At 54.5% G+C, this 115,343-nt stretch carries 109 protein-coding genes, 11 tRNA genes and 1 pseudogene (1 of these 121 running past the window's edge); 59 read left to right on the top strand and 62 right to left on the bottom strand.

Annotation, left to right across the window (positions count from 1 at the left end; all coding sequences use genetic code 11):
• The 3 genes in view from bioC to bioB are tightly spaced (each overlapping or abutting the next) and all read right to left on the bottom strand, a layout consistent with a single transcriptional unit that may run on beyond the window.
• Positions 1-345, bottom strand: the 5' portion of a protein-coding gene (gene bioC / locus VH86_RS16425; RefSeq protein WP_045816470.1) for a malonyl-ACP O-methyltransferase BioC. It extends 411 nt beyond the left edge of the window; only the first 345 of its 756 coding nucleotides appear in the window; the start codon lies at positions 343-345; its stop codon lies off the left edge, out of view.
• Positions 329-1,480: an 8-amino-7-oxononanoate synthase gene (gene bioF / locus VH86_RS16420; RefSeq protein ID WP_045833544.1), complete on the bottom strand. Its 1,152-nt coding sequence runs from the start codon at positions 1,478-1,480 to the stop codon at positions 329-331. Before bioF ends, bioC begins: the two co-directional genes overlap by 17 nt.
• Entirely contained in the window at positions 1,480-2,511 is a 1,032-nt protein-coding gene (bioB, locus tag VH86_RS16415; protein WP_045816472.1) for a biotin synthase BioB, read from the bottom strand. The genes bioF and bioB overlap by 1 nt, the downstream gene beginning before the upstream one ends.
• 87 nt (positions 2,512-2,598) lie before the next feature.
• Here bioB and bioA point away from each other — a divergent pair, with 87 nt between their 5' ends.
• The gene (bioA, locus tag VH86_RS16410) at positions 2,599-3,891 is read left to right on the top strand and encodes an adenosylmethionine--8-amino-7-oxononanoate transaminase (protein WP_045833543.1); all 1,293 of its coding nucleotides are present in this window, start codon (positions 2,599-2,601) and stop codon (positions 3,889-3,891) included.
• A 70-nt stretch (positions 3,892-3,961) separates the two neighbouring features.
• A complete protein-coding gene (locus tag VH86_RS16405; protein ID WP_045833542.1) occupies positions 3,962-4,438 on the top strand; it encodes a kinase inhibitor in 477 nt (158 codons plus the stop codon).
• A 46-nt stretch (positions 4,439-4,484) separates the two neighbouring features.
• Here VH86_RS16405 and pgl read toward each other — a convergent pair whose 3' ends face one another.
• Positions 4,485-5,480 (bottom strand): 6-phosphogluconolactonase, encoded by a 996-nt coding sequence (gene pgl / locus VH86_RS16400; protein ID WP_045833564.1) that lies wholly within the window; start codon positions 5,478-5,480, stop codon positions 4,485-4,487.
• 149 nt (positions 5,481-5,629) lie between these two features.
• Between pgl and VH86_RS16395 the strand changes: the two genes are divergently transcribed.
• Positions 5,630-6,448, top strand: coding sequence for a pyridoxal phosphatase (locus tag VH86_RS16395; RefSeq protein WP_038648127.1), 819 nt, complete (start codon positions 5,630-5,632; stop codon positions 6,446-6,448).
• Positions 6,449-6,668: 220 nt separating this feature from the next.
• Here VH86_RS16395 and modC read toward each other — a convergent pair whose 3' ends face one another.
• The 4 genes from modC to VH86_RS25185 all read right to left on the bottom strand — a co-directional run bounded on the left by modC (position 6,669) and on the right by VH86_RS25185 (position 9,477).
• A complete protein-coding gene (gene modC, locus VH86_RS16390) occupies positions 6,669-7,727 on the bottom strand; it encodes a molybdenum ABC transporter ATP-binding protein ModC (protein ID WP_045833541.1) in 1,059 nt (352 codons plus the stop codon).
• The gene (gene modB, locus VH86_RS16385; protein ID WP_038648131.1) at positions 7,727-8,419 is read right to left on the bottom strand and encodes a molybdate ABC transporter permease subunit; all 693 of its coding nucleotides are present in this window, start codon (positions 8,417-8,419) and stop codon (positions 7,727-7,729) included. Before modB ends, modC begins: the two co-directional genes overlap by 1 nt.
• Positions 8,416-9,189, bottom strand: coding sequence for a molybdate ABC transporter substrate-binding protein (modA, locus tag VH86_RS16380; RefSeq protein ID WP_045833540.1), 774 nt, complete (start codon positions 9,187-9,189; stop codon positions 8,416-8,418). The genes modB and modA overlap by 4 nt, the downstream gene beginning before the upstream one ends.
• 129 nt (positions 9,190-9,318) lie before the next feature.
• A complete protein-coding gene (locus VH86_RS25185; RefSeq protein ID WP_013508338.1) occupies positions 9,319-9,477 on the bottom strand; it encodes an AcrZ family multidrug efflux pump-associated protein in 159 nt (52 codons plus the stop codon).
• 117 nt (positions 9,478-9,594) lie between these two features.
• Here VH86_RS25185 and modE point away from each other — a divergent pair, with 117 nt between their 5' ends.
• The 6 genes from modE (at position 9,595) to gpmA (ending at position 16,356) form a co-directional block, all read left to right on the top strand.
• Complete coding sequence (modE, locus tag VH86_RS16370; RefSeq protein ID WP_045833539.1) at positions 9,595-10,377, top strand: molybdenum-dependent transcriptional regulator; 783 nt, start codon at positions 9,595-9,597, stop codon at positions 10,375-10,377.
• Positions 10,378-10,453: 76 nt separating this feature from the next.
• Positions 10,454-11,926 carry a molybdate ABC transporter ATP-binding protein ModF gene (modF, locus tag VH86_RS16365; RefSeq protein ID WP_045833538.1) on the top strand — a complete coding sequence of 491 codons (1,473 nt, stop codon included), beginning with the start codon at positions 10,454-10,456 and terminating at the stop codon, positions 11,924-11,926.
• A gap of 304 nt (positions 11,927-12,230) precedes the next feature.
• On the top strand, positions 12,231-13,274 hold the full coding sequence (gene galT, locus VH86_RS16360) for a galactose-1-phosphate uridylyltransferase (protein ID WP_045833537.1): 1,044 nt from the start codon (positions 12,231-12,233) through the stop codon (positions 13,272-13,274).
• Positions 13,275-14,423, top strand: coding sequence for a galactokinase (gene galK / locus VH86_RS16355; protein ID WP_045833536.1), 1,149 nt, complete (start codon positions 13,275-13,277; stop codon positions 14,421-14,423).
• The gene (galM, locus tag VH86_RS16350) at positions 14,417-15,451 is read left to right on the top strand and encodes a galactose-1-epimerase (protein ID WP_045833535.1); all 1,035 of its coding nucleotides are present in this window, start codon (positions 14,417-14,419) and stop codon (positions 15,449-15,451) included. The genes galK and galM overlap by 7 nt, the downstream gene beginning before the upstream one ends.
• A gap of 152 nt (positions 15,452-15,603) precedes the next feature.
• Positions 15,604-16,356: a 2,3-diphosphoglycerate-dependent phosphoglycerate mutase gene (gene gpmA, locus VH86_RS16345; RefSeq protein ID WP_045833534.1), complete on the top strand. Its 753-nt coding sequence runs from the start codon at positions 15,604-15,606 to the stop codon at positions 16,354-16,356.
• Positions 16,357-16,418: 62 nt separating this feature from the next.
• On the opposite strand, the gene aroG is transcribed toward gpmA, so the two are convergent.
• Entirely contained in the window at positions 16,419-17,471 is a 1,053-nt protein-coding gene (gene aroG, locus VH86_RS16340; RefSeq protein WP_045833533.1) for a 3-deoxy-7-phosphoheptulonate synthase AroG, read from the bottom strand.
• 294 nt (positions 17,472-17,765) lie between these two features.
• On the opposite strand from aroG, the gene VH86_RS16335 reads away from it, so the two are divergent.
• The 4 genes from VH86_RS16335 (at position 17,766) to zitB (ending at position 22,813) form a co-directional block, all read left to right on the top strand.
• Positions 17,766-18,125, top strand: a complete 360-nt coding sequence (locus VH86_RS16335) for a YbgS-like family protein (protein ID WP_045833532.1) — start codon at positions 17,766-17,768, stop codon at positions 18,123-18,125.
• Between the two features lie 101 nt (positions 18,126-18,226).
• A complete protein-coding gene (locus VH86_RS16330) occupies positions 18,227-18,811 on the top strand; it encodes a response regulator transcription factor (RefSeq protein WP_038648159.1) in 585 nt (194 codons plus the stop codon).
• Positions 18,793-21,879 (top strand): ATP-binding protein, encoded by a 3,087-nt coding sequence (locus tag VH86_RS16325; RefSeq protein ID WP_045833531.1) that lies wholly within the window; start codon positions 18,793-18,795, stop codon positions 21,877-21,879. Before VH86_RS16330 ends, VH86_RS16325 begins: the two co-directional genes overlap by 19 nt.
• Positions 21,848-22,813: a CDF family zinc transporter ZitB gene (gene zitB, locus VH86_RS16320; RefSeq protein ID WP_038648164.1), complete on the top strand. Its 966-nt coding sequence runs from the start codon at positions 21,848-21,850 to the stop codon at positions 22,811-22,813. Before VH86_RS16325 ends, zitB begins: the two co-directional genes overlap by 32 nt.
• Here zitB and pnuC read toward each other — a convergent pair.
• From pnuC to VH86_RS16305, 3 genes are all read right to left on the bottom strand, one after another.
• Positions 22,807-23,529 carry a nicotinamide riboside transporter PnuC gene (gene pnuC / locus VH86_RS16315; protein ID WP_045833530.1) on the bottom strand — a complete coding sequence of 241 codons (723 nt, stop codon included), beginning with the start codon at positions 23,527-23,529 and terminating at the stop codon, positions 22,807-22,809. The two genes, zitB and pnuC, sit on opposite strands and share 7 nt — an antisense overlap.
• 25 nt (positions 23,530-23,554) lie before the next feature.
• Positions 23,555-24,616 (bottom strand): quinolinate synthase NadA, encoded by a 1,062-nt coding sequence (gene nadA / locus VH86_RS16310; RefSeq protein WP_038648170.1) that lies wholly within the window; start codon positions 24,614-24,616, stop codon positions 23,555-23,557.
• Between the two features lie 135 nt (positions 24,617-24,751).
• Positions 24,752-25,249, bottom strand: coding sequence for a methylated-DNA--[protein]-cysteine S-methyltransferase (locus VH86_RS16305; RefSeq protein WP_045833529.1), 498 nt, complete (start codon positions 25,247-25,249; stop codon positions 24,752-24,754).
• Positions 25,250-25,594: 345 nt separating this feature from the next.
• On the opposite strand from VH86_RS16305, the gene VH86_RS16295 reads away from it, so the two are divergent.
• A complete protein-coding gene (locus tag VH86_RS16295) occupies positions 25,595-27,076 on the top strand; it encodes an AlkA N-terminal domain-containing protein (RefSeq protein ID WP_045833527.1) in 1,482 nt (493 codons plus the stop codon).
• A 683-nt stretch (positions 27,077-27,759) separates the two neighbouring features.
• Here VH86_RS16295 and VH86_RS16290 read toward each other — a convergent pair.
• The 22 genes from VH86_RS16290 to sdhC form a co-directional block, all read right to left on the bottom strand.
• Positions 27,760-27,835, bottom strand: a tRNA-Lys gene (locus VH86_RS16290).
• Between the two features lie 32 nt (positions 27,836-27,867).
• Positions 27,868-27,943, bottom strand: a tRNA-Lys gene (locus tag VH86_RS16285).
• A 52-nt stretch (positions 27,944-27,995) separates the two neighbouring features.
• Positions 27,996-28,071: transfer RNA gene (locus VH86_RS16280), tRNA-Lys, on the bottom strand.
• A 165-nt stretch (positions 28,072-28,236) separates the two neighbouring features.
• Positions 28,237-29,040, bottom strand: coding sequence for a cell division protein CpoB (gene cpoB / locus VH86_RS16275; protein WP_034829170.1), 804 nt, complete (start codon positions 29,038-29,040; stop codon positions 28,237-28,239).
• Between the two features lie 9 nt (positions 29,041-29,049).
• Positions 29,050-29,565: a peptidoglycan-associated lipoprotein Pal gene (gene pal / locus VH86_RS16270; RefSeq protein ID WP_034829168.1), complete on the bottom strand. Its 516-nt coding sequence runs from the start codon at positions 29,563-29,565 to the stop codon at positions 29,050-29,052.
• A 64-nt stretch (positions 29,566-29,629) separates the two neighbouring features.
• Positions 29,630-30,925 (bottom strand): Tol-Pal system beta propeller repeat protein TolB, encoded by a 1,296-nt coding sequence (gene tolB / locus VH86_RS16265; protein ID WP_045833526.1) that lies wholly within the window; start codon positions 30,923-30,925, stop codon positions 29,630-29,632.
• A gap of 115 nt (positions 30,926-31,040) precedes the next feature.
• Complete coding sequence (gene tolA / locus VH86_RS16260) at positions 31,041-32,327, bottom strand: cell envelope integrity protein TolA (RefSeq protein WP_045833525.1); 1,287 nt, start codon at positions 32,325-32,327, stop codon at positions 31,041-31,043.
• Positions 32,328-32,352: 25 nt separating this feature from the next.
• Positions 32,353-32,781 carry a colicin uptake protein TolR gene (tolR, locus tag VH86_RS16255; RefSeq protein WP_034829164.1) on the bottom strand — a complete coding sequence of 143 codons (429 nt, stop codon included), beginning with the start codon at positions 32,779-32,781 and terminating at the stop codon, positions 32,353-32,355.
• Positions 32,782-32,794: 13 nt separating this feature from the next.
• A complete protein-coding gene (gene tolQ / locus VH86_RS16250; RefSeq protein WP_034829162.1) occupies positions 32,795-33,481 on the bottom strand; it encodes a Tol-Pal system protein TolQ in 687 nt (228 codons plus the stop codon).
• Entirely contained in the window at positions 33,478-33,900 is a 423-nt protein-coding gene (ybgC, locus tag VH86_RS16245) for a tol-pal system-associated acyl-CoA thioesterase (RefSeq protein WP_202404442.1), read from the bottom strand. The genes tolQ and ybgC overlap by 4 nt, the downstream gene beginning before the upstream one ends.
• 176 nt (positions 33,901-34,076) lie before the next feature.
• Complete coding sequence (gene ybgE / locus VH86_RS16240) at positions 34,077-34,370, bottom strand: cyd operon protein YbgE (RefSeq protein WP_045833524.1); 294 nt, start codon at positions 34,368-34,370, stop codon at positions 34,077-34,079.
• A complete protein-coding gene (gene cydX / locus VH86_RS25180) occupies positions 34,370-34,483 on the bottom strand; it encodes a cytochrome bd-I oxidase subunit CydX (RefSeq protein WP_058962355.1) in 114 nt (37 codons plus the stop codon). Before cydX ends, ybgE begins: the two co-directional genes overlap by 1 nt.
• Before the next feature lie 15 nt (positions 34,484-34,498).
• Complete coding sequence (gene cydB / locus VH86_RS16235; protein ID WP_045833523.1) at positions 34,499-35,638, bottom strand: cytochrome d ubiquinol oxidase subunit II; 1,140 nt, start codon at positions 35,636-35,638, stop codon at positions 34,499-34,501.
• Between the two features lie 11 nt (positions 35,639-35,649).
• Positions 35,650-37,221: a cytochrome ubiquinol oxidase subunit I gene (gene cydA, locus VH86_RS16230; RefSeq protein ID WP_045816495.1), complete on the bottom strand. Its 1,572-nt coding sequence runs from the start codon at positions 37,219-37,221 to the stop codon at positions 35,650-35,652.
• 703 nt (positions 37,222-37,924) lie between these two features.
• Entirely contained in the window at positions 37,925-38,800 is an 876-nt protein-coding gene (gene sucD / locus VH86_RS16225) for a succinate--CoA ligase subunit alpha (protein WP_034829155.1), read from the bottom strand.
• Positions 38,800-39,966 (bottom strand): ADP-forming succinate--CoA ligase subunit beta, encoded by a 1,167-nt coding sequence (sucC, locus tag VH86_RS16220; RefSeq protein ID WP_034829153.1) that lies wholly within the window; start codon positions 39,964-39,966, stop codon positions 38,800-38,802. Before sucC ends, sucD begins: the two co-directional genes overlap by 1 nt.
• Positions 39,967-40,027: 61 nt before the next feature.
• A complete protein-coding gene (gene odhB, locus VH86_RS16215) occupies positions 40,028-41,248 on the bottom strand; it encodes a 2-oxoglutarate dehydrogenase complex dihydrolipoyllysine-residue succinyltransferase (protein ID WP_038648204.1) in 1,221 nt (406 codons plus the stop codon).
• A 15-nt stretch (positions 41,249-41,263) separates the two neighbouring features.
• Positions 41,264-44,071: a 2-oxoglutarate dehydrogenase E1 component gene (gene sucA / locus VH86_RS16210; protein ID WP_038648207.1), complete on the bottom strand. Its 2,808-nt coding sequence runs from the start codon at positions 44,069-44,071 to the stop codon at positions 41,264-41,266.
• A gap of 208 nt (positions 44,072-44,279) precedes the next feature.
• Positions 44,280-44,996: a succinate dehydrogenase iron-sulfur subunit gene (locus VH86_RS16205; RefSeq protein ID WP_045833522.1), complete on the bottom strand. Its 717-nt coding sequence runs from the start codon at positions 44,994-44,996 to the stop codon at positions 44,280-44,282.
• 14 nt (positions 44,997-45,010) lie between these two features.
• The gene (gene sdhA / locus VH86_RS16200) at positions 45,011-46,777 is read right to left on the bottom strand and encodes a succinate dehydrogenase flavoprotein subunit (protein WP_034829148.1); all 1,767 of its coding nucleotides are present in this window, start codon (positions 46,775-46,777) and stop codon (positions 45,011-45,013) included.
• Positions 46,778-47,125, bottom strand: a complete 348-nt coding sequence (gene sdhD / locus VH86_RS16195) for a succinate dehydrogenase membrane anchor subunit (RefSeq protein WP_034829147.1) — start codon at positions 47,123-47,125, stop codon at positions 46,778-46,780. It abuts the gene before it with no gap.
• Positions 47,119-47,550, bottom strand: coding sequence for a succinate dehydrogenase cytochrome b556 subunit (sdhC, locus tag VH86_RS16190; protein WP_176505733.1), 432 nt, complete (start codon positions 47,548-47,550; stop codon positions 47,119-47,121). The genes sdhD and sdhC overlap by 7 nt, the downstream gene beginning before the upstream one ends.
• Before the next feature lie 590 nt (positions 47,551-48,140).
• On the opposite strand from sdhC, the gene VH86_RS16185 reads away from it, so the two are divergent.
• Positions 48,141-49,424, top strand: coding sequence for a citrate synthase (locus VH86_RS16185; protein WP_038648210.1), 1,284 nt, complete (start codon positions 48,141-48,143; stop codon positions 49,422-49,424).
• 93 nt (positions 49,425-49,517) lie between these two features.
• Here VH86_RS16185 and nei read toward each other — a convergent pair whose 3' ends face one another.
• The 11 genes from nei to VH86_RS16130 all read right to left on the bottom strand — a co-directional run bounded on the left by nei (position 49,518) and on the right by VH86_RS16130 (position 58,752).
• A complete protein-coding gene (gene nei, locus VH86_RS16180; RefSeq protein ID WP_045833521.1) occupies positions 49,518-50,306 on the bottom strand; it encodes an endonuclease VIII in 789 nt (262 codons plus the stop codon).
• Between the two features lie 11 nt (positions 50,307-50,317).
• Entirely contained in the window at positions 50,318-50,965 is a 648-nt protein-coding gene (pcp, locus tag VH86_RS16175) for a pyroglutamyl-peptidase I (RefSeq protein WP_038648216.1), read from the bottom strand.
• Positions 50,966-50,972: 7 nt separating this feature from the next.
• The gene (locus VH86_RS16170) at positions 50,973-51,989 is read right to left on the bottom strand and encodes a DUF979 domain-containing protein (protein ID WP_045833520.1); all 1,017 of its coding nucleotides are present in this window, start codon (positions 51,987-51,989) and stop codon (positions 50,973-50,975) included.
• Positions 51,989-52,717: a DUF969 domain-containing protein gene (locus tag VH86_RS16165; protein ID WP_045833519.1), complete on the bottom strand. Its 729-nt coding sequence runs from the start codon at positions 52,715-52,717 to the stop codon at positions 51,989-51,991. Before VH86_RS16165 ends, VH86_RS16170 begins: the two co-directional genes overlap by 1 nt.
• Positions 52,718-52,776: 59 nt before the next feature.
• Positions 52,777-53,514, bottom strand: a complete 738-nt coding sequence (gene pxpA / locus VH86_RS16160; protein WP_045816498.1) for a 5-oxoprolinase subunit PxpA — start codon at positions 53,512-53,514, stop codon at positions 52,777-52,779.
• A complete protein-coding gene (gene pxpC / locus VH86_RS16155; RefSeq protein ID WP_045833518.1) occupies positions 53,504-54,436 on the bottom strand; it encodes a 5-oxoprolinase subunit PxpC in 933 nt (310 codons plus the stop codon). Before pxpC ends, pxpA begins: the two co-directional genes overlap by 11 nt.
• The gene (gene pxpB, locus VH86_RS16150) at positions 54,430-55,086 is read right to left on the bottom strand and encodes a 5-oxoprolinase subunit PxpB (protein ID WP_045833517.1); all 657 of its coding nucleotides are present in this window, start codon (positions 55,084-55,086) and stop codon (positions 54,430-54,432) included. Before pxpB ends, pxpC begins: the two co-directional genes overlap by 7 nt.
• A gap of 149 nt (positions 55,087-55,235) precedes the next feature.
• Positions 55,236-55,979 carry a type 2 GTP cyclohydrolase I gene (locus tag VH86_RS16145; protein ID WP_045816500.1) on the bottom strand — a complete coding sequence of 248 codons (744 nt, stop codon included), beginning with the start codon at positions 55,977-55,979 and terminating at the stop codon, positions 55,236-55,238.
• Positions 55,980-56,001: 22 nt separating this feature from the next.
• Complete coding sequence (phrB, locus tag VH86_RS16140) at positions 56,002-57,429, bottom strand: deoxyribodipyrimidine photo-lyase (protein ID WP_045833516.1); 1,428 nt, start codon at positions 57,427-57,429, stop codon at positions 56,002-56,004.
• A gap of 12 nt (positions 57,430-57,441) precedes the next feature.
• The gene (locus VH86_RS16135; RefSeq protein ID WP_045833515.1) at positions 57,442-58,398 is read right to left on the bottom strand and encodes a 2-thiouracil desulfurase family protein; all 957 of its coding nucleotides are present in this window, start codon (positions 58,396-58,398) and stop codon (positions 57,442-57,444) included.
• 153 nt (positions 58,399-58,551) lie between these two features.
• A complete protein-coding gene (locus tag VH86_RS16130; protein ID WP_038648244.1) occupies positions 58,552-58,752 on the bottom strand; it encodes a YbfA family protein in 201 nt (66 codons plus the stop codon).
• 245 nt (positions 58,753-58,997) lie between these two features.
• Between VH86_RS16130 and kdpE the strand changes: the two genes are divergently transcribed.
• Positions 58,998-59,672, top strand: a complete 675-nt coding sequence (kdpE, locus tag VH86_RS16125; protein WP_045833514.1) for a two-component system response regulator KdpE — start codon at positions 58,998-59,000, stop codon at positions 59,670-59,672.
• Between the two features lie 83 nt (positions 59,673-59,755).
• On the opposite strand, the gene pgm is transcribed toward kdpE, so the two are convergent.
• Together pgm and seqA are read right to left on the bottom strand one after the other, a co-directional pair.
• Positions 59,756-61,396 (bottom strand): phosphoglucomutase (alpha-D-glucose-1,6-bisphosphate-dependent), encoded by a 1,641-nt coding sequence (gene pgm, locus VH86_RS16120; protein ID WP_038648250.1) that lies wholly within the window; start codon positions 61,394-61,396, stop codon positions 59,756-59,758.
• Between the two features lie 25 nt (positions 61,397-61,421).
• The gene (seqA, locus tag VH86_RS16115; protein ID WP_038648252.1) at positions 61,422-61,967 is read right to left on the bottom strand and encodes a replication initiation negative regulator SeqA; all 546 of its coding nucleotides are present in this window, start codon (positions 61,965-61,967) and stop codon (positions 61,422-61,424) included.
• A gap of 248 nt (positions 61,968-62,215) precedes the next feature.
• Here seqA and ybfF point away from each other — a divergent pair, with 248 nt between their 5' ends.
• The 4 genes from ybfF to fur all read left to right on the top strand — a co-directional run bounded on the left by ybfF (position 62,216) and on the right by fur (position 64,895).
• Positions 62,216-62,980, top strand: a complete 765-nt coding sequence (gene ybfF, locus VH86_RS16110; protein ID WP_045833513.1) for an esterase — start codon at positions 62,216-62,218, stop codon at positions 62,978-62,980.
• A 168-nt stretch (positions 62,981-63,148) separates the two neighbouring features.
• Positions 63,149-63,424, top strand: a complete 276-nt coding sequence (gene ybfE / locus VH86_RS16105) for a LexA regulated protein (RefSeq protein ID WP_034829114.1) — start codon at positions 63,149-63,151, stop codon at positions 63,422-63,424.
• Positions 63,425-63,559: 135 nt separating this feature from the next.
• Positions 63,560-64,090: a flavodoxin FldA gene (fldA, locus tag VH86_RS16100; protein ID WP_034829111.1), complete on the top strand. Its 531-nt coding sequence runs from the start codon at positions 63,560-63,562 to the stop codon at positions 64,088-64,090.
• Between the two features lie 355 nt (positions 64,091-64,445).
• A complete protein-coding gene (gene fur / locus VH86_RS16095) occupies positions 64,446-64,895 on the top strand; it encodes a ferric iron uptake transcriptional regulator (protein ID WP_007890672.1) in 450 nt (149 codons plus the stop codon).
• Between the two features lie 61 nt (positions 64,896-64,956).
• On the opposite strand, the gene VH86_RS16090 is transcribed toward fur, so the two are convergent.
• From VH86_RS16090 to nagE, 3 genes are all read right to left on the bottom strand, one after another.
• The gene (locus VH86_RS16090) at positions 64,957-65,352 is read right to left on the bottom strand and encodes a hypothetical protein (RefSeq protein WP_034829107.1); all 396 of its coding nucleotides are present in this window, start codon (positions 65,350-65,352) and stop codon (positions 64,957-64,959) included.
• Positions 65,353-65,586: 234 nt separating this feature from the next.
• Positions 65,587-67,254, bottom strand: coding sequence for a glutamine--tRNA ligase (gene glnS / locus VH86_RS16085; RefSeq protein WP_045833512.1), 1,668 nt, complete (start codon positions 67,252-67,254; stop codon positions 65,587-65,589).
• A 151-nt stretch (positions 67,255-67,405) separates the two neighbouring features.
• Positions 67,406-69,430 (bottom strand): N-acetylglucosamine-specific PTS transporter subunit IIBC, encoded by a 2,025-nt coding sequence (nagE, locus tag VH86_RS16080; protein ID WP_045833563.1) that lies wholly within the window; start codon positions 69,428-69,430, stop codon positions 67,406-67,408.
• A gap of 342 nt (positions 69,431-69,772) precedes the next feature.
• Between nagE and nagB the strand changes: the two genes are divergently transcribed.
• The 13 genes from nagB to VH86_RS16015 all read left to right on the top strand — a co-directional run bounded on the left by nagB (position 69,773) and on the right by VH86_RS16015 (position 76,781).
• Entirely contained in the window at positions 69,773-70,573 is an 801-nt protein-coding gene (nagB, locus tag VH86_RS16075) for a glucosamine-6-phosphate deaminase (RefSeq protein WP_034829102.1), read from the top strand.
• Between the two features lie 60 nt (positions 70,574-70,633).
• Complete coding sequence (nagA, locus tag VH86_RS16070) at positions 70,634-71,782, top strand: N-acetylglucosamine-6-phosphate deacetylase (RefSeq protein ID WP_045833511.1); 1,149 nt, start codon at positions 70,634-70,636, stop codon at positions 71,780-71,782.
• A 7-nt stretch (positions 71,783-71,789) separates the two neighbouring features.
• Complete coding sequence (locus tag VH86_RS16065; RefSeq protein ID WP_034829098.1) at positions 71,790-73,010, top strand: N-acetylglucosamine repressor; 1,221 nt, start codon at positions 71,790-71,792, stop codon at positions 73,008-73,010.
• Between the two features lie 39 nt (positions 73,011-73,049).
• Complete coding sequence (locus VH86_RS16060) at positions 73,050-73,802, top strand: HAD-IIA family hydrolase (protein WP_034829095.1); 753 nt, start codon at positions 73,050-73,052, stop codon at positions 73,800-73,802.
• Between the two features lie 330 nt (positions 73,803-74,132).
• Positions 74,133-75,800, top strand: coding sequence for an asparagine synthase B (gene asnB, locus VH86_RS16055; protein WP_045833510.1), 1,668 nt, complete (start codon positions 74,133-74,135; stop codon positions 75,798-75,800).
• Positions 75,801-76,015: 215 nt separating this feature from the next.
• A tRNA-Met gene (locus VH86_RS16050) sits at positions 76,016-76,092 on the top strand.
• A gap of 7 nt (positions 76,093-76,099) precedes the next feature.
• A tRNA-Leu gene (locus tag VH86_RS16045) sits at positions 76,100-76,184 on the top strand.
• 21 nt (positions 76,185-76,205) lie between these two features.
• Positions 76,206-76,280: transfer RNA gene (locus tag VH86_RS16040), tRNA-Gln, on the top strand.
• A 34-nt stretch (positions 76,281-76,314) separates the two neighbouring features.
• Positions 76,315-76,389: transfer RNA gene (locus tag VH86_RS16035), tRNA-Gln, on the top strand.
• Between the two features lie 28 nt (positions 76,390-76,417).
• Positions 76,418-76,494 (top strand) — tRNA-Met (locus tag VH86_RS16030).
• 6 nt (positions 76,495-76,500) lie between these two features.
• A tRNA-Gln gene (locus VH86_RS16025) sits at positions 76,501-76,575 on the top strand.
• Positions 76,576-76,604: 29 nt separating this feature from the next.
• Positions 76,605-76,679, top strand: a tRNA-Gln gene (locus VH86_RS16020).
• 27 nt (positions 76,680-76,706) lie between these two features.
• A tRNA-Gln gene (locus tag VH86_RS16015) sits at positions 76,707-76,781 on the top strand.
• A gap of 85 nt (positions 76,782-76,866) precedes the next feature.
• Here VH86_RS16015 and ubiF read toward each other — a convergent pair.
• On the bottom strand, positions 76,867-78,039 hold the full coding sequence (gene ubiF, locus VH86_RS16010; RefSeq protein ID WP_045833509.1) for a 3-demethoxyubiquinol 3-hydroxylase: 1,173 nt from the start codon (positions 78,037-78,039) through the stop codon (positions 76,867-76,869).
• A 169-nt stretch (positions 78,040-78,208) separates the two neighbouring features.
• Here ubiF and miaB point away from each other — a divergent pair, with 169 nt between their 5' ends.
• The 9 genes from miaB to VH86_RS15965 all read left to right on the top strand — a co-directional run bounded on the left by miaB (position 78,209) and on the right by VH86_RS15965 (position 87,644).
• Complete coding sequence (miaB, locus tag VH86_RS16005; RefSeq protein WP_038648281.1) at positions 78,209-79,633, top strand: tRNA (N6-isopentenyl adenosine(37)-C2)-methylthiotransferase MiaB; 1,425 nt, start codon at positions 78,209-78,211, stop codon at positions 79,631-79,633.
• A gap of 332 nt (positions 79,634-79,965) precedes the next feature.
• The gene (locus VH86_RS16000) at positions 79,966-81,039 is read left to right on the top strand and encodes a PhoH family protein (RefSeq protein ID WP_038648284.1); all 1,074 of its coding nucleotides are present in this window, start codon (positions 79,966-79,968) and stop codon (positions 81,037-81,039) included.
• Entirely contained in the window at positions 81,036-81,509 is a 474-nt protein-coding gene (ybeY, locus tag VH86_RS15995) for an rRNA maturation RNase YbeY (protein ID WP_034829084.1), read from the top strand. The genes VH86_RS16000 and ybeY overlap by 4 nt, the downstream gene beginning before the upstream one ends.
• An 84-nt stretch (positions 81,510-81,593) precedes the next feature.
• Positions 81,594-82,475, top strand: a complete 882-nt coding sequence (corC, locus tag VH86_RS15990) for a CNNM family magnesium/cobalt transport protein CorC (protein WP_034829075.1) — start codon at positions 81,594-81,596, stop codon at positions 82,473-82,475.
• A gap of 4 nt (positions 82,476-82,479) precedes the next feature.
• The gene (lnt, locus tag VH86_RS15985; protein ID WP_045833508.1) at positions 82,480-84,006 is read left to right on the top strand and encodes an apolipoprotein N-acyltransferase; all 1,527 of its coding nucleotides are present in this window, start codon (positions 82,480-82,482) and stop codon (positions 84,004-84,006) included.
• A gap of 439 nt (positions 84,007-84,445) precedes the next feature.
• Positions 84,446-85,339: a glutamate/aspartate ABC transporter substrate-binding protein gene (locus tag VH86_RS15980; RefSeq protein ID WP_038648291.1), complete on the top strand. Its 894-nt coding sequence runs from the start codon at positions 84,446-84,448 to the stop codon at positions 85,337-85,339.
• Between the two features lie 161 nt (positions 85,340-85,500).
• Positions 85,501-86,241: an amino acid ABC transporter permease gene (locus VH86_RS15975; RefSeq protein WP_034829069.1), complete on the top strand. Its 741-nt coding sequence runs from the start codon at positions 85,501-85,503 to the stop codon at positions 86,239-86,241.
• On the top strand, positions 86,241-86,918 hold the full coding sequence (gene gltK / locus VH86_RS15970; protein ID WP_038648295.1) for a glutamate/aspartate ABC transporter permease GltK: 678 nt from the start codon (positions 86,241-86,243) through the stop codon (positions 86,916-86,918). The genes VH86_RS15975 and gltK overlap by 1 nt, the downstream gene beginning before the upstream one ends.
• Complete coding sequence (locus tag VH86_RS15965; RefSeq protein ID WP_038648298.1) at positions 86,919-87,644, top strand: amino acid ABC transporter ATP-binding protein; 726 nt, start codon at positions 86,919-86,921, stop codon at positions 87,642-87,644.
• An 85-nt stretch (positions 87,645-87,729) separates the two neighbouring features.
• Here the strand turns inward: VH86_RS15965 and VH86_RS15960 are convergent, their stop codons facing one another.
• Positions 87,730-88,212 carry a zinc ribbon-containing protein gene (locus VH86_RS15960; protein WP_045833507.1) on the bottom strand — a complete coding sequence of 161 codons (483 nt, stop codon included), beginning with the start codon at positions 88,210-88,212 and terminating at the stop codon, positions 87,730-87,732.
• Positions 88,213-88,555: 343 nt separating this feature from the next.
• On the opposite strand from VH86_RS15960, the gene leuS reads away from it, so the two are divergent.
• The 13 genes from leuS to lipA all read left to right on the top strand — a co-directional run bounded on the left by leuS (position 88,556) and on the right by lipA (position 102,096).
• Positions 88,556-91,138, top strand: coding sequence for a leucine--tRNA ligase (leuS, locus tag VH86_RS15955; protein WP_045833506.1), 2,583 nt, complete (start codon positions 88,556-88,558; stop codon positions 91,136-91,138).
• A gap of 14 nt (positions 91,139-91,152) precedes the next feature.
• Positions 91,153-91,752: an LPS assembly lipoprotein LptE gene (lptE, locus tag VH86_RS15950; RefSeq protein WP_045833505.1), complete on the top strand. Its 600-nt coding sequence runs from the start codon at positions 91,153-91,155 to the stop codon at positions 91,750-91,752.
• Positions 91,749-92,780, top strand: coding sequence for a DNA polymerase III subunit delta (holA, locus tag VH86_RS15945; RefSeq protein ID WP_045833504.1), 1,032 nt, complete (start codon positions 91,749-91,751; stop codon positions 92,778-92,780). Before lptE ends, holA begins: the two co-directional genes overlap by 4 nt.
• A complete protein-coding gene (gene nadD, locus VH86_RS15940; RefSeq protein WP_045833503.1) occupies positions 92,773-93,417 on the top strand; it encodes a nicotinate-nucleotide adenylyltransferase in 645 nt (214 codons plus the stop codon). Before holA ends, nadD begins: the two co-directional genes overlap by 8 nt.
• A gap of 91 nt (positions 93,418-93,508) precedes the next feature.
• Entirely contained in the window at positions 93,509-93,826 is a 318-nt protein-coding gene (gene rsfS / locus VH86_RS15935; RefSeq protein ID WP_038648315.1) for a ribosome silencing factor, read from the top strand.
• A gap of 3 nt (positions 93,827-93,829) precedes the next feature.
• The gene (gene rlmH, locus VH86_RS15930; RefSeq protein ID WP_038648318.1) at positions 93,830-94,300 is read left to right on the top strand and encodes a 23S rRNA (pseudouridine(1915)-N(3))-methyltransferase RlmH; all 471 of its coding nucleotides are present in this window, start codon (positions 93,830-93,832) and stop codon (positions 94,298-94,300) included.
• A 34-nt stretch (positions 94,301-94,334) separates the two neighbouring features.
• Positions 94,335-96,239 carry a peptidoglycan DD-transpeptidase MrdA gene (mrdA, locus tag VH86_RS15925; RefSeq protein ID WP_038648321.1) on the top strand — a complete coding sequence of 635 codons (1,905 nt, stop codon included), beginning with the start codon at positions 94,335-94,337 and terminating at the stop codon, positions 96,237-96,239.
• A gap of 8 nt (positions 96,240-96,247) precedes the next feature.
• A complete protein-coding gene (gene mrdB, locus VH86_RS15920) occupies positions 96,248-97,360 on the top strand; it encodes a peptidoglycan glycosyltransferase MrdB (RefSeq protein WP_038650220.1) in 1,113 nt (370 codons plus the stop codon).
• Positions 97,361-97,370: 10 nt separating this feature from the next.
• Positions 97,371-98,477 (top strand): endolytic peptidoglycan transglycosylase RlpA, encoded by a 1,107-nt coding sequence (gene rlpA / locus VH86_RS15915; protein ID WP_045833502.1) that lies wholly within the window; start codon positions 97,371-97,373, stop codon positions 98,475-98,477.
• 122 nt (positions 98,478-98,599) lie between these two features.
• Positions 98,600-99,811 carry a D-alanyl-D-alanine carboxypeptidase DacA gene (dacA, locus tag VH86_RS15910; RefSeq protein WP_045833501.1) on the top strand — a complete coding sequence of 404 codons (1,212 nt, stop codon included), beginning with the start codon at positions 98,600-98,602 and terminating at the stop codon, positions 99,809-99,811.
• Positions 99,812-99,970: 159 nt separating this feature from the next.
• Positions 99,971-100,234 carry a DUF493 family protein YbeD gene (gene ybeD, locus VH86_RS15905; RefSeq protein WP_034829045.1) on the top strand — a complete coding sequence of 88 codons (264 nt, stop codon included), beginning with the start codon at positions 99,971-99,973 and terminating at the stop codon, positions 100,232-100,234.
• 69 nt (positions 100,235-100,303) lie between these two features.
• On the top strand, positions 100,304-100,954 hold the full coding sequence (gene lipB, locus VH86_RS15900) for a lipoyl(octanoyl) transferase LipB (RefSeq protein WP_038648333.1): 651 nt from the start codon (positions 100,304-100,306) through the stop codon (positions 100,952-100,954).
• A gap of 176 nt (positions 100,955-101,130) precedes the next feature.
• Positions 101,131-102,096: a lipoyl synthase gene (lipA, locus tag VH86_RS15895; protein ID WP_038648336.1), complete on the top strand. Its 966-nt coding sequence runs from the start codon at positions 101,131-101,133 to the stop codon at positions 102,094-102,096.
• A gap of 132 nt (positions 102,097-102,228) precedes the next feature.
• On the opposite strand, the gene tatE is transcribed toward lipA, so the two are convergent.
• The 6 genes from tatE to VH86_RS15865 form a co-directional block, all read right to left on the bottom strand.
• A complete protein-coding gene (gene tatE / locus VH86_RS15890) occupies positions 102,229-102,432 on the bottom strand; it encodes a twin-arginine translocase subunit TatE (RefSeq protein WP_034829040.1) in 204 nt (67 codons plus the stop codon).
• Positions 102,433-102,539: 107 nt separating this feature from the next.
• Positions 102,540-103,310 carry an amino acid ABC transporter ATP-binding protein gene (locus VH86_RS15885; protein WP_045833500.1) on the bottom strand — a complete coding sequence of 257 codons (771 nt, stop codon included), beginning with the start codon at positions 103,308-103,310 and terminating at the stop codon, positions 102,540-102,542.
• Positions 103,307-104,257 carry an amino acid ABC transporter permease gene (locus VH86_RS15880; RefSeq protein WP_038648342.1) on the bottom strand — a complete coding sequence of 317 codons (951 nt, stop codon included), beginning with the start codon at positions 104,255-104,257 and terminating at the stop codon, positions 103,307-103,309. Before VH86_RS15880 ends, VH86_RS15885 begins: the two co-directional genes overlap by 4 nt.
• The gene (locus VH86_RS15875; RefSeq protein ID WP_045816519.1) at positions 104,254-105,141 is read right to left on the bottom strand and encodes an ABC transporter substrate-binding protein; all 888 of its coding nucleotides are present in this window, start codon (positions 105,139-105,141) and stop codon (positions 104,254-104,256) included. The genes VH86_RS15880 and VH86_RS15875 overlap by 4 nt, the downstream gene beginning before the upstream one ends.
• A 21-nt stretch (positions 105,142-105,162) precedes the next feature.
• Complete coding sequence (locus tag VH86_RS15870) at positions 105,163-105,957, bottom strand: deaminated glutathione amidase (protein ID WP_034829032.1); 795 nt, start codon at positions 105,955-105,957, stop codon at positions 105,163-105,165.
• Positions 105,958-105,959: 2 nt separating this feature from the next.
• Positions 105,960-106,919 (bottom strand): ABC transporter substrate-binding protein, encoded by a 960-nt coding sequence (locus VH86_RS15865; protein WP_045816520.1) that lies wholly within the window; start codon positions 106,917-106,919, stop codon positions 105,960-105,962.
• A gap of 135 nt (positions 106,920-107,054) precedes the next feature.
• Here VH86_RS15865 and VH86_RS15860 point away from each other — a divergent pair, with 135 nt between their 5' ends.
• The gene (locus VH86_RS15860; protein ID WP_045833499.1) at positions 107,055-108,410 is read left to right on the top strand and encodes a PLP-dependent aminotransferase family protein; all 1,356 of its coding nucleotides are present in this window, start codon (positions 107,055-107,057) and stop codon (positions 108,408-108,410) included.
• Here VH86_RS15860 and VH86_RS15855 read toward each other — a convergent pair.
• The 3 genes from VH86_RS15855 to pagP all read right to left on the bottom strand — a co-directional run bounded on the left by VH86_RS15855 (position 108,388) and on the right by pagP (position 110,058).
• Positions 108,388-108,819, bottom strand: coding sequence for a GNAT family N-acetyltransferase (locus tag VH86_RS15855; protein WP_034829026.1), 432 nt, complete (start codon positions 108,817-108,819; stop codon positions 108,388-108,390). The two genes, VH86_RS15860 and VH86_RS15855, sit on opposite strands and share 23 nt — an antisense overlap.
• 357 nt (positions 108,820-109,176) lie before the next feature.
• Entirely contained in the window at positions 109,177-109,386 is a 210-nt protein-coding gene (cspE, locus tag VH86_RS15850; RefSeq protein ID WP_034829024.1) for a transcription antiterminator/RNA stability regulator CspE, read from the bottom strand.
• Positions 109,387-109,536: 150 nt separating this feature from the next.
• Positions 109,537-110,058 (bottom strand): lipid IV(A) palmitoyltransferase PagP, encoded by a 522-nt coding sequence (gene pagP, locus VH86_RS15845; protein WP_082082870.1) that lies wholly within the window; start codon positions 110,056-110,058, stop codon positions 109,537-109,539.
• Between the two features lie 997 nt (positions 110,059-111,055).
• Here pagP and VH86_RS15840 point away from each other — a divergent pair.
• Together VH86_RS15840 and VH86_RS15835 are read left to right on the top strand one after the other, a co-directional pair.
• Complete coding sequence (locus tag VH86_RS15840; RefSeq protein WP_008103719.1) at positions 111,056-111,301, top strand: hypothetical protein; 246 nt, start codon at positions 111,056-111,058, stop codon at positions 111,299-111,301.
• Between the two features lie 108 nt (positions 111,302-111,409).
• Positions 111,410-112,492 carry a malate/lactate/ureidoglycolate dehydrogenase gene (locus tag VH86_RS15835; RefSeq protein ID WP_045833497.1) on the top strand — a complete coding sequence of 361 codons (1,083 nt, stop codon included), beginning with the start codon at positions 111,410-111,412 and terminating at the stop codon, positions 112,490-112,492.
• 47 nt (positions 112,493-112,539) lie between these two features.
• Here VH86_RS15835 and gntT read toward each other — a convergent pair whose 3' ends face one another.
• Entirely contained in the window at positions 112,540-113,856 is a 1,317-nt protein-coding gene (gene gntT, locus VH86_RS15830; protein WP_045833496.1) for a gluconate transporter, read from the bottom strand.
• A gap of 125 nt (positions 113,857-113,981) precedes the next feature.
• Between gntT and VH86_RS15825 the strand changes: the two are divergent.
• Positions 113,982-115,293, top strand: a pseudogene (locus VH86_RS15825) (iron-containing alcohol dehydrogenase).
• The last annotated feature ends 50 nt before the right edge of the window (positions 115,294-115,343 follow it).

Here is a 115,343-nt window from a genome sequence, read left to right as displayed (position 1 = left end):
CTGCACCGCCAGATTGCTCCATACACCATCAACGCACGCATCCGGCAGCGGCAGGTTATCGATATCGCCTTGCAGATAGTGCTGCGCCGAGCGCTGCTCTCGTGCGGCATCCAGCATCGCGCTAGAGAGATCCAGCGCCGTCAGTTCGCGCCCACGATCGCGCCAGTAGCGGCTGTACCAGCCGGTACCACAACCCGCATCCAGCAGATGTGGCCCGAAGCCCGCAGGCGCCAGTGCCAGAAGCGCATCGCCGCTCAGGCGTTGCAGTTCGGCATGCTGCTCATAATGCTGCGCCGCACGACCAAATGCTTTGGCAACGGCTTGCTTGTTAACCTGCAGCGTCATACAGCGCCTCCAGCAGACGATCAATATCGTCATGATGATGAGCAGCCGTGAGCGTAATACGCAGCCGTGCCGTGCCCGGTGGTACGGTCGGTGGGCGAATAGCACTGACCCAGTATCCGGCTTGCGCCAGCCGTTGTGATAAAGCCAGCGCCGCGCTATTTTCACCGACGATCAACGGCTGAATCGCACTGTTCGATGGCATCAGCTGCCAGGGCAAATCAGCGGCACCGGCGCGGAACCGCGCAATGTGGTTGTTGAGCCGCTCACGCAACGCATCGCCCTGCAGAATTTGCTGCAATGCCGCCAGCAGCGCACAACACTGCGCCGGTGGCATCGCGGTGGAATAGATGAGATGGCGTGAAAATTGCTCGACATAATCCGCCGTGGCATCATCACACAGCAGCGCGGCACCGCTGACGCCGAAGCCTTTGCCAAAAGTGACAATCAGCAGTTCCGGCTTCACGCCTTGCTGCCAGCAACTGCCGCGCCCCTGCTCACCACATACGCCAATGCCGTGCGCATCATCCACCAGCAGCCAGCCGTTGGCGCGCCGCGTCTGTTCCGCAAGGGCGGCAAGCGGTGCGCTGTCACCATCCATGCTGAATACGCCTTCCGTCACCACCAGCGTGCCGCCTTCTGACGGGGTAGCCAGCAGCTTCGCCAGGCTCTCTGGCTGATTATGCGCAAAGCGGCGTAACGTCGCCGGGCTGTGGCTGGCCGCATCCAGTAACGAAGCATGCGCCAGCTTATCGGCAAGGATACGATCCTGCTTTTCCGCCAGCAGGTGGATCACCGCCTGGTTGGCGGCAAAGCCAGAGATAAACAGCAGCGCACGCTTGTAGCCCAGCCAGTCAGCCAGCTGCTCTTCCAGTTGTGCATGATGACGGCTATAGCCGGTGACATGTCCCGATGCGCCAGCCCCCGCACCCGCTTCTGCTGCGCCCTGTTGCCAGGCCGCAATCACCGCTGGATGCTGGCTCAGCCCGAGATAATCATTGCTGGAAAAATGGCGGTAGGTACGCCCCTCCAGCGTTATCTCACGCACGCTGTTGTGTTCAACCCGGCGCCGCAGACGCCAGCCATCGGCTTCACGTCGCGCCGCCAGCGCCTGTTCGATGCGTGATGACCAGACCATTACACCGCCGCGTTGTAGAACTGCTCGGTATCGGCGTGCACCAGCTGCTCGCTGAGCTGATACTGCTGTTCGTTATCACCGGCAGTCGTGGCGGTATGTTCTGGATTAAGACCCAGCTTGCGGAACAGGATCAGATCTTTGTCCTCTTCCGGGTTTGGCGTGGTCAGCAGTTTGCAGCCATAGAAAATCGAGTTGGCACCCGCCATAAAGCACATCGCCTGAGTTTGCTCGCTCATCTGTTCACGTCCTGCGGACAGGCGGACATGCGACGATGGCATCATGATGCGCGCCACGGCGATGGTGCGGATAAAGTCGAACGGCTCAACGTCATCGTTATCGGCCAGCGGCGTGCCTTTCACTTTCACCAGCATGTTGATAGGCACACTTTCTGGCGGTGTTGGCAGGTTCGCCAGCTGTACCAGCAGACCAGCACGATCTTTCACGGTTTCACCCAGGCCGACGATGCCGCCAGAACAGACTTTGATGCCTGCGCCGCGCACTTTATCCAGCGTATCAAGACGTTCCTGATAGCTGCGCGTCGTGATGATGCTGCCGTAGAATTCCGGCGAGGTATCAAGGTTGTGGTTGTAAAAATCCAGCCCGGCGCCGGCCAAACGCTCCGCCTGGCTGTTATCCAGCGTGCCCAACGTCATGCAGGTTTCCATGCCCATCGCTTTAACGCCCTGCACCATCTGCTCCAGATACGGCATGTCGCGTTCGTGCGGGTTTTTCCACGCAGCGCCCATGCAAAAACGGCTGGATCCCGCCGCTTTCGCTTTACGCGCCGATTCCAGCACCGCTTCCACTTCCATCAGCCGCTCGGACTCCAGCCCGGTTTTGTAGCGCGCACTCTGCGGGCAGTATTTACAGTCTTCCGGGCAGGCACCGGTTTTGATCGACAGCAAGGTGCTGACCTGCACCTGGCGCGGGTCAAAATGTTGACGGTGAACTTGCTGCGCTTCGAACATCAGCTCAAGGAAAGGTTTATCGAACAGTGCCTGGGCTTGTGTCAGTGTCCAGCGGTTTGCCATTGCTTACTCCAAAAAAAGGGGTTCATCCCGACGATTAACGTGGTTATACTCGTAAACTAAATCTTTTCAAAATGGTTTACAAGATCGATGTTCACCCAAGACGACCTCCACTTTGATCGCCAGCATATCTGGCATCCTTACACGTCAATGCGCGATCCCCTGCCCTGTTATCCGGTGGTCGCGGCGCACGGTTGCCAGCTTCAGTTGGCCGATGGACGCGAACTGGTCGACGGCATGTCGTCGTGGTGGGCAGCGATTCACGGCTATAACCATCCTCGTCTCAACAAGGCGCTGACGCAGCAAATGGCGCAGATGTCACACGTGATGTTTGGTGGCATTACCCATCCGGCAGCCGTTGAACTGAGCCGCCAGCTGGTTGCCATGACACCGGAAGCGCTGGAGTGTGTGTTCATCGCCGATTCGGGGTCGATTGCCGTCGAAGTGTCGATGAAAATGGCGTTGCAGTACTGGCTGGGGCGCGGTGAAACGCGACAAAAATTCCTGACGTTAAAACGTGGCTATCACGGCGATACTTTTGCCGCGATGTCGGTGTGCGATCCAGAAAATTCGATGCACAGCCTGTGGCGCGGCTATCTGCCAGAACATCTGTTTGCTGCCGCACCGCAGTGCGGTTTTGATGATGCATGGAACGAAGCGGACTTCGCCGATTTCGCCCGGTTAGCCGAGACGCACCATCGCGAGATTGCCGCCGTGATCCTTGAACCCATTGTGCAGGGAGCGGGCGGCATGCGTTTCTATCACCCGCGCTACCTGCAACAGGTGCGTGAGCTGTGCGACCGCTACGGCATCCTGCTGATTGCCGATGAGATCGCCACCGGCTTTGGCCGCAGCGGCAAACTGTTTGCCTGCGAACACGCCGGAATGACGCCAGACATTCTCTGCCTCGGTAAAGCACTGACCGGCGGTACCATGACGCTGTCCGCCACGCTGACCACGCGCGAAGTCGCCGACACCATCAGCCGCAGTGCGGCAGGCTGCTTTATGCATGGCCCGACCTTTATGGGTAATCCGCTGGCCTGTGCGGTGGCCGTTGAAAGCCTGACGATGATCAACGAGGGGCACTGGCCCGCGCAGGTGGCGGCGATTGAACAGCAATTGCGTCTTGAGCTTTTGCCGTTGCGTGAGCATCATGCGGTGGTGGATGCACGCGTGCTGGGTGCCATTGGCGTGATTGAAACGCGTTCACCGGTCAATATGGCGGCACTGCAGCAATTCTTTGTCGAGCGTGGCGTATGGATTAGGCCGTTCGGCAAGTTGATCTATCTGATGCCACCTTATCTGATTTCTGCCACAGAGCTGGCGCAGTTAACCCAGGCGGTGCGCGCGGCATTGGACGTTGAGGCGCATTTCCTGGCTTAAGCTAACTGGAAGTGCCGCGCGTTTTCCACCATGATGGAGAACACACTGCACAACGGAAAAAGGAGAAGTCATGCGCGTAGTTAGCCAGGATTTTAACGATGGCGATAAGATGCCAGAGCGACACGTATTCAACGGCATGGGTTATCAAGGCGATAACCTGTCACCGCATCTGGCGTGGGATAATGTGCCCGCGGGGACCAAAAGTTTTGTGGTGACTTGTTACGATCCTGATGCACCGACCGGTTCTGGCTGGTGGCACTGGGTCGTGGCGAATATTCCGGCGGACGTCACCGAGTTGCCGCAAGGCTCTGGTTCAGGCGTGGTCGAACTGCCTCAAGGTGCACTTCAAACCCGTACCGATTTCGGACAAACCGGCTACGGCGGCGCAGCACCACCGCAGGGCGAATCTCATCGCTACATCTTTACCGTGCACGCGATGGACACCGATAAGATTGATGTCGACGCCGGCGCGAGCGGTGCCATGGTCGGCTTTAATGTGCATTTCCATGCACTGGCGAGTGCATCAATCACAGTGATGTATTCTTAACACGCAAACGGCGCCAAAAGGCGCCGTTTCTCAACCTGGATTCAAATCAATCCAGGGTGTGAATCACCACCCACATCGGGCCTTGACCCACCGCATAACGCGCCAGCGGCTGCAACAGACCGCGATCGGCAATCTTGTAGACTTCGATATGGTGCGACTTCTGCCCTGCCGCCACCAGATACTGACCGCTGTCATCGATATTGAAGCCGCGCGGCTGAGTTTCGGTCGGCTGGTAACCTTCAATCGCCAGCACTGAGCCATCTTCGCTGATGCTAAATGCGGTAATGGTGCTGCTGGTGCGATCACAGGCATAGAGGAAACGGCCGTCTGGCGTGATATGGATATCGGCCGCCCAGCGTGTATCGCTGAAATCTTTCGGCATCATATCCAGACTCTGCACGCGCTCAACCTGACCGTGCACGTTGTTCAATGCCCACACATCAACGGTGCTGTCGAGTTCATTGACCACATAGCCATAATCGCCATTCGGATGGAAAGCCATATGACGCGGGCCTGCACCTTCAACCGTGGTGACCTGCGCTTGCTCGCGCGGTGTCAGAGTGCCATCCGCATTGAGCTGGAACAGGCAGATACGATCCTGCTTCAGTGCCGGTACAAACAGCGTTTGGTTGCTGAGATCGATATTGGCTGAGTGGCAGCCATCCATGCCGCCAATCACCTGGCTTGGGGCTTGCGGTAAACCGTCGCTGTCGATCGGGCTGATGCTGACGCACGCGTCGTTGTAGGAGCCGCAGAACAGATAGTTACCCTGGCGATCGGTCGAAATATGCGTTGGGCTGCCCGGCAACGGCGCTTCACCCGCCAGACTCAGGGAACCATCGGCCGCAATGCGGTACGCTAACACGCGAAAATTCGGACGAACGCCGACATAGAGGAAATCTTTCTTCGGGCTCACCACCATCGGCTGCACCTGACCGGCCACGTCCGTGACCTGCAATAACGTCAGTGCGCCATCTTCCTGCAACTGCCATGCGTGGATCTGCTGGCTCTCTGGACTGGCGGTATACACGACTTGTTTCATGCGTTTTTCCTTATTCGCTGCCTGATAAAAGGGATAACTGTAGCGCGTTTCATATTGCCGCGCTGGATTCATTTGTGCCCTGTTTTTTGTCTCAGGGCCGCTGCCGGGTGTAAACTTAACGCTTTGCTAACTCCCGGACGGAAAGTGTAATGAGCTACCGCGTAATCGCCCTTGACCTTGACGGCACCCTGTTGACCCCCACAAAAACCATTTTGCCTGAATCGATCGAAGCTTTAGCCCGCGCACAACAGGCGGGTGTCAAAGTGCTCATCGTTACCGGTCGCCACCACTGCGCGATTCATCCTTTTTATCAGGCGCTGCAGTTGGATACACCCGCAATCTGCTGTAATGGCACCTACTTGTACGATTATGCAGCGAAGAAGGTACTCGCTGCCGATCCGCTGGAGAAAAGCCAGGCGACCCGCGTCATTGAGATGCTCGATCAGGAAAACATTCACGGTCTGCTGTATGTCGATGATGCCATGCTGTATCAAGAGCCGACTGGCCATGTGACCCGCACCCTGAACTGGGCACAATCCCTGCCGGAAGCGCAGCGTCCCCTGTTCCTGCAGGTGCCAAGCCTGGCGCAGGCGGCGCTGGATGCGCAATCCATCTGGAAATTCGCGCTTTCCCATCCTGACACGCGTGCATTGCAGCAGTTTGCGGAACGCACCGAAGCGGAACTCGGCCTGGCGTGCGAATGGTCGTGGCACGATCAGGTTGATATCGCTCAGGCAGGCAACAGCAAAGGCAAGCGTCTGGCACAGTGGGTTGAGAGTCAGGGCTTCAGCATGCAGGATGTGCTGGCGTTCGGCGATAACTACAACGATCTCAGCATGCTGGAACAGGTCGGTTTAGGCGTGGCGATGGGCAATGCTGACGAGGCGATTAAAGCGCGCGCCAAAAAGGTGATTGGCACCAATCTGGAGCCGGGTATTGCCGAAGTGATTTACAAAGAGGTTCTGTAACTCTCTGATTTAACAGGTGTGCATAAATGCGCTAATGCCGCTAACTTAGGCCAATGAGAGCATATTTAATCCGGTACGCAAGAATGCGCACCCTACGAAAACCGCACCAACTTTGTAGGGTCGCCATTAATGGCAACCGAAACGCACTTAAATGACCAGCAGTAGTGGATAAATGCACACCTTACAAATGACTCTGGGCCGTTATTGATCATGCCCCTAACTATGCCGTAATCGCCACGCTCTTAATTTGCGCATAAAGCCACTGATCGGGTCGAATCCCCAGCTCGTCTCGCGCCCACGGCGAAATCCGCGCCCACAGCTCGCTAATGCCAATGCGCAGCTTCACTTCAACCTGATCATCAATCTCTAATAACTCGACCACCTGGGCTGGCAGGATATTGCGTACCGAGGTGTTTTGCGGCGGCTGTAAGGCCAAGGAAACGTCTCCAGAAGCGATACGAATGCGCAGTGCCGTTTTCAGCGGCTGGTTAACACGGCTGACCCAGATATGCTGATCGCCCAGTGATAGAGCCGTCATGGGATAATCGGGATGCTGCTCCAGCACCTGCACTCTGAGCACACTGCTGCGATCGGCAATCGGCAGCCACGGGCGCATGGCTGCACTGCTCCACACTTTCTCCAGCGAACCAAAGGCTTTGACTTTGCCGTTGTCGAGCACCAGCACGTTGTCCGCCAGTTGCAGAATTTCATCCAGACTGTGGGAGACATAGAGAATCGGAATATCGACCTGTTTCGCCAGCTTTTGCAGATACGGCATCAATTCGCGCTTGCGTGGTAAATCCAGCGACGCCAGCGGCTCATCCATCAACAAAATATCTGGCGCGGTGAGCAGCGCACGGCCAATCGCCACACGTTGCTTCTCACCACCTGACAGCGACGCCGGAAAGCGGCTCAGTAAAGGCTCCAGGCCAAGCAAAGTCACCAGCGCGTTAAACTGTGGCTTCATCGCCGCAGCCATCCCGTATTGCAGGTTGCCGCGTACCCGATAGTGTGGGAAGAGACGTGCATCCTGGAACACGTAGCCAACGCGGCGTTTTTCCGGTGGCAGATTGACCTGCGTCGCCGAATCAAACAGCAGACGATCGTTGAGCTGAATCTGGCCGCTTTGCGGTTGTGTCAAACCGCCAATCGCGTTGATCAGCGATGTTTTGCCCGCACCGGATACACCGAAAATAGCCGTAATGCCGCTGCCGGGCACCTGCACGTTGACGTCCAGTTGGTGATCGCCCAGCAGCTGGGAAATATTGAGATTAAGCATCAGGCAGCACCTAACCGCTTACGGCCCCAGCGTGCCAGCAGTTCAGAGGCCACCAGCGATAACAGCGCCAGCGCAATCGCCACCGCACACAAGCGGGCGGCGGTACCTTCTGCGCCAGGGGTTTCAATCAGGGTAAACATCGCCGAGGGAATGGTGCGCGTTTCGCCGGGGATATTTGAAACGAAGGTGATGGTGGCGCCGAATTCACCCAATGAGCGAGCGAAAGCGAGAACGGTGCCGACAATGATGCCCGGCAGCGTCAGCGGCAAGGTGATCGTAAAAAACACGCGCCAGCGACCGGCCCCCAGCGTGCGCGCTGCCTGTTCCAGTTTGGTATCAACCGCTTCCAGCGCCAGACGAATGGCGCGTACCATTAGCGGAAAAGCCATCACTGCCGAAGCCAGTACCGCCCCGCGCCAGCTGAAGGCCAGGGTGAAGCCGAACCAGTCGTATAGCCACTCGCCGATAAATCCACGTCGGCCCAGTGCAATCAGCAACAGATACCCCACCACGACCGGTGGCAACACCAGCGGCAAATGGATAAGACTGTCGAGTAAGGTTTTACCTGGAAACCGGCAACGTGCCAGAATCCAGGCCATCATGATGCCAAACGGCAAACTCAACAGCACCGCTACGCTGGAAACTTTTAAGCTGAGAAAAACGGCCTGCCATTCGGGATCACTGAGTATCATTTCTTCGGCGCAAATCCATACTGTTTAAACACAGCAGCGGCATCCGGCCCCTGCAAATATTTGTAGAAGGCTTCAACCGTTGCGTTCTGATGATCTTTTACCACCGCCATCGGATATTCCACTGGCTTGTGGCTATCATCCGGGAAACGCCCTACGACCTGCACTTTGTCACTGGCGACCGCATCAGAACCGTACACGATGCCAAAAGGTGATTCATTGCGTTCTACCAGCGCCAGTGCCGCACGAACATTATTCGCCGGAGCCAGTTGCGTCGAGATGCTGTCCCACGCGCCCAGTTTTTGCAGCGCTTCCTTCGCATAAATTCCGGCCGGAACATGATCCGGGTCGCCCACCGCCAGACGTTCGCCTTTCAACAAACGTTTCCAGTCGGTTTGGGCATTAATGGTCACCGCTTTTGCGCTGTCGCTTTTCGGTGCCACCAACACTAAATCGTTGCCCAGCAGCGTGTAGCGCGTGTTCTCCACCACACTCTTTTTATCCACTGCATAGTCCATCCACTGCTGGTCGGCAGAGATAAACAGATCGGCCGGCGCGCCCTGCTCAATTTGACGCGCCAGCGTGGAGGAGGAAGCGAAGGACGATACCACTTCAACGCCGCTCTTTTTCTGATATTGCGTGGCAATATCCTGCATCGCATTGGTTAACGATGCCGCAGCAAACACAGTGATCTTCTCTGCCGCCACGGCGTGACCGGCCATGGAAACAGTCAATACGGTAACAGCGGCCCAGCGGTAATTGATTTTCAGCATTTTTTACTCCTTGTTACGTTATATATTCGATAATACAACGTGGGAACAAATGCTGTCATGAACTTAATATCGGCAGGATTGAGGGGAAGTTAAAGAAAAAACGCCCGCTGAGTGCGGGCGCTTATAAAATCAGTGTTGCGAGCTGTTGGCAGGACGATCGTCGCGGCGGCCAAATTTGGAGATGACGTTGAACACTTCACCCAGGCCGTAAATCAGACCGAGCATAATGGCCATCACAATTGGCACCATGATGACAGCCACAGCCAGGCTTTTAAGCAGTTCCAGCATGGAAACCTCACGCAGAAAATAAAAAAGTGATTGTAACGGTTAGGGAAAAAAACGCACTGCCCTTTTCGTGCTTTTACTTTTGGCCTTACACTTGTCGCACTAACTTAAGGAGCTGACATGCAGGCAGAACTTTCTCTACATATTCGTCTTCAGCAAAAGCTGTTTGCCGACCCACGCCGCATTGAACTGCTTAAGCGCGTTCAGGAAACCGGCTCCATCAGCCAGGGCGCTAAATTAGCGGGCATCAGCTACAAAAGCGCCTGGGACGCCATCAACGATATGAATCAGATGGCTGATCAAACCTTAGTTGACCGCGCCACCGGTGGCAAAGGCGGCGGCGGTGCGCAGTTGACCCGTTATGGTGAACGTCTGATTCAGCTGTTTCAGCTAATGGAACAGATTCAGCAGAAAGCCTTTGATGCGCTGCAAAACGACAGCCTGCCGCTGGACAGCCTGCTGGCAGCGATTGCGCGTTTCTCGCTGCAAACCAGCGCACGCAATCAGTTGTTTGGTACGGTCATGGCGCGCGACCATCAGCAGGTGCAGCAACACCTTGATGTGCTACTGGCCGACGGCGTCACACGGTTGCAGGTGGCGATCACCGAACGCAGCGCTGAGCGCCTGCAGCTCGACAGCGGCAAAGAGGTATTAGTACTGATTAAAGCGCCATGGATTCAGGTGAGCCGTGATGCCCTAAACAGTGATAATCAATTGCAGGTGACGATAAGCGCGATCGAGCCGGGTGAACAGGTGAGCGAAGTGTTGATGACATTGCCGAGTGGTGAAACCCTGTGTGCAACGGTGAACAACGTGCAGGTGCAACAGCAGAATCTGCAGCCAGGCGATAGTGTGACCGCCAGTTTTAATGCTGAACACGCCATCATCGCCACACTGCTCTGAAATCCAGGCCATGATTTGACTTCGTCTGCGTCGCTCGCTACAACTGAGTAACACGATGCATAAAACGGAATGAATCATGGCTTCATTGCAAATTTCGCAAGGCACATTTCACCTTAGCGACACTCGAGCACTGTCCCTCAACGATCTTATCCTCAACAGCGGCGAAAGTTGGGCCTTTGTCGGCGCCAACGGCAGCGGCAAATCCTCGTTAGCGCGAGCGCTTTCCGGTGAACTCTCACCAGGTAAAGGCAAGGTCACGCAGGATTTTCAGCGTCGCACACGCCTCTCACTGGAGCAGTTACAGAAGCTGGTGGCGCAGGAGTGGGAACGTAATAACACCGATCTGCTGAGTGAGGGCGAAGACGATACCGGTCGTACCGCCGCACAGATCATTCAGGATGAAGTCAAAGATGCGGCACGTTGTCAGGCACTGGCTCAGCAGTTTGGCATCACCTATCTGCTTGATCGTCGCTTCAAATACCTCTCCACCGGCGAGACGCGCAAAACGCTGTTGTGCCAGGCGCTGATGGCGCAGCCGGATTTGTTGATTCTTGATGAGCCTTTCGATGGACTCGATGTGGCCTCGCGCGCCAGCCTGGCGGAGACGCTCAGCGATCTGCACCAGCAGGGTTTTACTGTGGTGTTGGTCCTCAATCGCTTTGACGATATTCCCGAATTTGTGCAGCAGGTCGGTGTGCTTGCCGAGTGCACCCTGACCCACGTGGGCGAGCGCCAGACGATACTGGCAGAAGCGCTGGTGGCGCAACTGGCGCACAGTGAGAAACTCGATGGCATGGCGTTGCCAGAAGCGGATGCACCGGATCAGTTACCCCAACTGGCGGAAGATGCGCCGCGTGTTGTTCTGCGTAATGGCGTGGTGTCGTATAACGATAAAGCGGTGATCGAGGGGCTAAGCTGGCAGGTGAATCCCGGCGAGCACTGGCAAATTGTGGGGCCCAACGGTGCGGGTAAATCGACCCTGTTGAGCCTGGTGACCGGCGATCATCCACAAGGCTACAGCAACGATTTAACCCTGTTTGGCATTCGTCGAGGCAGCGGTGAAACCATCTGGGACATCAAGCAGCACATCGGCTACGTCAGCAGCAGTTTGCACCTCGATTACCGTGTCAGCTGTAACGTGCGCACCGTGGTGCTTTCCGGCTTTTTCGATTCGATAGGCCTGTATCAGCCCGCATCAGACCGCCAGAAAGCGTTGGCGCGCCAGTGGCTGGCTTTACTCGGCATGGATAATCATCTGGCTGATGCACCGTTCCACGGTTTGTCATGGGGCCAGCAGCGCCTGGTGCTGATTGCGCGTGCACTGGTAAAACATCCCACCTTGTTGATTCTCGATGAGCCGCTGCAGGGATTGGATCCGATCAATCGCCAGTTGGTACGCCGCTTTGTTGATGTGCTGATCGGTGAAGGACGAACGCAGTTACTGTTTGTCTCACACCATGCCGAAGATGCGCCGCAGTGTATTACTCACCGCCTGAGTTTTGTGAAACAAGATGAGGGGTACGGATTCCAGCAGGACGATTTACGCTAATCTCGTCGTCATCAACCCCGCCCCTGCATCGTAGGGGCATATTCATGCTGCTATCCGGTCGTCAGCTAAACCCTTCAGCATTGTCGTGTGCGCATTGATATGCACTTCATTGAACAGCCGATGTAACCGCTACCATTTGCCCGCCTGGTATTTCAGCAAACGCACGCCATAACCCCACAAAATGAGAATCATCACCTTGTGTAAACGATACCATTTATCCAGACTGGATCACGCTTTGGGGCCCGCCTTTGTGCTACCTTGATCGCAGTGATTTTGATCCGTTTGCCGTTTACCAGGACTCGTTATGGAAAAATTTAATCCGGTTGATCATCCGCATCGCCGTTATAACCCATTGATCGATCAGTGGGTGCTGGTCTCTCCGCATCGTGCCAAGCGTCCGTGGCAGGGTGCGCAGGAAACGCCTGCGCTGGAACAACTGCCTGCGCACGATCCTGACTGCTTCCTGTGCGCAGGTAATACCCGCATCACCGGGGATAAAAACCCGGATTACCAAACCACCTATGTTTTCACCAACGACTTTGCCGCACTGATGACCGATACACCCGATGCGCCGCAAAGCGACGATCTGCTGATGCGCTGTGAGAGCGCACGCGGCACCAGTCGGGTTATTTGCTTCTCACCTGACCACAGTAAAACGCTGCCGGAATTGCCGCTCAGTGGACTGGAAGATATCGTGCGCACCTGGCAAGAGCAGACCGCCGATCTCGGCCAGCACTATCCGTGGGTGCAGGTTTTTGAGAACAAAGGCGCAGCGATGGGCTGCTCAAATCCGCATCCGCACGGCCAGATCTGGGCTAACAGTTTTCTGCCAAATGAAGCGCAAAAAGAAGATGATAATCAGCGCCGCTACTTTGACGAAAAAGGTTCGCCGATGCTGGTGGATTACGCCGCACGCGAGCTGAAAGATGGCAGCCGTATCGTGGTGGAGACCGAACACTGGCTGGCCGTGGTGCCGTGGTGGGCGGCGTGGCCATTTGAAACCCTGCTGCTGCCGAAAGCCCATATCAAACGCATTACCGATCTTACCCCGGCGCAGCGCAGCGATCTGGCGCTGGCACTTAAGCAGCTGACCAGCCGTTACGACAACCTGTTCCAGTGCTCCTTCCCCTATTCGATGGGCTGGCACGGCGCGCCATTTAACGGTGAAGCCAACGATCACTGGCAGTTGCACGCTCACTTCTATCCGCCGCTGCTGCGTTCAGCCACGGTACGCAAATTTATGGTTGGCTACGAAATGCTGGCCGAAACCCAACGTGATTTAACGGCGGAACAGGCAGCAGAACGTCTGCGTTCTGTCAGCGATATCCATTTCCGCGAGGCGCAATAAATGTCATTAAAATCCATCACTCAACAGGTTTTCGCTGACACTTTTGGCTATCAACCGACGCACAGCATTCAGGCACCAGGCCGTGTGAACCTGATTGGCGAACACACTGACTACAATGACGGTTTTGTCCTGCCCTGCGCCATCGACTACCAAACCGTGATTGCCTGCGCCAAGCGCGACGATCGCCAGGTGCGTGTGGTCGCGGTTGATTATGACAACCAGCAGGACAGTTTCTCGCTGGATGCACCGATTGAAGCCTTAAAAGAGCCGATGTGGGCAAACTACGTGCGTGGCGTGGTAAAACATCTGCAAAAGCGTGATGCGAGCTTTGGCGGTGCCGATCTGGTGATCAGCGGCAACGTGCCACAGGGTGCGGGCCTGAGTTCATCAGCGTCACTGGAAGTGGCGGTCGGCACCGTGTTCCAGCAGCTCTATCAGCTGAAGCTGGATGGCGCGGCCATTGCCGTGAACGGTCAGGAAGCGGAAAACCAGTTCGTCGGCTGTAACTGCGGCATCATGGATCAGCTCATCTCGGCACTCGGCCAACCCGATCACGCCATGCTGCTGGACTGCCGCACGCTCGGCACGCGCGCCGTCTCGATGCCGGAAGATGTCGCGGTGGTGATCATCAACTCCAACTTCCGTCGCAGCCTGGTCGGCAGCGAATACAACACCCGTCGCGAACAGTGTGAAACCGGCGCGCGCTTCTTCAACAAGCCCGCACTGCGCGACGTCACGCTGGCCGAATTTGAGGCCTCTGAATCGCAGCTGGATGCGCTGGTGGCAAAACGCGTGCGCCATGTCATCACCGAAAATGCCCGTACGCTGGAAGCCGCTGATGCGCTGAGCAGTGGCGATCTGAAGCGCATGGGTGAGTTGATGGCCGAATCCCACGCCTCAATGCGTGATGATTTTGAAATCACCGTTCCCCCGATCGATCAGCTGGTGGAAATCGTTAAGGCAGAACTCGGCCCGCGTGGCGGCGTACGCATGACGGGCGGCGGCTTCGGCGGCTGCATTGTGGCCTTGATGCCAACCGATCTGGTGGATCAGGTGAAAGCCGCCGTCGCGCAGCAATATGAGGCGCAGACCGGCATCAAAGAAACCTTCTACGTATGCAAAGCTTCTGCAGGAGCGGGCCAATGGTAAGTGATGTCAATTCACATGCGCCAGACGGGCAACCGTGGCGCATCACCGTATTACGCAATCACAACGGCATGGTAGTGACGTTTATGGATTGGGGCGCGACCTGGCTCTCCGCGCGCGTCCCCATGCAGGATGGCAGCGTACGCGAAGCGCTGCTCGGCTGTGCCACACCATCGGACTATTTGCATCAGGATGCTTACCTTGGCGCAACGGTGGGCCGCTACGCCAACCGTATCGCTTCGGCAGAGCTAAAACCGTTAAACCTGCTGCTGGCCGCTAATCAGGGTGCGCATCAACTGCACGGCGGACCGGAAGGGTTTGATAAACGCCGCTGGCAGATTGTCAGCCAGAGCGAGACCGAAGTGCACTATCGCCTCGATTCACCGGATGGCGATCAGGGCTTCCCCGGCAATCTGATTGCCGACGTGGTTTACCATCTTGACGATGATAACTGCCTGTCGATCCGCTATGAGGCGCAGACTGACAAGCCCTGCCCGGTGAACCTGACCAATCATGCTTACTTTAATCTTGATGCGCATCATGGCGATGCGCGCCAGCATCGCTTACAACTGCATGCGGATCGTTACTTACCGGTCAACAGCGAAGGCATTCCTAACGCGCCATTGAAAGCGGTGGCCGGCACCAGCTTCGATTTCAATCGACCGAAGTGTGTGATGGATGACTTCCTCGCCGATGACGATCAAAAAGCGGTGAAAGGCTATGACCATGCATTTCTGCTTAACACCGCAGGCGACAGCAGCCAACCCGCCGCCGAACTGTGGTCGGCCGATGGCAAACTGGCGCTGACCGTGTATACCGCCGCACCGGCGCTGCAGTTCTACTCCGGCAACTATCTGGATGGAACACGCGCCCGTGAACAGGGCAGCTATACTGCTTTCCAGGGCATCGCGTTGGAGAGTGAATTTCTACCGGATTCGCCCAACCATACCGAATGGCCGCAGCCTGATTGCTGGCTGCAACCCGGCGACCGCTGGCAGTCTGTGACGCGTTATCGCTTCACACCGCAGTAAGCCAGCGGATGAAAAACGCGCACTGCGTTAGCGACAGGCTTACGCCGTGCGTTGTTTTCCGCTATGGTATGGCGCTATCAGTGTGCCGCTTTTCAGGTGGCCGCAGCCGGTTTCTATAATCATCGAAACATCAAGCATTAAGGAGTTAAGCTATGGCCGTAACTAAGCTGGTTCTGGTGCGACACGGCGAAAGCCAGTGGAACCAGGAAAACCGCTTCACCGGATGGTATGACGTGGATCTGTCAGACAAAGGTCGCACCGAAGCCAAAGCAGCCGGTCAGCTGCTGAAGAAAGAAGGTTTCGTGTTTGATTTCGCCTATACCTCCGTGCTGAAACGTGCCATCCACACCCTGTGGAACGTGCTGGATGAGCTGGATCAGGCGTGGCTGCCGGTTGAGAAAACCTGGCGTCTGAATGAGCGTCACTACGGTGCGCTGCAGGGTCTGGATAAAGCCGAAACCGCCGCTAAATACGGCGACGACCAGGTGAAACAGTGGCGTCGTGGCTTTGCCATCACCCCACCAGAACTGAATCGTGCGGATGAGCGTTTCCCGGGCCACGACCCACGTTACGCATCACTGACCGATGCACAGCTGCCAACCACCGAAAGCCTGGCGCTGACCATCGAACGTGTTATTCCTTACTGGAATGAAAGCATTCTGCCGCGCATCAAAAGCGGTGAGAAAGTGATTGTTGCTGCACACGGTAACTCACTGCGTGCGCTGGTAAAATATCTTGATAACCTGAGCGAAGACGAGATTCTTGAACTGAACATCCCAACTGGCGTGCCATTGGTGTATGAGTTCGACGAGAACTTCAAACCGCTGAAGCGTTACTACCTGGGTGATGCAGACGAGATTGCCGCGAAAGCTGCAGCCGTTGCTAACCAGGGTAAAGCCAAGTAATTCCCGGCTGAAAAACAAAAAGGCCAGACGCGAGTCTGGCCTTTTTTATTGCGCTTAGGAGGTTAGCCGCGACGCTGTTTGATCGCCTGCGCCAGTTGGCGCAACGCTTTCTCGGTATCGTCCCAACCAATACAAGCATCGGTCACGCTCTGGCCGTAAACCAGCTCTTTACCGCTGTCGAGACTCTGGTTGCCTTCCACCAGATGACTCTCAATCATCACGCCGGTAATCGCCTGCTCGCCGCCCGCGATCTGCTGCGCCACATCATTAGCGACGACCATCTGACGCTGGAACTGCTTGCTGCTGTTGGCATGGCTAAAGTCGATCATCACCTGCGGACGCAAGCCCGCTTTCTCCAGACCGGTTTTCACCGCTGCCACGTGTTCTGCACTGTAGTTCGGCTCTTTGCCGCCGCGCAGAATGATATGGCAATCTTCGTTACCGCTGGTTTCGACAATCGCCGAATGACCGAATTTGGTGACGGAGAGGAAGCAGTGTGGCGCGCTGGCAGCACCGATAGCGTCGATGGCCACTTTGATGGTGCCATCCGTGCCATTTTTGAAGCCGACCGGGCAAGATAAACCGGAAGAGAGTTCACGGTGCACCTGGGATTCGGTGGTACGCGCACCAATTGCGCCCCAGCTCATCAGATCCGCCATATATTGTGGCGTGATCATATCCAGGAACTCGCCTGCCGCAGGCAAACCGATGTCGTTGATGTCCACCAGCAGCTTACGCGCCAGACGTAGGCCATCGTTGATCTGGAAACTGCCATCCATAAACGGATCGTTGATCAGCCCTTTCCAACCCACGGTCGTGCGCGGTTTTTCGAAATAGACGCGCATCACCACTTCAAGCTCGCCTTTCAACTCGTCACGCAGCGTCAGCAGACGGCTCGCGTACTCTTTAGCGGCTTCGGTATCGTGGATCGAGCAGGGACCGATCACCACCAGCAGACGATCGTCCTGGCCGTGCAGAATACGGTGAATCGCCTGACGTGCCTGCGCAACAGTTTCAGCGGCTTTATCGGTAGCGGGGAATTTTTCGAGCAAAGCAACAGGCGGTAATAATTCTTTGATTTCTCTGATGCGTAAATCGTCGTTCTGATAATCCATACATAATTCCATTCAAATTTCTGGCCCTGCGTACGCCGGGCGCAACCCGTTAAATGTATCCCTTCAGGCTGCAGGTGTAAATTCCACGCTCGCGTAAATGCTTCTGTGAAATTTGCATTTACACACCCATGGACTAAGCTTTTTAAACGCAAGCACTGAGGAATGAGGTTCTTGCGATATTTAATTTTTAAGCGAAGCGTTAAAGATGGAATTTTATTCCGTCACGGTACGTTATTTTCGTCACTCAACACTCGTGGTGTTTGACGGCAACTCTCCATCGATTAAAGGAGCATAATGATGAATAAGTTTGCAATTATCTTTCTGACGGCAGCAATGACCCTGGGCAGCGGCGCGGCAATGGCTGCAGCAAATAACAATGGTGAGGCTAATGCCTCAGCTGAAGCGGGCGCAGCAGCTGGCGGTGCAAAACAGAATCTGCCACCGAATAATGTTGATAACAGTAAAATCAACAATGGCAGCATGAATTCCAATAGTGCTGCTACATCTGGCACTGATTCCAGCAATATGTCTGCTGACGAAGTCCACAAAAATACCATGTGCAAAGACGGCAAATGCCCAGATGTAAATAAGAAAGTCGAAACGAAACAAGGTGGTGGTGACGTGAATAAGAAAACGGACGGCACTACTCAATAAGTATTTGATGGTCACATTATGGGGAGCTATGGCTCTCCCTTTCTATTTCCGCTCACGCTTTTCCGCTATGCTGAAGCCATGAAATTCAGAGGAACTGTTTCATGGCTTCACTGCTGCTTATTGATGATCATCCTTTAGTTGAAGTCGCGCTGGAAGCGGCCTGTATCCACTCCCCTATCCCGGTAAAACTGCACGCCGCCGCGACCGAAGCTGAGGCGCGTCAGCTTTTACAGCAGCATCAATTTGATCTTATTGTGCTCGATATCGGCCTGCCGGACAGTGATGGCCTCGAACTGTTGCGCCGTCTGCGCGCCCGCGATCCGCACTGCCCGGTATTGATTTACTCCGCGCAGCAGAGTCGCCACACATTACTCAGCGCCGTTTCGCTCGGTGCGGCGGGCTATGTAGTGAAGAGTCAAAGCATGGCGCAGTTGCTCAGTGCGATTCTGGCCGTGCTTGGCGGACAGCAGGCGTTTCCACCGCTGCCTGAACGTATCGAACTGCCGCTCACCGAGAAAGAGCAGCAAATAGTCGCACTACTGGTGCGCGGCCTCTCGAATTTGCAGATTGGTGAACAGCTGCATATCAGCAATAAAACCGTCAGCACCCATAAGAAAAACATTCTGGAGAAAACCGGCGTGCAGTCAGTGGTGGAACTGGCTGAACTGTGGAAAGCCCAACAGTGAAAGCCATTCTCTGGCTGTGTCTGCTGCTGATTAGCTTTACAGTGCGAGCCGACCTACAGCCTGCCAGCAGCGTGATGCTCCCCGCCATGATGCCTGCACCGCATGTCGAGCCATGGCCGCAACCCACCTTGCGCGTTGCCGTGCCGGCGCAAAACAGCGCACCCTGGGCGATGCAAATTGGCAATCGTATCTGGGGCATTGATGCCGATTACCTCAGCGCGCTGAGCCAATTGACCGGCACACACTTTAGCCTGCAAAGTTACGCCGATCGCGCCCAGCAGTTGGCAGCACTTGAGCGCGGTGACGTCGATTTCGTGCTGAGCAACGAACATGCGCAGTTGCCGGAAAACATCCTGGTTAGCGACAGTTGGGTTAACAGCCCGATCCGCATCTACCGCAATCGTGATAATCAACGCGCGGTGATGTTCAACAGTGAAAACGCCCAGCTCACCATCGCGCAAGCGACACTGGCGCAACTGCCTGATGCCTTTGTACAAAACCATCGCTGGCACAGCCTGCCCGGCGATTTGCAGGCGCTGTATGTGCTGCTCAATCAGCAAAGTGACTATCTGGTGGCGGATGAAACCAGCGCCGGCTTTCTGCTCAATCAACTGCAGCAGGGGCAAATTTACCAGATCACCGCCGATCCCGGCGCCGGTGAACTGTCGCTACGGGCGCTGGCGCGCGATCCCACACTGATTCACTGGCTCAATACTCAGTTACGTCTGCTGCCCGCAGAGTTCAGTAACCGCGTGCAACAGCGCTGGAGCCCACCATTGCTACGCTATCAGGATACGCAAACGTTGATGCTCTCGGCTGCCGAGAAGCAGTGGCTGGCCGCACACAGTGAGATTCCTTATGCCGCAGAAGTGGATAACGCCCCCTGGAGCTATCGCGATGGCAACGGCAATGCGCGCGGTTTTGGCATTGATCTGCTTAATGCGTTAAGCCAAAGCACCGGATTGCGCTTTACGCCGCACTGGGTAAACAATCCACAACAGGCGCAGACGCTGATGCAACAACATCAGGTGATGCTCAATCTGTTACAGCCTTTGAATGGCGACGATGCCAGCAGCAACACACTGCCGGTATGGCGTGCAATTTGGGGGATCTACACGCTTAACACGCAACAGCCGATGAGTTGGCCCTCTCTGCAAAAGCAGCGTGTGGGCGTGCTGCGAGCCGATCGGGCCCAACGCTTGCTGCCTGAAGACATCACGCCCCAACTGTTCGATGACCGTGCGCAACTCTGGCAAGCCCTGAACAATGGTCAGATTGATGCGCTGGTGGATAATGTGCTGTCTGCACGCTGGCGCATGGCCAGCCACACGGATAATCGTGTCCATTTAGCCTTTGCCGCCAGCGATGTTGCCTGGCCACTGGCACCTCAGGTGAGCCAGGATCAGCCGCAACTCCAGGCGCTGCTGGACCATGCACTGCAGCAAATCCCACCGGATACGCTCAATCAGATGCGCATTAACTGGTCACAGCCCCCCCAGCCCGGCACCAGTATGGCGATGCGCAATGTGCCACTGATGATTTTGATGGCTGCCGGGATGATCATTGTGCTGCTGTTAGTGCTGCTGCTGCGCCGCTACCTGCAACAGCGGCGCGATCGCCTGCAGCGTGAACAGGCAGAGCGCGCTAACGCCGCCAAAAGTCAGTTCCTCGCCACCGCCAGCCACGAATTGCGCACGCCAATGCAGGCGATTCTGGGCCTGCTGGAGCTCGAACAGCAGCAGCATCCCAGCGAACGTTTGACACTGATGCACAGCAGTGCGCGCTCGCTGATGGCGCTGCTGAACGACCTGCAAGACCATGCGCGTATTGAGAATCAGAGTTTTCGCCTCGCACCGCATCCTCTCAATCTGGCAGATTGGCTGCAGCAACAGCAGCAGTTCTATCACCCTTTGATGCGTGAATCCGGTCCGATATTGTTGGTTGAGGCGCTCACGCCCTTGCCGACGCGCGTGATGCTGGATGGCGATCGCTTGCAGCAGGTGGTGAACAATCTGGTGGCCAACGCGCTGAAGTTCACGCGCCAGGGCGAAGTCCGGCTGTCGCTCGCCGTAACGGACCAGATTCAGTTCACGGTCGCCGACAGCGGCAGCGGCATTCCACTCAGCGAACAGGCTCAGCTGTTTGAACCCTGGTATCAGGCTCCGTCCGGCAAAAGCCATGCGGTGCAGGGCAGCGGGCTGGGTTTGTTTATCTGCCGCGAGATAGTGCAACGTATGGGCGGCCAGTTAACGCTGACTTCTGCACCGGAGCAAGGCACCAAGGTGGAGGTGATATTACCGCTCGACATTTGTGAGGATGCGCCCACCGAACGCCATGCTGCCTGGCCGCGCTATCCGCACCTGCGCGTGGCGATTGTCGATGACCATCCCACCAATCTGCTGGTATTGCAGCAGCAGCTGGCTCAATTCGCTATCACGGCGCAGGTGTTCGAAGAGGGGCGCAGCCTGTTGCGCGCCGATGCGCTTCAGCCGTTTGATGTGCTGTTGATTGACCAGATGATGCCGCGCCCGGATGGATTAACACTGCTGCGCATTTTACGTCGCCGCCAGCAGCGCCGCAGCAAGCCGGCACTGCGCGTGCTCTGCTCTGCCGATGTGCAACTGCTGAAGATCGCGTTGCAAGAGGACGAAGCGCTGTTGTTGAAACCGATTGAGCTCGATCATCTGGCAGCACTGCTGGCACGGACGGTGCGCGATCCTCTCCGTCAATTGCCTGACAGTTTATTGATTCTGGCACAGCACAATGAGGCCTTTATCCCGCGGATTTGCCAGACACTGCAACGCACATTGCAGCAGGATCGCGATGCGCTGCTGGCCGCCAGCCTCCAGCCTGACTGGCCCGCTGTCGAGCGTGCCGCCCATCGCATGAAAGGCAGCTGGCTGTTGCTGGGCATGGATGAGATTGCCGAATATTGTCAGCAGCTGACTGATCAGGCAAAACAGCAGCGTCTGGACGATGATGCGTTCAATTTACTGATATCATTAACGAACAGGTTACTCGAACAACTGGAAAGTTATGGCACACACTCATTCTCACGGCGCGCATAACGGCAATCGTACGCGTCTGGCGGCGGCGTTCGGCGTCACCGCGCTGTTTATGGTTGCCGAAGTGATTGGCGGCGTGGTGTCGGGTTCGCTGGCGCTGCTGGCAGATGCCGGACATATGCTCACTGACGCCGCCGCGCTGTTGATGGCTTTGCTGGCGGTGCAGTTTGCCCAGCGCAAACCCAGCGCCCGTCACACCTTTGGCTTGCTGCGCCTCACCACACTTGCCGCCTTTGTGAATGCTATCGCGCTGTTGGTGATTACCGTATTGATTGTCTGGGAAGCACTGCGCCGCTTCTATCAGCCACAACCTATCCAGGGTGGGTTGATGCTCGGCATCGCCATTGCCGGCCTGCTGGCCAATTTGCTCTCTTTCTGGCTGTTACATCGTGGCAGCGAAGAGAAAAATCTCAACGTGCGCGCGGCAGCACTGCATGTGTTGGGTGATCTGCTCGGCTCCGTCGGCGCGATTGCCGCTGCCATTATCATCATGCTAACCGGCTGGACGCCGATTGACCCGATTCTCTCGCTGCTGGTTTCACTGTTGGTGGTACGCAGCGCGTGGTCGTTGCTGCGGGAAAGTCTGCATGAGCTGCTGGAGGGCGCGCCGAGCGGCATTAACGTGGATAAACTGGCGCGCGAACTGACACGCAACATCGCGGAAGTGCGTAACGTGCATCATGTGCATGTATGGCAAGTGGGAGAGAAGCCGGTGCTGACATTACATGTGCAGGTGATCCCACCTTATGATCATGATGGGTTGCTGGTGCGTATTCATCAGTATTTGCATGAGCACTATCAGATTGCGCATGCCACTGTGCAGATGGAGTATCAGCCTTGTACCGGTCATGATTGCGAACTCTGCGCCGAACAGAGCTCGCATCATCACTCACATGAGCATCTCACGCTGGATGGCCACGCCCATCACCCTCATTGATTCGACAGCGCGCGCGACCCATGTTCGCGCGCGCTTTGCATCCACAAGCGTGAACCGTTAAGTGCAATCAACGTTAGAATCACGTACTCCAGTGACATGGCGTACACGCCCTGGCGGGCAAAGATCATCACGCTAATCACGTTGATCACCACCCACAGTAGCCAGTTCTCGACGTATTTTCGCGTCATCAGAATCATCGCCACAATCGACAACACCATCATACAGGAATCCCAGAACGGGAACGCATCCGGCTGCAGTTGTGGCATCGTCACGTTCAGGCCGAAACTTTGCATGATACCGACGGCGGTTTTGGTCAGAAACGCGAAGACCGGATCGATATACAGCGTCATCAGCGCAATGGCGATGACGCACGCCGCGCTCCAGCCGAGGGCTTTCGGCAACGGCAGCCAGCGAATCTTCAGTGCAGCTTCGTTGGCGGTGTTTTGTCGACTCCACGCGTACCAGCCGTAAACATTGGCGACAAAGAAGAACAGCTGCAGCAGTAAGCTGGCATACAGCTGAATCTGGAAGAAGATCACCGCAAACAAGGTGACGTTAATCAGCCCGAAGAAGTAGTTGATGATCTTCTCCAGGCTGGCAAGCCAGATGCACAGCAAGCCCGCAAGCGTGCCCACCGCTTCGATCCATGAGAGGTCGTAGCCCCCAACGCCGATAGGAATGTGAACCAAAATATTTTGTGTGCTGAAGAAGTCCATGATCTGCACCTGTATGAAAGCCGCCTCAGGCGTTCCCTTTCACCTTGAGTTTGAGTTGTGCTGCAAAGTCTAGCATGCGATTTAGCGGTATCAATGCGGCTTCACGCAGCGCGTCATCGACATGAATTTCATGCTCGCTACCGCCGTGCTCCAGCCCTTCCGCAATCGCTTTCAGGCCATTCATTGCCATCCACGGACAGTGCGCACAGCTGCGGCAGGTCGCGCCCTCACCTGCGGTTGGCGCTTCCAGCAACTCTTTATCCGGCACCGCCTGCTGCATCTTGTAGAAGATGCCGCGATCGGTCGCCACGATCATTTGCGGATGTGGCAGGTTTTTCGCCGCCTGAATCAACTGGCTGGTGGATCCCACTGCATCTGCCAGGTCGACGATCGCCTGCGGGGATTCCGGATGCACGAGGATCGCCGCTTCTGGATAGAGCGTCTTCATGCGCTGTAAGGCCTGGGTTTTGAACTCATCATGCACGATGCACGCGCCCTGCCAGCACAGTACGTCCGCTTTGGTCTGTTGGGTGACGTAACGGCCCAGATGACGATCCGGCGCCCAGATGATTTTTTCGCCCAGGCTGTCGAGATGCTCGATCAGTTCAACCGCAATGCTGGAGGTGACGACCCAGTCTGCGCGCGCTTTGACGGCGGCTGAAGTGTTGGCGTACACCACCACGGTGCGATCCGGATGTTCATCACAGAAGCGATTGAACTCGTCGATCGGACAGCCGAGATCCAGCGAACACTCTGCATGCAGTGTCGGCATCAACACCGTTTTTTCCGGGCTGAGAATTTTTGCGGTTTCCCCCATAAAACGCACGCCCGCCACCAGTAGCGTTTTCGCCGGATGGGTGCTGCCGAAACGCGCCATTTCCAGTGAGTCCGAGACACAGCCGCCGGTCTCTTCCGCCAGCGCCTGAATTTCAGGATCGGTATAATAGTGCGCGACCAACACCGCATCGCGCTCTTTTAATAAGCGTTTGATTTCAGAGATGTAATGGGATTTTTCATCCTGGCTGAGACGCGCCGGCTTCGGCGGAAAGGGATAAATCGCGCTTTCAGGATCGAACATCAGACTCATGACACGGCTCTCGTTTTCTCAATTTAACAAAATCGCCTTTTACAGCGATGATGCGGCATCAAAACCGCCATCGTGTTTTATATGCTAAACACGATAGCGGAAATGCGCGAGAGTGTCGTCTCTTTTTTATCCGGTTTACAAGCCACCTAACGATTTCTGCGGGTTTTCCAGTTCCAGCAAGAAAGCTTTCACCGCCAGACCGCCCGCGAAGCCGGTGAGCTTACCGTTGCTGCCAATCACCCGATGGCAGGGCGCCATGATCGACAGAGGATTTTTACCGTTAGCTGCGCCCACCGCGCGCATGGCTTTCGGGTTGCCGATCTGTTCCGCGATTTGCTGATAGCTACGGGTTTCACCAAACGGAATGGTGAGCAGCGCTTGCCAGACTTTTTTCTGGAAGTCAGTGCCGACCGTGTCGTAAGGCATGTCGAACTGCTGGCGCTCTCCGGCGAAATATTCGCGCAGCTGGCGCTCGGCCTCACACAGAATCGGATGCTGATCGTTACGGCTGATGGGTTTCAGCGGCACGCGTTGCGAGCCTTCGTTTTCCCACAGAATCGCTGATAACCCATTATCGGTCGCAATCAACGTCAGCTCACCCACTGGCGTTGGAATGATTTTGGCATGATACATAAGGCACCTCCGGCATAAATCAGTGTGTCATTATCGCACTTCTGCCGCGATAAACTGGCTGTTTTCGGTCATGAGCATAAACTGGTTAGCTGTCCGAAAGCAGCGAGTTTTGCTTTGCCACTTGCGCGACGATACCCAAAATAATGCAAGGTGCATAAAGTCGGCAAACGAGAGACTCTTCGAACAGCCGATTCAAACAGCGCTGGCCCGCAGGGGAACCTTCCTTAGGAAGTTCATCATCCCGATGCACTTTATCAAGTACGTGATTCGGATGAACGAGAGCAGCCAGTGCTTCTGCGCCTTAAAGCAGGAAAGGTATAGCCGGTTTATGAGCTGGAGACGATGATGTTTGACCCCGAGATTGCATACCAGGCGCTGACCTCGCGCGACAGTCGTTTCGACGGCGTGTTCTTTGTTGGCGTAACCTCAACCGGCATTTACTGTCGGCCCATTTGTCCGGTGAAAGCGCCGATGCAGAAGAACTGCCTGTTTTTTAACAGCGCCGAAGCCGCCGAGAAAGCGCATTTCAGACCGTGCCTGCGCTGTCGTCCTGAATTGGCACCGGGCTTCGCCCCGGTCGATAGCCATCACCGCATCGCCGATCGCTTGATTCGTCGTATTGAAGAGGGCTTGCTGGAGGAACAAGAAACGCTGGCCGATATTGCCAGCGAGTTTGACCTGAGTGAACGCCAGCTACGCCGCGTGATCCAGCAGGAGCTGGGCGTGTCACCGTTGGAGCTGCGCCAAACGCGGCGCATGCTGCTGGCCAAGCAACTCCTGACGGAGACTTCGTTGCCCGTCACCGAAATCGCCTACGCCAGCGGCTTTCGCAGTTTGCGCCGCTTTAACGATGTGTTTCAGGCTCGCTACCGTATGACGCCTTCGCGTCTGCGCAAGCAGAGTCAGCCGGAGAGCGTGACCACTGTGCAGGAGAGCGCGGAACTGCGTCTGAGTTATCGTCCCCCTTATGACTGGGATGCCATCCTGGATTTTCTTCAGCAGCGCGTGATGAAAGAGGCCGAGTGGGTTAGTGAAGGGGCTTATCACCGTACCGTGGCGCTGGGAAACTGTCGGGGCTGGGTGCGTGTCAGCCATTTGCCGGAAAAACAGGCGCTCAAGGTGCAGTTCACCACCACCTTAACGCCGGTTTTGCCTGCTCTGCTGCGTCGCCTGCGTGACCTGTTTGATTTGGATGCCCAGCCACAGCGCATCAGCGAGCAGCTAAGCCAGGATCCGTTGTTAGCTGAGAGTCTGGCACGTTATCCTGGGTTACGCGTTCCTGGGGCGTTTGACGGCTTTGAGTTGGGGGTGCGTGCAATTCTTGGCCAGCAGGTGACGGTGAAAGCGGCCACCACGCTGAGCAGTCGCGTGGCGCAGCGTTTCGGCGAGCCTTTAGCAACGCCCTGGCCTGAACTCTCCCGGCTGCCCCCGACGGCGGAATCGCTCGCTAGCGCAACCATTGATGATATCGCCAGTCTCGGCATTGTGAGCGCTCGCTCGCAGGCGATTCAGGCGCTGGCACAGGCATGCGCCTCCGGTGCGTTGCGTTTTAACGGCGCAGTGAATCCTGACGTGGTTCAGCAGCAGTTGCTGGCATTAAAGGGCGTTGGTCCATGGACGGCGAGTTATATTGCCATGCGCGCCCTGCGCTGGCCAGATGCGTTCCCTAAAGAGGATATTGCGATTCGTAATAATCTGGGTGGGGTAAGTGCCAAAGTGGCAGAGCAGTTATCGCAGGTTTGGCGCCCGTGGCGCAGCTATGCCGTGTTGCATATCTGGAAGAGTTTGACGCCTGATAAATCGGCTGACAAAAAGAAAAAGGCATGACTGTGCGTACGTTTTGGGAATGGGGCCATCTGTCGTGCATTCTAGCTGCTAGTAAACAACGACAGTGCGTTCCAGTCGGCAATAAGGGGCGGTTGCGTAAAGACGCCGTAAATACATCCCTGTAGGCTCTGGCGGCGCATCCCTGCGCCACAAGCTTTACTCCACCGCCCCTTATCACCGCCTTCATGTCACATTTGTGCGCTTTTTAGTAAGCAGCAACTAAGCCTCATAAGCCGGTCAAGGCGGGAGCGGAAGAGCGAAGCGTCCGAGCCATGTATAGGGCCATCGAGTGCACACTTAAGTCGTTAGTAAAACAACGACAGTGCGTTCCAGTCGGCAATAAGGGGCGGTTGCGTAAAGACGCCGTAAATACATCCCTGTAGGCTCTGGTGGCGCATCCCTGCGCCACAAGCTTTACTCCACCGCCCCTTATCACCGCCTTCATGCCATATCTGTGCAATTTTCATGAAGCAGCAACTAAGCCTCATAAGCCGGTCAAGGCGGGAGCGGAAGAGCGAAGCGTCCGAGCCATGGATGGCGAGGCCGATCCACAGGGATGTGAGACTCCTTCGCGATCCGTCCCGCCTTGACGGGCTGACGCTCAGACTCACAGCAATCCCAGCTAACTTCTTTGAGAAACGCAGAAAAGCAAAAAGGCGCCTTTAGGGCGCCTTTCTACATAGTGGTGGGTCGTGCAGGATTCGAACCTGCGACCAATTGATTAAAAGTCAACTGCTCTACCAACTGAGCTAACGACCCGCTCGAGGAGCGGCTTACAACTTTAAACTTGATGGTGGGTCGTGCAGGATTCGAACCTGCGACCAATTGATTAAAAGTCAACTGCTCTACCAACTGAGCTAACGACCCATCAAAGTTGTGAAGCTTCTGAAGAAAACATCTAACATACAGCAGGTTAAGATGGTGGGTCGTGCAGGATTCGAACCTGCGACCAATTGATTAAAAGTCAACTGCTCTACCAACTGAGCTAACGACCCATCTTCAGGCTGCCGGACGCTTTGTTAAACTGCCCGGGCAACGGCGGCATATATTACTGATTTAGCGGGAGGGCGCAACCCTTATTTATCACCAAATCACTCAATTGCTTACCTTTCATGCTGCAAGACCAGAAATCATACGAAATCCGGTCTCTGCTGCACAAATTACATCCCAGCCAGACGCTTTTGCGCCAGCTTGGCAGACTCGCTGGTCGGGAATTGTTTGATCACTTGTTGATAGACCGCTTTGGCTTTCGCCGTATCGTTCTTCTCTTGCATGATCACACCAACCTTAAACAGCGCTTCCGGGGCTTTCGGCGATTTCGCGTAATTTTTTACCACAGTGGCAAAATAGTAAGCGGCATCATCTTTCTTGCCCTTGTTGTAATACAACTGACCGAGCCAGTAATTGGCATTGGGCTGATAGGTGGAGTCGGGATATTTCTTCACCCACGCCTGCAGGGCCGTGATGGCCTGATCGAACTGCTTCTTCTCAAGAATCAGCGCGACTGCTGCGTTGTAATCGGTATTCGCATCGCCGGTTTGTGCAGGGGCAGCGGTACTTCCACTGGCATTGCTACCACCTGCATCAGCGTTTCCCGCTGCTGCACCAGCCGCTGCGGCATCACCGCCACCACTCGCCTGTGCACCCGCATTACCGCTGCTCAACGTGTCAATCTGCTGATAGAGCTGCTTCTGGCGCTCAATCACCTGATTCAGTTGATAGCTGTTCTGCTGGATTTGGCCGCGCAGCGAATCGATATCGCTTTGGTTGTCACTCATCTGCTGCTGCAACTGCTGCAGAAGCTGAGCCTGGGCATTGGAGATACGTTCAAGATTGGTGACACGGTCTTCGACCGAGCCTGAGCCAACGCTACTGATTGACGCCTGGGCATTAGCGGCCCAGGGGGCCGCTACGCCAACCAGTAACGACAGACTCAATAGATGAAGTCTGAAGTTACTCATCATGTGATGCTCTTAGTAAACCAGTACGGCACGACGGTTTTTAGCGTAAGCCGCTTCGTCATGACCCAGTACAGCTGGTTTTTCTTTACCGTAAGATACGATAGACATCTGGTCAGCAGAAACGCCTTTACCCTGCAGGTACATTTTAACGGCGCTAGCACGACGTTCGCCCAGGGCGATGTTGTATTCTGGAGTACCGCGCTCATCCGCATGACCTTCGATGGTCACTTTGTAAGACGGGTTGCCACGCAGGAATGCTGCGTGCTGATCCAGCATCTGAGCGTAGTCAGAAGCCACGTCATACTTATCCAGACCGAAGTAAACGATGTTGTTCTGCTGCAGCTGCTGCATCTGCAGACGCGCTTGCTCATCAGAAGACATGTTACCGTTCTGGCCAGCACCGTAAGCGCCGTTGTCTGCGCCCATACCAGTCTGGTCGTTGTTGTTGTTTTTGTGCGAGCTACATGCAGCTACCGCGATTACCGGCAGAGCCAGCATCAAACCCTTCAGCACTTTGTTCAGTTGCATTTCTTTATCCTATTATTTTGTTTGCTATACATTGTCATCCCCCGCTATGCAGGGGATTCATGCATTACAGATACGGCGACCAGGCAGGGAATTTGACCTGTCCATCAGTTGCCGGAAGACGCGCTTTGAAACGCCCATCTGTTGAAACCAACTGCAACACGGAACCCATCCCCTGAGTAGAGCTATAGATTACCATCGTGCCGTTAGGCGCCAGACTTGGCGTCTCATCCAGGAACGTGTCCGTTATTGTTTGAACGGCTCCCGTTACCAGATCCTGTTTGGCGACATGCTGAGCGCCACCGGCGCTGCTGATCATCACCATGGTTTTGCCGTCAGTTGACACATCCGCATCCTGGTTCTGAGAACCTTCCCAGGTAATACGTTGTGGCGCACCGCCGTTGATACCCACTTTATAAATCTGAGGCGCACCTGCCTGATCCGAGGTATAGGCCAGTGTCTGGCTATCCGGGAACCAGGTCGGTTCAGTGCTGTTGTAGCGACCGTCGGTCACCTGACGCGTCTGACCTGAGGCCAGATCCATCACGTACAAGTTCAGACTGCCAGTTTTAGACAGCGCGAACGCCAGTTTCGATCCATCCGGCGAGAATGCCGGAGCACCGTTGTGGCGCGGGTAAGAAGCAACCTGACGAATGGCACCGTTTGACAACGTTTGTACCACTAACGCCGACTTACCGCTTTCAAAGGTCACGTAGGCCACTTTGCTGCCGTCTGGAGACCAGGCCGGTGACATCAGTGGCTCTGGTGAACGGTGCACGGTGAACTGGTTGTAACCATCGTAGTCAGATACGCGCAATTCATACGGGAACTGGCCGCCGTTGGTTTGCACCACATACGCGATACGCGTGCGGAATGCGCCTTTGATACCGGTCAGCTTCTCAAACACTTCATCACTGGCGGTGTGGCCTGCATAACGCAACCATTGCTTGGTGACTTTGTAAGAGTTCTGCGCCAGCACCGTGCCCGGTGTACCGCCGGTGTCCACCAGCTGGTAAGCGATCTGGTAGCTACCGTCCGGGTTCGGCGTGACCTGACCCACGACAACCGCATCAATACCCAATGCGCTCCAGGCTGCAGGTTGCACTTCCTGCGCGCTGGTAGGCTGCTGCGGCAGACGTGAGCGATCCAGCGGGTTGAATTTACCGCTGTTGCGCAAGTCAGCCGCCACGATGCCGCCAATGTCTTCTGGCGCCGCGCCTGGGCCAGCCCATTTGAACGGCACCACACCAATTGGGCGTGCGGTGTTCACGCCCTGCGTAATTTCAATGCGCACTTCTGCGTGCAGCATGGCTGCCCACAGCAGTACAAAAAAACCTAAGGTTACACGAAGTGCCTGCTTCATCTTTTCTCCCTTATCTGAACCTGAGTCCACGATAATTCGCACAGTTCCTGAAAAACACGAGTGTTCATAAATTACGGCAAGCTAACCTTAGTTCAACCTGCCGTGGGTTACTGCATTATTCCGGTTTGAAACGCATTGGGGCGTTTTTAAACACTTCATACACTGCTTGCGATGGTGGCTTAGGAATACGAGCCTGCTTCGCTGCGGTGATTGCAGCCTGGCACAATGCCGGGTCGCCACCTTCTGCTGTCACGTCAATCAACAAGCCGTCTGGTGCCAGCTTAATACGCAGATTACACTCTTTACCCTTAAAGGTATCCGCATCATAGAAGCGACTTTGAATCGCGCCAACGACCTGGCCCATATAAGAGTTAATCTCTGCGCCTGACGCACCCGCTTTCTTCTGATTCCCCTGCCCTGCCGCACCGCCAGAAGCCGTGCCACTTTTCGGTGCATTCTTACCGGACGAGAGTCCACCTAACAGGTCATTAACGTCACTTTCATTCTTCGCAGCTTCAGAAGCGGCTTTCTTTTTAGCATCTGCGGCTGCTTTCGCTTTGGCGGCAGCATCAGCTTTCGCTTTCGCGGCAGCATCCGCTTTCGCTTTCGCGTCGGCAGCCGCTTTCTCTTTCGCTGCCTCAGCGGCTTTTTCTTTTGCTTCTGCGGCAGCTTGCTCTTTAGCCTCTTTGGCTTCCTGAGCGGCTTTCGCCTTAGCATCAGCTGCAGCCTGCGCTTTGGCCTCGGCGGCAGCTTGCGCTTTCGCTTCGGCGGCGGCTTTGGCTTGCTCTACCGCTTTCTCTTTCGCCGCTTCAGCAGCCGCTGCTTTGGCCTGTTCGTCCGCTTTCTTCTTCGCGTCCGCTGCTGCCTGCTTCGCCTCTTCTACCGCTTTAGCTTTGGCATCTGCCGCCGCTTTAGCCTGCGCATCTGCTTCGGCTTTGGCGTCAGCCTTGGCCTTTGCGGCAGCTGCTTCTGCAGCTTTCTGCTGATCCTGCGCCTGTTTCGCTGCTGCTTCAGCGGCTTTCTGCTGCTCAGCCTGCTGTTTCGCCTGCTCTTTGGCTTCCTGCTGCGCCTGCAAACGCTCTTTTTCCAGCTCTTTCAGACGCTGCTGCTCAGCAGCTTGCTTCTGCTGTAACTCTTCCGCCTGCTGCTGTGATTGTTTCTGGCGCTGCTGTTCAGCACGTTGGCTGTCGCGTTGCTGATTCTGCTGGCGATTGTACTGTTCAACCACCGCGCCGGAATCGACCATCACGGCATCAATGTCACTGCCGCCGCCACCGCCGCTGGATTCGATCTTTTCGTTAAACGAGCTCCAGATCAGCAGGGCGATCAGCACGATGTGCAGAATCACCGAAATGATTATCGCGCGTTTTAACTTGTCGTTCTGCTCGGTTACCTTCGACACTCTCGGATCCCAAAAACGGTTCGCTTTAAATCGGCTGTGTCATCAAACCGACAGATTTCACGCCTGCCTGATGTAACAGGTTCAACGCCTTGATGATTTCGTCGTAAGGCACGTCTTTCGCTCCACCAATCAGGAACACCGTCTTTGGATTGGCTTCAATGCGACGCTGTGCTTCACTCACCACCTGTTCCGGCGGCAGCTGCGTCATACGATCGTGATCAACCACCAGGCTGTATTGCCCGACGCCAGCCACTTCAACAATGACCGGAGGATTATCATCCGTTGAGACCGTTTTCGAGTCGGTCGCATCAGGCAGATCCACTTCCACGCTCTGCGTAATAATCGGCGCGGTTGCCATAAAGATGAGCAGCAACACCAACAGCACGTCCAGCAGTGGAACTATGTTGATTTCCGACTTAAGGTCGCGGCGCCCGCGACCACGGGTTCTGGCCATCGTTAACCTCGACTTACTTCGTGTTGTCGGTGGAGAAAGCCTGACGATGCAGGATAGCCGTGAACTCTTCCATAAAGTTGTCGTAGCCCTGCTCCAGCTTATTGACACGCTGGTTCAGACGGTTATACGCCATAACGGCAGGAATGGCCGCGAACAAACCGATTGCCGTGGCGATCAACGCTTCGGCAATACCCGGCGCAACCATCTGCAACGTCGCCTGCTTCACCGCGCCAAGCGCGATAAAGGCGTGCATAATCCCCCACACCGTTCCGAACAGACCGATATACGGGCTGATAGAACCGACGGTGCCAAGGAAAGGAATGTGGTTTTCCAGCGCTTCCAGCTCACGGTTCATGGAGATGCGCATCGCACGGCTAGCGCCCTCTACCACCGCTTCGGGTGCATGGTTGTTTGCACGATGCAAACGGGCGAACTCTTTGAAGCCCGAATAGAAAATTTGCTCAGAACCGCCCAGTTCATCGCGGCGCCCCTGGCTTTCCTGATACAGGCGCGATAATTCGATACCTGACCAGAACTTATCTTCAAAGGCTTCGGCTTCGCGACCCGCTGCATTCAGGATGCGCGTGCGCTGAATAATGATCGCCCATGAGGCAATAGAAAAGCCGATCAAAATCAACATGATAAGTTTGACCAGAAGGCTCGCCTTCAGGAACAAATCAAGAACATTCATGTCAGTCACTGCTTGAACTCCGCGACAATAGACTTGGGAAGCGCAATCGGCTTCATTAGATGTGGGTTGATGCAGGCAATCAGGACTTCTGCTTCATTCAGCACTTTGCCTTCTGCATTCACGATACGCTGCGAGAACGTCATGGTGGCGCGAGTCATGGCGGTCACTTCACTCTGGATATCCAGAAGATCGTCAAGACGTGCTGCGGCAACAAAGTCTATCGTCATGCGTCGTACCACAAACGCCACCTGCTCTTCTAACAGGGCTTGTTGATTGAAATGGTGCTGGCGCAACATCTCGGTACGTGCTCGTTCATAGAAAGCAAGATAACTGGCGTGGTAAACCACACCACCGGCGTCGGTGTCTTCGTAATAGACCCGAACCGGCCAGCGAAACAGCGTTGTACTCACTCTACATCCCGGTCTCATTTTAAACGTTGCTACTATACGCAAGTGAGATCGGCTTGGGAATGGTCCGCCAGAGCCAGGAGAAAATAATTATCACACGTTAACAACTGGAAGGAATTTCAGGATATTTCTTGACCAGGCACTGACATAAACTCACGTCAGCGCCCAAATAAAGCGGATAAAACAGCATCGGGGACTCAATGATAGAACCAATAGATTCCCAGAATCAGTACGATCATCGCGGGCAATGGTGAAAACACGGCTCGCCAGCGCGTTTGCAATGGACGGAAGCCCGTACCATGAATCACCCCAGTGCACACCGCCCAAATCATCAATAATCCATGCCAGATGGCTAAGTCGCTCGTGCGGGCGGCAAAGCGTGACGGTTGCCAGATAACACAGCCCGCCAGCCACAGCGCCAGTATCAGCGAAAGGGCCCGTAACGGGCCCTTGTCCATCAGACGATACAGCGTCTGAATCAGTGTGCGCATCAGTGTTGTTTATCCTTTGCGCCACTCTCTTCTGCTTGCTCAATCGCCAGCGCCGTGATCACGCCAAACGCACAGGCCAGCAAAGTGCCAAGAATCCAGGCAAAATACCACATGCTCAATCTCCTTAATCAGTACAGGGAGTGCGTATTGCTCTCAATGTGTTCTTTGGTGATACGGCCAAACATCTTGTAATAACACCACGCGGTATAGGCGAGGATAATCGGGACAAAGATGATGGCGGCGAAGGTCATCACTTTCAGCGTCAGCAGGCTTGAGGTGGCATCCCACATGGTCAGGCTAATGCCCGGCACGGTGCTGGAAGGCATAATGAACGGGAACATCGCGATGCCTGCGGTCATGATGACGCATGCCAGCGTCAATGAAGAAAAGACAAACGCCCAGGCGCCCTTCTCCATGCGCGAACAGAGCACGGTCAGCAGCGGCAGCACTACGCCAAGCAGCGGGAACAGCCACAGGATTGGCGTCTGCTCGAAGTTCACCATCCACGCACCGGCTTCACGCACCACTTCTTTGCCCAGCGGGTTGGATGCTGCGTGATGATCGATGACGCTTTTCAGCACATAGCCATCTATTCCGTATTTCACCCACACACCGGCTAATACGAAGCACACCATCATCACCAGCGCACTGATTTGCGCGGTGCCGCGCGCACGCAGATGCAGTTCGCCGTTGGTACGCATCTGCAGATAGGTCGCCCCTTGCGTCAGGATCATCGCGACGCTGATCACCCCCGCCAGCAAACCAAACGGGTTCAGCAACTGGAAGAAGTTACCGGTGTAGAACAGGCGCAGATACTCATCCGCATGGAAAGGTACCCCCTGCAACAGGTTGCCGAAGGCCACGCCAATCACCAGCGGTGGAACGAAGCTGCCGATGAAAATGCCCCAGTCCCAGGTGTTACGCCAGCGCATGTCCTCAATCTTCGAACGGTAGTCAAAACCTACCGGGCGGAAGAACAGCGAAGCCAGCACCAGAATCATCGCCACATAGAAGCCGGAAAACGCTGCGGCGTAAACCATTGGCCAGGCGGCAAACAGCGCGCCACCAGCGGTGATCAGCCACACCTGGTTGCCGTCCCAGTGCGGGGCGATGCTGTTTATCATGATGCGGCGTTCGGTATCGGTACGGCCGAGAATGCGAGTGAGCATACCCACGCCCATATCGAAACCGTCGGTGACCGCAAAGCCAATCAGCAGCACGCCAATCAGCAGCCACCAGACAAAGCGCAATACTTCATAATCAAACATGGTCGCTCTCCTTATCCACGCACGGGCTGAGCAGCCGCTTTCACGGTCTCATGATGGTAGCGACCTGTTTTCAGGCTGCTAGGACCCAGACGGGCGAACTTGAACATCAGATACATTTCCGCCACCAGGAAAAGGGTGTAAAGACCGCAAATCAAAATCATCGAGAACAGCAGATCGCCGACGGTCAGTGATGAGTTCGCCACCGCAGTCGGTAAGACTTCACCAATTGCCCACGGCTGACGACCATACTCAGCGACAAACCAACCTGACTCGATGGCAATCCACGGCAGCGGAATACCGTACAGCGCCGCTTTGAGCAACCAGCGGCTCTTGCCGATGCGGTTACGAATCACACTCAGGAATGAGAGCGCGATAATGCCGAGCAGCAGCACGCCACACAGCACCATGATGCGGAAGGCGAAATAGAGCGGAGCCACGCGTGGAATCGAATCCTGCGTGGCCTTTTGAATCTGCGCTTCGGTCGCATTGGCGACATCCGGGGTATAGCGCTTCAGCAGCAAGCCATAACCGAGATCCTGTTTGCTGGCTTCGAACTGGCTACGCACCGTCGGATCTTTGCTCCCCGCGCGCAGTTCATTCAGCAACGCGTAGGCTTTCATGCCGTTGCGGATGCGCACTTCATGTTGCGACAGCAGATCTTTCAGACCGGTGACCGGCGTATCCACCGATCGCGTCGCAATCAACCCGAGCAAATACGGGATTTGAATGGCGTACTTGTTCTCCTGCGAATCCTGATCGGGAATACCAAACAGCGTGAAGGCCGCAGGTGCAGGCTGCGTTTCCCACTCAGCTTCAATTGCTGCGAGTTTGGTTTTCTGTACGTCACCCATTTCATAACCGGATTCATCACCCAGCACGATCACGGACAGGATCGCCGCCATGCCGAAGCTAGCTGCAATACCGAATGAGCGCTTAGCGAAAGCCACATCACGGCCTTTCAGCAGATACCAGGCACTGATACCCAGCACGAACATCGCGCCAGCGGTGTACCCTGCCGCCACGGTGTGAACAAATTTCACCTGCGCAACCGGGTTGAGCACCAGCTCGGAGAAGCTCACCATCTCCATGCGCATGGTTTCGAAATTGAATTCAGAGGCGATCGGGTTTTGCATCCAGCCGTTTGCCACCAGAATCCACAGTGCGGACATGTTAGAACCGAGCGCCACCAGCCAGGTCACCGCCAGGTGCTGGACTTTGCCGAGGCGATCCCAACCGAAGAAGAACAGACCAACAAAGGTGGATTCAAGGAAGAACGCCATCAAGCCTTCAATGGCGAGCGGCGCACCAAAGATATCGCCGACGTAGTGGGAGTAATATGACCAGTTGGTCCCGAACTGAAACTCCATGGTGAGACCGGTTGCGACACCCAGCGCAAAGTTGATACCGAACAACTTGCCCCAGAACTTGGTCATATCTTTATAAATTTGCTTACCCGTCAGGACATATACGGTTTCCATGATCGCCAACAAAAACGCCATACCCAGCGTTAAAGGGACGAACAGGAAATGGTACATCGCCGTCAGGGCAAACTGTAAACGCGACAGCTCGACAATATCTAACATGATGACTCCTTGCTCCTCGCATGAATTTACTCTGCGGCTGACAACGGTAAACAACGAACATTGACGTGCAGAATAAGATCCAGGAACGACTGATTATTGATTCCAGTTTTATTACTGACAGAACAGAGAAATCTGTAGCCCGAAATGAGTGAGTAACAGTGTTGAAAATTTCCCGAAAAACCGATCGCTTCAATCTGTTTCGAGCGGGAGTGTGATGCAAGGAGGCGACAGAATTGCGCTAACAACGCCTGGCTCAAACTCCTGAAAATTCGCGGAAAAGACTGAATTGATGCAGCGCAATTTATACCGTTTGTCGTGCGTGATGCCAGCAGTAAAGTTTGTTATATCTCACGCTTTATTGATCTGGATTAAGACAATATTTTTTCAGATATGTAGTGTTAGCGTTGTTGTTAATTAGTTGTCATATACGCGTGATGCAATTAAGGAAATAATTACTTCTCCCGTATTTTTTTAACGTTAATACCGGATGCTAAGGTTTTATTTCTCATGTGAAATCACGCACATTTTCCTATCTTTACCTTACCAACTTAGTAAGCATAGCGGCAGATTTTATCTCCGTTAGGGTTTTTCCCTGCTTTTTGTGTGACTCTGCACAGGGTGTTGTTGCCACTGGCTTCCCCTGCTCTTTCAGGAATAAAAAAAGCCACCCGAAGGTGGCTTCATGCTCATCACAAGTGACGGCTTATTTGATTGGCAGAACCGCTTTAACGGCGTCGCCGATGTCAGCCAGGCTGCGTACAGTTTTCACACCGGCCGCTTCCAGCGCTGCGAATTTCTCGTCAGCGGTGCCTTTACCACCGGCAATGATGGCGCCTGCGTGGCCCATACGTTTGCCTTTCGGTGCAGTCACACCTGCGATGTAACCGACAACCGGCTTGGTCACGTGCTCTTTGATGAAGGCTGCAGCTTCTTCTTCAGCGCTACCACCGATCTCACCGATCATCACGATCACTTCGGTCTGTGGGTCATCCTGGAACATTTTCAGGATATCGATGAAGTTTGAACCTGGGATCGGGTCACCACCGATGCCCACGCAGGTTGACTGGCCGTAGCCGATGTCAGTGGTCTGCTTAACGGCTTCATAAGTCAGGGTGCCTGAACGGGATACGATACCGACACGGCCTGGCTGGTGAATGTGGCCCGGCATGATACCGATCTTACATTCGCCTGGGGTGATCACGCCTGGGCAGTTCGGGCCGATCATGCGCACGCCAGCTTCATCCAGTTTCACTTTCACAGTCAGCATATCCAGCGTTGGGATACCTTCGGTGATGGTGATGATCAGTTTGATGCCTGCGTCGATGGCTTCCAGGATACCGTCTTTGCAGAACGGAGCTGGAACGTAGATCACGGTGGCAGTTGCGCCCGTGGCTTCTACCGCTTCACGCACGGTGTTGAACACTGGCAGACCCAGATGCGTGGTGCCGCCTTTGCCTGGCGTGACACCGCCAACCAGCTGCGTACCATAGGCCAAAGCCTGCTCAGAGTGGAAAGTCCCCTGGCCACCGGTGAAACCCTGGCAAATGACTTTGGTGTTTTTGTCGATAAGAATGGACATTATTTACCCTCCGCGGCAGCAACAACACGCTGCGCAGCGTCTGTCAGGCTGGTTGCTGCAATGATGTTCAGACCGCTGTCGGCCAGTTTCTTCGCGCCCAGCTCGGCGTTGTTACCTTCCAGACGTACCACGACTGGCACGTTCACACCCACTTCTGCTACTGCACCGATGATGCCGTCTGCGATCAGGTCGCAACGCACGATGCCGCCGAAGATGTTAACGAATACCGCTTTAACGGCATCGTCAGACAGGATGATTTTGAAGGCTTCGGTTACGCGCTCTTTGGTCGCGCCGCCGCCGACATCGAGGAAGTTAGCAGGCTGGCCACCGTGGTGTTTCACGATGTCCATGGTACCCATTGCCAGACCAGCACCGTTCACCATACAGCCGATGTTGCCATCCAGCGCAACGTAGTTCAGTTCCCACTGTGTCGCGTGTGCTTCACGTGGATCTTCCTGGCTTGGATCGCGCATTTCACGCAGCTCAGGCTGACGGAACAGTGCGTTACCGTCTGCGCCCAGTTTGCCATCGAGGCAGATCAGATCGCCCTGCTTGGTGATCACCAGCGGGTTGATCTCAACCATTGCCAGATCGCGTTCCAGGAACATGGTCGCCAGACCCATGAAGATTTTGGTGAACTGGCTGACTTGCTTGCCGGACAGACCCAGTTTGAACGCCAGCTCACGGCCCTGATAAGGCTGAGGACCGGCCAGCGGATCCAGCGCCATTTTGTGGATCAGGTGCGGGGTTTCTTCCGCCACTTTTTCAATTTCCACGCCGCCTTCAGTTGAAGCCATGAAGATCACGCGACGGGTAGCACGGTCAACCACCGCACCCAGATACAGTTCCTGGTCGATGTCAGTCGCTGCTTCAACCAGAATCTGGTTTACCGGCTGACCATCAGCATCAGTTTGGTAGGTCACCAGACGCTTGCCCAACCAATGCTCAGCAAATGCACGGATATCTTCCTTGCTGTTCACCACTTTCACGCCACCCGCTTTACCGCGGCCACCGGCATGTACCTGACATTTTACTACCCACGGACCTGCGCCAATTTTAGAGGCGGCTTCTTCTGCTTCACGTGGGGTAGCGCAGGCGTAACCAGTTGGAGCTGGCATGCCATAGCGAGCAAACAACTGCTTCGCCTGGTATTCATGTAAGTTCATGATGTTCTATCCATTCAGATATGAGTTTGGGCGCACCGTTGTGCGATGCGCCCGGCGAAAATTAGACGTCCAGCAGCAGACGTGCCGGATCTTCCAGCATCTCTTTCACCGCGACCAGATAGCCAACGGATTCGCGGCCATCGATCAGACGGTGGTCGTAAGAGAGAGCCAGATACATCATTGGCAGGATGACAACCTGACCATTGACCGCCATCGGGCGCTCTTTGATCGCGTGCATGCCCAGAATCGCGCTCTGCGGTGGGTTGATGATCGGGGTAGACATCAGGGAACCGAACACGCCACCGTTGGTGATGGTGAAGTTACCGCCGGTCAGCTCGTCAACCGTCAGCTTACCGTCACGGCCTTTCACCGCCAGTTCTTTAATTTTCTTCTCGATGTCAGCCATGCTCAGCGCATCAACATCTTTCAGCACTGGGGTTACCAGGCCACGCGGCGTAGACACCGCGATGCTGACGTCGAAGTAGTTGTGGTAAACCACATCTTCGCCATCGATAGAAGCGTTCACTTCTGGATAGCGTTTCAGGGCTTCAACCACGGCTTTGATGTAGAAGGACATGAAGCCCAGACGCACACCGTGACGTTTCTCAAACGCGTCGCCGTACTGCTTACGCAGATCCATGATCGGCTTCATGTTGATTTCGTTGAAGGTGGTCAGCATCGCGGTGCTGTTTTTCGCTTCCAGCAGACGCTCAGCCACACGCTTACGCAGGCGCGTCATCGGTACGCGTTTTTCGCTGCGGTTAGCCACAGCAGCCTGTGGTGCCGCGGCCGCTGCTGCAGGCGCCGCTTTCGCGCCGTCGGCTTTCTTCGCAACATGCTTCTCAACATCTTCACGCGTCAGACGACCACCCACACCGGTGCCTTTGATCTGGCTGGCGTCGAGGTTGTTTTCAGCGATCAGGCGACGAACCGCTGGGCTCAGCGCATCGTTGCTCTCATCTTCCAGAGACGCGGTTTTACGCTGCTCTGGTGTCGCTTCTTTCGTTTCTACTTTCGCAGAGGTCTCTTTACCACCGCTGTTGCCTTCCACCAGGCGGCCTAACAGCTGGCGCGAGAGCACCGTTGCGCCTTCGTCTTCCAGAATCGCTTCCAGTACACCGTCTGCTGAAGCAGGCACTTCAAGCACAACTTTGTCCGTTTCAATCTCAACCAGTACTTCATCGCGACTGACCGCATCGCCGGGTTTTTTGTGCCAGGTTGCAACCGTTGCGTCCGCTACGGATTCAGGCAAATCGGGAACCAGAATTTCTACGCTACTCATTTTCTTTCCTTTTAATTAACCAAGGTTCAGCGCGTCGTTAACCAGGTCTTGCTGCTGTTGTTGATGTACGGACATGTAGCCCACGGCTGGTGAAGCAGAAGCCGGACGACCTGCGTAACGCAGTGACGCACCGAATGGAACCACTTCGCGGAAATGATGCTGACTGCAATACCATGCGCCCTGGTTCAGTGGCTCTTCCTGACACCAGACGAAATCCTGCACATGCGCATAATTTTTCAATACGTCCTGCACCACTTTGTGCGGGAACGGATAGAGCTGTTCGATACGCACGATGGCGACATCGGTCTGCTCATTCTTGCGACGCTGTTCCAGCAGATCGTAATAAACCTTACCGGAACACATCACCACACGTTTCACTTGCTTCGGATCCAGATCGTCAATCTCGCCAATCGCCGGTTGGAAGCTGCCATTGGCCAGTTCTTCCAGGCTGGAGACCGCCAGCGGATGGCGCAGCAGCGATTTCGGTGACATCACGATCAGCGGACGGCGCATACCGCGCAGCGCTTGACGGCGCAGCATGTGATAAACCTGTGCTGGCGTTGACGGCACGCACACCTGCATGTTCTGTTCAGCACAGAGTTGCAGATAGCGCTCCAGACGCGCAGAGGAGTGCTCTGGGCCCTGGCCTTCATAACCGTGTGGCAGCAGCATCACCAGGCCACACATACGGCCCCACTTCTGCTCGCCAGAGCTGATGAACTGGTCGATGACCACCTGAGCACCGTTGGCGAAATCGCCGAACTGCGCTTCCCAAATGGTCAGCACGCGCGGTTCTGCGGTGGCATAGCCATATTCAAAGGCCAGTACCGCTTCTTCGGACAGCACGGAATCCCAGACCTTGAACTGACCCTGGCCGTTATGGACATGGTGCAGCGGGGTGTAGGTTGAGCCGTTGGTTTGGTTGTGGATCACTGCATGGCGGTGGAAGAAGGTACCGCGGCCGGAGTCTTCACCTGACAGACGGACTGGAATGCCTTCATCAACCAGCGTGGCGTACGCCAGGTTTTCCGCGCCGCCCCAGTCAAATGGCTTGTTGCCTTCCGCCATCTCTTTACGGTCGTTGTAAATCTTCGCCACGCGCGACTGCACTTCTACCGCTTCCGGTACGCTGCTGATGCGGCGCGCCAGCTCTTGCAGGCGTTTGTACTCAACCGTGGCAGGATAGTTTTCATCCCACTCGTGGTTCAGGTACGGCGACCAGGTGAAGGAGTGCAGGCTCATCGGACGCCATTCTGGCACCACGCATTCGCCTTCATCCAACGCATCACGGTAGAGATTGACCAGTTCGGTCGCATCTTCTAACGTCGCCACACCTTCGCTTTCCAGCTGATCGGCGTAGATCTTACGTGGCGTTGGGTGTTTCTTGATTTTCTGGTACATCAGCGGCTGGGTTGCACTTGGCTCATCCGCTTCGTTATGGCCGTGACGGCGGTAGCACACCAGATCGATAAACACGTCGCGTTTGAAGGTGTTGCGATAATCCAGCGCCAGGCGAGTCACGAACGCCACCGCTTCTGGATCGTCCGCATTCACGTGGAAGATTGGCGCCAGAACCATTTTGCCGATGTCGGTGCAGTAAGGCGTTGAACGCGCATCTTTCGGGTTCGAGGTGGTGAAACCGACCTGATTATTAATCACGATGCGAACGGTACCGCCCACTTCGTAACCGCGCGCCGCAGACATGTTCAGGGTTTCCTGCACCACGCCCTGGCCGATCACCGCCGCATCACCGTGGATGGTGATCGGCAGAACTTTGTTGCTGCTTGGCTCAGCCAGACGATCCAGACGTGCACGCACCGAACCCATGACCACTGGGCTAACGATTTCGAGGTGTGACGGGTTGAACGCCAGCGCCAGGTGCACTAAACCACCTTCGGTTTCAACGTCAGACGAGAAGCCCATGTGGTATTTCACGTCGCCGGTGCCGAGGTGCTCTTTGTGTTTGCCTGAGAACTCGTCAAACAGATCCTGTGGCTTTTTACCCAGGACGTTGATCAGGACGTTGAGACGGCCACGGTGCGCCATCCCGAGAACCACTTCACGCGTACCGCTTTTGCCTGCATGGCGAATCATTTCGCGCAGCATCGGCACCAGTGCATCACCGCCTTCCAGTGAGAAGCGTTTTGCACCCGGGAATTTCGCGCCGAGGTATTTTTCCAGACCTTCAGCCGCAGTCAGCTCTTTCAGGAAACCTTTTTTCTCGTCGCTGCTGAATGACGCATGGCCGACCACCGATTCCAGACGCTGCTGAATCCAGCGCTTCTCATCGGTGTTGTTGATGTGCATGTACTCTGCACCAATCGAGCCACAATAGGTCTGCTGCAGCGCCGCGAACAGATCAGCCAGCTTCATGGTCTCTTTGCCAATCGCAAAGGAACCTACGTTAAAGCTTTCCTGAAAATCGGCGTCGGTGAGATCGTGATAAGAAGGTTCGAGATCCGCAACCCGATCCTGTTTCCACAGGCCGAGCGGATCGAGGTTAGCGTGCTGATGGCCGCGGAAGCGGAACGCATTGATCAGCTGCAGCACTTTAACCTGTTTGGAATTGGTGGCCGGATCGGTGACTGAGGATGTGTAGCGGGTCGCATCTTTTGCCAGGCGGCGGAAGTAATCACGCGTGGTGGAGTGAAACTGCTCAGGTTTCACGCCAGTGCCGGGCAGCTGTTGGAACAGCTCGCGCCACATTTCATCAACTGAGTCAGGATCGGTCAGGAAATCCTCATAGAGTTGCTCTATGTAGGATTGGTTCGCGCCGGCCAGCCAGGAGGAGTCCAGCCAGGGTTTCATCGCGCTGTTCTGCATTGTGATCCCTTAAGCATTAATCTGCTTTTTATGAGGTTTCATTTGTTGCCGCTTTCGCGGCTTGCCGTAGTGAGTTCAGCGATACGAACCTGTGCGCAACCGGCGCCTGGCCCGTAAGGGAACCTTTATAAGCGTGGTCAGTACCGCGCTTATAAAGGCTTCCGTAAACTGCCGGGAACCTAAGTTCCCGGACAGTGACTTCAGTGTGTTACGCCCCGCGTTGCAGCAGCATCGACTTAATATGGCCGATAGCGCGCGTCGGGTTTAGTCCTTTCGGGCACACGCTCACACAGTTCATGATGCTGTGACAGCGGAATACACTGAAAGCATCGTTCAGATTGTCCAGACGCGCATCGGTTTCGGTATCGCGGCTGTCGATCAGGAAACGGTAAGCGGCTAACAAACCTGCCGGACCGATGAACTTATCCGGGTTCCACCAGAACGATGGGCACGAGGTCGAGCAGCAAGCGCACAGAATACACTCGTACAATCCATCCAGGTGCTCACGGTCTGCCGGGGTCTGCAGATGCTCGCGTGCTGGCGGATTTTCCCCATTATTCAACAGGAAAGGCTTAATCTTCTCATACTGCCTATAGAATTGTCCCATATCAACGACGAGGTCGCGGATCACCGGCAAACCAGGCAGTGGACGGATAACAATTTTCTTGGTGCCATTACCCAGCGCGGAGATTGGCGTGATGCAGGCCAGACCGTTTTTGCCGTTCATGTTGAGGCCGTCTGAACCGCATACACCTTCGCGGCATGAGCGACGGAAGGCCAGCGTTGGGTCCTTCTCTTTCAGACGAATCAACGCGTCCAGCAACATCATGTCACGACCGTCTTCTGACTCCAGCGTGTATTCCTGCATACGCGGTTTGTCATCGACTTCCGGGTTGTAACGATAGATAGAAAATTCGAGTCTCATGATGATCTCCGCAATTAGTAGGTACGCGCTTTTGGCGGGAAGGCCGCACGCAGTTTCGGTTGCATGTTCACCTCACGGCGCGTCATGCTTTCCGTTTGCGGAACATAGAGGCTGTGACACAGCCAGTTTGCATCATCACGTTCCGGGTAGTCGAAGCGGCTGTGTGCGCCACGGCTTTCGGTACGGAAGTTTGCGGCGACCGCAGTGGCGTACGCGGTTTCCATCAGGTTATCCAGCTCAAGGCACTCGATACGCTGGGTGTTGAAATCTGGCGAACGATCATCAAGACGCGCTGACTTCAGGCGTTCACGAATCACTTTCAGCTCTTCCAGACCTTCACGCATCGCATCACCTTCGCGGAATACCGAGAAGTTGTTCTGCATGCAACGCTGCAGCGCTTTACGGATTTCAACCGGGTCTTCACCCGTGGTGTTGTTTTCCCAGCGGTTGAAGCGCGCCATGGCAGCATCGATGTTTTCCTGCGTAGCTTCGCGCAGTTCACCCTGCTCTTCCAGACACTCCAGCAGATGCACACCCGCCGCACGGCCAAATACCACCAGGTCGAGCAGCGAGTTACCACCGAGACGGTTAGCACCGTGTACTGATACGCAAGCAATTTCGCCTACTGCGAACAAGCCCGGAATCACTTCGTCTTCGCCCTGCTCATTCACGCGCAGCGCCTGACCGGTCACTTTGGTCGGCACGCCGCCCATCATGTAGTGGCAGGTTGGGATAACCGGAATCGGTTCTTTAATCGGATCGACGTGGGCAAAGGTACGCGACAGCTCAAGGATACCCGGCAGACGCGATTCCAAAACTTCTGCGCCCAGATGGTCGAGTTTCAGCTTGATGTGCGGGCCCCACGGACCATCGCAGCCACGACCTTCACGAATTTCCACCATCATGGAGCGTGCGACCACGTCACGGCCCGCCAGGTCTTTGGCGTTTGGCGCATAACGTTCCATGAAGCGTTCGCCGTGTTTATTCAGCAGGTAGCCACCTTCACCACGGCAGCCTTCAGTGACCAGCACACCCGCACCGGCGATACCGGTTGGGTGGAACTGCCACATTTCCATATCCTGCACCGGCACACCGGCACGCAGTGCCATACCTACGCCGTCACCGGTGTTGATATGAGCGTTAGTGGTGGACTGGTAAATACGGCCTGCACCGCCCGTTGCCAGAATGGTCGCTTTCGCTTTGAAGTAAACGGTTTCACCGGTTTCCATGCAGATAGCGGTACAGCCGACAATCGCACCGTCTTCGTTTTTCACCAGATCCAGCGCATACCATTCGGAGAAGATGGTGGTTTTGTTTTTCAGGTTCTGCTGATACAGGGTATGCAACAGTGCGTGGCCAGTACGGTCGGCTGCCGCAGCGGTACGCGCCGCCTGCTCACCACCAAAGTTCTTCGACTGACCACCAAACGGACGCTGATACACGCGGCCGTCATCAAGGCGAGAGAAAGGCAGACCCATGTGTTCCAGTTCCAGAATCGCTTCCGGACCGACGTGACACATGTATTCGATCGCGTCCTGGTCACCGATATAGTCGGAACCTTTAACGGTATCGTACATGTGCCATTCCCAGTTATCTTCATGGGTGTTACCCAGCGCAACGGTAATACCGCCCTGCGCCGATACGGTATGAGAACGGGTTGGGAAAACTTTGGATAACAGGGCACAAGTCTGGCCCGATTGGGAGATTTGCAGAGCCGCGCGCATTCCCGCGCCACCCGCGCCGATCACCACGGCATCAAATTCTCTGACTGGCAAACTCATTTACACACCCCACACAACAACGATTCCATAAATGGCATACGACAACAGCGCGACCACAATCACAAACTGCAGCAGCAAGCGGGTTGCCACTGGTTTAACGTAGTCGGTCAGGACCTGCCACATGCCAATCCAGCCGTGGATCAGAATCGAGAACAGCGTCAGTATCGTAAACACTTTAGTGAAGGCAGAGGCGAAGAAGCCGTGCCAGGCGTCATACGTCAGGGTGCCGGTCATCACCACAAAACCGAGAAGGTAGATGATGTAGAGCGTCATTAAGATTGCAGCAGCACGCAGTAACAGCCAGTCATGAATACCGTTGCGTCCTAATGCAGAAGCATTGCTTACCATACGAGGACTCCAGCCAAAATTGAGAGCACGACAGTGATACCAAAAGCCGCCTGCGCGGAACGGGTTCCCACCTGCAGGGTTTCTTCCATAAAGCCAAAATCAGCCAGCATGTGACGAATGCCGCCCACGACGTGATACGCCAGCGCAGTCAGGATGCCCCACATAATGAATTTGGCGAAGAAGCTATCCATGATGGATGCCGCTTGCTGGAAGCCTTCAGGAGAAGAGAGAGAGAGACCCAGTAACCAGAGCAGTATTCCGAGAGCGACAAAGGTGATCACGCCGGAGACGCGGTGGAGAATGGACGATATTGCAGTAACGGGAAACCGGATCGTCGAGAGATCCAAGTTAACAGGTCTTTGTTTTTTCACGGTTTTGCCCACACAGCTCTTTTTTATTTTGCTTCCTCCGGACCTGAGTCGCATCAGAGCACAGCGCGTGTTCAGACTGCAACCGCCACCAAAAAAGCAACATCCAGTGTTAAGTGAAGCGAAAAAAACGCTGGGTGGCTCCTGGTGTCAGGGTATTCCGGAGACCTGGCGGCAGTATAGGAGGATCACATTCTGATTACAATTCCCCTACAATCTCTTTGGTCACATTTAGGCTGAACAGTGATCCGACTCACGAATTTCACAATTCATACATTTTTAATTATCTGATTTGACAAAAGATCAACATTTCAGTTACAAACAAACGCATTAAAGCCCTATGATGCACAAAAGTTATGGGGATACACTTTCCCCTAAGCTCAAGTTATGTAACATTGCCTTTACGAGCAACACAAAGCATCAGGTTATTGGTTACCAAGAAGTTATGTCGTGACAGGATCTTTAACATCCGCGCTGTTCAGCATGTCATGCCCGAACGCCACCGACTGGCCCTAATACATCTCCCTGTAACCCTGCACGACAAACGTTACCGCAGAGTGATACTGTGAAGATTGTGGTTTTATACAACATGAAGGCTATTCTGGTGTCTAAGATCCTTACCTACTAAGGCGCTATGGAGACGAAAAATGACAGATAAAAAAGTGACGCTAACCCTACAAGATAATGCTTCCGTTGAACTGGATGTGATGCAAGGTACGCTGGGACAAGACGTTGTTGATGTCCGTACACTTGGCAATCATGGCCTGTTCACTTTCGATCCCGGTTTCACCTCTACTGCGTCATGCGAATCTAAAATCACTTTTATTGATGGTGATGAAGGCATTCTGTTACATCGCGGCTTCCCGATTTCCGAACTGGCAACCCACTCCAACTACCTCGAAGTGTGTTACATCCTGCTGAATGGCGAAGCCCCGACCCAAGCCCAGTTTGAAGAGTTCCGCACCACCGTTACCCGCCACACCATGATCCACGAGCAAATAACCCGACTGTTCCATGGCTTCCGCCGCGATTCGCATCCGATGGCGGTCATGTGTGGTGTCACTGGCGCTCTGGCGGCGTTCTATCACGACTCCTTAGACGTCAACATTGAGCGTCACCGTGAAATCGCTGCCTTCCGCCTGCTGTCCAAAATGCCGACCATGGCAGCGATGTGCTACAAATATTCGATTGGCCAGCCGTTCGTTTATCCGCGTAACGACCTGTCCTACGCAGGCAACTTCCTGCATATGATGTTCGCTACTCCGTGCGAAGAGTACAAAGTGAATCCAGTGCTGGAACGCGCCATGGACCGTATTCTGATTCTGCATGCTGACCATGAGCAGAATGCCTCTACCTCAACCGTGCGTACCGCCGGTTCTTCTGGTGCAAACCCATTTGCCTGTATCGCTGCGGGTATCGCTTCGCTGTGGGGACCGGCACACGGTGGCGCCAACGAAGCTACCCTGCGTATGCTGGAAGAGATCAGCACCGTTGAGCACATCCCGGAATTCGTACGTCGCGCGAAAGACAAAAACGATTCGTTCCGCCTGATGGGCTTCGGTCACCGTGTTTACAAAAACTATGACCCGCGCGCCACTGTGATGCGTGAAACCTGTCACGAAGTGCTGAATGAACTGGGTATGAAAGATGACCTGCTGGAAGTGGCGATGGAGTTGGAACATATCGCCCTGAACGACCCGTACTTCATCGAGCGTAAACTCTATCCAAACGTTGATTTCTACTCTGGCATTATTCTGAAAGCGATGGGCATTCCTTCGTCTATGTTCACCGTGATCTTCGCGATGGCGCGTACCGTAGGCTGGATTGCACACTGGAAAGAGATGCACGACGAAGGCATGAAGATTGCACGTCCACGTCAGCTGTACACCGGTTACACCGAGCGTCCATTTACCTCGGCGCTGAAAAAGTAATCCACAGCTAAATGAGTGTGAAAGAAAGGCTGCCATTTCATTGAGATGGCAGCTTTTTTATTGATCGTATTTTGTTTCACACACCCTTGCGCGTCAAAACTGACATCCCGGGCACCAGTAAAATGGTCGCGACGATAGCGTACCCTTCTCAATCAGCGTGCCGCAGCGCCGACATGTCTTGCCCTGGCGATGAAACACCTCAAAGCGAAACGCCGCATCGGCATGGTATTTCTTCATACTGCCGCGCATCTGATACGACAAACGGGGCACCGCCAGCATCGCCTCACTTAATGCATTGAGCTGTACCTCAGTGAGATCCTGCGCCCGATGCGACGCCAGCAATCCGGCATGCCATAAAATCTCCACGCGCAAATAATTACCCAATCCCGCCAGAAAGGCCTGATCGAGTAACAGTCCGCTGAACTGACGGCGACGAAAACGCGGCGATAATAGCCGCTCACGCACCTCTTCCACCGATAATGCGGCATCCAGTACATCGGGACCAACACGCTGTAAAAAAGGGTGCGCGCCAAGGGTATCCGCATTGAGCAGTTCGATATCCGATGCGCTGTACAGCAGGATGGTCTGTTCGGCGTTTGACAGCCGCACGCGCAACTGCCGCGAAGTGTTGGGTTCAGTACCGGTCGATACAACCCGCCATACCCCATACAGTTGGTTATGGCTGTAAAGGATTAAGCCATTGGAGAAGTGCGTTAGCAGCGCTTTGCCACGTGTTTCAAAAGCCGTAATGGTTTCACCCATTAATGCCGGTTCATAGGTTTTCAGCTCAGGAAAGGCAAACCACACATCAGTGAGTGGCTTGCCTTCCATCGCAGCCGCCAGTTGATCCGCCGCACGGCGGATCTCCGGTCCTTCAGGCATAACTTCTCCTGTTAATGCGTCGCTCCACCGACCACGCGGATGTCATTTTCAGTGCTCAACATCACCTGCAACGAGGTTTCCAGCGCCAGGATCACGCTGGCCGTCGCCATACTGGCGACGCCGGGATGATTCACCGCCTGCTCCGGCATATAGGGGATATGAATAAAGCCACCGCGTGCCTGGCTGTTGGTGGTCTTCAGCCAGTGCAGCAGGCTGTACATCACGTTGTTACAGGTGAAGGTTCCTGCGGTTTGGGATACCGAGGCCGGCACACCAACCTCACGCAGGGCTGCGACCATCGCCTTGATCGGTAATGTAGAGAAATAGGCTGCAGGGCCATCCGCAACGATCGGTTGATCAATGGGCTGCTGATTATCGTTGTCGGGAATACGCGCATCATCCACGTTGATCGCCACACGTTCGACGGTGATATCAACACGCCCACCGGCCTGGCCCACGCACAATACGCGGTCAGGTTGGATCTCATCCAGCGCTTGCGTTAGCACCTTTCCGCAGGTGGCAAACACCACGGGTAGCTGGCGCACCACAATTCGGGCTCCGGCAATCACTTTACCGTCAAAACTGCGCACCGCTTCCCATGAAGGGTTAATGGTTTCGCCACCGAACGGCTCAAACGCCGTCATCAATACCGTTTTCATTGCGACCTCACAAGAACATCAGGAAGTAGAGCAGGAATACGTTTACCACCAACAGTAGCACACCGGTTGGCACCTGGGCCTTGATCACCCCGTTTCGATCCGGCAACTCCAGTAAACGCGCGGGTACGATGTTGAAGTTCGCCGCCATCGGCGTCATCAAGGTGCCGCAATAGCCAGAGAACATGCCAATTGCCGCCATTACCGCCGGATTGCCGCCGTGTTGCAGCACCAGAATAGGAATCCCAATGCCAGCCGTCACTATCGGGAAGGCAGCAAACGCATTACCCATCACCATGGTCAGCAGTGCCATGCCAATCGCGTAGACCGCGACCGCAATCAGACGATTGTCCACTGCCAGATACTGTTCAGTCAGATGTGAAATCGCGGTGCCGACGCCCGCGCTGGTGAACAACAGACCAAGCGTGGCAAGGATTTGCGGCAGAATAAATGCCCAACCCACCGCATCCAGCAGTCGGCGGGTTTCCTGCATCGACTGCAGCGGTTTTTCATGGGTGATTTGCAGCGCGATGATCCAGCCCAGCACACAGCCGACCATCATCGAGAACAGGGTCACCAGCGTTGAATGATTACCCGGGCCAAACACGGCATCTTGCAAGCCAGGGATGTTGTTAAACGCCAGCACGCCGATCACGGTGACCACCGGAATCGCCAGCGCGGGCAAAAACAGCTTATTACGCAAACGCTGCGCACTTTCGCGCTTCTGCTGATCGCTGCGCTGATGATAGCTGCCGAGACGCACGCCACCAAAACCAGCTATCAACGCCATCAGCACCACGGCAACGCCCACGCCAATGTGCAGCATGCGTTTACCGGCGACAGCATCGCCCGCCCACTGCCCCATCAGTTGATAGGCACCCTCACCAATCAGGAACATCAGGCCATACAGCGCCCAGAATAAACCGGTCGTAAAGCGTCTTGGATTAGCCGCATCGCGCCAGGAGAGAACGGCGACCACCAGCAGGATCACCCCTGCCAGCCACATCAGATATTGTTGCTGAAACATTATTTCCCGCCTTTGGCGTGCAACGCCTGCTGATTGATAGCACCCAATTCACGCGCCAGTTGGCGGTCAAGGCGCACCAGTCGCGCCGAATGGATCAGGAAGGCGCAGAGTGCGGTTGGAATACCCCACAAGGCGATATGCAGCGGCTCGGTGCTGATGCCTGCCGACTCCTGCATAAAGTTGTGCATGAAGATAATCGCGCCGAATGCGACAAAGATATCTTCACCAAAGAACAGCCCGATGTTATCGGTGGCTGCCGACATGGCGCGCAAGCGATGGCGCACTTCATCGGGCACTTCACCATAGCGGTTTTCTGTGGCGCCTTCTGCCATCGGTGCCAGCAGTGGACGCACCATTTGCGGATGACCTCCGAGGCTGGTTAAACCCAGTGCGGCGGTGATTTCACGCACGAACAGATAGACAATCAGCAAACGGCCCGCCGTCGCCGTTTTGATCTGCGCGATCCAGCTTTGTGCGCGCTCCTTCAAACCGTGGCGCTCCAGCAAACCGATCACGGCCAGCGGCAGCAGCAAAATCAGCGGCAGGTTGCGGGTATTCAGGAAGCCGGAACCGAGTTTCTCCAGAATATCGGCCAGCGGCAGATGCGCAGCCAGGCCGGTAACAAAACCGGCAACAATCACCACCAGCACAGGGTTAAAGCGCAACACAAACCCCAATACGATGGTGGCGATGCCGAGTAACGGCCAGAGATTGACCACGTTATCCATTTATTTCCCCTTCATCTGAAAATAAAAAGCCCGACAGCGTGCCGGGCGAGTTGTTATTTTTAAGCACTGGTGACAGCAATTTGATGAGTAGCAAACGCGGCACGCAACGTGCGTGCAAATTGCAGCGCATGTGCGCCATCACCATGTAAGCAGACGGTCTCGGCATTCACTTTCACCCATTCCCCGCTGATACTCTGCACCTGACGCTGCTGCACCATGGTGAGCGTTTGCGCCAGCGCCTGCTCGGCGACTTCAATCATCGCCCCTGGCTGGCTACGCGGCACCAGCGCACCGGTTGCCTGATAGCCACGATCGGCAAACACCTCTTCTCGCGTGCGCAGACCATAATGCGCAGCCGCTTTAATCGAAGCACTACCTGCCAGGCCGACCAGTATCAATGCGGGATCCACCGCCTTCACCGCGCGGGCAATGGCGTCGGCGAGCGTGGCATCCGCTGCCGCCTGGTTGTAAAGCATGCCGTGTGGCTTCACATGCACTAAACGCTCACCTTCACTTTCGGCGATGCTCTTCAATGCACCAATCTGATAGATCATCTGCGCATACACCGTTTCCGGCGGCAGCTGCATTGCGGTGCGACCAAAGTTCTCGCGATCCGGAAAGCTGGGGTGGGCGCCGATCGCCACACCTGAGGCTTTGGCCCAGCGCACCGATTGCAGCATGGTTTGCGCATCACCGGCGTGGAATCCACAGGCGATATTGGCCGAACTCACCAGCGTCAGCAGCTCCTGATCGCTGGCGCTGCCTTCACCGAGGTCAGCATTAAGATCAATCTTCATGTGCAAGCCCCCAGGCTATTTGGTCGAAGGAGCGCTGTTGATGCTGCTTCGCCAGCAGCGCTTCTTCCAGAGTGCAATGGATAAAGTGAATCGGTTCGCCGAGTCGAATCTGCGCCAGTTGATACAGGTCAGCTTCGATAACACAGGCGATACGCGGATAACCGCCGGTGGTTTGCGCATCGGCCATCAGCACAATCGGTTGGCCATTAGGCGGCACCTGCACTACGCCAGGGACTAACCCGTGCGACAACAAATCACGCGTGGCTTTACGCTGCAGTTGACGGCCCTGCATGCGGTAACCCATACGATTACTCTGCGGACTCAGCTTCCACGGGCTGCGCCAGAAACCTTCCTGCGCTTCGCGCGTGAACTCGTTGTACTCCGGGCCCGGTAAGGCGCGAATGCGGTTGCCCCACAGCAGTTGACGTACGCCCGCTTTGCCCTTGAACGTTCGTGAGGGTTTGCCCAACGGTAGCTGATCGCCATCCTGCAACTTACGGCCCTGGAAACCACCAAAAGCAGCTTTGAGATCGGTACTGTGCGAGCCGAGCATCTCATCAGTGGCGAAACCACCATTGACTGCCAGATAGCTACGCATACCGCGCACCGGCATCGCCAGTGACAACACCTGGCCTTTTTTCACCGGTAAGCGCCAGCCAGTCCACACCGGTTTGCCATCCAGATCGGCATTACAGCCCGCCCCAGTGAGTGCAAACCAACCGTCACGTTTAAATTCCGCTTTAAACTGGCCAAGCACAATCTCTAATACCGCGCTCTCCTCCGGATTGCCCACCAGCATATTGGCGGTACGCATCGAAGGTTGATCCAGCGCTCCGCTGACGCTGATGCCATATTGCCGCCAGCCGCTGCGGCCCTGATCCTGAATCGAGGTCATTAATCCGGCGCGTAGAATGTTTAACATACGCCCTCCTGTTGCGGCACAAAGCGCACGCTGTCACCCGGCCGCAGCAGTGTCGGCGGATGCTGTAACGGATCGAAAAGGCTGACCGGGGTATGACCGATCAGTTGCCAGCCGCCTGGTGCTGCCAGGGGATAAATGCCGGTCTGACTGCCACCGATGCCTACCGAGCCGCTGGGCACGATGACACGCGGTTCAGCACGGCGCGGCGTGTGCAAACGCTCATCCAACCCGCCCAGATAGGGAAAACCCGGCTGGAAGCCGATAAAATAGACCACGTAATCAACACTGCTGTGCAGTTCGACGACCTGTTTTGGCGACAGGCTGGCACCCTCAGCCACCACTTGCAGATCGGGGCCACCCGCGCCCCCGTACACCACCGGAATCTCTACCCGACGTGATTCAGGAATCTGTTCCTCACTCTCTTCCCACCAGCGCTGTAGACGCTCAATGGCATCCAGCGCATTCAATTGCGGATCGCGCAGTAGCAACGTCAGGTTATTCATTCCCGGAATCGCTTCCTGAACCTGATCATTGTGCTGCAGGCGTTGGCACAGTCCCCAGATGCGCTGCTGGCTGGCGAGTGAAACGGGCGGTTCCAGCTCCAGCACGACGGCTCGCTCACCCAGTAGATAACAACGTGCTCGTTGCAAAACCCACCTCCCGGTCATGATTAACGCGGACAAAAAATGTCCACAAATCGCTTTGCTTATAATGAAAGTCAATAAGTTATGCGAAAGTGACAGAGATGTGTCAACAGATTTGCGTCCTCAACATGGGTTAAGGACGCTAAGAGGAGAAATCAGGCAGGATTGTCGATATCAATAAAGGTCACGTCGAGGCCGTAGCTTTGCGCCAGCCATTCGCCCAGCGCCTTGATACCGGCACGCTCGGTAGCATGATGTCCGGCGGCGAAAAAGTGCAGGCCTTGTTCGCGTGCGCTGTGAATGGTTTGCTCTGAGACTTCACCGGTGATGAAGGCATCCACGCCAAAAGCGGCCGCGCTATCAATAAAGCCCTGTCCACCGCCACTGCACCAGGCGACACGTTTGATCAGTGCCGGGGCGTTATCACCACAGTGCAACGGTTTACGGCCTAAACGTTCGGCGATTTTCGCGGCCAGCGCTTCGCCGCTCAACGGTTCAGCCAGCTCGCCCCATGGCACTAGCGGCTGAATTTCCCCTTTCACGTCAATATCAAACAATTTTGCCAGCTGTGCATTGTTGCCGAGTTGCGGATGGGCATCGAGCGGCAGGTGCCAGCCATACAGGTTGATATCATTGACCAGCAACGTGCGCAGGCGCTGGCGTTTCATTCCTTTAATCAGCGGCGATTCGCTCTTCCAGAAATAGCCGTGATGGACCAGGATAGCATCGGCATTACGCTTTACCGCTTCATCTAATAGCGCCTGACACGCGGTGACGCCCGTAATGACGGTTTTCACTTCCGCACGGCCCTCCACCTGCAAACCATTGGGCGCATAGTCGCTGAAGGCGCTGGTGTTCAGCTGCTGATTAACGATATGTTCTAACTCAACATGATTCATTTAGTACGGCTCCCTGATCGCCTCAGGCCGCGCTGCGCGCGCGCTCAAAGGCGTCTAATGTCTTTTTACGTGCGTCCTTATGTTCCACGATTGGCGCGGGATAATCGAGTTTCTTGTTGTTTTTCTTCGCCCACACCTGCGGCTGATGAATGTCACTCTCCGGCACATCTTTCAACTCTGGTAGCCACTGGCGGATAAATTCGCCTTTTTCGTCAAAGCGTTCCCCCTGAGTCGTAGGATTAAATATGCGAAAGTACGGTGCCGCGTCGGTGCCCGTTGAGGCCGCCCACTGCCAGCCACCGTTGTTGGCCGCCAGATCGCCATCAATCAGTTGTTGCATGAAGTAGCGCTCCCCCTCATGCCAGTCGATCAGCAGGTCTTTTACCAAAAAGCTGGCAACAATCATGCGCAGGCGATTGTGCATCCAGCCCAGCGTGTTGAGTTGGCGCATTGCCGCATCAACAATGGGATACCCCGTTTTGCCCTGCTGCCAGGCCGTGAGATGTGCATCGTTTTTTTGCCACTGTACGTTATGCGTCCACTCCACAAACGGCTGGTGCTTACACAACGCCGGAAATGCCACCATCAGATGGCGATAAAACTCGCGCCAGATGAGTTCATTGAGCCAGGTAAAGGCTTTGCCTTCGTTCAACGCATCAGGATGCTCTTTCAATATACGATGTAAGCACTGGCGCGGAGACAGTACTCCTATGGCCAAGTAGGGCGAGAGGCGGCTGGTGCCATCTAATGCCGGTAAATCACGCACGTCGGGATAGTGCTGCACGGATTGTTTGCCGAAATGGCGCAACTGCTTTAACGCGGCCTCTTCCCCAGCCGGAAACAGCGATGTATCGAACGCTTCCAGTGGATAATCAAATGCTGGGATTTTCTGACCCGCACTGACCGGCGCATCCTGGCGCGCTTTCGGTGCATGATGGCACTCCGGTAATCCCTGATGCAGTCGACGGACAAAGGCGCGGCTGAACGGTGTGAAGACTTTAAACATGGTGTGATTGCCGGTCTGCACGCTGCCGGGAGGCAATAACAGGCTGTCATCAAAGCCCTGACAAATTACGCCCTGGGCATCGAGACGCTTTTCGGCGGCCGCATCACGTTCGCGCTCGTTAATTTCATACTGATAGTTGTAATACAACTCATCCACCTGATGCTGGTCGCAAAACGCACTCAGGTAATCCACTGAAGCAGCAAAGTCATCGCACTGATGGTAATGCAAAGGAATACCGCGCTCGGCCAGTGAATCCTGCAACGAACACAGATTCTGATGAATAAAAGCCGCCTGCCTCGGTGCCATATGGTGATGCTGCCACTGTTTGGGCGTGGCAATAAATAGCGCCAGCACCCTCGCATGGCTGTCGCGGCAGGCAGCAGCCAGCGCAGTGTTGTCATTGATGCGCAGATCGTTACGCAACCAGACTAAGTGGGTGGTCATAATGCTCCGGGATTATTGTCCGTAGCGCAGACGCAGCGCTTCCGGGTAAGGATCAAAGTAACGTTGCTGCGCCAGCCACGGATGCGGATATTCCGCCATGTAGTGTTTCAGCATGGTGATAGGAACCAACAGTGGCTGGACGCCAGTGCGATAACGATCGATGAGCTGCGCCAGTTCCTGGCGCTGCGGTGACGATAACTGCGGGCGGAAGTAGCCCTGTACATGCATCAACACATTGGTGTGATTACGGCGCGAAGCCTGATGGGACATCAAATGCATCAGGCGAATTCGGTATTCAAAGGCGTAATCATCCAGCGAATCCCACTGCTCCATTGCCGCCACAAAACGTCCCATCTCGCGATACTCATCCTGCGCGTGCGACAGCAGCAGCAACTTGTATCGACTGTGGAAGGCGATCAGCTTGTGGCGGGTTAAACCGCTGCGCCACATCTCATTGAACTCATGCAACGCATACACGCGCCCCATAAAGTTTTCGCGAATGGCATCATCGTGTAAGCGGCCATCTTCCTCCAGCGGCAGCCAGGGCATTTCCTGCTGCAGGAATGAAGTGAAAACACCGGTGCCGGCTTTGCGATTATCATTGGTATCAGGTTGATAGACGCGCACGCGCTCGAGGCCACAGCTGGGTGATTTTGCACAGAGAATGTAGCCACACAGATGATGCAGTGATTTCACCCGTTCGGCTGACCACCGCTGCATCTCATCCGTGACCTCCTGGCCGCCATCTTTACTGAAACAAAGATGAATTTGCTCATCTTTCTCTTTGACTAAACGCAGGGCAGGACGCGGTGTGGGCAAGCCAATCGCCATTTCCGGGCAAACCGGTTCAAAGCGGATAAAGGGTGTCAGTTCTTCGGTTGCAAAAGCGAAACGCTTGTGGCCACCGTCAAAACGGACCTTATCCCCGAGCAGGCAAGCGCTGATACCGACAGGAATTTTTTCGCTCATACTTGTACAACCTCCAAAATCTTGTAGAGGTTTAAGTGTAGCTGAAACGGAGAGGGATAACAGCGGTTAAGCGGGGAATACAGACAAAGTTGAGAATAAAAAAACCCGGCGCTTTTTTGAAGCTGCCGGGTTCTTAATGAATCGTTAAAACGCTTACCAGTGGATGCTGCCTACTGCTTCGGTCTGCGCCAGCCAGACGGGTTTGGTGCTGGTCTTACACCAGACGCGGTGCAGATAGCTGTAGAAACGGGCACGATCCTGGCGGAACAGCATGACAGGTAAGGCAAGTATGCCGACCAATACCGCCAGAAAACGGCGCAACACGATTTTATAAAGTGGATAAGCCTGATACATGATTGCCTCCTGGGGTAAATTTTGCGTTGAAATGTGATCTGCCTCAGATATTACGCTTAGTTGTGTAATTTTACTACTCATCCGACCACTAATTTTGGTCTTTTTTTGTGCTTTTCGGCGCTGCATGAAAGTAAGTTACATAATTGTAAACATAGAGATATTGCGAGGTTACAAACATCATGACGGACGCGGTGTCCGATTCTTGATAAAGTGCCGTGTTAACTTTACCTGTGGCAGGAGTCAGCGTGACGACCATCTTGATTGTTGAAGATGAAAAAGAGATTCGCCGTTTCGTGCGCCTGGCGCTGGAAAGCGAAGGCCTGAAGATTGTGGAAGCGGAGCAATTACAACGCGGACTGATTGAAGCGGCTACGCGAAAGCCGGATTTGGTGATCCTCGATCTCGGACTGCCGGATGGTGACGGCAACGACTTTATCCGCGAAGTACGCCAGTGGAGCAGTATGCCAGTGATCGTCCTGTCTGCACGCAGTGATGAGCAGGACAAAATCGATGCGCTGGATGCCGGTGCCGATGACTATCTGACTAAGCCGTTTGGTATTGGTGAGCTATTGGCCCGCGTGCGCGTGGCATTACGTCGGCATCAACGCAGCCAGCCAGAGCCAGTGGTGAAATTCGGTGAAGTGAGTGTCGATCTGGCCGCACGCCGCGTGTTACGTAACGATCAGGAAATTCACCTGACACCTACCGAGTTTCGCCTGCTGAGTTTATTGCTGAACAACGCCGGGAAGGTGCTGACGCAACGTCAGTTGTTGAATCAGGTGTGGGGGCCGAATGCGGTGGAGCACAGCCATTATCTGCGCATTTATATGGGGCATCTGCGTCAGAAGCTGGAAAGCAATCCGACCCAACCCAGCCATTTGCTGACCGAAACCGGTATTGGTTACCGCTTTATGCCATAAAAAAACGACCCACGTTGTCACGTGGGTCGTTTCAGGAATCGCGTGAAAAGGCGCACATTAATCAGCGCGCCTCAACGGTTCTGTTACGCGTTTTTCAGCACTTCGCTAACAATCTCTACCGCTTCTTTCTCGATCTGCTGGCGATGCTCAGCGCCAAGGAAGCTTTCACAGTAGATTTTGTAAGCGTCTTCAGTGCCTGAAGGGCGCGCAGCAAACCAGCCGTTTTCGGTCATCACCTTCAGACCACCGATTGACGCGCCGTTACCCGGTGCTGCGGTCAGACGTGCAGTAATCGGATCGCCCGCCAGCGTGTCAGCACTCACCATTTCCGGTGACAGCTTAGACAGTGCCGCTTTTTGCGCTGAGGTCGCCGGCGCCTGCAGACGGTTATAGCTTGGCGCACCAAAGCGTTCTGCCAGTTCGTCATAGTGCTGCTGCGGGTTTTTGCCGGTCACCGCAGTGATTTCGGCTGCCAGCAGGCACAGGATGATACCGTCTTTATCGGTTGACCAGGCGGAACCGTCGAAGCGCAGGAAGGAAGCACCCGCGCTCTCTTCTCCGCCGAAACCGAAGCTGCCATCAAACAGGCCATCAACAAACCATTTGAAACCAACCGGCACTTCAACCAGCTTGCGACCAATATCATTGACCACACGGTCGATCATTGCGCTGGAGACCAGGGTTTTACCCACGGCAACATCTTTGCCCCACTGCGGACGATGCTGGAACAGGTAATTAATCGCCACGGCCAAATAGTGGTTCGGGTTCATCAGGCCTGCAGGCGTGACGATGCCGTGACGGTCGTAATCCGGGTCATTACCGAACGCCAGATCGAACTTATCTTTATACGCCAGCAGACCCGCCATTGCGCACTCAGATGAGCAATCCATACGCACCACGCCATCTTTATCCAGATGCATGAAGCGGAAGGTCTGATCGACAGCATCATTAACGATGGTCAGATCCAGCTTATAGTGCTCAGCAATACGCTGCCAGTAAGCGATACCGGAGCCACCTAATGGATCAACGCCGATTTTCAGGCCCGCTTTCTGGATTGCCGGGAAGTCAATGACCTCAGCCAGACCTTCAACATACGGCTGAATCAGATCCTGCTCAACGATATGGCCGCTTGCCCAAGCCTGATCCAGCGGCAGACGTTTTACGTCTTTCAGTTCGCCTTTGATCAGCTGGTTAGCGCGATCTTCCACCACTTTGGTGACGTTGGTATCAGCCGGACCGCCGTTTGGCGGGTTGTACTTGATGCCACCATCTTCTGGCGGGTTGTGTGAAGGCGTGATGACGATACCGTCCGCCTGCGCGCCACCGCGTTTGTTGTGTTCCAGAATGGCGTTGGAGATCGCCGGCGTTGGCGTGTAGCCATTGTCCTGCTGCACGATCACATCCACACCGTTCGCCGCCAGCACTTCCAGCACTGACAGAATGGCCGGTTCAGACAATGCGTGGGTATCTTTACCCACATAGCACGGGCCGGTGATGCCATTCTTTTTGCGCTCTTCCGCGATCGCCTGCGCAATCGCCAGAATGTGCACTTCATTGAAGCTTTGGCGTCCCGCGCTGCCGCGGTGGCCAGAAGTGCCAAATTTCACCGCATGGTCCGGGTTCGCCGCATCTGGCTTCAGGACGTAATACTGCGAGGTTAATTGTGCAACGTTAATCAAATCGCTCTGCTGGGCAGGCTGCCCGGCACGGGGGTGATTGGCCATTGGCGCTTCTCCCTGACGCTTCAGTTTAAATGGTGCCGCGAACTTTCTCTGTCAGTTCCTGAGGGAACTGCATCGCCAACATGATGTGTTCCACCATGCTGCATTTGCGGCCTGTATTGGTATTGGTGATCACCCAGTACGGTGTGCCAGGAACGTGCTTCGGCTTAGTATGGGTGCCATTTTGCAGCAGCGTGTGCTCGTCACCCGCAAAATAGACGCGAGTGCGGCCCTGCAGCGAGGCAGTGGCATCAGCAAAGGCTGCTGGATCAAGACGATAAAGCGTTGACAGTACCAGCATAAAGCGATTAACCGCCTTATTCTGCTCGGCATACTCATCAGAGAGCAGCAGTTCACGCACAGCGCGAACGCGATCCTGAGGACGCGCTTCGCTGCGCACTGGCTGCGCTTCCTTCACCGAAGCCGAAGCAGCAGCGACAGGTGCAGTCGGTGCAGTTTGGCCCGCGGTGAATTTCAGCATGCGGCGCAAAATATCGGAGGCGCTTTCACCAATGTGCTGCGTGTGGCTGGCAATATAACGGTAGAGTTCTTCGTCAACTTCAATCGTTTTCATCTTATTCCGTACAATTCTGGCAAATGACAGAACCACGCATTATTGCAACGGCCTTAGCAAAATCGAGCTGTGCAAAACGTGAGCGGGCTCTAACATAAGGATTATAAAGTTAAATCCGTGGCAGCCGATAGCGCTGGCGTTGTTTCAGGGCAAAAGTCGGAATATGCCCTAATGCCTGGCCGGCTGGCTCCTGGACAGGTGAATCCATGATACCCTAAGCCAAGGTCACAACCGTAAGAACTTTAGCCATGATTTTGAACGCCCGTCTGCAAACTGAACAATCTACCCCTGAAGCCCCTCCTATTCTGTTAATTCATGGCCTTTTTGGTAGCCTGGATAACCTTGGCGTGCTGGCGCGCGGTGTCCGGGATGCACGCCCCACGTTGCAAGTGGACGTGCGCAACCATGGTTTGTCTGAACGCAGTGAGGTGATGGATTATCACGCCATGGCGCAAGACATCGTGGAGACGCTGGATGCACATAAGATTGAACGTGCTGGCGTAATAGGCCATTCAATGGGCGGTAAAATTGCCATGGCGCTCAGTGCCGTGGCCCCCGAACGTATTGAGAAAATGGTGTTGATCGACATTGCGCCGGTGGATTATCAAACCCGCCGCCACGATGAAATCTTCGCCGGTATCCGCGCCGTGACAGCGGCGGGTGTGTCCCGTCGCAGTGAAGCGGCCGAGGTAATGCGCCAGCATGTCGCTGAAGAGGGGGTGATTCAGTTTATCCTCAAGTCCTTTGTGGAGGGCGAGTGGCGCTTTAACGTGCCGGTGCTGTGGGACAACTACACCACAATTTCTGGCTGGGAGGAGGTTCCGGCCTGGCCACATCCCGCATTGTTTATTCGCGGTGGCGATTCCCCTTATCTGGACAATCAGCATCGTGATGCACTGCTGCGTCAGTTCCCTCACGCCCATGCGCACGTGATCAGCGGCGCCGGTCATTGGGTACATGCTGAAAAACCTGATGCGGTTTTGCGCGCAGTTCGTCGCTTTTTTAACCTGTAAAAGCAAAAGCTTGCCGTATGCGGTTTAGGGTTGGCGTCGCGGATGGTGCTGGAGTATGATGTCGCGCTAAAAATTTGCCGCGGATGATTTTTTCGCCGTGGTCGGGCCGATAATGTATAAATCGCGCAGCGCCTTTCCGCCGTTCGCGCCCACTCAGTTTCACAAATCATGGCAAAAGAACAGACAGACCGTACCACGCTTGATCTTTTTGCAGACGAGCGGCGTCCCGGTCGCCCCAAAACCAGCCTGCTGACACGTGACGAACAGTTGCGTATCAACAAACGTAACCAGCTCAAGCGCGATAAAGTGCGAGGGCTGCGTCGTGTTGAGCTGAAAATGTCCAGCGAAGCGGTTGATGCCCTGAACACGCTGGCCGAGCAACAAAACATCAGCCGCAGCGAATTGATTGAACAAATGCTGCTGGCGCAACTCAAACTGTCTTAGCGCGCTGACCGCACGCAGGAACACAAAGTTCAGGCTTTACTCGTTCCGCCCTTTTCAACGGTCTGCTATCATTCGCTAACATGTGCAGTCAATTGACTTACTTTCACAATCAGGCTTTAAGAGGTTACTTAACCCATGGCAATCGTAGGCATTTTCTTCGGCAGCGATACCGGCAACACTGAAAACATTGCAAAAATGATCCAGAAACAACTGGGTAAAGATGTCGCCGAAGTGCATGACATTGCTAAGAGCACCAAAGAAGATCTCGCAGCGTTCGACATCCTGCTGCTGGGCATCCCTACCTGGTATTACGGCGAAGCACAGTGTGACTGGGATGACTTCTTCCCTACGCTGGAAGAGATCGACTTTAATGGCAAACTGGTGGCGCTGTTTGGCTGTGGCGACCAGGAAGATTATGCAGAGTATTTCTGTGATGCGATGGGCACGATTCGCGACATCATTGAGCCCAACGGCGCGGTGATCGTGGGCCACTGGCCAACCGAGGGTTATCATTTTGAAGCCTCAAAAGGTCTGGCCGATGACAAACACTTCCTCGGCCTGGCGATTGACGAAGATCGTCAACCTGAGCTGACCAACGAACGCGTTGACGCCTGGGTGAAACAGATTTTTGATGAGCTGCAGTTGAAAGAGATCATCGAAGCCTGATGCTTCGCCTCCCCAATGTGAGCGCTTGCTCACGTTGGGGCAAAGGAAATTCCTATAAAAATAATAGCTACGGTTTTTTAACTTTTCCCCGCAAATCTGTAGAATACCCGCAATGGTCATCCGCTTATTCCTCTGATTGTTGACTGAGGCTGAGTGAAATGGAAACCCAAACCACACCGTTCCGCGCTGGCGTAGGCGATGTTTATCCTTACGACTTTTGTTGATTTGCGCGCTACCCTGGTTTTCATTTCACTGCTTGAGTTCTATAATGAGACGCAAATGAGAATACGCGTGACCTAAACATTCAAGGCCCCTGCGCCGTAAGTGACATGCAAAGTAACAGGACAATATCCGAATGACTGACAACAACTCCGCATTGAAGAAGGCTGGCCTGAAAGTCACTCTCCCAAGATTGAAAATTTTGGAAGTGCTTCAGGGACCGGGCCCCGAGTCCCATCACGTCAGTGCGGAAGATTTGTACAAGCGCCTGATCGATATGGGCGAAGAGATTGGCCTGGCAACGGTATATCGCGTTCTTAACCAGTTTGATGACGCGGGTATCGTCACCCGTCATAACTTCGAAGGCGGTAAATCCGTATTCGAACTGACTCAGCAGCATCACCATGACCACTTGATCTGCCTGGATTGTGGCAAAGTGATCGAATTCAGCGATGAATCAATCGAAACGCGTCAGCGTGAGATTGCTACTCGCCACGGCATCAAACTCAGCAACCACAGCCTGTACTTGTACGGTCACTGTGCACTGGGAGACTGCCGCGAAGACGATACGCTCCACGATAAGTAATTGAGTGTGCTATGCAATATAAAAAAACCGGTGCTGGTCACCGGTTTTTTTATGCCTGTTATCAAGCGATAAAGGTTTCGTGGAGGTAGCGCCAGCGAGGAATGGTGGTGCTGCAATCCAGCACAGCCAAAGAGATGCGCGTTTGATTGGTGCCGTTCAACATCTGCAGTTCACGATACTGAATCGTCACTTCCTGGCTCTGTTGAGAAATGATGGCATGTTCACTGGTGGCAATGCGCAGCCCTTCCCGCTGACCGTGCAGTTTGCGAAACAGCACTTCGGTCTCATTCAGATCCAGCTGCTTACCCAGCGGCGTCACCATTTTGAAATCCGGGTGAAAGTGTGACAAAAGCAGTTCCATGCTGTCATCACTGCCTTCTACCTGGTTAAAAACACGTTCAATAAGCTGATGTAAAACCACCACACTATGCTTAGCTTCCAGGGCGAGACTTGTCATTTTTTTTCCTTTGATAACCCGCAGAGCTCTATTTAGAGCGCATAGCCTACCTGAAATACAATTTTTCACACTCGCAAATGGGTTAATTTTGCTAAAGTCAGAATTGTCGCAAAATAGACAACAAGCACAGCTTGCCGCCTTCAGCATAATTGATTGCCCATGGCGAAATACAGGCAATAAAAAAGGGCGATTGCTCGCCCTTTCATGATCATATTGTGCTATCGGCGAAAGATATTACTCGCCAATCTTCGCGAAAGTATCACGCAGTCCAACCGTGCGGTTAAACACCAATTTACCCGGCTGTGAGTAGACGCTATCGGCACAGAAATAGCCTTCACGTTCAAACTGATAAGCTGAGGTAGTGGCCGCTTCACGCAAACCTGACTCCACGAAGCCCTGTTTGATCTCCAGCGAGTTCGGGTTAATGGTGGTGAGGAAATCCTCAGCCGCCGCTGGGTTTGGCACGCTGAACAGACGGTCGTAAAGACGGAACTCAGCTGGCAGTCCATGAATGGCGGAAACCCAGTGGATCACACCTTTCACTTTGCGACCATCCGCCGGATCCTTGCTCAGAGTATCGACATCACAAGTGGCATAGATGCAGGTAATGTTACCCTCTTCGTCTTTCGCCACACGCTCAGCACGAATCACATAAGCATTGCGCAGACGCACTTCTTTGCCCAGAACCAAACGTTTGTACTGTTTGTTGGCTTCTTCACGGAAGTCAGCGCGATCGATCCACACTTCACGGCTGAACGACACTTCACGCGTGCCCATCTCCGGCTTGTTTGGATGATTAGGCATGGTCAGCGTTTCTTCGTGGCCGGCGGGCAGGTTTTCGATCACCACTTTCAACGGGTCGAGTACCGCCATCGCGCGTGGTGCGTTCTCATTGAGATCGTCACGAATACAGGATTCCAGCGACGCCATCTCAACGATGTTGTCCTGTTTAGTCACGCCGATGCGGCGGCAGAATTCACGAATCGAGGCCGCGCTGTAACCACGACGGCGCAAACCTGAAACAGTCAGCATGCGGGGATCGTCCCAGCCTTCCACCACTTTCTCGGTGACCAGCTGCGTCAGCTTACGCTTCGACATCACCGCGTACTCCAGATTCAGACGCGAGAATTCGTACTGACGCGGATGCTGCGGAATGGTGATGTTGTCCAGCACCCAATCGTAGAGGCGACGGTTGTCCTGGAACTCCAGCGTACACAATGAGTGGGTAATGCCTTCGATCGCATCCGAAATGCAGTGCGTGAAGTCGTACATCGGGTAGATGCACCACTTGCTGCCGGTCTGATGGTGATCGGCAAACTTAATGCGGTACAGCACCGGATCGCGCATCACAATGAAGCTGGATGCCATGTCGATTTTGGCACGCAGACACGCTTTACCTTCCTCGAAACCGCCATCACGCATCTTCTGGAACAGCGCGAGGTTCTCTTCCACGCTGCGGTCGCGGTACGGGCTGTTTTTACCCGGCGCAGTCAGAGTGCCGCGATATTCACGGATCTCTTCCGCTGACAACTCATCAACGTAAGCCAGACCTTTATTGATCAGCTCAACGGCGTAGTTAAACAGTTGGTCGAAATAGTCTGAGGAGTATCGAATGTTGCCGCTCCACTCAAAGCCCAGCCATTGCACGTCACGCTTGATGGATTCAACGAACTCCAGGTCTTCTTTCACCGGGTTAGTATCGTCAAAACGCAGGTTGCACTGTCCTTGATAATCTTGGGCGATACCAAAGTTCAGGCAGATAGATTTCGCATGGCCAATATGCAGATAACCATTGGGCTCAGGCGGGAAACGGGTATGCACACTGCTGTGCTTACCGCTCGCCAAGTCTTCGTCGATGATCTGACGAATAAAGTTCGTTGGGCGGGCTTCAGCCTCACTCATCTCAAAATCCTCAAAACAATAGCGGGTGATTTGTACCACGAAGTAACGGAGTATGATCCACAAAGCGCAGGAGGGAAACAACCGTTTGTTGGTCGTTTTAAAACAAAAAAGGCAGGAATTGCTTCCTGCCTTCTGGCTAAATCACAAGGACTTAGTTTTTCACTTCATACAACGGTGTCACACCTGCAACCACTGAACCGCTTGCCAGCAGATTCAGTCCGGCGAAATCATCGCTGTTGCTGACCACCACCGGGCTGATCATTGAGCGCGCGTTGGCGTTGAGGAAGTCCAGATCCATCTCCAGAATCGGCTGACCGGCAGTGACGGTTGCCCCCTCTTCCACCAGACGTGTGAAGCCTTTTCCTTCCAGCGCCACGGTGTCCAGGCCCATGTGTACCACGATCTCAACGCCGTTAGCGGCTTCCAGACAGAACGCATGGTTGGTGTTGAAGATTTTCACCACGGTACCGGCAATCGGTGCCACCACGGTTTTGTCCGTTGGCTTGATTGCCAGACCATCGCCCACCGCTTTGCTGGCGAACGCCTCATCCGGCACCGCGTCCAGCGCGACAATCTCACCGGTCACCGGTGCCACCAGCGTAGCAATCACCGCTTTTTCAGTGTTCAGCACGGCCTGGGGTTTAGTCGCGACCGGCGCAGCGGCGGCAGGAGCGGAAGCCGCAGCAACCGGGCCTTTGCTCAATACCGTTTTCATTGCGGAGGCGATGCTTTCAGCCTGAGTGCCGACAATCACCTGCACGCTCTGTTTGTTCAAACGAATCACACCGGATGCACCCAAACGTTTCGCCACGCCTTCATTCACCTGGGCTGAGTCTTTGACGTTCAGACGCAGACGAGTAATGCAGGCATCGATGTTGGTCAGGTTGTCTGAACCGCCGATGGCAGCAATGTAACGGCGTGCCAGTGATTCAGTCTGGCTTTCACCCTTACCGCTATGGTCGACGTTAACGTCATAACCATCAGTTTCATCACCCGCAGACAATTCGCGGCCCGGGGTCATCAGGTTGAATTTCTGAATAGTGAAACGGAACACCACATAGTAGATGGCGAAGAACACCAGACCTTGTGGGATCAGCATCCACCAATTCACCGCCAGCGGGTTACGCGTTGACAGCACCATATCCACCAAACCGGCACTGAAGCCGAAGCCTGCAATCCAGTGCATGCTCGCAGCAATAAATACCGAGATACCGGTCAATACGGCATGGATCACATACAACACCGGCGCCACGAACATGAAGGAGAATTCCAGCGGTTCAGTGATACCCGTGAAGAAGGCCGCGAAGGCCGCAGCCAGCATGATACCGCCGACTTTCGCGCGGTTTTCTGGACGTGCGCAGTGGAAGATAGCCAATGCTGCACCCGGTAAGCCAAACATCATGATCGGGAAGAAGCCCGCCTGATAGCGACCGGTGATGCCCGGGATACCCGTACCATTCGCGATAGATTGTGCACCGCCAAGGAACTTAGGAATATCGTTAATGCCTGCTACGTCAAACCAGAATACGGAGTTCAGTGCGTGATGCAGACCGACCGGAATCAGCAAACGGTTAAAGAAGGCGTACACGCCTGCGCCCACCGAGCCCATTTTCTGAATGTGCTCACCGAAGTTCACCAGGCCGCCGAAGATGATTGGCCAGATGTACATCAGGATAAACGCCACAACGATCATCAGGAATGAGACAAGGATCGGCACCAAACGGCGCCCGCTGAAGAACGACAGCGCTTTGGGCAGCTCAACATGGCTGAAGCGGTTATACACTTCAGCAGAGAGAATACCGACCAGAATACCCACGAACTGGTTGTTGATCTTGCCGAAGGCAGCAGGCACCTGATCGACCGGGATCTTCTGAATCATCGCCACCGCAGCAGGTGAGCAGAGTGTCGTCACCACCAGGAAGCCCACGAAGCCGGTTAACGCGGCCGCACCATCTTTATCTTTGGACATACCGTAAGCCACACCGATGGCAAACAGCACTGACATATTTTCGATAATGGCAGAACCGGACTTGATCAGCAGAGCGGCCAGCGCATTGCCTGCACCCCAGCTGTTTGGATCAATCCAATATCCTACCCCCATCAAGATTGCCGCTGCCGGCAGTGTCGCTACCGGCACCATAAGCGCGCGGCCGACCTTTTGCAGATATCCTAAAATACTCACCTTTTTCTCCCCCTATGAGACTGGCGTTTGCCGTAGCGTGGGTTGATTTTATTATCCCTACGCCCGGTACCTTGATGACATCTTTCACCACGAGGCGCAGTGTAAAGATAAATTAATTCGCCTCGCAAATTAAAACCACAGCAACTGTGACTTTAATCACCATAATGGACGTTTATTACTGCGAAATGCTAGCCACCACCACAAACTTATTTTATGATGAAAAATATCAAGTCGCACTTTTCCCTGCTGGTTGCGCTTAAACAGATTACGCTTAATGGCAGCAACCTAAACCAGCATCGGCGACAACATTTTCCTAATCTTAATTGAGGTGAAGACATGAGACTGATCCCTTTGGCCACACCGACCCAGGTGGGTAAATGGGCTGCACGCCACATTGTTAACCGCATTAATGCGTTTAAGCCTAGCGCAGAACGTCCCTTCGTGCTGGGCTTGCCAACCGGTGGTACGCCACTGGAAGCTTACAAGCACCTGATTGATATGCACAAAGCGGGCCAGGTTAGTTTCAAGCACGTGGTGACGTTCAATATGGACGAATACGTGGGCCTGCCAAAAGAGCATCCGGAAAGCTACCACAGCTTCATGTACCGCAACTTTTTCGATCACGTTGATATCCAACCAGAAAATATCAATCTTCTGAATGGCAATGCGCCAGATATTGACGCAGAATGTCGCCAGTACGAAGAGAAGATTCGCTCTTACGGTAAAATTAATCTGTTCATGGGCGGCGTGGGCAACGACGGACACATTGCCTTTAATGAGCCGGCTTCTTCACTCTCTTCCCGCACCCGCATTAAAACCCTGACGCACGATACCCGCATCGCCAACTCGCGTTTCTTTAACGGCGATGTCGATCAGGTGCCAAAATACGCTCTGACCGTGGGTGTGGGTACGCTGCTGGATGCTGAAGAAGTGATGATTCTGGTGACGGGCCATCTGAAAGCGCAGGCGTTGCAGGCCGCTGTAGAAGGTAACGTTAATCATATGTGGACCATCAGCTGTCTGCAGCTGCATGCGAAATCTGTGGTGGTGTGTGACGAACCGGCCACCATGGAACTGAAAGTGAAAACCGTGAAATATTTCCGCGAAATGGAAGCGGAAAATATGAAAGGTGTGTGAGAACACGTTGTGAAAAACCTGCTGCCTTAAGGTGGCAGGCTTAGCCGGGAGAGAAAAACGATGTACGCATTAGTGAACGGCCGGATTTTTACCGGTCATGAAATTCTGGACAATCATGCAGTGGTGATTGCAGATGGCCTGATTGAGCGCGTGTGCCCACGAGATGCGCTTGATGCAACGATGGCACAGCAGGATGTGGCTGGTGCGTTTATCGCTCCCGGATTTATTGATTTGCAGTTAAACGGCTGCGGCGGCGTGCAGTTTAACGATGATATCGATGCGCTGAGCGTGGAAACGCTGGAAATCATGCAGCGTGCCAACGAAAAATCAGGCTGCACCAGTTATCTGCCAACGCTGATCACCAGCACTAATGCGCTGATGAAGCGTGCCATCGAAACCATGCGTGCCTATCTGGCAAAACATCCGAATCAGGCGTTAGGCCTGCATCTGGAAGGCCCATGGTTGAACAAAGCCAAAAAAGGCACCCACAATCCAGATTTGATTCGTCTGCCCGATGCGGAGATGGTCGATTTCCTCTGCGCTAACGCGGATGTAATTACCAAAGTGACGCTGGCACCAGAAAACGCCGGTGCCGAGGTGATTGGCAAGCTGCGCAATGCCGGCATTATTGTTTCTGCGGGCCATTCAAACGCCACTTATGAAGAAGCCAAAGCGGGCTTTAGTGCGGGTGTCTCTTTTGCCACTCACCTTTATAATGCCATGCCGACCTTCGCCGGTCGTGAGCCTGGACTGATCGGTGCGCTGTTTGATTCACCTGATGTATACTGCGGCATTATTGCGGATGGTTTACATGTCCACTACGCTAACGTGCGCAATGCAAAGCGTATCAAAGGTGACAAGCTCGTGCTGGTAACGGATGCAACCGCACCTGCCGGCGCGTCGATTGATAAATTCATTTTTGCAGGCAAAACAATATACTATCGCGACGGCCTTTGCGTTGACGAAAACGGTACCTTAAGCGGTTCTGCGCTCACCATGATTGAAGCGGTGCAAAACAGCGTAGAACATTGTGGTATCGCGCTGGATGAAGCATTGCGTATGGCAACGCTCTACCCGGCCCAGGCAATGGGTGTGGAAAAACAGCTGGGTTCAGTGACAGCAGGAAAAGTCGCTAATCTCACTGTCTTTACCCGCGATTATCAAATCATTAAGACGTTAGTCAATGGAGACGACGTCCTCAGCGAGTAAGTACTGAATGACCACTGGCGGCCAGACTCAAATAGGAAATGTCGATCTTGTCAAACAACTCAATAGCGCAGCCGTTTATCGGCTAATTGATCAACAAGGGCCGATATCGCGCATACAGATCGCCGATCTCAGCCAGCTTGCGCCCGCCAGCGTCACGAAAATTACCCGCCAGCTTATTGAGCGCGGCCTGATCAAAGAGGTAGAGCAACAAGCCTCTACCGGCGGTCGCCGCGCCATTTCCATCATTACCGAAACTCGCCATTTTCATACCATCGGCGTTCGCTTAGGACGCAATGATGCCACGCTGACATTATTCGATCTGAGTGGCAAATCGCTGGCGCAGGAAGATTATCCCCTGCCTGAGCGCACCCAGGAAACGCTGGAGAATGCGCTGTTCAATGCCATCACGGCATTTATGGCGGCGCATCAACGCAAGATTCATGAATTAATCGCGATCGCGGTGATTCTGCCGGGCCTGGTAGACCCGATTAACGGCATTATTCGCTATATGCCGCACATTGCTGTCAGCCACTGGCCGCTGGTATCCAGCTTACAGAAACGTTTTAACGTCACCAGCTTTGTCGGTCACGATATCCGTAGCCTGGCGCTGGCGGAGCACTATTTCGGTGCAAGTCGCGACTGTGCAGACTCCATTCTGGTGCGTTTACACCGCGGTACCGGCGCGGGCATCATCGCTAACGGCCATATTTTCCTCGGCAGCAACGGCAACGTGGGGGAAATTGGCCATATCCAGGTTGACCCATTGGGCGAGCGCTGCCACTGCGGCAACTTTGGCTGCCTGGAAACTATTGCCGCCAATGGCGCGATTGAAAATCGCGTGCGCCATCTGCTCAACCAGGGCTATCCCAGCACGCTGACGCTGGATAACTGCCTGATGCCGCAAATTTGCCGTGCCGCTAACCAGGGCGATGCGCTGGCCTGCGAAGTGATTGAGTATGTAGGGCGTTACCTCGGGAAAGCGATTGCGATTGCCATTAACCTGTTCAACCCACAAAAGGTGGTATTGGCGGGGGAAATCACCGACGCAGACAAAGTGCTGTTCCCGGCGATTGAAGGCTGCATTAATACCCAGGCGCTGAATGCCTTCCGCAAAAACCTGCCGGTGGTTCGTTCCGAACTGGATCACCGTTCCGCTATTGGCGCCTTTGCCCTGGCGAAACGTGCGATGCTGAATGGTATTTTGCTGCAGCACCTGCTGGAAGAATAATTGAAGCCTGCCGTCTGGCGGGCCCGACCGGAAACTAATATGACCATCAAAAGCGTAATCTGTGACATCGACGGCGTGTTGATGCACGACAATACCGCCGTGAAAGGCGCGAATGAGTTTCTGCAGCGCATCCTTGAAAAAGAGATGCCGCTGGTGGTGCTGACCAACTATCCGTCGCAAACCGCTCAGGATCTGGCAAACCGTTTTGCCAATGCAGGTGTCGAGGTACCGGATTCGGTGTTCTATACCTCGGCGATGGCGACCGCCGATTTCCTGCGCCGTCAGGAAGGCAAAAAAGCCTACGTGATTGGCGAAGGCGCGCTGATTCACGAACTGTATAAAGCCGGATTTACCATCACCGATGTGAATCCCGATTTTGTGATCGTCGGCGAGACGCGCTCCTTTAACTGGGAAATGATGCACAAAGCGGCTTTCTTTGTGGCCAATGGCGCACGCTTTATCGCCACCAACCCGGATACCCATGCACGCGGTTTTGTGCCAGCCTGCGGTGCACTCTGCGCCGGTATCGAAACCATCTCTGGTCGCAAACCGTTTTATGTCGGCAAACCGAGCCCGTATATCATGCGCGCTGCGCTTAATAAGATGCATGCCCACTCGGAAGAGACGGTGATTGTCGGCGATAACCTGCGCACCGATATTCTGGCCGGATTCCAGGCGGGACTGGAAACCATTCTGGTGCTCTCCGGGGTTTCGACGCTGAGCGACATTGATGCGATGCCTTTCCGCCCTGACTGGATTTACCCTTCAGTGGCCGATATCGACCTGTTCTAAACCTGCTCTTATCGCGTTTACTTATCGCCCTGCCCGCACGCCCTGTGAGCAGGGCGTTTGTTTTTGCATCCCTTTATCATGATTCAGTGCAAGGTTAATTGCGCAGGAAATCATCCAAAACGCCAATTCATTAGACACCATCTAATTTAATAGACATTAAATTAGATAAAATTCAATTTTAAAGCCATCACAACAATCTTTTTATCAAAAGATCGCAATTTCACTTGCGTTAACACCACCAGATAGCGCATTTTCTTATACATCACGCAGTCAAGGCTGCCGGACAAACGTAGAAATAACATCGCCGCAAGGTGAGATCAGGAGTCAGTTATGTGTTCGATTTTTGGTGTGCTGGATCTGAAAACCGATCCTGTTGAATTGCGCAAGAAAGCGCTGGAGTGTTCCCGTCTGATGCGTCACCGTGGCCCGGATTGGTCTGGTGTCTATGCCGATGACAACGCCATTCTGGTGCATGAGCGCCTGTCGATTGTTGACGTTAACAACGGTGCACAGCCGCTGTACAACGCTGACCACACCCACGTACTGGCCGTGAACGGCGAGATCTACAACCATCAGGCTTTGCGTGCTGAACTGAGCGATCGTTATGCGTTCCAGACCGGTTCTGACTGCGAAGTGATCCTCGCGCTGTACCAGGAAAAAGGTCTCGATTTCCTGGATGATCTGCAAGGTATGTTCGCCTTTACTCTGTGGGACAGCGTGAAGCAGCAGTATCTGATTGGCCGTGACCACATCGGGATTATCCCACTGTACATGGGCAACGATGAGCACGGTAACCTGTTTGTCGCCTCAGAAATGAAAGCGCTGGTGCCGGTTTGCCGCACCATTAAAGAATTCCCGCCGGGAAGCTTCCTGTGCAGCAGCGATGGCGAAATCCGTCGTTACTGGCAGCGCGACTGGATGGATTTCTCTGCCGTTGCCGAGAACACCACTGACGCTGCGGGTCTGAAGCATGCGCTGGAAGAGTCAGTGAAAAGCCACCTCATGTCTGACGTGCCTTATGGCGTGCTGCTGTCTGGCGGCCTCGACTCCTCCATCATTTCTGCCGTGACCAAGCGCTTTGCGGCAAAACGTGTGGAAGATGAAGACAAAAGTGATGCCTGGTGGCCACAGCTGCACTCTTTTGCTGTCGGTCTGGAAGGCTCACCTGATCTGAAAGCGGCCAAATCTGTGGCGGAACATCTGGGCACCGTGCACCACGAGATTCACTTTACCGTGCAGGAAGGTCTGGATGCGATTCGCGATGTGATTTACCACATCGAAACCTATGACGTCACCACCATTCGCGCCTCAACGCCGATGTATTTGATGTCGCGTAAAATCAAGGCAATGGGCATCAAAATGGTGCTGTCTGGTGAAGGCGCGGACGAAGTGTTTGGCGGCTACCTGTATTTCCACAAAGCACCGAACGCTCAGGAATTCCACGAAGAGAACGTGCGTAAATTGCTGGCGCTGCACATGTTTGACTGTGCGCGTGCCAACAAAGCGATGTCTGCATGGGGCGTTGAAGCGCGCGTGCCGTTCCTCGACAAGAAATTCCTCGACGTGGCGATGCGTATCAACCCGGAAGACAAAATGTGTGGCAGCAACGGCAAGATGGAGAAACACATTCTGCGTGAGTGCTTCTCTTCTTACCTGCCGGAGAGCGTCGCATGGCGTCAGAAAGAGCAGTTCTCTGATGGTGTAGGCTACAGCTGGATCGATAGCCTGAAAGAGGTGGCGGCGAAGCAGATTACCGATCAGCAACTGTCTACCGCGCACTTCCGTTTCCCGTACAACACGCCAAACTCGAAAGAAGCGTATTTGTACCGCGAAATCTTTGAAGAGCTGTTCCCGATCGCCAGCGCGGCAGAGTGTGTACCGGGCGGTCCATCTGTTGCCTGTTCATCTGCCAAAGCGATTGAGTGGGATGAAGCCTTCAAAAACATGGATGACCCATCTGGTCGTGCTGTAGGCGTGCATCAGTCGGCCTACAAATAAGCTTGTGAATGAGTAGGATAAGGGGTCTGTAAAGGACCCTTTTTGTTTTCATCGTCGATGTTACGATAGAAAACTGCTGAATAAATCGCCACCCTGGTTACAAGCCAGTCAAACAGGCGTTTTAAGGCAAAAAACGGCAAAAAACTTGTTGACGCTACAAAGCTCAATACGCATAATGCGCCCCGCAACGCCGATGAAGGTTAGCGAAAAAAGATGGCTACGTAGCTCAGCTGGTTAGAGCACATCACTCATAATGATGGGGTCACAGGTTCAAATCCCGTCGTAGCCACCATCTTTTCGCGGGAGTGGCGAAATTGGTAGACGCACCAGATTTAGGTTCTGGCGCCGCAAGGTGTGCGAGTTCAAGTCTCGCCTCCCGCACCATTTCAGTCTTCGGCAGCCGGATGGGGTATCGCCAAGCGGTAAGGCACTGGTTTTTGATACCAGCATTCCCAGGTTCGAATCCTGGTACCCCAGCCAATCCGATATTTACTCGTGGATGCGAGTCGACAGATGGGATATCGCCAAGCGGTAAGGCACCGGTTTTTGATACCGGCATTCCCTGGTTCGAATCCAGGTATCCCAGCCATTATCGGAAGCAGTAAGCAGTAAACTCAGGCTACGTAGCTCAGCTGGTTAGAGCACATCACTCATAATGATGGGGTCACAGGTTCAAATCCCGTCGTAGCCACCAAATTTTTGGGGTGTCGCCAAGCGGTAAGGCTCTGGTTTCTGATACCAGCATTCCGGGGTTCGAATCCCTGCACCCCAGCCATATTCAAGAAAATTTGTAACGCCATTAATTGGGGTGTCGCCAAGCGGTAAGGCTCTGGTTTCTGATACCAGCATTCCGGGGTTCGAATCCCTGCACCCCAGCCAATTAAAGACAATTTGAAAACGCATTATTGGGGTGTCGCCAAGCGGTAAGGCTCTGGTTTCTGATACCAGCATTCCGGGGTTCGAATCCCTGCACCCCAGCCAAATTGCACAATAAAGCCCGCTTTTGCGGGCTTTATTGTTTTCTGCTTCCGGTTAACACAAAGAGCGCCTTGCGACGCTCTGACACCTATAGGCCCAACGCGTACTTCAGCGCCTTACGTTTCAGCGCTCCGGCATTCTCCGCTGCAATCAATCCCAGATTACGCACAAAACGCAATGGGGCCAGCGTGTTGCTAAAGGCAAAATAGAACAGATCCATCCCGCCCTGCATCAGCAAATTATCTTTATAACGTTGACGATGATAACGCTGTAACACCGCGTCCGATGACCACAACTGTGCCTGGCTGCGCGCTTCCACCAACGTATTGATTAATGCATCAACGTCACGATAGCCGAGGTTGACGCCCTGTCCCGCGAGGGGATTGATGGTGTGTGCCGCATCACCCACCAGCGCTAATCCTGGCAAGACATAGCGGGTAGCGTGGCGACGAACCAAAGGGAATGAGGCAGCTTTCTTGACCTGAACCCGCCCAACGCGTGCCGGAAAATGGGCGTGAATCTCTTTTTCAAGCTGTGACAATGGCAACGCCTGTAGCTGGCGAATACGCGCCGGTGCGTCATACCACACCAGAGAAGCATGGCGATCAAACAGCGGCAGAAAAGCACGTGGCCCCTCGGGCGTAAATTGCTGCCAGGTCGAATCCCCCGCATCATGCTCACATTCGACGCTAATCAGCATGCAGGACTGCGCGTATTGCCAGCCACGCACCCCAATTCCCGCCAGCTGGCGCACGCGCGAGTTGGCGCCATCCGCGCCAACCACCAGCCGCGTATCCAGCGTGGTGCCATTATCCAGCTGAACCTGCCAGCCGCCGCGATGCGATTGAAGTTGTTGCAGGCTGGCGGGGCAGATCAGCGTGATCCCCTCTTCCTGCATCTTTTCCCACAGCGCACGTTGCAGCACGCTGTTTTCCACCATATATCCCAGCTCAGGCAAGCCCAGCGAGGCGGCATCAAAGGTCACATGTGCACTTTGCCACTCCCAGGTTTCGAGCTTGCGATAAGGCGCACAGCGCATCGCCTGCACGCGTTCCCACACATTCAATTGACGCAACAGTGCTACCGACGAGGCTCCAATCGCGGAAATGCGGACATCGGGCGGGCTTGCGGCATCAAACGCTGCGGGTTCGGCACGTTCAATCACCGCCACACGAAATTGCTGCTGTGCCAGTCCACAAGCCAGCGCGGCACCGACCATACCGCCGCCCACCACCACCACATCAAAATGTGAATCCTGCATTGACTCTAATCCTTCTGCTTGCCGTGATAGCTCACGTCATCACGTTGATAGATAAAGTGTACCGGAAATTTGCTGCACAATCTCAGGCCCTGCTGTGCTGGTCACAACAGCAGCAAAGCATTACAATACGCGCCCTGCACTTCCCTGCTCTGAATCAATGGCTAGTTCGATGACCAAAAAACTGCATATTAAAACCTGGGGCTGTCAGATGAATGAGTACGATTCATCAAAGATGGCCGATCTGCTGAACAGCACGCACGGTTACACCCTGACCGAGGATGCTGAAGAGGCGGATGTGCTGCTGCTCAACACCTGCTCGATCCGTGAGAAGGCGCAGGAGAAGGTTTTCGCCCTGTTAGGACGCTGGAAGAAATTGAAAGCGATAAATCCTGACGTGATTATTGGCGTCGGCGGCTGTGTCGCTTCGCAGGAAGGTGAACGCCTGCGTGAACGCGCCAATTGCGTGGATATTGTGTTTGGTCCACAGACGCTGCATCGCTTGCCAGAGATGCTGAATCAGGTGCGCGGGACGAAAAGCCCGGTGATTGACATCAGCTTCCCGGAAATCGAGAAATTTGACCGTCTGCCGGAACCGCGTGCAGAAGGCCCGACGGCCTTTGTCTCCATTATGGAAGGCTGTAACAAATACTGTACTTTCTGCGTGGTGCCTTACACCCGAGGCGAGGAAGTGAGCCGTCCCTGTGACGATATTCTGTTGGAAATCGCGCAACTGGCTGCGCAGGGCGTGCGAGAAGTGAATTTACTGGGCCAAAACGTCAACGCCTATCGCGGCACGACCTTTGATGACCAGCTCTGCAGCTTCGCAGAACTCTTGCGTCTGGTGGCGGCCATTGATGGCATCGACCGCATCCGCTTTACCACCAGCCATCCGATTGAATTCACTGATGACATTATTGATGTCTACCGTGACACGCCAGAGCTGGCGAGCTTCCTGCACTTACCCGTTCAGAGCGGTGCCGACCGTATCCTGACGCTGATGAAGCGTGCGCACACCGCGCTGGAATATAAAGCCATCGTCCGCAAGCTGCAGAAAGCACGTCCTGATATTCAGATGAGTTCAGATTTCATTATTGGTTTCCCTGGCGAAACGCAGCAGGATTTTGAGCAGACCATGAAACTGGTGGGCGACGTGAATTTCGATGTCAGCTTCAGCTTTATCTACTCGGCCCGTCCGGGTACGCCTGCCGCTGATTTGCCTGACGATGTTTCGGAAGAAGAGAAAAAGCAGCGCCTGTATATTCTGCAGGATCGCCTCAATCAGCAGGCGATGGCGTGGAGTCGTCGCATGCTCGGCACTACGCAGCGTGTGCTGATTGAAGGTATCTCACGTAAAAATGTCATGGAACTCACCGGGCGCACCGACAACAACCGCGTGGTGAACTTCGAAGCGCCTGTTGAAATGATCGGTAAGTTTGTCGACGTAGAAATTGTCGATGTTCATGCCAACTCGCTGCGCGGCAAACTGATCCGCACCGAAGATGAAATGGCATTGCGTGTCAGCCAAAGCCCCGATGCCGTCATAGCCCGTACGCGCCGTGAAAATGACATCGGTGTCGGTCTCTACCAACCTTGATATCCCACGCTTTGCGCGGCAGTGCACAAGATGCTGCCGCCCGTTTCATCCCGTGCCCCTTGCATTCCACCTGCAACGCCCAAATATCGCTTTTGCAACTTGCAGCCGGGCCTTGCCCCATAAATAATTCCGTATATACCCTAAATCATTCAAGGTTCAGGAAGGCGGCAAGGGAATGAATCCCCTGGAGCTTACTCCGGTAAGTGACTGGGGTGAATGAGTGCAGCCAACGCACCTGCACCTTGAAATATGACGGGTATAGATGCTTATGTCTGTAATGAAGCATTGGATACACCTTCTTCAACTGGCCCTGAGTGACCCAAAGGATTCATTTGAATATCGAAACTCGTGAAATCGCCCTTGAACCGGCTGATAACCGCCGACTGATGAGCCTGTGCGGTCCGTTTGATGACAATGTGAAGCAGCTGGAAAAACGCCTCGGTGTCGAGATCAACCGTCGGGACAACCATTTCAAACTGGTGGGCCGATCGCTCAGCGTCGACGCGGCCATCAACATTCTGCGTGACCTGTACGTGAGCACCGCACCTGTGCGTGGCCAAATCCCGGATATTGAACCGGACCAGGTGCATCTGGCGATCAAAGAGAGCCGTGTACTGGAGCAAACCGCCGAAAGCGTGCCGGAGTTTGGTAAGGCGATACACATCAAAACCAAGCGTGGTGTGATTAAACCTCGTACGCCAAACCAGGCACAGTACGTGGCGAATATCCTCGACCATGACATCACCTTCGGTGTGGGTCCAGCCGGTACCGGTAAAACCTATCTGGCGGTGGCCGCTGCTGTTGATGCCCTCGAACGTCAGGAAATTCGCCGTATTCTGTTGACGCGTCCTGCGGTAGAGGCCGGTGAGAAACTGGGCTTCCTGCCGGGAGACCTGAGCCAGAAAGTCGATCCTTATCTGCGTCCGCTCTACGATGCCTTGTTTGAAATGCTCGGCTTTGAGCGCGTGGAAAAGCTGATGGAGCGCAATGTGATTGAAGTGGCACCGCTGGCTTATATGCGCGGCCGTACACTCAATGACGCCTTTGTGATTCTCGATGAGAGTCAGAACACCACCATCGAGCAGATGAAGATGTTCCTGACACGTATCGGTTTCAACTCCAAAGCGGTGATCACCGGTGACGTCACACAGATTGACCTGCCGCGCAGCACCAAATCCGGCCTGCGTCATGCCATTGAGGTTTTGGCGGAAGTCGATGAAATCAGTTTTAACTTTTTCCACAGCGAAGACGTGGTGCGTCATCCGGTTGTCGCACGCATCGTGAATGCTTATGAAGCGTGGGAAGAAGCCGATCAGAAACGCCGTGACAAACTGGCAGAAGAGCGCAAGCGTGAAGCGCTGGCGTCTCAACTTGCCGCCCCATCCAGCCCGCAGGAGCCTTCATGAGCGCGGTGATTTTAGATTTACAGTTGGCCTGTGCCGATGAAAATGGCCTGCCAGCCGAACCTGCTTTCCAGCGCTGGCTCGAAGCCGCCGTTACGCCTTTCCAGCCGGAAAGCGAAGTTACCATCCGTCTGGTGGATGAAGCGGAGAGTCATGAGCTTAATCTGACTTATCGCGGTAAGGATAAGCCGACCAACGTGCTCTCTTTCCCGTTTGAAGCGCCACCCGGGATTGAGTTGCCACTGCTGGGCGACCTGATTATTTGCCGTCAGGTTGTTGAGCAAGAAGCGGAAGAACAAGGCAAAACCGTTGAAGCCCACTGGGCTCATATGGTGGTCCACGGTACGCTACATCTGCTGGGCTATGACCATATTGAAGACGAAGAAGCCGAAGAAATGGAGGCGCTGGAGACCGAGATAATGCTTGCTCTTGGTTATCCTGACCCGTACATTTCGGAGAAAGAAGACGCCTGATCCCCTTAGGTTCAGGTTATTGCGCTGCTGGCGCGGATGCCAGCAGTTCCTTTCCCTCACCAGAGAGAACGAAATAAAAACGCCATGAGCGACGACCATTCTCAAAACAGCGACGCACCCAGTAGTAAAAAGGGATTTTTCTCCCTGTTAATTAACCAACTTTTTCACGGTGAACCTAAAAACCGTGATGAGCTACTGGGACTGATCCGCGATTCTGAGCAAAAAGAGCTGATCGATCAGGACACCCGCGACATGCTCGAAGGGGTTCTGGATATTGCCGAACAGCGTGTGCGTGACATCATGATCCCGCGCTCCCAGATGATCACCCTTAAACGCAATCAAAGCCTTGAAGAGTGTCTCGCGGTCATTATTGATTCCGCTCACTCACGCTTCCCGGTGATCAGCGAAGATAAAGACCACGTCGAAGGCATTTTGATGGCCAAAGACCTGCTGCCGTTTATGAGCAGCGCGTCTGAACCTTTCAGCATTGAGAAAGTGCTGCGCACCGCCGTTGTCGTGCCTGAAAGTAAGCGTGTCGACCGCATGCTGAAAGAGTTCCGTTCCCAGCGCTATCATATGGCGATCGTCATTGACGAATTCGGTGGCGTTTCCGGGCTGGTCACGATTGAAGATATCCTCGAATTGATTGTCGGTGAAATTGAAGATGAATATGACGATGAAGAAGATCGTGATATCCGTCAGTTAAACCGCCATACCTATACCGTACGTGCGCTTGCGCCTATCGAGGATTTTAACGAGGTATTTGGTACCAGCTTCAGTGATGATGAAGTGGATACCATTGGCGGTCTGGTGATGCAGGGATTCGGCCACCTTCCCGCGCGCGGTGAGAGCATCGACATTGATGGTTACCAATTCAAAGTCGCGATGGCCGACAGCCGCCGTATCATCCAGGTGCATGTGAAAATTCCGGAAGACTCTCCACAACCGCAACTGGAAGACGAATAATTTTATGGCTTTAGCCTCTCTTTACTCGCAGCAGCGGGTTCGCCTGCTGCTGGCTTTGATTACGGGTGCCGTTGGCACCCTTTCCTTTTCTCCCTACGATTTTTGGCCTGCCGCATTAGTTTCCCTGGCGGGTCTGCAGTTGCTGCTACTGGATCGCCGCAGCCCACAAGCCGCCGCGATTGGCTTCGTCTGGGGCTTTGGTCTGTTCGGCAGTGGCATTAATTGGGTTTACGTCAGCATCGCCACCTTCGGCGGTATGCCCGGCCCGGTTAACGTCTTCCTGGTGATATTGCTGGCCGCTTATCTCGCCCTCTATCCGATGCTGTTTGCGGCGGTACTTAATCGCCTGTGGCCCCGCGCGACCTTGTGGCGTCTGGTGTTAGCTGCACCGGCGTTGTGGCAAATCAGCGAATTTCTGCGTGGCTGGATTCTGACCGGATTCCCGTGGCTGCAGTTCGGCTATAGCCAGATCGACGGTCCGCTCAAAGGCCTTGCGCCGCTGGCAGGCGTCGAAACCATCACTTTCCTGTTAATGATGATCGCCGGTTTGCTGGTGCATGCGCTTTATCATCGCACGGTGAAGAGCCTGGTGGCCGCCGCAGTATTGTTGCTGCTGCCATGGCCACTGCGCATGTTGCAATGGTATCAGCCGTTGCCGGAACGCAGCGTGGATGTGGCGATGGTGCAAGGCAACATTCCACAGTCGATGAAGTGGGATCCGCAGCAGTTGCTGAATACGTTGCGTGTGTACACCTCTTACAGCCAGCCTTTTATGGGCAAAGCGCCCATCATTATCTGGCCAGAATCGGCGATTACCGACCTGGAAAGCAATCAGCAGCCGTTCCTCAAAGCGCTGGACGCAGAATTGCGCGAGCGCGGCAGCGCGTTAATTACCGGGATTGTCGATTCACGCGTTGAAGGGGATAACCGCTACCACGATTACAACTCCGTGATTGTGCTGGGCGGCGAGCAACCTTACAGCTACCAAAGCCATAACCGTTATCAGAAAAACCATCTGGTGCCGTTCGGGGAGTTTGTGCCGCTTGAAGACTTGCTGCGTCCGCTGGCGCCGTTCTTCGATCTGCCAATGTCGTCGTTCAGCCGTGGCGCCTATGTGCAGCCGCAGTTGAAGGTGGCGGGTTATGACCTCACCAGCGCCATCTGCTACGAGATTGTGTTGGGCGAGCAGGTACGCGCTAACTTCCGCCCTAATACCAATTTCCTGCTGACGGTCTCTAACGATGCCTGGTTCGGTCACTCCATCGGCCCATGGCAGCACTTCCAGATGGCGCGTATGCGTGCACTGGAATTGGGCCGTCCGCTGTTGCGATCCACCAATAACGGTGTCACAGCGGTGGTGAATGCCAACGGCGAGGTTGAAAAAGAGATCCCGCAGTTCACGCGTGACGTGCTGGAAGCCAGAGTCACACCCACCACCGGTGAAACCCCTTATGCCAAAGCAGGCATCTGGCCGGTATGGATTCTGACGTTGATCGGCATCGTCCTGGCGATTATTCGTCGCCGCCACTGACACTACGATCACATTCTGACAGGCGAAGTGCTCACTTCGCCTTTTTTTTGCGCTGTTTTCCGCTCCCATCGGCTACGCTTTACCAGATTCTCTGCTGGCTTTTTCGCGCATTTCACCGTGCTGGCACGATCATTGCTAATTATTTCAGTGATTTTATCAACATCAGCGTTTTGTCAGCGTAATGCCATGTTCACGCACTATTATTTGGCACTGACACGCACCGAAACGGCGCAATGGCTTTTCATTGCCTCTTAATGGTGCGGAGCGGCTCGCAAAAAACAAACTTTTTTGTTTCATTGCGTTAACAATTCGCTATGTTAATCACTATCCTGCGCGCAGTTGCGCTAAGGGATAACTAAAAAAGCAGCACGAAATACACACAACATCACAATCTGCGCAGTTTATGTTCTGCGCGACATCCATTCAAAGGAGTAGGAACATGCAGACACGCAAAGTGGCATTATCTCTTCTGCTGTTGGGAGCAGCAGCGGGAGCGGCCCAGGCGGAAGATCTCACCGGCACCCTGAAAAAAATTAATGATAGCGGCGTGATCGTCGTTGGGCATCGTGAGTCATCAGTTCCCTTTTCTTACTACGACAACCAGCAAAAAGTGGTTGGCTATTCACAAGACTACTCAAACGCCATCGTAGCGGCGATCAAAGCCAAACTGAACAAGCCTGATCTTCAGGTAAAAATGCTGCCGATCACCTCTCAGAACCGTATCCCACTGCTGCAGAACGGTACTTACGATTTTGAATGTGGTTCTACCACCAACAACCTGGAGCGTCAGCAGCAAGCCGCCTTCTCCGATACCGTATTTATCATCGGTACGCGTCTGCTGGTGAAAAAAGGTGGCGACATCAAAGATTTCGCGGACCTGAAAGGCAAAACCGTTGTCGTGACCTCTGGTACCACTTCTGAAGTTCTGCTGCACAAGCTGAACGATGAGAAGAAAATGGACATGCGCATCATCAGCGCCAAAGACCATGGCGATTCTTTCCGTACGCTGGAAACCGGTCGTGCCGTGGCCTTTATGATGGATGATGCCCTGCTGGCGGGTGAACGTGCCAAAGCGAAGAAACCAGATAACTGGGAAATTACCGGCACTCCACAGTCAAAAGAAGCTTACGGCTGCATGCTGCGTAAAGAAGACCCGCAGTTCAAACAGCTGATGGATGAAACCATCGCGAAAGCGCAGACCTCGGGTGAAGCCGCTAAGTGGTTCGACACCTGGTTCAAACAGCCGATTCCACCGAAGAATCTGAACATGAACTTTGAGCTGTCATCCGACATGCAGGCACTGTTCAAAGCACCAAACGACAAAGCACTCTGAATTAACAATGAAAACAAGGGCAGTTAGGCTGCCCTCTCGATTGCTGAACACGCGGTGCGGACAGACAGACTGCAACAGGTCGTTCCCCTGAAGCAGGACGCAAGACACCGCTCAACAATCTTATGGGTAGCCTCGCTACCCTTTTTTTACCGGAGCTCGTTATGGGTATCGATTGGAACTGGGGCATCTTTTTACAACAGGCCCCGTTCGGCAATACGACCTACCTCGGCTGGCTGTGGTCCGGATTTCAGGTTACCGTTGCGGTTTCCTGCTGCGCCTGGATTATCGCCTTCCTGGTAGGTTCCTTCTTTGGCATTCTGCGTACCGTGCCCAATCGACTGCTGTCGACCATTGGTACCTGCTACGTGGAACTGTTTCGTAATATCCCGCTGATCGTCCAGTTCTTCTTCTGGTATCTGGTGGCGCCAGAACTGGTTGGCGAAAAACTGGGGATGTGGTTTAAAGCAGAACTGGACCCCAATATTCAGTTCTTTGTTTCCTCAACCATTTGCCTCGGCTTGTTCACTGCTGCCCGTGTTTGCGAACAGGTCCGTGCCGCGATTCAATCACTGCCACGCGGTCAGAAAAACGCAGGGTTGGCGATGGGACTGACGCTGCCGCAAACTTATCGCTACGTGCTGCTGCCTAATGCCTATCGCGTGATTGTGCCGCCGATGACCTCGGAAATGCTGAACCTGGTGAAAAACTCGGCCATCGCTTCGACCATTGGTCTGGTGGATATGGCGGCGCAGGCCGGTAAGTTGCTCGACTACTCGGCGCACGCCTATGAATCCTTCACCGCCATTACCCTGGCTTACGTGGGTATTAACCTGGTGATCATGCTGATTATGAGTTTGGTAGAACGTAAAATTCGCCTGCCCGGCAATCTGGGAGGCAAATAATGTACGATTTTGACTGGAGTTCGATTCCTCCCAGCCTGCCCTATTTGTGGAATGGCTTGATCATCACCTTCAAGATTACCGCCGTCGCCGTGGTGTTCGGCATTATCTGGGGCACGATTCTGGCCGTGATGCGTCTGTCGCCGTTCGCGCCGATTCGCTGGTTCGCTAAGCTGTACGTCAACCTGTTCCGCTCCGTGCCGCTGGTGATGGTGCTGCTGTGGTTCTATCTGGTGGTGCCTGCATTACTGCAACAGGTATTGGGACTTTCCCCCAAAACTGACATTCGCCTGATTTCCGCCATGATCGCTTTTGCCCTGTTTGAAGCGGCCTACTATTCGGAAATCATCCGTGCGGGTATCCAGAGCATCTCACGCGGACAGTCGAATGCTGCGCTGGCGTTGGGTATGACGCACTGGCAATCAATGAAATTGATCATCCTGCCGCAGGCGTTCCGCGCCATGGTGCCACTGCTGCTGACGCAGGGCATTGTGTTGTTCCAGGATACGTCGCTGGTGTATGTGTTAAGCCTGGCTGACTTCTTCCGTACCGCCTCGACGATTGGCGAACGTGACGGTACCCAGGTTGAAATGGTTCTGTTTGCCGGTCTGGTCTATTTTGTGATCAGCCTGAGCGCTTCGCTGTTGGTTAGCTATCTGAAAAGAAAGAGGACGGTTTAAATGATTAGCCTGAAAAATGTTTCTAAGTGGTATGGTCACTTTCAGGTGCTGACCAACTGCTCCACCGAAGTGAAAAAAGGTGAAGTGGTGGTGGTCTGTGGACCGTCCGGCTCAGGTAAGTCAACCTTGATTAAAACGGTGAATGGTCTGGAACCGGTGCAGGAAGGCAGCATTCAGGTTAACGGTACCGAAGTGAACAACAAGAAAACCAACCTGGCGCAACTGCGCAGCAAGGTCGGTATGGTGTTCCAGCACTTCGAACTGTTCCCGCACCTCAGCATTGTCGATAACCTGGTGCTGGCGCAGGTCAAGGTGTTAAAGCGTGATAAAGCCGCTGCGCGTGAGAAGGGTCTCAAGCTGCTGACGCGTGTTGGTCTGGCTGCGCATGCGGAGAAGTTCCCTGGACAGCTCTCGGGCGGCCAGCAACAGCGTGTGGCGATTGCCCGTGCGCTATGTATGGACCCCATCGCGATGCTGTTTGACGAACCGACATCTGCACTCGACCCAGAGATGATCAACGAAGTGCTGGACGTCATGGTGGAGTTGGCGAACGAAGGCATGACCATGATGGTAGTGACGCACGAGATGGGCTTTGCGCGCAAAGTGGCCAATCGCGTGATCTTTATGGATGAAGGGAAAATTGTCGAAGACACTAACAAAGATGACTTCTTTAATAACCCGCAGTCCGACCGCGCAAAAGACTTCCTCGCGAAGATCCTGCATTAATTAGCGCCATCCATCGCGCCGCTGCATGGCTGTGATTTCCCATCACGCACGCAGCGGCGCGATTCATCTTAAGGTTTTCTGCTCATTAAGGTTCAAAAGGCTGACGCTGGAAATGATCGTGCCCACACTCCGGGCAGCGCGTTAAGCTCTCCGGTGTATAGATCGCCCGGGTAAAACCGCACTTCTCACACACCAGGTTGCCCAATCCCACCACTTCACCGCTTTGATAAACACCGTGATGTCGTAGATCCTGAAACACCTCGCGCCACTCTAACTGGCTTTTGTCCGTGATATCCGCCAGTTCTTTCCACACGCTCTCGCGAATCACGCGCAAAAATACGGAGTCACCGAGCACATCTGAAGATTCCTGATAGCTGAGCGCGAACTCGTTTAGATCGCGCCTGACTGCCCGCATCACCTCATTCACTTCAGAAGAGGTCAGCGTCTTTTTCGCTAATAAATCCTGCCGTGCCTCAGCAACCAGGGCATCAACATCACGCTCGCCCTGCTCCAGCCGCTGGGTTAATGCCGCTATCGTTGCACGATACTCCTGCGCCACGTTATTCATTTTGTTCTCCTTTCCGCGGGAATAGCTGATAGTAAGTTTAGCTGTTCTGTCATATTTGCCGTGACGAAAGCGGAGTAAATCGCAAAAGGGTGAAAGCGGCGGCGCATTGAGTAGAAATCCGCTCTGCCGGGGCGTGAAATGTTGTTGAGGAAGAGCCTTATGGGTATGCTATGCGGATCTAAATGTATGCGAACCCGTCATACTTCAAGTCGCAGGTGCGTTGGCTGCACGTGTTCACGCCGTCGCTTACTTCGTCAAGCGCGAGTGTATTCACACCTTTGCCGCCTTCCTGTGACGCGAACTATTCAGGGTTAACGATTTTCATAAAGGACCACAGGCAGCCATGCAAGAGCAATACCGCCCGGAAGAGATAGAATCCCGCGTCCAACAGCACTGGGACGAATACGAAACCTTTAAAGTGACCGAGCAGGAAGGCAAAGAGAAATACTACTGCCTTTCTATGCTGCCCTATCCTTCTGGCCGCCTACACATGGGCCACGTGCGTAACTACACCATCGGCGATGTGATTGCGCGCTATCAGCGCATGCTGGGTAAAAATGTCCTGCAGCCGATTGGCTGGGATGCATTCGGTCTGCCAGCCGAAGGCGCTGCGGTAAAAAACAACACCGCGCCCGCACCATGGACTTATGACAACATCGAATACATGAAGAACCAGCTTAAACTGCTGGGCTTTGGCTATGACTGGAGCCGTGAGTTGGCGACCTGCCAGCCAGAGTACTATCGCTGGGAACAGTGGTTCTTCACCAAGCTGTATGAAAAAGGCATGGTCTACAAAAAGACCTCAGCGGTGAACTGGTGCCCGCATGACCAAACCGTGCTGGCTAACGAACAGGTTATTGACGGCTGCTGCTGGCGCTGTGACACCAAAGTTGAACGCAAAGAGATTCCTCAGTGGTTCGTGAAAATCACCGCTTACGCGGAAGAGCTGCTCAACGATCTGGATAAGCTGGAAGACTGGCCTGAAACGGTCAAGACCATGCAGCGTAACTGGATTGGTCGTTCTGAAGGCGTGGAAATCACTTTCGATGTGGCGTACAGCGAAGAGAAATTAACGGTTTACACCACACGTCCGGACACCTTCCTCGGTGCGACCTACGTTGCGGTGGCAGCCGGTCACCCACTGGCGCGCCAGGCTGCGGCCAGCAACCCTGCGTTGTCTGATTTTATCGCCGAGTGCAGCACCACAAAAGTGGCTGAAGCGGATATGGCGACGATGGAGAAGAAAGGCATGGCCACCGGCCTGTTTGCTATCCATCCGCTGACGGGCGAAGAGATCCCGGTCTGGGTTGCTAACTTTGTCCTGATGGAATACGGCACCGGCGCAGTCATGGCAGTTCCAGGGCATGACCAGCGTGACTGGGAGTTCGCCACCAAGTACAACCTGAACATCAAGCCAGTGATCCTGAATCTGGATGGTTCAACGCCTGATCTGAGCGAAGCGGCGATGACCGATAAAGGCGCACTGTTCAACTCGGGTGAGTTCAACGGTCTGGATCATCAGGCAGGCTTCAACGCCATTGCTGATGCATTGGCGGCGAAAGGCGTTGGCGTGCGTAAAGTCAACTATCGTCTGCGCGACTGGGGTGTGTCCCGTCAGCGTTACTGGGGTGCGCCAATCCCAATGGTGACACTGGAGGACGGCACGGTGATGCCAACGCCAGAAGATCAGCTGCCAGTGATTCTGCCAGAAGATGTGGTGATGGACGGTATCACCAGCCCGATCAAAGCCGATCCTGAGTGGGCGAAAACCACGGTTAACGGCCAGCCAGCGCTGCGCGAAACCGATACCTTTGACACCTTTATGGAGTCATCCTGGTACTACGCGCGTTACACCTGTGCCAACTACAACGAAGGCATGCTGGATCCTGCCGCCGCGAACTACTGGCTGCCAGTGGATCAGTATGTCGGTGGTATCGAACACGCCATCATGCACCTGATGTACTTCCGCTTCTACCACAAGCTGCTGCGTGACGCGGGCCTGGTGAACTCTGATGAGCCAGCCAAACGTCTGCTGTGTCAGGGCATGGTACTGGCCGATGCGTTCTATTACACCGGCGCGAGCGGCGAGCGTAACTGGGTTTCTCCGGTTGATGTTAGCGTCGAGCGCGATGAAAAAGGTCGTATTGTTAAGGCTGTCGACAACGCAGGCCGCGAAGTGGTTTATGCCGGCATGAGCAAGATGTCCAAGTCCAAAAACAACGGCATCGATCCACAGCTGATGGTTGAACGTTACGGTGCCGATACCGTGCGTCTGTTCATGATGTTTGCTTCACCAGCAGAAATGACGCTGGAATGGCAGGAATCTGGTGTCGAAGGTGCGAACCGCTTCCTGAAGCGCGTGTGGAAACTGGCCTACGAACACGTGGCGAAGGGTGCCACCGTGGCACTGGACCTCAATGCACTGAACGACGATCAGAAAGCGCTGCGTCGCGATCTGCACAAAACCATCGCCAAGGTGGCCGATGACGTGGGTCGTCGCCAGACGTTCAACACCGCTATCGCTGCCATCATGGAGTTGATGAACAAGCTGACTCGTGCCCCGCAGGAGAGCGAGCAAGATCGCGCATTGATGCAGGAAGCGCTGGTGGCGGTCGTTCGTCTGCTCTATCCGTTCACGCCGCACGCCAGCTATGTTCTGTGGCAGGCGCTGGGTGGAGAAGGTAACGTAGATGAAGCCAGCTGGCCGGTTGCGGATGAATCCGCGATGGTAGAAGATTCACTGCTGGTCGTTGTACAGGTGAATGGCAAAGTGCGCGGCAAGATTACCGTTGCGCCGGATGCTACGCAGGAGCAGGTTCAGGCGCGTGCTGCGCAGGAGCACATTGTGGCGAAATATCTGGAAGGCGTCACACTTCGTAAAGTGATTTATGTCCCTGGCAAACTGCTTAACCTGGTCGTAGGTTAAGTTCAGGAGGAACTGTGCGACAACTGATTATCAGGCTGTTTGTCCTGCTTGCGGTGATGATCACCGCAGGCTGTGGTTTTCACCCGCGCGGCACCACCATGGTGCCAAACGAGATGAAAACGCTGATCGTCCAGAGTGGCGACCCTTATGGTCCACTGGCGCGCACCGTGCGCCAGCAGCTGCGTATCAATGATGTCACCATTGTTGATGACAGCAAACAGGCCAGTGCCAAATACCCGACTCTGCGCTTAGGCGCAGAGGTCCAGGGACGTGATACCGCGTCAGTGTTTATCAGCGGCACCACTGCTGAGTATTCACTGGTAATGACAGTGACCGCGCAGGTTCTGATCCCGGGCAAAGGCATCTACCCGATCAGCACCACCGTGTACCGCTCTTTCTTCGACAACCCGAATGCCGCACTGGCGAAGGATGCCGAGCAAGACATGATCGTGCAGGAGATGCGTCAGCGTGCCGCCGAGCAACTGGTGCGTAAACTGTTAACGGTTCATGCCGCGCAGGAAAGCAACAAAGACACGTTGCCACAGCCGGAGATCATCGCACCAGGTGAGAATTCACCAGAAGTGTCCTCTTCGTCAGCAACCAGTCTGCAATGATCAGGATTTATCCTGAACAACTGAGCGCGCAGCTTCGTGATGGGCTGCGCGCCTGTTATTTTCTGACCGGCAATGAACCGCTGCTGATTCAGGAAAGTGCCGACGCCATTCGTGCGGCCTCCTCTTCTCAAGGCTTTGAAGAACACTTCACTGTCACTCTTGATGCGCAAACCGACTGGGATGCGATCTTTGCCAGCTGTCAGGCACTCAGCCTGTTCACACAACGCCAGACCTTAACGCTGCAACTGCCAGAAAACGGTGCCAATGCAGCGATGGCCGAGCAACTGATCAAACTCGCCAGCCTGCTGCACAGCGATATCCTGCTGCTGCTGCGCATGGCAAAACTGACCAAAGCGCAGGAAAACAGCGCCTGGTTTAAAGCGCTGAGCGCCCATGCCGTGCTGGTTCCCTGCCAGACACCCGAACAAGCGCAGCTGCCGCGCTGGGTCGCGAGCCGCGCCAAAGCCATGAAGCTGAGTGTTGATGACGCGGCGATTCAACTGCTGTGCTACTGCTATGAAGGCAACCTGCTGGCCCTGGCGCAGGCGCTGGAGCGCCTGTCACTGCTGTGGCCGGATGGCAAGCTCACTCTGCCCCGGGTAGAGGACGCGGTGAATGACGCTGCGCACTTTACCCCTTTCCACTGGGTGGATGCCCTGCTGGCGGGAAAAAGCAAACGTGCCCTGCATATTCTGCATCAGCTGGAAAAAGAGGATGCTGAAGGGGTGATTTTGCTGCGTTCTCTGCAACGTGATCTATTGACGCTGCTGCATTTGCAACGCAATCAGGGTAAACAGGGTCTGCGAGCGCTGATGGATCAACAACGCATCTGGCAGAACCGCCGCGCGCTGTTTACCGATGCGCTGCAACGCCTTGATGCACGTCGTCTGCAACGCGCGGTGCATCTGCTCGCCGAACTGGAGCTGACCATGAAGCAGGATTACGGTCAGAACCTTTGGCCGCAGCTCGAGACATTGTCGCTGCTGCTATGCCACCGCGATTTTCCCCTAAGCTTTACTGATGTCTAAACTCTACGCGCTGTTCGGCGGCACCTTCGACCCAATCCACTTTGGACATCTGCGCCCGGTGGAAGCACTGGCGCAGCAGGTGGGGCTGAAAAAGGTCACGCTGCTGCCCAACAACGTGCCACCACATCGGCCACAGCCTGAAGCCAGTGCCCGGCAGCGCGTGGAAATGCTGCGCTGCGCGATTGCAACCCGCCCCCTGTTTGATATTGATACGCGCGAGCTGGAACGGGATACGCCGTCATGGACGGTCGCAACGCTTGAAGCACTCCGTGCGGAACGCGGAGCAGAACAGCCCCTCGGGTTTATCATCGGACAAGATTCTCTGCTAACGTTAGCCAAATGGCATCGCTGGCAGGATCTCCTCTCTCTGTGCCATCTGTTGGTGTGCCAGCGACCGGGCTATGCGACACAGATGGAAACTCCTGAGATGCAGCAGTGGCTGGATGCGCATCGTGCACAGCAGGCAGAACAGTTGCATCATGCACCGGCAGGCCTTATCTGGCTGGCTGATACGCCGCTGTTCGACATCTCCGCCACGGAAATACGCCAGCGTCGTCACCTGGGTCAATCTTGCACCGATCTGCTGCCCGACGCGGTTATCGACTACATCGATCGCGCTGGCTTATATCGCGGTTGATCGTTGCGTGCTATACTGCGCCGCTTCATTTTAGGCTATGTTTTCCGGGCATTCAGCCTTCTCGTAATCACCTGTTTTTAAGGGGAACCTTTTGCAAGGTAAAGCACTCCAAGATTTCGTTATTGATAAGATTGACGATATTAAAGGCCAGGACATCATTGCTGTGGATGTTCAGGGCAAATCGAGCATCACCGATTGCATGATCATCTGCACCGGCACGTCGACGCGTCATGTGGTTTCGATCGCCGATCATGTGGTTCAGGAATCCCGTGCCGCGGGTTTAAAACCGCTGGGCGTGGATGGTAAAGCTGCCGCTGATTGGGTCGTCGTTGATCTTGGCGAAGTGATCGTACACGTGATGCAGGAAGAGAGCCGCCAGCTGTATGAGCTGGAAAAGCTCTGGAGCTAAGCCTTGAAACTGCAGCTTGTGGCCGTCGGCACCAAAATGCCTGACTGGGTTCAGACCGGTTTCATGGAGTATCTGCGCCGCTTCCCCAAGGATATGCCGTTTGAACTGACCGAAGTGCCTGCGGGTAAACGCGGCAAGAACGCGGACATCAAGCGCATCCTGGAAAAAGAGGGTGAAGCGATGTTAGCGGCCGTCGGCAAAGGCAACCGCATCGTCACGCTGGATATTCCAGGGCAGCCGTGGGAAACCCCACAGCTGGCGCAACAGCTTGAGCGCTGGAAACAAGATGGCCGCGATGTCAGCTTGTTGATTGGCGGTCCGGAAGGACTGGCGCCGGCCTGTAAAGCCGCTGCCGAGCAAAGCTGGTCGCTGTCCACGTTGACGTTGCCTCACCCGCTGGTGCGTGTGCTGGTAGCCGAAAGCCTGTATCGTGCCTGGAGCATCACCACGAATCATCCTTATCACCGTGAATAAACGCCTGACAACCTCCAGACAATAAACGCAGCGGATGAAATTACAGAGCAACGCCTTTCGCGATTACACTGCAGAACAGAAACTCTTTGTCCGCCGGGCTTTGGTGGCTTTTGTTGGCATTTTCCTGCTCTCCAGCGTGCTGGTGGTCAACCTCTATCATCTGCAAATTCTGCGTTTTGACGATTACAGCACCCGTTCCAATGAGAACCGCATCAAGCTGGTGCCCGTCGCGCCCAGCCGCGGCATCATCTTTGATCGCAACGGCGTCCCGCTGGCGCTGAACCGCACCATTTACCAGGCTGAACTGGTGCCCGAAAAAGTCGATGACCTGAAGCAGACGCTGCAGGATCTGCGCCCGGTGCTGGATCTGACGGACGACGATCTCGACGCCTTTGAAAAAGAGCGTAAGCGCTCACGTCGTTTCACCTCTATTCCGATTAAAATCGCACTCAACGAAGTGCAGGTGGCGCGCTTTGCCGTCAATCAGTACCGCTTCCCCGGTGTGGAAGTGAAAGGTTATCAGCGCCGCTATTATCCCTACGGTCAGACGCTGACGCATGTGGTGGGCTACGTCTCTAAAATTAACGATCGTGACGTTAAACGCCTTGATGATGAAGGTAAATGGCCTAACTATGCCGCGACGCATGATATCGGCAAGCTCGGTATCGAAAACTATTACGAAGATGTGCTGCATGGCAAAACCGGCTATGAAGAGGTTGAAGTTAACAACCGTGGCCGGGTGATCCGTCAGCTGCATGAGCAATCTCCACAGGCCGGCCGTGATATCTATCTGACCGTTGACCTGAAATTGCAACAGTATATCGAAACCCTGTTGACCGGTAGCCGTGCCGCCGTTGTGGTCAGCGATCCACGCACTGGTGAAATTCTGGCGCTGGTGTCCACACCCAGCTATGACCCCAATCTGTTTGTTGATGGCATCTCCAGCAAGGATTACAAAGCCCTGTTGAGCGATGAGAACCGTCCGCTGTATAACCGCGCGTTACAAGCATCCTACCCGCCAGCTTCAACGGTGAAACCTTATGTTGCCGTCTCTGCGCTGAGTGCAGGGGTGATTAACCGCAATACCAGCCTGTTTGACCCCGGCTGGTGGCAATTGCCCGGTTCGGAAAAGCGCTACCGCGACTGGAAAAAATGGGGACACGGCCGCCTGAATGTCACCAAATCGCTGGAAGAATCTGCCGATACCTTCTTCTATCAGGTCGCCTACGATATGGGCATCGATCGCCTGTCAGAGTGGATGACCAAATTTGGCTATGGCCATCGCACCGGTATTGATTTGCCGCAGGAAAGTCCCGGCAACATGCCAACACGTGAGTGGAAGCTGAAGCGCTTTAAGAAGCCCTGGTATCAGGGTGACACCATTCCGGTGGGCATTGGTCAGGGTTACTGGACTGCAACGCCGGTGCAGATGAACAAAGCCATGATGATTCTGATCAATGACGGCATCATCAAAGTGCCGCATTTATTGCGCGCCACCCGTGAAGGCCAAACCATGGTGCCGTACCGTCAGCCGCCGGATGCGCCGATTGGCGATATCCACTCGGGATACTGGGAAATTGCCAAAGATGGCATGTACGGCGTGGCCAACCGCGCGAACGGGACGGCGCACAAGAGTTTTGCCGATGCACCTTACAAAATCGCTGCGAAATCCGGTACTGCGCAGGTATTCGGTCTGAAAGAGAACGAAACCTATAACGCGCATAAAATTGCTGAACGCTTGCGTGACCATAAGTTAATGACGGCATTCGCGCCTTACGATAAACCGCGCGTTGCCGTGACCATGATTCTGGAGAACGGCGGTGCCGGCCCGGCAGTGGGTACGGTGATGCGTCAGATTCTCGACCACATAATGTTAGGCGACAACAATACCGTGCTGCCTGAAGCCGCACCGACGCCGCCTGGCTACGAAGGTGAATAAAGATGTCCATGAACGATAGCCCGCAGAAAAGATCGATCTGGACGCGTATCCATATCGATCCCCTGTTTATGCTGATCATCCTTGCGCTACTGGCTTACAGCGCCATCGTCATCTGGAGCGCCAGCGGTCAGGATCCCGGCATGATGGAGCGTAAACTCGGTCAGATTGCCATGGGCGTGATCATCATGCTGGTCATGGCGCAGGTGCCGCCGCGCGTGTATGAAAGTTGGGCGCCCTATCTCTACATTGTCTGCGTGATATTACTGGTGGCGGTGGATGCCTTTGGCCATATCAGTAAAGGGGCTCAGCGCTGGCTCGATCTCGGCTTTGTGCGTTTCCAGCCCTCCGAGATAGCCAAGATTGCGGTTCCGCTGATGGTGGCGCGATTTATTAACCGCGATGTCTGTCCACCCACGCTGAAAAACACCGGTATCGCGCTGGTGCTGATCTTCATGCCGACGCTGCTGGTAGCGGCGCAGCCTGACCTCGGTACCTCGATTCTGATCGCCGCATCCGGCCTGTTTGTGCTGTTCCTGTCGGGCATGAGCTGGAAGCTGATCGCCGTGGCGGTGCTACTGGTGGCGGCCTTTATTCCGGTGCTGTGGTTCTTCCTGATGCATGATTATCAGCGCGACCGCGTGATGATGCTGCTCGATCCTGAGAGTGACCCGCTCGGCGCCGGTTATCACATTATTCAGTCCAAGATTGCGATTGGATCCGGGGGTTTACGTGGCAAAGGCTGGCTGCATGGCACTCAGTCACAACTGGAGTTTTTGCCCGAGCGCCACACCGACTTTATCTTTGCGGTACTGGCAGAGGAACTCGGCCTGGTCGGCGTATTAGTGTTACTGGTACTGTATCTGCTGCTGATTTTGCGCGGCCTGATTGTTGCGGCGCGCGCGCAAACCACGTTCGGTCGCGTGATGGCCGGCGGTTTGATGTTGATTTTATTCGTCTATGTTTTCGTTAACATTGGTATGGTAAGTGGTATCTTACCCGTGGTCGGTGTTCCGCTGCCGCTGGTGAGCTACGGCGGGTCGGCGTTGATTGTATTAATGGCCGGATTTGGCATCGTGATGTCGATCCATACTCATCGAAAAATGTTATCTAAAAGCGTTTAAGAGGCTGCACATGCGTAAGGATTGGCTTGGGGTTGCACTGGCATCATTGGTACTGGCTGCCTGTTCGGCACCGGAACAGCAGAGTAATACTGCGCCACCGCAGCCGGCCTATAATGGCCCGGTGGTGGAAATCCCAGGCGTTGAACCGCGCTATGAACCCATCAATCCTTCTACCAGCCAGGATTACAGCGTTAATGGCAAAAATTATCGCGTGATCAAAGATCCTTCGAACTACAGCGAAGTCGGACTGGCCACCTGGTACGGTGCAGAAGCGCAAGGTAATCGCACAGCGATCGGCGAAGCTTACGACCCGGATGCCTTAACTGCAGCACATCCCACACTGCCATTGCCAAGTTATGTGCGCGTCACTAACCTCGCTAATGGCCGCCAGATTGTGGTGCGTGTTAATGACCGTGGCCCGTATACGCCCGGCCGCATCATTGACCTGTCTCGTGCGGCAGGCGACCGTTTGAATATCTCCAATAATTCGCGTGTGCGTGTGGATTACATCAAAGTCGCCCCGGATGGTTCCGTTTCTGGCCCGGGTACTATTGGCACAACCGTGGCGAAGCAGAGCTACGCCCTGCCCGCCCGTCCGGATCTTAACGGCGGCATGGTGATGATGGGTGGCAGCGCCAATACGACGCCAGCGCCTGCGCCGCAGGATGTTCGCGCAGTCGATAACAGTACCCTGCAGAGCAACGGTGGCCTGGGTGCCCCGGTACAAAGCAGCGGCTTCCTCGGCGCACCTCAGCCTTTAGCCAACGGCGTACTGGAAGGCAGTGAACCGGCCGCCACGCCTGCGCAATCAACGTCCGCTGCACCGGCTGCGGCATCGGTTTCTGCTCCAGCCAGCACTGCACCCGTGAACCAGAGTACGCGTACCGCCGGTGGATATGTGGTACAGGTCGGGGCAGTCAATGATGCAGCGCGCGCCCGTCAATTGGCGACCAGCCTGGGTAAACGTTTTGGCGTCCCCGGCAATGTGGAAGCCAATGGCAACGTTTATCGTATTCAACTCGGCGGGTACAGCAGCCGGGCGGAAGCCGCTGCGTTACAACAGCGACTGACCACTGAAGCACAGATGAGCTCATTTATTACCACTGCCCGCCCGTAATGTTACGGGCAGTTACCTTTACTGCTGAAACTGATTTGCAAAGCAAGATGTCGCTCGATCGGGCGTTTGCTATAGTAAGGCACTTTTTTCACTCTTAGCCCACGGATGTTGTAGTCCTTAACATGAATACGCTGAAACCCTCTCGTTTTCTGAAACGCCTGACAGTGGGATCACTGGTCGCCCTTTCTCTCAGCCATACCGCCTTTGCGGACGATGTTAACCTTAAGACGATGATCCCGGGCGTCCCGGAAATCGATGCTGAAGCTTATGTGCTGATCGATGCCAACTCCGGCAAAGTCCTGGCAGAAAAGAACGCCGATGCGCGCCGCGATCCCGCCAGTCTGACCAAAATGATGACCAGCTATGTGATTGGTCAGGCGGTCAAAGCAGGCAAAATCCATAACGATGATATCGTCACCGTTGGTAAAGACGCATGGGCCACCGGTAATCCGGTGTTCAAAGGCTCGTCACTGATGTTCCTGAAGCCAGGCGATCGCGTACCGGTTTCTCAACTGACGCGCGGCATCGTGTTGCAGTCAGGGAATGATGCCTGTGTGGCGATGGCTGATTACGTTGCCGGCAGCCAGGATGCGTTTGTTAGCCTGATGAATAACTACGTTGGCGCGTTGGGCCTGAAAAACACCCACTTCCAGACCGTGCACGGCCTGGATGCAGAAGGCCAGTACAGCTCAGCGCGTGATATGGCGCTGATCGGCCAGGCATTGATTCGTGATGTGCCGGACGAATACTCGGTCTACCGTGAAAAAGAGTTCACCTTCAACAATATCAAACAGATGAACCGTAATGGTCTGCTGTGGGATACCAGCCTGAACGTGGACGGCATCAAAACCGGTCACACCGATGCGGCAGGTTACAACCTGGTGGCTTCTGCCACTGAAGGCCAGATGCGTCTGATCTCTGCGGTTATGGGCGGTCACACCTATAAAGGTCGCGAAACCGAAAGCAAAAAGCTGCTGACCTGGGGCTTCCGTTTCTTTGAGACCGTGGCACCACTGAAAGCAGGCAAAGAGTTTGCTTCTGAGCCGGTCTGGTTTGGTAACAGCGATCGTGTCCAGTTGGGCGTTGAAAAAGATGCCTACCTGACCATTCCACGTGGCCGTATGAAAGACCTGAAAGCCAGCTATGTGCTGACCAATACCGAACTGCATGCGCCGCTGCAGAAAAATCAGGTTGTAGGCAGCATCAACTTCCAGCTTGATGGCAAAACCATTGAACAGCGTCCACTGGTGGTCCTGAACGAAGTGCAGGAAGGCGGTTTCTTCAGCCGTATCATTGATTACATCAAACTGATGTTCCATCACTGGTTTGGCTAAGACGCTTGAAAAATCGTCTGTCTGATACCATATAATTAGAAACCCCCGTTTCAAACGTATAGGGGAGGCTGGAAAGCCTCCCTTATCGATTTTTATGCATCACCTGTTGTAGGGGCGGCCTGCGGGCTTCTCTTCTCAATTTTAAGCACCGGAGCCAACATGAAAACCAAACTGAATGAACTGCTCGAATTCCCTACCCCCTTCACCTATAAAGTAATGGGTCTGGCGCAACCGGAGCTGGTTGATCAAGTGGTTGAAGTGGTACAGCGCCACGCCCCCGGCGACTATACCCCGGCGGTGAAACCCAGCAGCAAAGGTAACTACCATTCGGTTTCTATCACCATCACCGCAACGCATATCGAACAGGTAGAAACCCTGTATGAAGAACTGGGTAACATCGATATCGTGCGCATGGTACTGTAATACCCGCGCTGGCAAAGGCGGCTTTGCCAGCGTTATACTCAGCCCTCCACTCTTTACCGGACCTCCGCTTTGTCAGCTAACACGCTTCTTGTTCGTCAACTGGGCCAGCGCGACTGGCAACCTGTCTCCGATGCGATGCATCAGTTTACCGATCAACGTGACAGCAGCACCGCCGATGAAATCTGGCTGGTGGAACACCATCCGGTGTTTACCCAGGGCCAGGCAGGCAAAGCCGAACATCTGCTGATGCCGGGAGATATTCCGGTAGTGCAGAGCGATCGTGGCGGTCAGGTGACGTATCACGGGCCTGGGCAACAGGTGATGTACGTGCTGATTGATATTAAACGTCACAAAATCGGTGTCCGGGATCTGGTCACTGCGCTGGAGGAAACCGTGATCGCCACCCTGGCGGATTATGGTATCGCTGCGCGTGCGCGTGCCGACGCACCCGGCGTCTATATCGGCGATGACAAAGTGTGCTCGTTAGGCCTTCGTATTCGTAAAGGGTGCTCTTTCCATGGTCTGGCGTTGAATGTGGCGATGGACCTGGCGCCTTTCCTGCGCATCAATCCCTGCGGTTATGCCGGTATGCGTATGACGCAGTTAAGTGAAAAACAGCCGGGCGTCACAACCGCCGATGTACAACCCCGTTTGGTACAACATTTCGCCCGTTTGACTGGTTTCACCCAACTGGAATGGCAAAATGATGCAGCGGTCTGACCTTGACTGTCTGTGCTCATTTACAAAATTGTAACTTTAGCGCTCGCATATCGGCTGCTTATGCGCAGACGAAATGATATAATTTTTGCCATATTTTCAAATAAAGTTGAAAGCCTGGTTCTCAGTTTGAGTGAGGAAGCTTTCAAATCGCAATCCCGACCGGAACCTGCAGATTTATGAGTAAACCAATTCAGATGGAACGTGGCGTCAAGTATCGCGATGCCGACAAAATGGCGCTGATTCCGGTGAAAACCGTGATGGTCGAGCGTGAAGAGATTCTGCGTAAGCCGGAGTGGATGAAGATCAAACTCCCTGCGGATTCCAGCCGCATTCAGGGTATCAAAGCCGCCATGCGCAAAAATGGTCTGCACTCGGTGTGTGAAGAGGCCTCCTGCCCTAACCTCGCTGAATGTTTTAACCACGGCACCGCCACCTTTATGATCCTCGGCGCGATTTGTACACGTCGTTGCCCGTTCTGCGACGTCGCCCACGGCCGTCCAAATATGCCTGACGCCAACGAACCGCTGAAACTGGCACAAACCATTGCCGATATGGCGCTGCGTTATGTGGTGATCACCTCGGTTGACCGCGACGATCTGCGCGACGGCGGGGCTCAGCACTTTGCAGATTGCATCACTGCGATTCGCGAAAAAAGCCCTACCATCAAAATTGAAACTCTGGTGCCTGACTTCCGTGGTCGTATGGATCGTGCGCTGGAAATCCTCACCGCCACGCCGCCAGATGTGTTCAACCACAATATGGAAAACGTGCCGCGCGTTTACCGTCAGGTGCGTCCAGGTGCCAACTATGACTGGTCACTGAAGCTGCTGGAGCGTTTTAAAGAAGCGCATCCGGATGTGCCGACCAAATCTGGCCTGATGGTCGGATTGGGCGAAACCAATGCGGAAATCGTTGAAGTCATGCGTGATCTGCGTCGTCATGGCGTCACCATGCTCACACTCGGCCAGTATTTGCAGCCAAGCCGCCATCACCTGCCGGTACAGCGTTATGTTAGCCCGGCAGAGTTTGATGAGATGAAAGAAGAAGCCATGGCAATGGGCTTTACTCACGCGGCCTGTGGCCCGTTCGTTCGTTCTTCTTATCACGCAGATATGCAGGCTAAAGGGCTGGAAGTGAAATAATCGGTGCTGCGGGTGTGATGCCCGCACTCAGGCTGTTTTAACCTGCGCCCAAAAACAAAAACCAGACTGGAAGCAGTCTGGTTTTTTTATCAACGTCATAAATATTTACACTTATTGACGTTAAAAGTCGGATTACTCTTTGTGGCTCACGCGTTCAGCCGGCGCTTCTTCAGCGGTGCTCTTGGTTGCGGTGGATTCATCGTCTTTCATGGCTTTCTTGAAGCCTTTAATGGCGGAACCCAGATCACCACCCAGTGAACGTAACTTGTTGGTACCAAACAGCAGTACAATAAGTGCACCGATGATCAGCAGTTTGGCAATGCTGAAACCTTCCATACTTTACCTTTCAACCTTAGCGAAAAACAGACATGACTATTAACGCGCAGTTTATCAGCTGTCACAACTGGAATCTGTAACAGATTACGATCAACATCCGCGCAACATTAAATAAAGCGGCTCAAAAATGCCTGCGTTCGCGGGTGCTGTGGATTACCGATCACCTGCTCCGGTGTTCCCTGCTCTACCACTACGCCGCCATCCATAAATACCACCCGGTCCGCCGCCTCACGTGCAAAGCCAATCTCATGTGTCACCACGATCATGGTCAGACCGCGATCGGCCAGCGTGCGCATCGTCGCCAACACCTCCCCCACGAGTTCGGGGTCCAGCGCGGAAGTTGGCTCATCAAACAGCATCAACGCTGGTTTGATGGCTAAAGCGCGAGCAATCGCCACGCGCTGCTGCTGGCCGCCGGAAAGGTGACGTGGCCACGCATCGGCTTTGTCACTCAATCCCACCGTCGTCAGCAGTTCGCGCGCATGCTGCAACGCTTCCTGCCGAGGAAACTTATGCACACCAATGGGCGCTTCAATGATGTTTTGCAGCACGGTCATGTGTGGATAAAGGTTGAATTGCTGAAACACCATGCCGATCTTCTGACGCTGGTGAGCAATCCGCCGTGCCGACAGGCGATGCAGAATCCCACGCTTCAATTCGTAGCCAATCTGCTCTTCACCCACCATGATCGAGCCGGCGTTCATATCTTCCAGATGGTTAATACAACGCAGGAAGGTCGATTTGCCCGAGCCCGATGTCCCGAGAATCACCACCACTTCACCGGGAAACACATCCAGATCGATCCCTTTCAATACTTCATTATCGCCATAACTCTTCTGGACATTGCGCGCAGATACCAGCGGCTGAATCTCACTCATACATCCTCCTTCAGCTGATGTGTGGCTGCTACAGCCGTGTCTGCCCGGCGCTTGTTCACCACAGTACGTTTGGTGCCGCGTGCGTAGTAGCGTTCGATAGCGGACTGCCCAATATTCAGGATCGAAGTGATGAGCAGATACCAAATTACGGCGACCATCAGCATCGGGATAATTTCAAAGGTGCGGTTATAGACGGCCTGCACCGAGTAAAGCAGATCGCCCATGGCTATCACGCTCACCAGCGAGGTCGCTTTAATCATACTGATCAGCTGATTACCGGTCGGCGGAATGATGGATCGCATCGCCTGCGGAATGATAATGCGGCGCAGCGCACGGCTGCGGCTCATGCCAAACGCCTGCGTGGTTTCCACCTGCCCTTGATCAACCGATAACAGCCCGGCGCGGATAATCTCGGCCATGTACGCCGCTTCATTCAACGCCAGACCAGCAAACGCAGCAGTCAGCGGTGTAATCAGATCGTTGGTATTCCAGCTGGCGAAGGTGATGTCCGTCCAGGGTACTGTAATCGAAAGGGTTGGAAACAGCGTCGACAGGTTGTACCAAAAGATCAGCTGCACCAGCAGTGGCGTCCCCCGGAAAAACCAGATGTAGAGCGACGAGATGCCGCTCAGCAGTTTGTTTTCCGAAAGACGCCATACCGCCAGCAACAGGCCCAGCAGCGTACCGAGGATCATAGAGACCACCGTCAGCCCGAGCGTCACCTGCAGCCCTTTCATCACTGAGCCTTCAGTAAACCACTGTAACACCACTTTCCATTCAAAATTGGGATTGGTCGCCACCAGCCAGAGAAAGTTGGCTGCGATCACCAGTACCACAATCCATGAGATCCAGCGTCCATAAGTGGGCGCACTGCGGGCGAAAGCGACATCGCGCTGTTGCACGTTGGCCTTATCCCTGGCTCGCGTATTGTGGGTGACCGGATTCATTTTGCTGTCCCCTGCGCCAGATTACGACCCGGCTGCTGCAAGATATTGCCGTCGAGTTTCCACTTTTTCATGATCGCCGCGTAGGTGCCGTTCGCGAACAGCTCTTTGTAAGCATCCAGCACCACGTTGCCCAGATCAGAACCTTTTGGTACGACCGTGCCCTGGAAAATGTCGCCAAAGCCGTTTTTCTGTCCTTTACCGGAAAGCTCCAGCTGGCCATTGGCCTGCTCGATAAAGTAGGTCAGCGGCGCCTGAGAAGAGAAGAATGCATCAGAACGCTTAGAGCGCACCGCCAGAATTGATGAAGGCTGATCGGTAAAGGATTGCACCACCACCGCAGGCTTGCCCGCTGCAACGCAGGCATCCGACTGCTTACGAATCACCTGCTCAGCTGAACCGGCTGCCATCACGGCGATACGCTTGCCGCAGGTGTCTTCCAGACCGTTAATTTTCGCTGGATTGCCCTTCTGCACGCCGAACACCACGAACTCCTGCACAAAATCGATGAAGTCAACTTTCTGCTGACGATCGGGATAGTCGCCAATCGGCCCAATCGCCATCTGATAACGGCCCGAGTTAATGCCAGCTAAAACGCCCGACAAACCGCTGACCGTGGCATGTTCAATTTTCACACCCAGCAATTGAGCCAAAGCATTCGTCAGGTCAGCAGAGGCGCCGTCCATCGAATGTGGACCGTTCACGATCTCATAAGGAGGAAACGATCCGTTGTTTACCGAAATCATTTTTCCGGCGCTTTTAATCTCTGCTGGCAGGCGGTCATGCAGCGCCTGATCAACTTTCTGCGTTGGGATAGTTTCCGCTGCCTGCACCGCGCTGACCGTCAGCCCCAGCGCCAACGTTATTGCTGTTGTAAGTTTATTCATGAGCCAGTTCCCCAAAATCTATCAAAGTGGTTTCAGTTCAGGACGAGCAAAACGGCGGTTTTCCAGCACCGGCAGTACGCTACGTGCGTAGGCAATACGTTGTGGGTCGAGGTCGGCGAAGACCAGTGCCGCCGACTCTGGCGCTTTGGCAATCGCGACGCCGAGGGGATCGATGACCAGACTGTTGCCGATATTGCGCGGGCCACATTCGCCCACCGCCACCATGTAACAGGTGTTCTCCAGTGCGCGTGCAGTACACAGCAGTTCCCAGTGCATCTCTTTCAGCGGGCCTTTCACCCAGGCGGCAGGCAGCACCAGCACATCCGCACCGTCCAGTACCAGACGGCGCGCCAGCTCCGGGAAGCGCACGTCGTAGCAGGTCATCAGACCCACTTTCATCCCCGCCACTTCCACCAGCGGTGGGATTTCATTGCCTGGATTTACGCGCTGCGACTCCTGCATCGCAAACGCATCATAAAGATGCAGCTTTTCGTAGGCGGCGATGAGTTCACCGTTGCGAATGGCAATCAGCACGTTGAGCGCTTTGTTGCCCTCTGTCGGCACGTGCACGCTCATCATGGTGGTTAAATCGTTGCCCTTACTGACCGCCAGCAACTGTGTGATGAAAGGGCCATCCAACGGCTGTGCGGCTTTCAGTACCAAATCAGGGTCGGCAATATCACGCGCCAGCACGCCTTCTGGCAGGACCAGTAAATCCGCGCCTCCAGCCAGTGCATTGTTCATTAAACCGATGCAGATATCGGTGTTTTCCTGCCATTCGCGGCTGACAGCAAACTGCCCCATTGCAACTTTCATCTTCACTCCCCTTGCACTGCTGCCGGGAAAATCGCTTCCGGCGTCAGTAATGTTTTGGTTAAGCCTTGCTGGAACAGCTCGTTAGCAAAATCGGCGATCATCTTTTTGTTAGCGGAGAATCCGTTTTGATTCCAGTCCGCCGGTAATTCCTGCGCGGTACGTCGCAAATCATCCAGCAGCCACGGTGTGGTGTCGGCGTATTTCTCACGTTTCTGCATCCACATCTGGTACGAACGATCGATGATTTCGCTCAACGCCTGCGGCAGCCAGGGGTGCATTTCCGCCAGTGCCGGTTTCATCGCCAGCAGATGGATGCCCGGTACGTAGCCGACGCGGTTAAAGTAGTCGCGCTCGGCGGTCACAAAGTCGTTTTGCAATTGGCGCAGGCCAGAATTCTTCAGGAAGAAACCTTCCGGCATAAAGGGCGTGAACACCGCATCCAGTTCACCGGCCTTGAGCAGTTCGATCAGCGGGCGCTCACCCGGTGCCGGCTCAATGCGGCCCGGACGACCGAAGCCTGCGAGGCGATCAACAATCGGATGTTCTTCAGTCAAACGCCCGGCAAACCAGTACGCATCATCGATCTCCACGCCAGCCTCACGCAGCACGGTACGCGTCCAGGTATTGCCAGAATCCTGCCAGCCGGTCACCCCGATTTTCTTGCCTTTCAGCTGTGCGGGCGTGGTAATTGGGCTGTCAGCGGTAGTGATGATGCAGCGCTGGCGGAAGCCGCGCATCAGGAAGTGCGGCAGGCCGAGCAGTGCGTTATCACCTCTGGCACATGCCTGAGCATAGCGGCTAAATGACACTTCACCCGCATCGTATTTGTCGCTGGTCGCGAGGTTATCAACCAGCGTGCCCACGCGGTCAATCTCCAGCGTGAAGCCTTCTGGTTTGATGTCGCCGAGTGCCAGCGGGGTGAAATAATCCCAGTCACGCACCGCCAGTCTGATGGTTACCATAATTGTGCTTTCCCCGTTTTCGGCCAGAGATCTGGCGCTGTTTATTTATTCAGCAAATAGTGCTTGAATTTGAGTCTAAAACGCGAATACTAATCTGAACAATCAATTCTTTGTTACTGAACAAATGATTTTCTTATGACGCAAACGGTAGATGTCGAGTGGCTTAGCCAACAAATAGATGATGCTTCGGTAAAGGGAATAACGCTTACTGCCTCAACGCTAATTCGGGACGGCCAAATTGCTGTCGGTATGCAAATGCCTGCGGTGCGCGAACTGGCGGAGCGGCTGGGCGTCAGTCCGGCAACCGTTTCTGCTGCCTGGGCGCAGCTGAAGAAGCAGAAAGTACTGGCGGGTAAAGGACGCAGTGGCGTTTGGGTGTGTGGCAACAGCGTGCTGCCACGCCCCATCCGCTTCGAGAAGATTGGCAACTATGGCGAGAACATCCGTGCCTCACTGGCCATGGCATCACCCGATCCGGCGCTGCTCCCCGATCTCCAGCGGGCGATCCTCGCCGGCATTGCTTCGCCTGAGCTAAACAGCTATCAACGCGAAGCGATCTCCCCGCAATTGCAAGCGGCCATCAGCCCACGCTGGCCCTATCCGGCGGAAGCCTGGTTGGCCACTGACGGCGGCTTTGATGCCATGAATTTGATTGTGCAAACGCTGCTGTCACCGGGCGATCGGGTGGTGATTGAAAATCCCACCGCTACGCGTTTGCTGGATATGCTGGAGAATATTGGCGCAGAAATTTTGCCGCTACCCTGTGATGATCAGGGGCCGATCCCCACGGCGCTGGCCGCACATCTGCAAAAATCACCGGCGATGTTTATCTATCAGCCGCGCACGCATTCGGCCACCGGCTACAGCGTGACACAGCGTCGCAGTGCCGAGTTGGCACGGGTGCTGGCGAACAGTACCACGATGATTGTCGAGGATGATGGCATTGGCGATCTGTCGCGCTGGCCGGCCTGGAGCCTGGGTTTCCACTTCCCGGAGCGGGTCATTCACGTTCACTCTTTTTCCAAAGCCTATGGTCCCGATCTGCGCCTGGCGGCGTTATCCGCGACGGCAGACATGGTGAAACGACTGCAGTCGTGGCGTAATTTCGGCGTCAGCTGGACCAGCCGTATCTTGCAGGATGCGGTGGCGTGGATGCTCACCGATGAGGCCACACAGCAGAGAATTCAACAGGCGAAGACCGTTTACGCGCAGCGTCGCCAGCAGTTACTGGCGGCACTGGCAAAACGCGGAGTGGTGCTGGAAGAACGAGATGGGTTGAGTGTGCAAATCCCGGTGGAATCAGAGCAGTACGCCATGATCACCCTGGCAGCCCGCGGCATCGCCGTACTGCCGGGAGAACGCTGCTGCCTCAACGGCGAGCCGTTTATTCGCGTCAGTGCTTCGCTGCTCCCGTTCGATCAGCTTGAAAGCATTGCTGACGCGCTGGTCATCGCCACCGGGCGTGAACTTAAAGCGAGCCCAGATCTTTGATGTGATAACGCGGAGATTCCACATAGCCTTCACGCGAGTAGAACTGGTTGGCTTTAAGGCGGGAAGCGTGACAATGCACTTCCATACGATCGCAACCCCGCTCCCGCGCTAACTGCTCGGCATGGCTGAGCAGCTGTTGGCCACTGCCTTTACTGCGCTCGCCTTCCGCAATGCAAAAATAGCTGATGCGGGCGAAATCACCGGGCAGCGCCAGCTGGGGGATAAAGTGCAAAGAGAGAAACCCCAGAACCTGATTACCGTGTTCTGCCACCAATAAAATTTCGTCGGGATGGCTGCATAACTGCGCCAGACGCGTATCAATAAACTTTTCTGTGCCGCTGTAACCTAGTTCGGTTAACAGCGCACTCAGGGCAAAACTGTCTTTTGCCAGTGCCTGACGTATATTCATCCTGCCTCCTCATGAGTCCTTGCATGCAGTTATATAGCGTTGTTGCGTATAAAGCTGCAAGTAAGGATTGTTATGAGAATGTTACTGCCAGGTTCTGTGAAATACGCCGCAGAATGTGCCCTGTCATCAGACTGTCATCCCGGCTTAAGGTTGGCTTAACCTGGCTTTGCGATGCTGATTGAAATACATCTCTGGGGCGCGCACATGAAAAACCTGATTCCACGTAGCTACAATGAAGTGATGGCGCTTTTCGTCGCCATGGCAGCCGTGTTGGGCTATTCCCTGACCTGGTGGCACATGTAAAAAGGACAAAAAAAACCCGCCATTAGGCGGGTTTTCAAAATTCTAACTGTTAACTTACAGAGCGATAACGTTAGCAGCAGATGGGCCTTTAGCGCCGTCAGTGATTTCGAACTCTACACGCTGACCTTCAGCCAGAGTTTTGAAACCATTGCTCATGATTGCAGAGAAGTGTACGAATACATCTTTGCTGCCATCTTCTGGAGTAATGAAACCGAAGCCTTTCGACTCATTAAACCACTTAACGTTACCTTTGATCTTGGACATCTATATTACCTTTACATGAAAAATGGACACTAAACTGTGTCGGCATCTAGTACAGCAATTGCGGTGACATTTGTCCAGTGAGAATTGATGAAAAAGTGATAAATATTGATTTTTTGCATCCCCTTCACACTTTTTGACGCATTTCACCCGCTAAAACTGGAATCTCAACCAGGCAAAATAGACGTTGCCGTTATTATAAGTCCCTGGAATATAAGTCATTTGGAACGTAGCTGAACCATATCCTATTGATGCTAATGGCAAAACCAGTGGAACCGGGATATAACGCCAGTTATCTCTCGCCGTTACGCCCGCGGTGTAGCCTGCACCGATGTGGAAATTCTGATCGTTCAATGGCCGCCAGGTCGCTTCCCAGCCATAGCCGACGATAGGCTCCCATTCGTTGAACGAGTCTTTAAACACCATGGCATACAGCCCATGCCAGTTGCCTTTCTCATCCCAACGAGATACACCGCCACCTGCGCCCCACGGCCGCTCGTTGTACTTTTCGATATGCTCGTCATCATAGGTCCAGCGGTTATGCCAGGTGATAGCGGGCAGATATAAGTCATGATGCTGTGGCTGCGACCAGGTTTGCTCAACATTAGTACTAAATGTATTCCATCCCGCTTCAATGGCTTGCGATGTCGTGGCTGCTGATGCCGAAAACGTCATGGGTAACGTCAAAATTCCGCCTAAAAGTGCGGAGAAAATGTGCCGATTCACAAAAAAATCCTATTAAATCATCTCTTAAATTCGCCCCACCCTGTTAAAAAAACGCATTTGTTGAGTGGGAAATTATTAGCGCAACGAGTTAAAAGGATATTTAAAAAAGCGGCTAAAAACTCCAGGTATTATCTGTGTTACAACATTATTTTCCGATGATTTAGATTAGGTTGTGGTTTATCTGTGGAAAAAAATATCTCGGTCGTCAGGAAAATGCACATTAAGTGCACTTGATGCGTGATAATCACTCTACTAAATAACTTAATTTTCAGCAACTTAACGCCGATCATTTACATCAGAAATAAATTAATTAAATTTATGAATTGAACTCTGTGAGCGAATAAGATAAATCTCATCTTTCCAGGACGGAGAGGGAGGAAGATTGAAATGACGATTCGCTGTCGACGCTGCGGCTGCGCTAAATTTTATTTCACATTGCCAAAAGTGGAAGAGGAGAGAAATAACTCTCACCACGGTGCGTGTTGCGCGGGTTGTGATAAACCCATTGACTGGCGTGACCTTATTCCGGCAATGCTAACTTTTAGCGAATTTGCCGCGTCCCGGGCAGAATAACGAATTCAGGCACCTCGGGTGCCTGTTCGTGTCAGAAAATCAGTTTAAATACACCCGTAATCGTCAGTAATCCCACGATAAAAATGATGGCAATAATCCACAGAATTATTTTCATTGTTCGCTCCTTCAGTGATGAAAAATAACGCGCCCGTTATCCAGTATAGATGATCATTCTGTGTTCGCTGTGCAGTGCGAGCACTGTCACGCATCGTGATGAGCGTTGCCTTGCCTTCAGTTTTATTTCTGCGAGACGGGTCGCATGTCGCAATTTTATCCCCTCTCCCGCTGCGCACCGCCAGCCTGTGCTGTCTAAACTTACAGCGCCTCTAGCAGGCCTCAATTGTTATCACTGCCTACGTAACAAGGAGATCATATGAGCACGATTAATACCAGCATGGGGCGTTACAGCCTGAAGGCAAAGGATTACGGCAACCACATTAGTGGCAGCATTGCCATCAATGATGAAGGTGGCACCCAACTCACCATGCAAGAGTTTGAAGAGCATTACCTTGACGATGTCGTCAACAATGTCATTTATCCGGTCACGGGTGGGAACCGTGAAATTACCCGCGCGTTGCGCGATCAGATGGTAAAAGCGGGCTTTGAACAGCCGCATTGAGTTTTTGGGCCACAAATTGTGGCCCTTTGCTTTTGATAACCCTCACTTGCGGTAATGATAGGTTTAAGCGCAGGATGCATTATCGAAGATGACAAGGAGATTGACCGCGTGAGTACCCTTTACCGACTTCCCCCTTCCCAGCTCCATCAATTTGTTCAGGCCATTTGGTTACATGCCGGCAGCAGCGCCGAAGAGTCACGTTTAGTGGCTGACCATCTGGTGGCCGCCAATCTGGCCGGTCACGATTCCCACGGCGTGGGAATGATCCCAAGCTATATGAGTTCACTGAAGCAGGGCTTCCTGCAACTGAACCAGCACACCACCATTGAAAAGGATGCCGGTGCGGTACTCACCCTGCACGGTCATAACGGCTTTGGTCAGGTGGCTGCACATCAGGCAATGCAGTTGGGTATTGAGCGGGCAGCGAAGCTGGGCATCGCTGCGGTCGGCTTACACCATTCCCACCATATTGGTCGTATCGGTCATTGGGCGGAACAGTGCGCAGCGGCGGGATTCGTCTCTTTCCATTTCGTCAACGTGATGGGCGATCCGATGGTTGCGCCCTTTAACGGCAGCGACCGCCGTTTTGGTACTAACCCGTTCTGTGCCATCTTCCCGCGCGAAAATGCCAAACCGCTGCTGCTCGATTTCGCCACCAGCGGCATTGCCTACGGCAAAACGCGCGTGGCATGGAACAAAGGGCAACAGGTCGCGCCCGGTTATCTGATCGATCATCAGGGGCAGCCCACCACCGAGCCCGGCGTGATGCATCAGGCACCTTATGGCTCGCTGATGCCGTTTGGCCTGCACAAAGGTTATGCGCTGGCCACGATGTGCGAAATTCTTGGCGGTGCGCTGTCCGGCGGACGCACCACGCACGATGCCACGCTGGTCAGCAGCCATGACGCCATTTTCAACTGCATGACCACTATCATCGTCAATCCCGAAGCGTTTGATGCCCCTGCGATGCAGGAAGAAGCAGAATCGTTCCTCGAATGGGTAAAACGCTCGCCACAAAGCGGCGATGCACCGATTCAGGTGCCGGGTGAATGGGAAGAACAGAATCGTACCGAACGCGATCGTGAGGGGATTCCGCTCGACAGCAATAGTTGGGAACAGATTTGTGCAGCGGCATTACAAGCGGGCATGCCCGATGAAGAGCTGTCGGCCTTCCGCGCGCTGGCGCAGTAGACCGCAGCAGTGAAGAAGCTGAGGCACATCGCCTCAGCTGAATTCCGTCAGATAACGTTAGCCAGCAGTAAACAGCCGACCAAACCACACATCGAGATAATGGTTTCCAGCGCGGACCAGGAGCGAATAGTTTCGCCAATGGTCAGGTTGAAGTACTCCTTGAACAGCCAGAAGCCCGGATCGTTGACGTGAGAGAAGATCACGCTGCCGGAACCCACGGCAATCACCATCAGTTCCGGACTGGCACCGCTGGTGGCAATCAGTGGCGCAACGATCCCGCCGGCGGTAATCGCCGCCACGGTGGCTGAACCCAGCGCGATACGCAGCACTGCGGCGATAGACCACGCCATAAAGATCGGCGATACATTGGTCTCGTGCATCATACTCGCGATGTATTTATCGACGCCGCTGTCCACCAGCACCTGCTTGAACGCCCCGCCGCCGCCAATGATCAACAGCATCATGGCGATGATTTTGATCGAGTCGGTGATGGTGCCCATCACTTCATCCATACTCCGTCCACGGTTCAGACCAAAGGTGAAGATGGCGATCAGTACCGCAATCAGCGTTGCCATAATCGGGTCACCAAAGAACTCCGCATACGGCAACAACAGATGCCCTTTCGGCAACACCATCTCCGCGACGGCACGCAAGGCCATCAGCACTACCGGCACTAACGCCGTCCAGACGCTGACGCCAAAGCCCGGCATTTCTGCTTCGGTAAAGGTTTTTGGGTTCCACAAACCTTCCGGGATCGGTTTGTCGATGCCTTTCAGGAAGCGCGCATACACCGGACCCGCCAGAATCACGGTCGGAATACCCAGCAGCGTGCCATACAGCAGCGTTTTACCCATATCGGCGTTGAACAGCGTCGCAATCGCTGTTGGACCCGGATGCGGAGGCAGGAAACCGTGCGTCACCGACAATGCCGCAGCCATCGGCACGCCGACATACAACAGCGGCACACGCGCCGACGCCGCGATGCTGAACACCAGCGGCAGCATCAACACAAAGCCCACTTCATAGAACAGGGCGAAGCCCACCGTGAATCCGGTTAAGACCAGCGCCCACTGAATGTGTTTTTGACCAAATTTAGCAATCAGCGTGGTGGCAATACGCTGGGCACCGCCGCAGTCGGCCAGCAGTTTCCCCAGCATCGCGCCAAAGCCCATGATCAGCGCCAGACTACCCAGCGTGCCGCCCACGCCGGTTTTGATCGATCCAATCACTTTGTTGACGGGCATCCCCTGCATCATACCCACCGCCAGCGCGACCAGGATCAGCGCAATAAATCCGTTCAGCTTGAAGCGAATCATTAACAGCAGCAGTAAGGCTACGCCAATCGCCACATAGAGTAATGGCATAATTTTTCTCCACTTTTGCGCACGACAGCATGTCGGCAGCGGTTTGTTTTGTTTATCCCAAAGGACAGTCGATTCGGTGACATCGCTGAGAGGCACGCGGTCTGTCGCACAATGTTACGGGTATCATGTTAAGGGTAACATTGCGCACAAAGCATCAGCCGCGCGGGGGGAATTTCTGTTTTGCGAAGGTGATCAACTTTTTGCCAGGCAGTTATCAGAATGTTTGCAGCGGGGGCGTCACCGCTTTTGGTTACACTAAGGTCTTTATGCCCTTCAAAAAAGGATCTGCAGGTGAGTGAGAATCTGATCGAGTTGTACAGTAATCAACAAACCCTGTTTGGACGTGGCAGCATTGACCGCTTATTGCCGCTGCTGGCTGCCCATCCCCAACCGACGTTGCTGTTTTGTGGCCGGTCTTTCCTTAACGGTCCCGCCTGGCAGAGACTGGGTGCGGCACTCAATGACCAGATTCTGGGCTATGAGATTGTCAGCCATGAAGCCTCGCCTGATGAAATCGATGCCTGGGTCAATCGCTGGCGCGGTCATGTGGATCGCGTAGTGGCGATCGGCGGCGGCAGCGTGCTGGATGCCGCCAAAGCCTTCAGCGCCATGATGCAGCATCCGCTGAACACCGCACGCTACCTGGAGAAAGTGGGCGATACGCCGGTTCAGGCGATCACTCTGCCGCTGATCGCCATTCCCACCACCGCGGGAACGGGCAGTGAGGCGACGCAAAACGCCGTGGTGACCGATCAGCAGCATATTCAGGTGAAAGCGTCGCTGCGCCATCCGGTGTTTGTGCCACAGGTGGCCATTCTGGATGCCGATTTGCTCAAGGGCACGCCAGATAGCGTACTGGCAACCTGCGCCATTGATGCCTTTACCCATCTGTTTGAAGCGTATCTGTCGCGCAAAGGCAATCTGTTTACCCAACAAACGGCGCTGAATGGGCTGCGGCTGTTCTTTCAGGCGTGGCCAAACCTGAATCGTGACGATGCGCAAGGTGATGAAGCGCGAGAAGCGATGATGATGGCTTCCTGGCTGGGCGGCGTATGCCTGAGCAGTGCGGGATTGGGCGTGATTCATGGGATTGCCGGTGAACTGGGCGCTATCAAACCTTTCCATCACGGAGAAGTGTGTGGGCGTTTGCTGTTCCCATTCCTCGATGTACTGGCGGAAACCGAACACGCTGAACAGCAGCGTTTGATGACACAGTTGGGACAAGCATTGTTACCGGACGATCCGGCGCCGCCCGCGCTGGCGCTCAAAGCCTGGTTGCAGCAGCATGCGATTGTGCCGTTCTGGCAGGATGGGCCGACCTTGAGCGCCACCGACGTTGACTGGATTGTCGCGCGCGCCAACAGTAAAAACGGCTGGGTCAGTTACGATGCCCCCACCCTCACCGAGATGATCACTGCGGCCTGGCACGTTGCATAACATTGGTTGATTTAAACGGTACGGGCGCGCCAAATGAAGTGAACCCCTTA

Source organism: Pantoea sp. BL1 (assembly GCF_000963985.1).
Lineage (GTDB): Bacteria > Pseudomonadota > Gammaproteobacteria > Enterobacterales > Enterobacteriaceae > Pantoea > Pantoea rwandensis_B.
Note: the sequence above shows the minus strand (reverse complement) of the source record. Positions and strands in the feature narration are given on the sequence as shown.

Coding starts and splice junctions, on each gene's coding strand:
- bioF (WP_045833544.1), bottom strand. CDS start 1,480: ATGGTCTGGTCATCACGCATCGAACAGGCGCTGGCGGCGCGACGTGAA.
- bioB (WP_045816472.1), bottom strand. CDS start 2,511: ATGGCAAACCGCTGGACACTGACACAAGCCCAGGCACTGTTCGATAAA.
- bioA (WP_045833543.1), top strand. CDS start 2,599: ATGTTCACCCAAGACGACCTCCACTTTGATCGCCAGCATATCTGGCAT.
- VH86_RS16405 (WP_045833542.1), top strand. CDS start 3,962: ATGCGCGTAGTTAGCCAGGATTTTAACGATGGCGATAAGATGCCAGAG.
- pgl (WP_045833564.1), bottom strand. CDS start 5,480: ATGAAACAAGTCGTGTATACCGCCAGTCCAGAGAGCCAGCAGATCCAC.
- VH86_RS16395 (WP_038648127.1), top strand. CDS start 5,630: ATGAGCTACCGCGTAATCGCCCTTGACCTTGACGGCACCCTGTTGACC.
- modC (WP_045833541.1), bottom strand. CDS start 7,727: ATGCTTAATCTCAATATTTCCCAGCTGCTGGGCGATCACCAACTGGAC.
- modB (WP_038648131.1), bottom strand. CDS start 8,419: ATGATACTCAGTGATCCCGAATGGCAGGCCGTTTTTCTCAGCTTAAAA.
- modA (WP_045833540.1), bottom strand. CDS start 9,189: ATGCTGAAAATCAATTACCGCTGGGCCGCTGTTACCGTATTGACTGTT.
- VH86_RS25185 (WP_013508338.1), bottom strand. CDS start 9,477: ATGCTGGAACTGCTTAAAAGCCTGGCTGTGGCTGTCATCATGGTGCCA.
- modE (WP_045833539.1), top strand. CDS start 9,595: ATGCAGGCAGAACTTTCTCTACATATTCGTCTTCAGCAAAAGCTGTTT.
- modF (WP_045833538.1), top strand. CDS start 10,454: ATGGCTTCATTGCAAATTTCGCAAGGCACATTTCACCTTAGCGACACT.
- galT (WP_045833537.1), top strand. CDS start 12,231: ATGGAAAAATTTAATCCGGTTGATCATCCGCATCGCCGTTATAACCCA.
- galK (WP_045833536.1), top strand. CDS start 13,275: ATGTCATTAAAATCCATCACTCAACAGGTTTTCGCTGACACTTTTGGC.
- galM (WP_045833535.1), top strand. CDS start 14,417: ATGGTAAGTGATGTCAATTCACATGCGCCAGACGGGCAACCGTGGCGC.
- gpmA (WP_045833534.1), top strand. CDS start 15,604: ATGGCCGTAACTAAGCTGGTTCTGGTGCGACACGGCGAAAGCCAGTGG.
- aroG (WP_045833533.1), bottom strand. CDS start 17,471: ATGGATTATCAGAACGACGATTTACGCATCAGAGAAATCAAAGAATTA.
- VH86_RS16335 (WP_045833532.1), top strand. CDS start 17,766: ATGATGAATAAGTTTGCAATTATCTTTCTGACGGCAGCAATGACCCTG.
- VH86_RS16330 (WP_038648159.1), top strand. CDS start 18,227: ATGGCTTCACTGCTGCTTATTGATGATCATCCTTTAGTTGAAGTCGCG.
- zitB (WP_038648164.1), top strand. CDS start 21,848: ATGGCACACACTCATTCTCACGGCGCGCATAACGGCAATCGTACGCGT.
- pnuC (WP_045833530.1), bottom strand. CDS start 23,529: ATGGACTTCTTCAGCACACAAAATATTTTGGTTCACATTCCTATCGGC.
- nadA (WP_038648170.1), bottom strand. CDS start 24,616: ATGAGTCTGATGTTCGATCCTGAAAGCGCGATTTATCCCTTTCCGCCG.
- VH86_RS16305 (WP_045833529.1), bottom strand. CDS start 25,249: ATGTATCATGCCAAAATCATTCCAACGCCAGTGGGTGAGCTGACGTTG.
- VH86_RS16295 (WP_045833527.1), top strand. CDS start 25,595: ATGTTTGACCCCGAGATTGCATACCAGGCGCTGACCTCGCGCGACAGT.
- cpoB (WP_034829170.1), bottom strand. CDS start 29,040: ATGATGAGTAACTTCAGACTTCATCTATTGAGTCTGTCGTTACTGGTT.
- pal (WP_034829168.1), bottom strand. CDS start 29,565: ATGCAACTGAACAAAGTGCTGAAGGGTTTGATGCTGGCTCTGCCGGTA.
- tolB (WP_045833526.1), bottom strand. CDS start 30,925: ATGAAGCAGGCACTTCGTGTAACCTTAGGTTTTTTTGTACTGCTGTGG.
- tolR (WP_034829164.1), bottom strand. CDS start 32,781: ATGGCCAGAACCCGTGGTCGCGGGCGCCGCGACCTTAAGTCGGAAATC.
- ybgC (WP_202404442.1), bottom strand. CDS start 33,900: ATGAGACCGGGATGTAGAGTGAGTACAACGCTGTTTCGCTGGCCGGTT.
- ybgE (WP_045833524.1), bottom strand. CDS start 34,370: ATGCGCACACTGATTCAGACGCTGTATCGTCTGATGGACAAGGGCCCG.
- cydX (WP_058962355.1), bottom strand. CDS start 34,483: ATGTGGTATTTTGCCTGGATTCTTGGCACTTTGCTGGCCTGTGCGTTT.
- cydB (WP_045833523.1), bottom strand. CDS start 35,638: ATGTTTGATTATGAAGTATTGCGCTTTGTCTGGTGGCTGCTGATTGGC.
- cydA (WP_045816495.1), bottom strand. CDS start 37,221: ATGTTAGATATTGTCGAGCTGTCGCGTTTACAGTTTGCCCTGACGGCG.
- sucD (WP_034829155.1), bottom strand. CDS start 38,800: ATGTCCATTCTTATCGACAAAAACACCAAAGTCATTTGCCAGGGTTTC.
- sucC (WP_034829153.1), bottom strand. CDS start 39,966: ATGAACTTACATGAATACCAGGCGAAGCAGTTGTTTGCTCGCTATGGC.
- odhB (WP_038648204.1), bottom strand. CDS start 41,248: ATGAGTAGCGTAGAAATTCTGGTTCCCGATTTGCCTGAATCCGTAGCG.
- sucA (WP_038648207.1), bottom strand. CDS start 44,071: ATGCAGAACAGCGCGATGAAACCCTGGCTGGACTCCTCCTGGCTGGCC.
- VH86_RS16205 (WP_045833522.1), bottom strand. CDS start 44,996: ATGAGACTCGAATTTTCTATCTATCGTTACAACCCGGAAGTCGATGAC.
- sdhA (WP_034829148.1), bottom strand. CDS start 46,777: ATGAGTTTGCCAGTCAGAGAATTTGATGCCGTGGTGATCGGCGCGGGT.
- sdhD (WP_034829147.1), bottom strand. CDS start 47,125: ATGGTAAGCAATGCTTCTGCATTAGGACGCAACGGTATTCATGACTGG.
- sdhC (WP_176505733.1), bottom strand. CDS start 47,550: ATGCGACTCAGGTCCGGAGGAAGCAAAATAAAAAAGAGCTGTGTGGGC.
- VH86_RS16185 (WP_038648210.1), top strand. CDS start 48,141: ATGACAGATAAAAAAGTGACGCTAACCCTACAAGATAATGCTTCCGTT.
- nei (WP_045833521.1), bottom strand. CDS start 50,306: ATGCCTGAAGGACCGGAGATCCGCCGTGCGGCGGATCAACTGGCGGCT.
- pcp (WP_038648216.1), bottom strand. CDS start 50,965: ATGAAAACGGTATTGATGACGGCGTTTGAGCCGTTCGGTGGCGAAACC.
- VH86_RS16170 (WP_045833520.1), bottom strand. CDS start 51,989: ATGTTTCAGCAACAATATCTGATGTGGCTGGCAGGGGTGATCCTGCTG.
- VH86_RS16165 (WP_045833519.1), bottom strand. CDS start 52,717: ATGGATAACGTGGTCAATCTCTGGCCGTTACTCGGCATCGCCACCATC.
- pxpA (WP_045816498.1), bottom strand. CDS start 53,514: ATGAAGATTGATCTTAATGCTGACCTCGGTGAAGGCAGCGCCAGCGAT.
- pxpC (WP_045833518.1), bottom strand. CDS start 54,436: ATGTTAAACATTCTACGCGCCGGATTAATGACCTCGATTCAGGATCAG.
- VH86_RS16145 (WP_045816500.1), bottom strand. CDS start 55,979: ATGAATCATGTTGAGTTAGAACATATCGTTAATCAGCAGCTGAACACC.
- phrB (WP_045833516.1), bottom strand. CDS start 57,429: ATGACCACCCACTTAGTCTGGTTGCGTAACGATCTGCGCATCAATGAC.
- VH86_RS16135 (WP_045833515.1), bottom strand. CDS start 58,398: ATGAGCGAAAAAATTCCTGTCGGTATCAGCGCTTGCCTGCTCGGGGAT.
- VH86_RS16130 (WP_038648244.1), bottom strand. CDS start 58,752: ATGTATCAGGCTTATCCACTTTATAAAATCGTGTTGCGCCGTTTTCTG.
- pgm (WP_038648250.1), bottom strand. CDS start 61,396: ATGGCCAATCACCCCCGTGCCGGGCAGCCTGCCCAGCAGAGCGATTTG.
- seqA (WP_038648252.1), bottom strand. CDS start 61,967: ATGAAAACGATTGAAGTTGACGAAGAACTCTACCGTTATATTGCCAGC.
- ybfF (WP_045833513.1), top strand. CDS start 62,216: ATGATTTTGAACGCCCGTCTGCAAACTGAACAATCTACCCCTGAAGCC.
- ybfE (WP_034829114.1), top strand. CDS start 63,149: ATGGCAAAAGAACAGACAGACCGTACCACGCTTGATCTTTTTGCAGAC.
- fldA (WP_034829111.1), top strand. CDS start 63,560: ATGGCAATCGTAGGCATTTTCTTCGGCAGCGATACCGGCAACACTGAA.
- fur (WP_007890672.1), top strand. CDS start 64,446: ATGACTGACAACAACTCCGCATTGAAGAAGGCTGGCCTGAAAGTCACT.
- VH86_RS16090 (WP_034829107.1), bottom strand. CDS start 65,352: ATGACAAGTCTCGCCCTGGAAGCTAAGCATAGTGTGGTGGTTTTACAT.
- glnS (WP_045833512.1), bottom strand. CDS start 67,254: ATGAGTGAGGCTGAAGCCCGCCCAACGAACTTTATTCGTCAGATCATC.
- nagB (WP_034829102.1), top strand. CDS start 69,773: ATGAGACTGATCCCTTTGGCCACACCGACCCAGGTGGGTAAATGGGCT.
- nagA (WP_045833511.1), top strand. CDS start 70,634: ATGTACGCATTAGTGAACGGCCGGATTTTTACCGGTCATGAAATTCTG.
- VH86_RS16065 (WP_034829098.1), top strand. CDS start 71,790: ATGACCACTGGCGGCCAGACTCAAATAGGAAATGTCGATCTTGTCAAA.
- VH86_RS16060 (WP_034829095.1), top strand. CDS start 73,050: ATGACCATCAAAAGCGTAATCTGTGACATCGACGGCGTGTTGATGCAC.
- asnB (WP_045833510.1), top strand. CDS start 74,133: ATGTGTTCGATTTTTGGTGTGCTGGATCTGAAAACCGATCCTGTTGAA.
- ubiF (WP_045833509.1), bottom strand. CDS start 78,039: ATGCAGGATTCACATTTTGATGTGGTGGTGGTGGGCGGCGGTATGGTC.
- miaB (WP_038648281.1), top strand. CDS start 78,209: ATGACCAAAAAACTGCATATTAAAACCTGGGGCTGTCAGATGAATGAG.
- ybeY (WP_034829084.1), top strand. CDS start 81,036: ATGAGCGCGGTGATTTTAGATTTACAGTTGGCCTGTGCCGATGAAAAT.
- corC (WP_034829075.1), top strand. CDS start 81,594: ATGAGCGACGACCATTCTCAAAACAGCGACGCACCCAGTAGTAAAAAG.
- lnt (WP_045833508.1), top strand. CDS start 82,480: ATGGCTTTAGCCTCTCTTTACTCGCAGCAGCGGGTTCGCCTGCTGCTG.
- VH86_RS15980 (WP_038648291.1), top strand. CDS start 84,446: ATGCAGACACGCAAAGTGGCATTATCTCTTCTGCTGTTGGGAGCAGCA.
- VH86_RS15975 (WP_034829069.1), top strand. CDS start 85,501: ATGGGTATCGATTGGAACTGGGGCATCTTTTTACAACAGGCCCCGTTC.
- gltK (WP_038648295.1), top strand. CDS start 86,241: ATGTACGATTTTGACTGGAGTTCGATTCCTCCCAGCCTGCCCTATTTG.
- VH86_RS15965 (WP_038648298.1), top strand. CDS start 86,919: ATGATTAGCCTGAAAAATGTTTCTAAGTGGTATGGTCACTTTCAGGTG.
- VH86_RS15960 (WP_045833507.1), bottom strand. CDS start 88,212: ATGAATAACGTGGCGCAGGAGTATCGTGCAACGATAGCGGCATTAACC.
- leuS (WP_045833506.1), top strand. CDS start 88,556: ATGCAAGAGCAATACCGCCCGGAAGAGATAGAATCCCGCGTCCAACAG.
- holA (WP_045833504.1), top strand. CDS start 91,749: ATGATCAGGATTTATCCTGAACAACTGAGCGCGCAGCTTCGTGATGGG.
- nadD (WP_045833503.1), top strand. CDS start 92,773: ATGTCTAAACTCTACGCGCTGTTCGGCGGCACCTTCGACCCAATCCAC.
- mrdA (WP_038648321.1), top strand. CDS start 94,335: ATGAAATTACAGAGCAACGCCTTTCGCGATTACACTGCAGAACAGAAA.
- mrdB (WP_038650220.1), top strand. CDS start 96,248: ATGAACGATAGCCCGCAGAAAAGATCGATCTGGACGCGTATCCATATC.
- rlpA (WP_045833502.1), top strand. CDS start 97,371: ATGCGTAAGGATTGGCTTGGGGTTGCACTGGCATCATTGGTACTGGCT.
- dacA (WP_045833501.1), top strand. CDS start 98,600: ATGAATACGCTGAAACCCTCTCGTTTTCTGAAACGCCTGACAGTGGGA.
- ybeD (WP_034829045.1), top strand. CDS start 99,971: ATGAAAACCAAACTGAATGAACTGCTCGAATTCCCTACCCCCTTCACC.
- lipA (WP_038648336.1), top strand. CDS start 101,131: ATGAGTAAACCAATTCAGATGGAACGTGGCGTCAAGTATCGCGATGCC.
- tatE (WP_034829040.1), bottom strand. CDS start 102,432: ATGGAAGGTTTCAGCATTGCCAAACTGCTGATCATCGGTGCACTTATT.
- VH86_RS15885 (WP_045833500.1), bottom strand. CDS start 103,310: ATGAGTGAGATTCAGCCGCTGGTATCTGCGCGCAATGTCCAGAAGAGT.
- VH86_RS15880 (WP_038648342.1), bottom strand. CDS start 104,257: ATGAATCCGGTCACCCACAATACGCGAGCCAGGGATAAGGCCAACGTG.
- VH86_RS15875 (WP_045816519.1), bottom strand. CDS start 105,141: ATGAATAAACTTACAACAGCAATAACGTTGGCGCTGGGGCTGACGGTC.
- VH86_RS15870 (WP_034829032.1), bottom strand. CDS start 105,957: ATGAAAGTTGCAATGGGGCAGTTTGCTGTCAGCCGCGAATGGCAGGAA.
- VH86_RS15865 (WP_045816520.1), bottom strand. CDS start 106,919: ATGGTAACCATCAGACTGGCGGTGCGTGACTGGGATTATTTCACCCCG.
- VH86_RS15860 (WP_045833499.1), top strand. CDS start 107,055: ATGACGCAAACGGTAGATGTCGAGTGGCTTAGCCAACAAATAGATGAT.
- VH86_RS15855 (WP_034829026.1), bottom strand. CDS start 108,819: ATGAATATACGTCAGGCACTGGCAAAAGACAGTTTTGCCCTGAGTGCG.
- cspE (WP_034829024.1), bottom strand. CDS start 109,386: ATGTCCAAGATCAAAGGTAACGTTAAGTGGTTTAATGAGTCGAAAGGC.
- pagP (WP_082082870.1), bottom strand. CDS start 110,058: ATGACGTTTTCGGCATCAGCAGCCACGACATCGCAAGCCATTGAAGCG.
- VH86_RS15840 (WP_008103719.1), top strand. CDS start 111,056: ATGAGCACGATTAATACCAGCATGGGGCGTTACAGCCTGAAGGCAAAG.
- gntT (WP_045833496.1), bottom strand. CDS start 113,856: ATGCCATTACTCTATGTGGCGATTGGCGTAGCCTTACTGCTGCTGTTA.